This window comes from Aromatoleum buckelii (assembly GCF_012910785.2).
Taxonomy (GTDB): domain Bacteria; phylum Pseudomonadota; class Gammaproteobacteria; order Burkholderiales; family Rhodocyclaceae; genus Aromatoleum; species Aromatoleum buckelii.
The window spans coordinates 56,785-172,127 of the sequence record NZ_WTVH02000009.1; the positions used below are offsets into that span (position 1 = coordinate 56,785).

The window sequence follows — 115,343 nt, forward strand, 5'->3', positions numbered from 1 at the left end:
TTGCAGGTCGCGCAGCATTTTGTCTTGTTCGGGGGGCGAGAAGAACAAGCGGTAGAGGCTGCGGTCCCGCGCCGACTCGTTTCCGCCGATGCGCCGGATTTCGCGTTCCGCGTGTTCGAGTGAAAGCCGCATCAGCACTGCCGGTGCGCCGACGCGCGGGCAGATGCGTTCCGGCCCTGCAACTTCGTAGCCCATCATGCGGCTATAGAAGGCCGTATGCCGAGGATGCACCTCGACGAAGAGATCCGTCATGCGATGCACGAGGCGCGTGATCATGAAGGCCAGGTGAAAAACCGACGCCAGCACTTCCGGCGAACTGTGCGATGGATCCATTGCCAGTCGGGTCACTTCGCATACCCGTGCGCCGTTGCTGCGCGCCTCGTCGATTTCGCCTTGGTAAAGTGTGTCGGCGAGTAAGCCTCGGGGCGTATCGATACCCACGGTCAGAGTGCCAAAAAGAAGGTCTCCCTTGCATGCCGCCAGCGTTGTCTGACCGGCGTGTTTCGGGAGCTTCGCCGGCTGATCCGTTGCAAGTCCTCGCCAAGAATACATTCGTTGGATGAGCTTGCTGATTTTGCCGTGTACCTCGTCCATCTCGTCATGAATAATTCGAACGTGATATCCATCCCGCGTGATTGCGAAGTCCGGATTGATTGCGCCGAATCTGTCGTCGACGATTGAAAGGGACGGTTTCAAGCGAGACTGCTTCGCTTTTTTAATGCCCTCGGCGTGGTAAGCTGATTCTGTCATGTGTGTTCGCGCCTCATCGTTGGAGGAGGAAAGCGCCCGAATTTCAGGGGCAAGAAGAGCGCGATCCGTTTCAGGCCGCGCGCCGAACTCTACCGGCAGGGGATTAGGGACACTGTAAGCGGTTGTGTATTTTTTCCTGCGGCATAAGGGGTTACGATTCGTAGCATGAAGGAAATTTGCTCGGTGCATGATGGGCGCCGATCCAGAAGGGGAGCATAGATGATGGTAGAAAGTGCATCGATGTCGGGGGACAGTCTCCGCAAGTTCCTTGGGGTGACCGTTGCAGCGGGTCTGTTGTCGGGCTGCGCGACGTCCTCGTTTCCACCTGCTCCGGCCGTCGCGTCGGATGCTGCATACAACTACGTGATCGGGCCGGGCGACAGCGTGAATGTCGTCGTGTGGCGAAACCCCGAGTTGTCGATGGCCGTGCCGGTCCGGCCCGACGGCAAGATCACGACGCCGCTCGTCGAAGATCTCCCGGCTCTCGGGAAGGATTCCTCGACCCTGGCGCGCGACATCGAGCAGGCCCTCGCGAAGTTCATTCGCGAGCCGGTCGTGACCGTGGTCGTGACCAGCTTTGTCGGCCCGTACAGCGAGCAGGTTCGTGTGGTCGGCGAAGCGGCCACTCCGCAGGTCCTGCCTTACGTCCAGAAAATGACGCTGCTCGACGTGATGATCGCAGTCGGGGGCGTCACCGAGTTCGCCGACGGCAATGGCGCCTCGATCCTTCGTACCGGCGAAGGAAACAAGCAGTACAGCGTCCGCATCAAGGACCTGCTCAAACGAGGCGACGTGTCCGCGAACGTCGAGATGCGGCCAGGTGACGTGCTGATCATTCCCCAGAGCTGGTTCTGATTTCCTGACTTGGGCTGCGTGCCTGCGCAACACGGCAGGACACATCGATTCGGACGGTGACAAGGGGCGCTGATGGAAGAGCTATTTTCGCAGATAGCCGGATACGTGCGGGGAATGTGGCGGTTCCGCTGGTGGGGACTCGCCTTCGCGTGGATCGCCGGCATCACGGGGGGCTTCGTGATCTATTCGATGCCGGACCGATACGAATCCACGGCCCGCATCTACGTCGACACGCAGTCGGTGCTGCGGCCGCTGATGTCGGGACTCGCAGTCCAGCCCAACATCAATCAGCAGATCGCGATTCTCAGCCGCACGCTGATCACGCGGCCGAACGTCGAAAAACTCATCACGATGGCCGATCTCGACTTGGGGGCCCGCACTCCGGCCGAGCGCGAGGCGCTCATCGCCGAACTCACTGGGGGGCTCCAGATCCGGAGTGCCGGTCGGGACAACCTGTTCACGCTGGCTTACCAGGACGCTCATCCCGACCGCGCGCAGCGCATCGTCCAGGCCCTCGTATCATTGTTTGTGGAATCGGGCCTGGTCGGCAAGCGGCAGGATTCGACGTCGGCGCGGCGATTCATCGACGAGCAAATCGCCGGTTACGAACAGAAGCTCGGCGAAGCGGAGAACCGCCTGAAGGATTTTCGTCTGCGCAACATGGCGTTGCTCGGGGACGGGCGACGCGACTACGTTTCGCAGATGACGGAACTGTCCACGCAACTGCGGCAGGCGGAACTTGAGCTGAAGGAAGCGGAGAATTCCCGCGATTCGCTCAAGCGTCAGCTTGTTGGGGAAGATCCGGTGCTCCTGGCACAACCGCCTAACCCGTTGTCGGTGGCGTTGCCGGAGATCGACGGACGGATAGATGCGCTGAAAAAAAACCTGGATGGCCTGCTGCTGCGGTACACCGATGAGCATCCCGACATCGTCGGCGCACGGCGCGTGATTGCGCAGCTCGAGGAGCAGAAACAGAAGGAAGTCGAAGCCATGCAGAAGGCTGATACCGGCGCTCCGTGGGCGCCGAATGCCAACCCGGTCGTCCAGCAGATGAAGATTTCGCTCGCCGAGGCTGAGGCCCGGGTCGCATCGCTTGGGGCGCGGGTGGGCGAGTTCGGCTCTCGACTTGCACAGCTGCAGTCGTCGGCCGAACTCCTGCCGAAGATCGAAGCCGAGCAGACGCAGTTGAACCGGGATTACGAAGTGCATAAGCGCAATTACGAAGCCTTAGTGGCGCGCCGCGAATCGGCCAATATGTCCGTGGAAATGACCACCCAGGGGGGGGTCACTGAGTTTCGCGTTATCGACCCGCCCAGCTTGCCGAACAAGCCGGCGGCGCCGAACCGCGCGCTACTGATGCCGCTTGCCGGGCTGATCGGGCTGGCCGCCGGCATCGCATTGGCTTTCCTGCTTTCGCAGCTTCGCCCGGCTTTCGACAACGTGCGTTCGCTGCGGGAAGTCACCGGCTTGCCGGTGTTGGGCGCAGTCTCGCTGGTCGCGGATCCGGTGCTCCAGAAGAGACGACGCCGGGGCCTGATGGCGTTCGGTGGAGGCGTTGCGGGGTTCGTCGTGGTGGTCGCCGGGATGACCGCTATGGTTCAGTTGCTGCAGGGCTAGGAGAGATCAATCCATGAGTCTCATCGAAAAGGCCGTCGAGCGGCTCGGCCAGTTGCAGCGCGCCGACGGGCAGGTGCCGGAGGATGACGCCTGCCCCCTGGTTGAAGCCGCGAAAACCGCGGACGTTCCCGACCCCACGTCGACCGTTTCGCATGTGCGCGCCGCGCGGAGCGAACGTGCCGCGGAGATGCACCAGGCTGTCGGCATCGAACTCGATCTGGATCGCCTGACGCAAATCGGACTTGTCACGCCAAACCACCCGCGCTCGGTGATTGCCGAGGAGTATCGGGTGATCAAGCGTCCGCTGATTCGCAACGCGCAGGGCAGGGGTGCTGCGGCGGTGGCCAATGGCAACCTCATCATGGTCACCAGTGCGCTGCCGGGCGAAGGCAAATCGTTTACCGCGATCAACCTCGCGATGAGCATCGCGATGGAACTTGATCACACGGTCCTGCTGGTCGATGCCGATTTTTCCCGGCCGGCGGTCCTTTCGCGTCTCGGTTTGCCGCCCAGGAAGGGTCTCATGGACGTGCTGGTCGGCGATATCGGGGACCTTTCCGAAGTCATGCTGCGAACCAACGTCGAGAAGCTTTCGATTCTCCCCGCTGGCATGGCCCATCAGCGCGCGACCGAGCTGATTGCCTCGGATGCGATGAACCGTCTCCTCGAAGAAATGGCAACGCGTTACGCGGAACGAATCATCGTGTTCGATTCTCCGCCGCTACTGGCCACCACCGAAGCGCGGGTTCTCGCGACCCACATGGGGCAGGTCGTGATGGTCGTCGAGTCCGACCGCACGACTCACGGCACTGTGCAGCAAGCGCTTTCGACAATCGACGCATGCCCGGTCAAGCTCCTCGTGCTCAACAAGGCGGCTGAGGGCGGGCGCGGCAGTCTCTACGGATATGGATACGGCTACGGATATGGTTATGGCGGAGGTTCTCGAACGGAAGAGCACGGTGCGGACGCACGGACAGACGCGGCGGCCTGAAATTCGCATGGGTTGCAGGGGCAGCGCGAGCGTAAAACTTCTTGCGCTTGCCGGCATGGTGATCGTGGTCGGGAACGTGAACGCGCAAGTCTTCATCGTGCAGCCCTCGGTCCATTCGAGGCTGACCTATACCGACAACGTCGGCGCGACCGAGAACGGCGAGAGCGACTGGATCGCCGAAGTCACGCCGGCGATCGCGGTTGCCCGCGACCACGGCCGCATCACCGGGAACCTCGACGCCCGCCTGCGCAGTGTCATGTACGCCAACGACAGCGACCGGAATACGGCCTTCGTCGCGATGCAGGGGCGAGGCCAGGTCGAAGCGGTCGAAGACGTCCTTTTCGTCGACATGTCAGCTTCGGTCAGCCGCAACAACAGATCGGAGCTGAGGGGTCGGGGGTCGGAGGACTTTCTCTCTACCGACAGCGACAACGAGACTCGGATCTTTTCGCTCGGCCCGCGCCTGCACTTCAGGCTCGGTGCCGGCCCGGAGGGGGTGGCGAGCTACCGGATGAACTGGTTCGACAGCGGCGCGGGCATCGTTTCGCGCACGGTCGAGAACACGCGCGGCCAGCTCTCCGACCCGCAGGCTTTCGGCAGGGTGGGCTGGGCGCTGGATTATTCGTGCGCCGACACCCGTTATGACGACGTGAGGGACAGCGAGTTATCGGAGGAAATCGCTCGCGCGACGATGTTCCTGCACGTGTCGCCCCAGTTCCGCCTGCGTGCCATCGCCGGCCACGAATCGAACGAGTATTCCGTGCGTTCCGGCGAGAGCAACTCGATCACCGGCGCAGGTTTCGACTGGAATCCGACGCCGAGAACGAGTCTCTCCGCCACCGGCGAAGACCGGATTTTCGGTCGCAGCTATTACCTGGATTTCAACCATCGCCGGCCGCTGTCGTGGTGGAATGTTTCCTATTCGCGCGACATCACGTCCTCGGCTGAGACGGACGGCAGCGTCTTCGACGATCCGGCCTTTGCGAGCCTCTTCGACGCGCTCGCGACCGAAGTGCCGGACCCGTTCGAGCGCGAGGCTCTCGTGCGTCAGCAACTCGGATATCCGGGAATCGGGCTGTTCGATACGTTCGTGACCAACAACTATTTCCTCGCCCGCACGCTGCGCGGCAGCGTGTCGCTGGTCGGGGCACGCAACGTTCTGACGCTCTCGGTACAGCGCAGCGAACGCACCCGCCTCGGCGAGCCGTTGGTCAGCGACCCGCGCGACGATCTTTCGCTCTTCAACGACGTTGAGACGCGCTCGGGAACCGTTTCCCTGAGTCACAGGCTGTCGCCCGCCGCGACGTTGAACACCAGCCTCGTCCGTTCCTACTCGGAAGGTTCAGGTACGTCCGACGCCGAGACGAGGCGTACGACGTTTTCGCTCGGAGTCAGTTCACGCTTCGGCAGGCGAACCACCGGGAGCCTGATTTACCGCCACCAGCGGGCGGCGGGAACCAGCGATTTCACGGAAAACATCCTGACTGCCAGTGTCGGCATGCAGTTCTGACCGGGGATCGAATGTACGAATCGTATTTCAAGCTCCGCGCAAAACCCTTTCAGCTCAATCCCGATCCGGCATTTTTTTATGGCAGCCGGGGTCATCGACGGGCGATGGCGTATCTCGAATACGGGCTGCACCAGAACGAGGGGTTCATCGTCGTGACGGGAGAAATCGGCGCCGGCAAGACGACGCTGGTGCGCAGCCTGCTCGAGCGTCTCGAGCCCAGCAAGGTCGTCGCGGCGAACCTGGTCAGCACGCAGGTCGATCAGAACGACATCTTGCGTATGGTCGCGGTGGCGTTCGGCGTGCCGAGCCGGGGGCTCGACAAGGCCGGCCTGCTGCTCGCACTCGAAACCTACTTCGTGTCGCTGGCCGCTGCGGGCAAGCGGGCGCTGCTGATCGTCGACGAGGCGCAGAACCTCTACGAGAAAGCGGTCGAAGAGCTTCGCATGCTGTCGAACTTCCAACTCGAGGATCACGCGCTGCTGCAGAGCTTCCTTGTCGGCCAGCCCGAGTTCAGGGAGGTCATGCAGAGCCCGCAGATGCAGCAGCTGCGGCAGCGGGTGATCGCCTCGTATCATCTCGGTCCGATGGACGCCGAGGAGACGCGCGCCTATATCGAGCATCGCCTGCATCACGTCGGATGGGAGAACGACCCGGTTTTCGCCCCCGAAGCGTTCGACGCGATTTACGGCTACACCGGAGGCATCCCACGGCGCATCAACGCCCTGTGCGACAGGCTGATGCTGTCCGCATTCCTCGCGGAGTGTCACGAAGTGTCCGGGGAAGACGTGCGCGAAATCGTCGCCGAACTGAAGGAAGAGTTCGACTCGGCGCCGCGGCGGGGTACGAACGGAAAACCGGTTCCGTTCCAAGGCGGCGCCTTTGCGCCGGGATCAATCGATCCGGCTCGTCTGGTAGTCCCCCAAGGGCTCGCGGGGCAGGTCGCCGGCATGGCGGCCGGTTTCGATGTGCAGCGCATCGAGGCGCGCATCGTCGGACTCGAACATTCGCTGTCGGCCACGCTCGACGTCCTCAACCAGCTCCTGGCGGCAGTGCGGCGCGACGGCACGACGGAGGATTCGCCTCATGACTGAGCCAGGAGCGGCGGCGCCGGTGATCTGCGTCGTCGGGGCGCGGCCGAACTACATGAAAATGGCGCCGATCATCCGCGCCCTCGCAGCCCATCGGCCGCCGCTGCGGACGCTGCTCGTGCACACCGGGCAACACTACGACAGCGCGATGAACGAGCGCCTGTTCGCCGACCTCGATCTGCCGCACCCGCAGGTGAACCTCGAAGTGGGTTCGGCCAGCCACGCGGTGCAGACCGCCGAAGTGATGAGGCGTTTCGAACCGGTCATCGATGAGCACGGCGCCCGCGCGGTGCTGGTGGTCGGCGACGTGAACTCCACGCTGGCGTGCGCGCTGGTCGCGGTCAAGCGCCATGTGCCGGTGGCGCACGTCGAATCCGGCCTGCGCAGCCACGACCGCAGGATGCCGGAAGAGATCAATCGCATCCTGACGGACCAGATTTCCGATCTTCTGTATACGACCGAACGCAGCGCCCACGACAATCTCGCGCACGAAGGGATTGCGCCCGAGCGCGTGGTGTTCGTCGGCAACGTCATGATCGACAGCCTGCTCGCGAACCTGCCGAAGGCCGTGCCGCCCGCCGGGCTGCTCGCGGCCGCGGGGTACGCGCGCGAACGGATCGCCGGCGGCTACGGCGTCGTGACGCTGCACCGCCCGTCGAACGTCGATCATCCGCAAACTCTCGGGCCGATCATCGAGGCGCTGCGCGACATCAGCGCGCGCCTGCCGCTGGTGATCGCGCTGCATCCGCGCACGCGCAACAACCTCGAGCGGTTCGGCATGCTCGACCGGCTCGGCGCGCCGGGTTTCATCATCCTGCCGCCGCAGGGCTATCTCGAGATGCTCGGCCTGATGGCGGGGGCAACGGTCGTCCTGACCGATTCGGGCGGCATCCAGGAGGAGACGACCGCGCTGGGCGTGCCGTGCCTGACGATCCGGGAGAATACCGAACGGCCGATCACCGTCGAACAGGGCACAAACACGCTCGTCGGCGTCGATCCGGCGGCGCTGCGGGCGGCGGTCAATAGGGTTCTCGACAACGGGGGCAAGCGCGGGCGGGTGCCCGAATACTGGGACGGCCGCGCGGCGCATCGTATCGCATCACATCTCGCGGCGTGGCTCGACGCGCATGAAAAACAGGCGCAGCCGGCATGAGCACGGCGATCGTGAACGCGCTGACGATCGATGTCGAAGACTATTTCCAGGTGTCCGCGCTCGCCCCGCATTTCCCGCGCAGCGAGTGGGAGCGGATACCGTGCCGGGTCGAGCGCAACGTCGAAGTGATCCTCGACCTCCTCGAACGACACCGGACGAGGGCAACGTTCTTCACGCTCGGCTGGGTCGCGGAGCGCTATCCGCTGCTCGTGCAGCGCATCGCGGCGGGTGGGCATGAAGTGGCGAGCCACGGCTACGCGCACGAGCGCGCGACTGCCCAGTCGCCCGAAGCCTTCCTCGCCGACATCGTCCGGGCGAGGAAGGTGCTCGAGGACCTCTCGGGCCAGCCAGTAACCGGCTATCGCGCACCGAGCTTCTCGATCGGCAAGACCAACCTGTGGGCGCACGACTGCATCGCACAGGCCGGATACGCATACAGTTCGAGCGTGTATCCGGTGCGGCACGATCACTACGGCATGCCGGACGCGCCGCGCTTCCCGTACCGGCTCGACAACGGCCTGCTCGAAGTTCCAGTCACGACGATGCACTGGCTGGGGCGCAACTGGCCGGCGGGGGGAGGCGGCTACTTCCGTTTGCTGCCCTACGCGGTGTCGCGCTGGCAGATCGACAAGGTCAATCGCGACGATCGCCGGGCGGCCATTTTCTACTTCCACCCGTGGGAGATCGATCCCGGACAGCCGCGGGTCGCGGCGGCCTCAGCGCGGACGCGGTTTCGCCACTACCTGAACCTCGAACGCACCGAGGAGCGCCTACGTCATCTGCTGGGCGACTTTTCCTGGGGGCGGGCGGACCAGGTGTTCTGCTCCGGGGCCGAAAGCCCGTCGTCCCGGGAGCACTGACGATGGATCGGGTTCCGGTGGTCGTCAGGCAACTCACCGGGGCGGATCACGGCCGCTGGGACGCCTTCGTCCGCAGCTGCCCGGACGCGACGTTCTTCCACCTCTCGGCGTGGCAAGGGATCATCCGCGAAATTTTCCGCCACCGGACCTTCTTCCTGTATGCGGAACGCGCCGGCGACATCATCGCCGTGCTGCCGCTCGCCGAAGTCAACAGCCGGCTGTTCGGCCATGCCCTGACGTCCCTGCCTTTCTGTGTCTATGGCGGCCCGGCCGGCGATCCCGAAGGCATTGCGCTCGTCGAGGCGGAAGCCGAAACGCTTGCACGCCGCTTGCGGGTCCAGCACCTCGAGCTGCGCAACCTCACTCCCCGCCACGAGGAGTGGCCGCGGCAGGACCTTTACGTGACGTTCCGCAAGGAGATCCAGGCGGACGACGATACGAACCTGCTCGCGATCCCGCGCAAGCAGCGCGCGATGGTGCGCAAGGGCATCAGGCACGGACTGACGAGCCGGGTCGAGCCGGATGTCGAGCGATTTTTCTCGCTTTATGCCGACAACGTGTTGCGGCACGGCACGCCGGCGTTGCCGAAAGCATTTTTCACGCGCCTGACGAAGGAGTTCGGACCGGACTGCGAAGTGCTCACGGTGAGTGATGCGGACGGAAATGCGCTGTCGAGCGTGCTGAGTTTCTACTTTCGCGACGAAGTGCTGCCGTATTACGCCGGCGACGCGGTGATGGCGCGCGACGTCGCGGCGAACGATTTCAAATACTGGGAATTGATGCGCCGCGCCGCTGCGCGCGGCTGCCGGCTGTTTGATTTCGGCCGCAGCAAGATCGGCACCGGTCCGTTCAGCTTCAAGAAGAACTGGGGCTTCGAGCCGCAGCCGCTGTCGTACGAATACCGCCTCTACAGGCGCGACTCGGTGCCGCAGAACAACCCGATGAATCCGAAATACCGCGCCTTCATCGCGCTGTGGCGCCGGCTGCCGATACGCATGGCGAACGCGATCGGGCCGCACATCGTGCGCAACCTGGGATGAGGGCCGCATGAAACGCGACGCGGATCACGACAGTCTCGCGGTCCCCGCTCTCCCGGCGGCGCAGGGAAGCTTGCCTGCCGGGTTCGTGGCGGTTGCGATCACCCTCACGGTGTCCGTCGTGTGGCTCCTGGGATGGTACTGGCCGACGGCGAGCGAGATCGGGCGGATCTGGTGGCGCACGGAAACGTACGCCCACGGGTTGACGGTCCTGCCGATTTTCGTGTGGCTCGTGTGGCGCACGCGGGAGCGAATCGGTGAATGGCGCCCGCAACCGGTGCCTTGGGTTGCGCTGCCCGTTGCCGCGATCGGGATGTTGTGGATGGTCGGCAGGCTCGTCGGCGTCGCCGGGGCGTCGCATTTCGCCCTCGTCGCGATGCTCGTGGCCGGGCTTGTCGGCGTGCTCGGCTGGCGGCTCGCACGCATTTTGCTGTTCCCGCTCGCGTTCCTCGTTTTTGCAGTGCCGATCGGGGACTTCCTGTTGCCGGTGCTGATGGAGTACACCGCTGATTTCACGGTGTTTGCGCTGCGCGCTACCGGCGTTCCTGTCTACCAGGAAGGCTTGCATTTCATCGTGCCCAATGGGCGCTGGTCTGTCGTCGAAGCCTGCAGCGGCGTTCGTTACCTGATCGCATCGACGATGGTCGGCGCGCTCTACGCATACCTGAACTACACGACGCTGCATCGACGGATGCTGTTCATGCTCGTCGCGATGCTCGTGCCGATCGTCGCGAACTGGCTGCGCGCCTACATGATCGTGATGCTCGGCTACCTGTCGGACAACCGCATCGCGGCGGGCGTCGACCACTTGATCTATGGCTGGATTTTCTTCGGTGTCGTCATCCTACTGATGTTCTCGATCGGTGCACGCTGGCGTGAAGAGATTCCGGCCACCGTCCCGGCTTCGCCGGGGCAAACGGGTTCGCGAACAAAATGGGCTGGCGCGTTGCCGATCGCGCTTGCCGTCGCAGCGTTTCCGCTCGCATACGGAATGATCGACAGCCCGGTCGAGGAGTATTCGGTGAAAGTTGAGTTGCCGGCGCCAGCGCCGGGGTGGCGCGAGGCGTCGGCCGATCTGCTCGGCTACCGTCCGCACTACGCGAACGCGCGCGGCGAGGGGTTCGCGATGTATCGAGGGCCCGACGGGCAACCGGTCGGCGTGTATGCCGGCTGGTATGCAGACCAGCGCGACGGCAGCGAGATGGTCGCGTGGGGCAACGGTCTCGTCAGCACCGGCAGGGGCGAGGCTTACGTCGTTTCGCGTTTCGCTGTCGAGTCTCCCGCCGGGCCCCCCCTCCAGGGGGCCGACCTGAACACCGCCGAAGGGCGGATGCGCGTCTGGCAGTGGTACCGCGTGAATGGGAGGGTTGTGACCGGCGAGGCCGAAGTCAAGTTGCGCCTTGCGCTGGACCGGGTGCTCGGACGGGCAGACGAGTCGAGCGTCATCGTGCTTGTCACCCCCGAACTGGATGCACCGCAAAGCGCCGATGCCCGGCTGCGCGACTTCCTCCAGGCGCATGAAGGGGGGATCGATGCGGCGCTCGATGCGGCAGCGCGGGAACGAATTCGGTGACCGGTCAGATGCTCGTGATGCACGTCGTTTACCGCTTCGATGTCGGCGGGCTGGAAAACGGCGTCGTGAACCTCATCAACCGCATGCCGTCCGACCGTTTCCGGCACGTCGTCGTGGCGCTGACGCAATGTGCGCCGGCATTCTGCCGCCGCATCGTTCAGCCTGACGTCGAGTTCATCTCGCTCGACAAGCCGCCGGGTCACGGCGTCAAGGTCTACCCCCAGCTCTATCGCCTGTTCCGTGACAGGCGCCCCGCGATCGTGCATACCCGCAATCTCGCCGCGCTCGAAGCCGTCGTGCCTGCTCGTGCGGCCGGCGTTCCGGTGCGAATCCACGGCGAGCACGGCTGGGACGTGGCGGATCCGGGCGGGACACGGCGGAAGCTGCAGTTCGTCCGGCGGCTGTATCGTCCGTTCGTCAGTCGCTACGTGGCGCTGTCACGGCACCTCGCGCTCTACCTTGCCGACGCGGTTCGCGTCCCCGCCGCGCGCATCGAGCGGATCTGCAACGGCGTCGATCCCGCACGTTTCCGGCCGCCGGACGGGCGCCGCCCGCTGATCGCAGGGTCGCCGTTCGGTGGGGACGATGAGGTGCTCGTCGGCACCGTCGGTCGCCTCGATGCGGTCAAGGATCAGCTCAATCTCGTCCGGGCGGTCGCGCACCTCATCTCGCAGCGTGCGCCCGGCACGGACCGCCTGCGACTGATCATCGCCGGCGACGGGGCCTCGCGCAGCGGCATCGAAGCCGAAGTTCGCGCCGCCGGCATCGGCCACACCGTGTGGCTCGCCGGCGAGCGCGCAGACGTTCCTGATGTCATGCGCGGCCTCGATGTCTTCGCCCTTCCGTCTCTTGCAGAAGGCATTTCGAACACGATCCTCGAAGCGATGGCGAGCGGCTTGCCGGTGACCGCCACCGATGTCGGTGGCAATCCCGAACTCGTCGAGCATGGCGTTACGGGGACGCTCGTACCCCCTTCCGATTATGTTGCGCTGGCCGATGCGCTGGCACCATATGTTGCCGATGGAATGCTGCGCCGGCGACATGGCGATGCGGGCCGAGGGCGAGTCGATGCGGAGTTCAGTCTCGACGTCATGGTCGATCGTTATGCAGCGCTCTATCGAACCTCCCTCGAGGCGGCGCTGCCGTTGCGCCGTGTAGCCTGACAAAGGAACTGCGTCATGTGCGGTATCGCCGGGCTTTTCGACCTTCGCAGCAAGCGCGACTTCCCCCGCGACCTCGTGCGCCGTATGAATGACGTGCAGGTGCACCGCGGTCCCGACGAAGGTGGTTACCACTTCGAGCCCGGTGTCGCGCTCGCGCACCGCCGCCTGTCGATCATCGACCTTTCCACCGGCCAGCAGCCGCTGTTCAACGAGGACGGCTCGGTCGCGGTCGTCTTCAACGGCGAGATTTACAACTTCCAGGAACTGGTGCCGGAGCTCGAAGCGCTCGGCCATGTCTTTCACACCCGCAGCGACACCGAAGTCATCGTGCATGCGTGGGAGGCGTGGAGCGAAGACTGCGTGCAGCGCTTTCGCGGCATGTTCGCGTTCGCCCTGTGGGACCGCAACCGCGAGACACTTTTTCTGGCGCGCGACCGGCTCGCCGTCAAGCCGCTGTTCTATGCGCTGCTGCCGGACGGCACGTTCGCATTCGGTTCCGAACTGAAAGTGCTGATGCAGCACCCGCTGCTCGACCGCCGCATCGATGCACACGCAGTCGAAGAATATTTTGCACTCGGTTACGTCGCCGAACCGCGGACGATTTTCGCCGGGGCGAAGAAGCTGGGCGCCGCCGAAACGCTGTGCGTGCGGCGCGGCCAGCCCGTGCCGCAGCCGCGGTGTTACTGGGACGTGCATTTCACGCTCGACAATCCGCTGTCGCTCGCCGAGGCCAGTGCCGAACTCACCGCCCGGCTGCGCGAATCCGTGCGCTTGCGCATGATCGCCGAGGTGCCGCTCGGCGCTTTCCTGTCCGGCGGCGTCGATTCGAGCGCAGTCGTCGCGACGATGGCGGGCCTTTCCGACGAACCCGTCCACACCTGCTCGATCGCATTCGACGATCCCGCATTCAACGAGTCCGAATTCGCGCAGAAGGTCGCGGATCGCTACCGCACGAATCATTACGTGGAGACGGTGAAGTCGGACGATTTCGACCTGATCGACACGCTCGCCGGGCTGTATGACGAACCCTATGCCGACAGCTCGGCGATCCCGACGTGGCGCGTCTGCCAGCTCGCGCGCAAACGGGTGACGGTCGCGCTGTCGGGCGATGGTGGCGACGAGAGTTTCGGCGGTTACCGCCGCTACCGCCTGCATCTGATGGAAGAGCGGATGCGCGGCGCGCTCCCGATCGGCGTGCGCCAGCCGATGTTCGGCCTGCTCGGCCGCCTCTATCCGAAGGCGGACTGGGCGCCGCGCATGTTCCGCGCGAAGACGACATTCCAGTCACTCGCGCGGGATTCGCTGCAAGCCTATTTCCACTCGGTGTCGATCCTGCGCGATGCGATGCGCCAGCAACTGTTCTCGAACCGCTTCCGCAGCGAACTCGCCGGCTACAACGCGGTCGAGGTCTTCCGCCGTCATGCGGCGACGGCGCACACCGAAGACGCGCTGGCGCTGATCCAGTATGTCGACCTCAAGACCTACCTCGTCGGCGACATCAACACCAAGGTCGATCGCGCCAGCATGGCGCACTCGCTCGAAGTGCGCGAGCCGCTGATGGATCACAAGCTCGTCGAATGGCTCGCGACTTTGCCGTCCGGCCTCAAGGTGAAGGGGCAGGAAGGCAAGTACCTGTTCAAGAAGGCGATGGAGCCGCTGCTACCGAACGATGTGCTCTATCGCCCCAAGATGGGATTTTCGGTGCCGCTGTCCCGCTGGTTCCGCGGGCCGCTCCGGGAGCGCGTGCGGCAGACCGTGCTCGGCGAGACGCTTGCGGCGACCGGGATATTCAACCCGGATTACCTGCGCCATCTCGTCGATGCGCATCAGTCCGGGGCCCGCGACTACAGCTCGCCGTTGTGGTCGCTGATGATGTTCGAAGCCTTCGTGCGCAACTCCGGAGGGTATCCCGCGCGGGTGCCGGAGCTCGCCGCGGCGGTGTGACCGATGCGCATCCTGCACGTCCTCGACCATTCGCTCCCGCTGCACAGCGGCTACACGTTCCGTACCGCGGCGATCGTGCGCGAGCAGCGCGCGCTGGGCTGGGAGACGTTCCACCTGACGACCCCCAAGCAGGGCAAGTCGGCAGGGCCGGTCGAGGAGGCCGACGGGCTGCATTTCCATCGCACGCCCGCGCCCGGCGAGGCCGGTCTGCTGGCGCAGATGCGGTTTACCGCCGCACGGCTCGATGAACTCGTCCGCGAACTGCAGCCGGACGTGATCCACGCGCATTCGCCGGTATTGAACGCGTTGCCCAGCCTGTGGGTCGCGCGCCGGCGCAAATTGCCGGTTGTCTACGAACTGCGGGCGTCGTGGGAGGATGCGGCGGTCGATCACGGCACCACGACCGAAGGCAGCATGCGCTACCGCCTGTCGCGCGCGCTCGAGAGCTTTGCCTTGCACCACGCCGACCAGATCACGACGATCTGCGAAGGCTTGCGCGGCGACATCGCCTCGCGCGGCATCGCGGCGGACAAGATCACGGTGATCCCGAATGCCGTCGATGCGGGCGCGTTCAAGTTCGGCGCCGAACCCGATGCCGCGCTGCGCACCGAACTGGGCCTGGACGGCAAGACGGTGATCGGCTTCGCGGGTTCGTTCTACGGTTACGAGGGGCTGCACCTGCTGGTGTCGGCGCTCGCCCGGCTCGTCGGGCGCTTCCCCGAAATCCGCCTGTTGCTGGTCGGCGGTGGCGTGCAGGAAGAGGCGCTGCGCCGCCAGGCGGTTGCCGAAGGAATCGCCGATCGCGTCGTCTTCACCGGGCGGGTTGCGCACAACCGGGTGCAGAAATATTACGAGCTGATCGACGTGCTCGCCTATCCGCGCCTGCCGATCCGGCTCACCGAGCTCGTCACGCCGCTCAAGCCGCTCGAAGCGATGGCCCAGGGACGCATGTTCGTGGCTTCGGATGTCGGCGGCCACCGCGAGCTCGTGCGCAACGGCGAAACCGGCTTCCTGTGCAAGGCCGGCAGCGTCGATGCGCTCGCCGACGCGATCGCGTCGATCCTCGGCAACCGCGACGCGTGGCCGGGCATGCGGGCGAACGCGCGGGCGTTCGTCGAGCGCGAGCGGACGTGGGCGAACAGCGTCAGCCGCTACCAAGATGTCTATCGCCTTGCCCTCGCCACACGCGGGCGCGAAGCCTTGCTGGCCGGAGCGAGGTAACGCGATGTGCGGCATTCACGGCATCTATCGTTTCGACGCCGCGCCCGTTTCGCCGGCGCAGCTGTCGGCGATGGGCGACGTGACGCGCCATCGCGGGCCGGACGACGAAGGCTGGCATATCGACCCGGACGGGCGCTGCGGCATCGCGATGCGTCGTCTGTCGATCATCGATCTGGCCGGCGGGCACCAGCCGATCTCGAACGCGGACGACACGCTGTGGGTCGTGTGCAACGGGGAGATCTACAATTTCCGCGAACTGCGCGCCGAATTGCAGGAACGGGGCTACCGCTTCAAGACGGGGTCCGACAGCGAAGTGCTGGTGCACCTCTACGACGCGTTCGGCGACGGTTTCGTGCACCGTCTCGATGGCATGTTCAATTTCGCGCTGTGGGATGCGCGGCGAAAACGCCTGCTGATCGGGCGCGACCCGCTCGGCGTGAAGCCGCTGTATGTGCATCGTTCGGCCAGCATGCTCGCGTTCGCGACCGAGGCGAAAGCGCTGCTCGAACTTCCCGGCGTCGGACGCGAACTCGATCGTGACGTGATTGCCGACTACCTCCACCTCGGTTACGTCGCCGCACCGAACTCGATGTTCCGCGACATCCGCAAGCTGCCGCCGGCGACGCTGCTGTCGGTCGAGAATGGCGAAGTGCGGCAATGGCGCTACTGGCGACTGCCGTCGAGCGTGGACCGTCGTGTCACCGAAGCGGAGTGGATCGGCCGCATCCGCGACGGCATGGAGCGCGCCGTGCATCGCCAGATGGTCAGCGACGTGCCGATCGGAGCTTTCCTGTCGGGAGGCGTCGATTCGAGCGCCGTGGTCGCGTTCATGGCGAAACATTCCGCGCACCCGATCCGCACTTACGCGATCGGCTTCGAAGGCGGCGAAGCCGAGCAGCTCTATAACGAGCTCCCTTACGCCCGCCAGGTCGCGAACCTGATCGGCACCGAACATCACGAGATCGTCGTCACGCCCGATGTCGTCGGCCTGTTGCCCAAGCTGCTGTGGCACATGGACGAGCCGGTGTCGGATTCGGCCTTCATCACGACTTTTCTCGTGTCCGAATTCGCGCGCCGCGACGTCAAGGTGATCCTGTCGGGAGTCGGCGGGGACGAGCTTTTCGGCGGCTATCGCCGCTACCTCGGCGGCCATTACGTGCGCAAGTTGCAACGCCTGCCGCGCTGGTCGCGCCAGCTGATGTCGCGCACTGCGGCGATGCTGCCGAGCGACCGGCACTCGAAAGTCCTCAACACGATGCGGCTCGCGCGCGGCTTTCTCGCGTCCGCCGAGCTGTCGCCCGACGAGCGTTATCGCCATTACCTGCAGGTGCTCGATCGCGTGTCGATCGCCGAGCTAATGAACGGCAAGACTGGCACCGCCGACGCGTTGCGTGACGCGTTTGCCGCCGCCGGCGACGACGACGCGCTCAACCGCATGTTTGCCGTCGACGCCGAAACCCAGCTGCCCGACGACCTGCTGCTGCTCACCGACAAGATGAGCATGGCGGTGTCGCTCGAATGCCGCGTGCCGCTGCTCGACCGGGAGCTCGTCGAACTCGCTGCCGCGATTCCCGAATCGCTGAAAGTCCGGGACGGCCGCCTCAAGCACCTGATGAAGGAGGCGCTCGCCGACGTGCTGCCGGCGAGCATTCTCGATCGCAAGAAACGCGGCTTCGGCACGCCGATGGGGGCGTGGCTGAAACGCGATCTCGCGCCCGTGCTGCGCCGCCTGCTGTCGGCCGACGTGGTCCGCGATCGGGGACTTTTCGAGCCGAAAGTGATCGCCCGCCTGATGGCCGACCACGACGCGAACCGGATCGACGGCACCGACGCGCTGCTCGCGCTGATGAACCTCGAGATCTGGAGCCGCATTTTCCTCGACCGCCGCTCTCCCGATGACGTGACGACCGAACTCAAGGCGTACCTTCCATGAAGATCCTCTACGTCTGCCATCGCTTCCCGTTTCCGCCCAAGCGCGGCGGCAAGATCCGCCCGTTCAACATGATCCGGCATCTGTCGCAGAAGCATCAGGTGACGGTCTGCTCGATCGCGCGCTCGCATGCCGAGGCGGAAGAGGGCGCCGGCATCGCGCCGCACTGCGAGCGGTTCGAGATCGGCAAGGTGTCGAATCCGGTGCAGGTGTTGCGCATGGTCGCGCGCCTGCCGACGACGGTGCCGTCCTCGATGGGTTTCTTCTGGTCGCCGGAACTCGCCGACAAGGTCAATGCGCTGCTCGCCGCCGAGCGCTTCGACCTGATCTTCGTCCACTGCTCGTCGGTCGCCCAGTACGTGACGCACATGCATGGCATCCCGAAGATTCTCGACTTCGGCGACATGGACTCACAGAAGTGGCTCGAATACGTGCGCTACAAGCCTTTCCCGCTGAAGCTCGGCTACTGGCTCGAAGGCAGCAAGATGGAGCGGGAGGAGAGGCGGCTCGCGCCGCTGTTCGACCTGTGCACCGCGACGACGCGCGCGGAGTGGGAGACGCTCGAAAGCTACGGCACCGGCGTCGCGACGGACTGGTTCCCGAACGGGGTGGATGCCGAGTTCTTCAAGCCCGACGGCGACGGATACGACGCGGACACGATCAGCTTCATTGGCCGCATGGACTACTACCCGAACCAGGAATGCATGTTCGATTTCTGCGAACGCACGTGGCCGCTGCTGCTCACGCGCCGTCCCGTAATGAAGCTGCTGATCGTCGGCGCCGATCCGTCGCCGGCGGTGCAGAAGCTCGGGGAGCTGCCGGGCGTCACGGTGACCGGCTCGGTCGCCGACGTGCGCCCGTACATCCTGCGCTCGGCGGCGATGGTCGCGCCGCTGAACATCGCCCGCGGCACGCAGAACAAGATCCTCGAAGCGATGGCGATGGGCGTGCCGGTCGTCTCGAGCGGAGTCGCCGCAGGCGGCGTGGACGCGCTTGCCGAAGAGCATTTCCTCGTCGCGAACGAGCCGGCGGAATACGCCGACGCGATCCTGCGCGTCGTCGAAAACCCCGCTGAGCGCGAGCGCCTTGCGCAGGCCGGGCGGCAGCGCATGCTGTCGCACCACGCCTGGTCGCGCTCGATGGAGCGCCTCGATGTGATCGTCGAGCGCTGCCTTGCACGCCACCGCGCCAACCGGATTCACGCCAACAGGGAAGTCATCCAATGAAAATAAGCATTTTCGGCCTCGGTTACGTCGGAGCGGTGTCGCTCGCGTGCCTCGCGCGCGACGGCCACCATGTCGTCGGCGTCGACATCGACGCGGCGAAGCTCGACCTGATCCGCGCCGGCACGACCCCGGTCGTCGAGGAAGGGATGGTCGATCTGATGGAGAAAGTCGCGGCGAGCGGCCGGATCACGGTCACGACCGACACGCGCCAGGCCCTGCGCGACAGCGACCTCTCGCTCGTCTGCGTCGGCACGCCGTCGGCCGCGAACGGCAGCCAGGATCAGGGCGCGGTGCTGCGCCTGGCGAAGGATCTGGGCCGGGCGATCGGCGAAAAGGACGTGCCGCACGTCGTCGTGTTCCGTTCGACGCTCGTGCCGGGCACGGTCGAAGAGACGCTCCGCCCGATCATCGAGGCCGAATCCGGCAAGCGCGACGGCGAAGGCTTTCACCTGTGCTTTCAGCCGGAGTTCCTGCGCGAAGGCAGCTCGATTCGCGACTACGACAAGCCGCCCTTCACCGTCGTCGGCGCTAATCACGCGTACCCGGTCGAGCGCCTGCGCGAACTCTTCGGCCACCTGCCGTGCAAATTCCTGCAGACCTCGGTACGCGCCGCCGAGATGATGAAGTACTGCTGCAACAACTTTCACGCGCTCAAGATCACGTTCGCGAACGAGACCGCGCGCCTGTGTGAGGCGCTCGGCGTCGACGCGTTCGAAGTCATGAACCTCGTCTGCCAGGACACGCAGCTGAACCTCTCGCCGGCGTACCTCAAGCCCGGCTTCGCGTTCGGCGGCTCCTGCCTGCCGAAGGACCTGCGCGCGACGACTTACTTCGCCAAGATGCATGACGTCGAAGTGCCGATGCTGTCCGGCATCCTGCAGTCGAACCGCCAGCACATCGACCGCGCGATCGCGAAAGTGCTCGAATCCGGCCACCGCAAGATCGGCATGCTCGGCCTGTCGTTCAAGACCGGCACCGACGACCTGCGCGAAAGCCCGCTCGTCGTGCTCGCCGAACAGCTGATCGGCAAAGGCATGCAGCTCTCGATCTACGACCCGGACGTGCAGCTCTCGCGGCTGCTCGGCGCAAACCGCCGCTTCATCGAAACCCAGCTGCCGCACATCGGCGATCTCTTGAAGGCGGATCTCGCGGACGTCATCGCGTCGGTGGACGTGCTCGTCGTCGGCGTGTCGAACCCGCTGATCTTCGACGCCCTCGCGACGCATTCGCGGCCCGGGCAGTACGTGCTCGACCTCGTCAATCTCCCGAATGCGGAGATGATCGGGGCGCGGGTCGAAGGGCTGTGCTGGTGAGACCGGAGTCAGGTAGCGCCGCTTCGGCGGCGCGGGTGAGATGTGGTCGACGAGCGCCCCGGCTGCGTCGGATTCCCACGCCAACTAACGGTTAAGGACTACGGTGCTGCGCATCCTCACGTTCACTTCCCTCTATCCCAATCCGGAGCAGCCACGCCATGGCGTATTCATCGAAACACGCCTGCGCCACCTCCTCACTAGCCGTCGGGTGGAGGCGAAAGTGGTCGCTCCGGTGCCTTGGTTTCCACTGGGTTCACCGCGCTTCGGCCGGTACGGGGCCTTCTCGCGGGTCCCGCACCGTGAACTGCGCCACGGCATCGATGTGCGTCATCCGCGCTTTCTGACCGTGCCGGCGGTCGGGTCCGCCGTTTCTCCTGTCGCGATGGCGGCAGGAGCGTTGCCGGTGCTGCGCGCATTGGCGCGCGAAGGCTTCGACTTCGATGCCATCGACGCGCACTTCTTCTTTCCCGACGGAGTCGCCGCTATGCTGCTCGGAAAATGGCTGGCGAAACCTGTCGTGATCACAGCGCGCGGCAGCGACATCACTTATTGGCCCCAGTCAGCGCTGCCGCTGCGCATGATTCGCTGGGCCGCCCGGGCAGCCGGGTGCTGCGCTGCAGTGAGCCGGGCGCTTGCCGACGAGATGGTGCGCCTGGGCCTGGGCCGTCAGCCGCCCCGCGTTCTGCGCAACGGCGTCGACCTCGCGCTCTTTCATCCGGGGGGGCGCGCCGAGGCGCGCGCCGAACTCGGTTTCGAAGGGCGAGTCGTGCTCTCCGTCGGAAATCTCATCGAGCTGAAGGGTCACCATCTGGCGATCGAGGCATTGGCGACAGTCCCCGGCGCGTCCCTGGTGATCATCGGCAGCGGCCCGGAGGAAGCGAGGCTTCGCGCGCTCGCGGCACGGTTGGGGCTCGCCGCGCGGGTGCGCTTTGTAAGGGTGGTTCCCCAGGCGGACCTTCGCCGTTACTACGTTGCAGCCGATCTCCTCGTCCTCGCGTCGAGCCGCGAGGGATGGCCGAACGTTCTCCTCGAGGCGATGGCGTGCGGCACTCCCGTCCTAGCGACGCGGGTGTGGGGGATGCCGGAGGTCGTGGCAGCCCCGGAGGCGGGCGTCCTCGTCCCGGAACGCACCGTCGCCGCTCTGCAGGCGGGCCTCGAAGCACTGCTGTCGGCTCCCCCTGACCGCGCGGCCACCCGACGCTATGCCGAAGGCTTCGACTGGAGCGCAACGACCGCCGCCCAGATCGAGATGTTCGAGCGACTCAGCTGTCCCCGCCCACCCGAAGGAGCGTCTTTTCGTGCGTGACATTCTGATTACCGCCATCGTCCTGGGCGCGCTGCCTTTCGCGTTGCGGCATCCCTACATCGGGGTGTACCTGTGGACCTGGCTCAGTGTCATGAATCCGCACCGACTCGCCTGGGGCTTTGCATACAACGCGCCTTTCGCTGCGATGGCCGCCGGCGCGACGCTCGTCGGGCTGTTCCTGACCAAGGATCCGGTCCGCCTTCCGCGCTCCGCGCCGGTCTACGTGCTGATCGCGTTCGTCCTCTGGATGTGCGCCACGACCGCGCTGGCGATCTTTCCTGGGGAATCGGTCGAGGGCCTCGAACGGGTGTTCAAGATCATGCTGATGACGCTTGTCGCCATGGCCGTGCTGCACGAGAAGAAGCACATTCAGGTTTTCGTGTGGATAAATACGCTGTCGCTCGCGTTCTACGGCATCAAGGGCGGCCTTTACACGATCCGCACCGCCGGCGGAGGCATGGTGTGGGGGCCGGGAGGGTTCATCGAAGGCAACAACGAAGTGGGCCTCGCGATTTTGACGACGATCCCGTTCCTGTATTACCTGCGGCTCACAGCCGAAAACAGATGGGTGCGCCATGGTCTGGTCGTGTCGATGCTGCTGTGCGTGGTCGCCGTGCTCGGCACGCAGTCGCGCGGGGCGTTCCTGGCGATCGCGGTGATGTCCTTCGTGTTGTGGCTGCGCTCGCCGCGCAAGATCCTGTTCGGTACGGGGATGGTCATCGCCGGCATAGCGGCGCTGTCGGTGATGCCGTGGTCGGTCGAGGAGAAGATTCGCTCGATCACCGAGTATCAGACCGACGGCTCGGCTTGGGGACGGTTGAACGCGTGGGAGACCGCGATCAACGTCGCGAACGACCGGCCGACCGGAGCCGGGTTCGAAATGTACAACCCCTTCGTCTGGCAGCTCTATGCACCCACAGCCGACGACCGGCGCGCTTCGGATCCGTCGATCGTCCGCGCGGCCCACAGCATCTATTTTCAGGTTCTCGGCGAGCACGGTTGGCCCGGGCTCGCATTGTTCCTGTTGCTGTGGCTGTTCACGCTGCGTCAGGCTTCGCGACTACGATCGCGAACGCGAGGTGAACCGCGATTCACGTGGATATTCCACCTGGCTGGGATGAGCCAGGTCTCGCTCGTCGGCTTCGCGGTCGGCGGCGCGTTCCTCAGCCTCGCCTATGTCGACTTTGCGTACAACGTCATGGTCATTCTCGTCGTGACACAACGATGGCTGTTGCTCCAGCCCGAAATGCAGTCCCTCCCCGTGCGTGCGGCAGGCGCTGCCTTCGGCGGCCGGGCGGCGAGCGCGATGCCGCCTCCGGTATTGCCGGAAGGTGCGAAGTGATGCGGGCAACATGGTGCAGTGCTGCGGCACTGGGCCTTTTCGGGCAGTTCGCAATGCAGCGGAGCGCCGGCCGATGATCCTCCTGCGCGGCATTGGCCGCCTCGTGTCGCCGCCCGGGCCGCGGGGCAAGCTGTCGGTGCTGATCTTCCACCGCGTGCGACCGCGCTTCGACTCGCGGATCCCGCGCGCGCTCCACGCGGAAGAGTTCGACCGGCTGCTCGGCTGGGTCAAAGGGAGCTTCAACGTGCTGCCGCCCGACGAGGCCGTAGAGCGGCTGCGTCACGGCGACTTGCCGACGAGAGCGATGGCGATCACGTTCGACGACGGCTACGCCGACAACGCCGAAGTCGCGCTGCCAATCCTGCTGCGCCACGGGCTGAGCGCCGCCTTCTTCATCGCGACCGACTTCCTCGATGGCGGAGCAATGTGGAACGACGCCATTGCGGCCGCTGTGCGCGAGTGCGAGTCGGACGAGCTCGACCTCGCCGAACTCGACCTCGGCGTGCACCGGCTCGACTCGCCAGGGGCGCGGCGTGCGGTCATCGCACGGCTGCTGTCGCGCGTGAAGTACCTGCCGCGCATGCAGCGGGAAGAGACGGTGAGCGCGATCCGGGAGAGATGCCGGGTCCGCGCGACCCCGGAGCTGATGATGCGCAGTGAACAGGTTCGCGCCCTGCGCGCCGCAGGGATGACGGTTGGAGGCCATACCTGCTCGCATCCGATCCTGGCCTCGATTTCGCTTTCCGAAGCGCGACGCGAAATCGAGGACGGCAAAGCGCGCCTCGAAGCGATTCTCGGCGAGCGGGTGAAGCTCTTCGCCTACCCGAACGGCAAGCCGGGCAAGGACTACACCGACGAGCATGTGCGGCTCGTGCGGCAGGCGGGCTTCGAAGGCGCATTTTCAACGGGTTGGGGCGTTTCGGGCGCGGGGGCCGATCTCTTCCAGTTGCCGCGCTTCACGCCCTGGGACCGGAGCCCAAACGGTTTCGTGTTCCGGCTCATCCGCAATCTCGTCCAGCCCGGAGTTGTGCGCGCATGAACGGCGGCACCGCAACCGGTTTTGCGCCTGGCACCGCCGAGCCTGTCTCGCCGCGGGCATCAGTCCTGCAAGTTGCGAAAGCAGCGGGACTTTTTGGCGTGGCGCGACGCCTGACGCGCAAGCAGCTTCGCATTCTCTGCTATCACGGCGTCTGGCTCGGAGGACCGCCGCATTACGGCGACTGCCTGTTCATGAGTATCGAGCGGTTTGTCTCGCGCATCGAACTTCTCCAGCGGCTCGGATATCCGGTCCTGCCGCTCGACGAGGCCGTTTCGCGTCTCGCGGACGGGACGCTCCCCGACTGCGCAGTCGCGATCACGATCGACGACGGCTGGTACAGCACGGCCGCCGCGATGCTCCCGGTACTGAAGCGGTACCGCATGCCGGCGACTGTCTACGTGACGACATACTACGCACTGGCACGCCGGCCCGTGCTCAACGTGCTGCTCGGCTTCATGCTCGCTCGCTGCGAGCAGCTTCCGCCGCCGGAAGCGCTCCCCGAAGCGGCGCGAGCCCTGATGCCTGAAAATCGCTTTCCGGGCGAAGAGGACCGGCAGCGGATCGCCGCGGCGCTCTCCGATCATCTCGACCGGCTTCCCGCCCTCGACGCGCGATGGGGAGCGCTCGAACGCCTCGCGCAGGCATTCCGGTTCGACCTCGGCGCTGTGCTTGCCGACCGCCGCTTCGACCTCATGACGGAAGACGAGATTCGCGCGATGCGGCATGACGGCTTCGACGTGCAACTACACACCCATTCGCATCGCATGCACGATTTCGTGCCCGCCCGACTACGCGAAGAGATTGTGCGCAATCGTAAGGTGTTGGCCGTTACCCTCGGGGAAAATCCGGAAACGTTTACCCATTTTTGTTACCCCAGCGGTGTCTACCATGAAAAAGTGTTCGGGGTGCTGCGTGAGCAGGGAATACGGAGCGCGACGACGACCGAGTTCGGCCTCAATCCGCGCGGGTCCGAGCCGCTTGCGCTGCGCCGTATTCTCGATTGCGAATCTCACTCCGACTTGGAGCTGGAGGCAAGACTATGTGGATTCTGGAGTCTTCTGAGTCGAGCGAAGCACATGCTTACCGCTCTCGGCAGTCCGAGGCGCAGACCGTGAGCGTATTTCGGTTTTTGACGATTGCGTTGGTGCTGTATGCCGGTGCGCTCGCCGCGGAACCGATTCCCCTATCGGGGGACGCGGGGGGCGCTACTTGCCATTATTACATGTTGGCTGGGAAGCTTGCGTGGAAGCGTCAACTCGGCGATTGGGCGGATGTGTCAGGCGAGCCCTATGGCGAAAAGGCTTACGCTGCAGAGGAATTGCGCGGGACGAGAGAGGGTACTCCGGTGTCCTTCGATGTTTCAGCACTCGCGCGCGAGTGGCTTACGGCGGCGCATCCGAACACCGGAGTCTTTCTGCGCGGGACCAGCGGCGGCGGAAGCATTGCCTTCCATAGTCGCGAGAGTGTTGATCTTGAAAGTCGGCCGTTTCTTGATCTTGTATGGGCTGACGGCAGCCGAGAACGGCTCGCTCCTGTTTCCGACACCTTTCTCGACTGTACAACCAATCGTAGCTCCGGTGCCGGCCGGTTGTTGCGGGTGGGGCGAGACCAAACGACGCTCGTCGTATTCGACTTGCCGCAGCAGCGCGGACGGAAACTGGCGGCGGCACACTTAGGGCTGCATGTGGCTAAACAGTATGCCCACGCGTTAACTGTCGGTGTGTTTCGGCCCGTTCCGGTGTGGGCGGCAACAAAGGTGGTTGTGGAGGATGGCCTTGCCGCCAGATTTCCGGGCGATCGCAACATTGCTACGCACCCTGACGTGATCCTCGCATTGACCTTTGAAACGCCCGATTGGCAACGCGAATGGAAGCGCCTTTCGCCCAGTAGAACTCACGAAATGGTCGGCGACGACGAGAATAACGATTTTAAGCCGCTAGATGGCGCTGCACTGAAGGCAACCCTTAAGAAAGGCAAGAACAATGCCTTGAATCTAAGCTACCCTTTCGCTCGCGCGGGAAAAGAGCCGGAAGAGATCTACTTCCGCTATTACTTGAGATTCGGCGAAGACTGGAGCCCTGACGTCGAGGGGGGGAAACTGCCCGGCATCGCCGGTACTTACGGTAAAGGTGGATGGGGCATGCGTCGCTCCGACGGCAAGAATGGTTGGTCGGCGCGCGGAGCGTTCTGGCGTACTGCTACGGTACCCGATGGGGGTACGGTGACTCCCGTCGGCTCGTACGTTTACCATGCAGATGTTGGGGATGCAGGCACCCACTGGGGCTGGAATCGGGGGCCGACCGGACTCATGCGCAACAACAGGTGGTATGCGATCGAACAGTACGTGAAACTCAACACCCCCGGCGAGCGCAATGGTGTCTTTCGCGCGTGGGTCGACGGCCAACTCGCCTACGAGCGCGACGGGCTGCGCTTCCGGGATCTGGATAGCATCAAGATCGAGAGCATCTGGCTCAATGTCTATCACGGCGGCCGCGCGAAGTCGCCGCGCGACATGAGTCTCTATATCGACAACCTCGTCATTGCAAAGCGCTACATCGGGCCGCGAGTGCCCTGATTCAGGCGTGTGCAAACGGGGCAGGCGCGCCGGATGAGTCGCCAGGCACATCGAGGCAACGTCGGGGAAGGGCCCGGCCTCGCGGGGCCGGGCCGCACTCTCGAAAGCGTCCCTTTAACCCGCTACGGAGTGATCGGTTTATAGATCCACACGTTGCCGAGGGTCGAGTTTTCAACGCCGACGAATACGTCGAATCCTTCGACGAACTTCCACTTGCCGAGTATGCCAGTGCCCACGGTCTTGGGGGGCACGCTCCCACTGGGAGCGGGCTGTCGGGTGACCTTCCAGCCCGTGGTCGAGAGCGGCTCCGGCGGGTCCACTACCCATATGTTTCCGGCTCCGCACCAGATCGCGAAATTCCCGTGTGCCCAGTTGTAATCCATCCCGCAATTATTGAGGTTGATTCCTGCCGCGTTGAGGCTGTTAACAAAGGTCGCTACCGAGCCGGACACGGAAACGCGTTTCTCGCGATTCGACGCGCTCGCGGTATTCAAGTCCCAGAAGAAGAATGGGCTGGTGTTCGATCCGGTCCGCAGTACGATGTTGGACACCGGATCATGCGCGCAAGTCGTTTTCCCAGTAGGACTGGACCAGTAAGTCCCGACCTTCTCGACCTCGTCCAGCCAAGGCGCGTCGATATCGGTGAATTGGTAGCGGTATAGATGTAATGCGGTACTGCCACCGGAGCGAGCACCGACGTAAACCACGTCGTAATAGGGTGACTCGTAACTGTACGCGGTACAGCCGTTCACATGGGAACTGGGCAGCGTCTGTCCGGCGAGATACCAGGGAAGGTCACGGTTCTCCCACATGTTCCCGCCAACCACCTCAGGGTAGGGTGCGACGCGCTTGACGTGCGAGCCGGTCGTTCCGCCGACCTTCATCGGGTGCGACAACGCGGGATTGAACAAGTAGGGGCCGGTCCTTCTGCGTAGCGTCGGATCTCTTTCGGAGGGCCGGACGTAGGCGCTCCCTGTGTTGAAGATCGCACCCCCGAAATTGAGATAGCGGTCGAAGACCGGCAGGAACTCCGCGTTGTCATAAGTGTGCGCGGACGCCGGTGCCGCGTCGGCGCCGTCGATCGCCATATAGGCACTCGAGCCGATATATTTGATCTGGCTGGGTAGGGCCGCACGTTCCCACTTCAACGTCCGGGAGCGCCACCGATAGACGTCGTTCCCCGAATAGTTCGCGTGCCCGCCGCCGTACAGGATCAGGTCGCCCCGGTTGGTGTCCCATGCGAAGCTGCTCCATGCGGCGAGGATCTTGTAGGGCGTCGGGTTGCTCCACCCATACAGTGGGCGCAGGCTCGCGGGTGTCCATACATCCGAGAAGTTGTTCGCGTTAACGCGCCTCCATGAACCTTCGGGCATTGCCAGGACGATGTCCTGCAACGGCCCGATGGCATACGGCGTTTGAGCGAAAGCGGCGTCCGGCGCACCGACGTATGCGAGGGCCGTCAGCAGGACCGGCATGCGGGATCGCAACGACCGGGTCAGGGTGCAGGACAGCGGGGCGGGGATGCCGGAAAGCGGTATTTTCATTGGGGCCAGCCTCCAGTAGTGTGCGGGATGCAAGTGCCCTCCCTGTGGCCCCGAATCCGTCGCCGTGAAACCTCGGGTATCCGTCACTGCAGTGCATTCTGCCGTCCTCGATGAAGTCGAGCGGCTGGTGTCGCGAACATTAGCGTGACACGCGTTTTCATTGTAATTAGTCGTTTCGGTTCGGCAAGGTACATTTCTTCTGCATTAAATTCTCTTACACGCATTTCCGACCTCGGAGTAATGACGATCGCCGGATGAATTGGGGTGAGGGTTGCCATGTCGCACACGCGGTCGAGTATCAGCATCACGGGCTGGCAGAGCGTCATCGCTTTGTTCGCCGTGTTTTGCACTCCGCTCAGTGCCGCTGGAGGTGCCCTCGATCCGTCGGAGACGCTCTCCGCGTTGCGGGAGAACCATGCGATCGTGCTCGGGCGCGCCCGCGTGACTGGCCACTTGAACGAAACGGCGCGCAGCCATAAGCTCAACGTCACCGGGCCTCGCAGCCGGGATTTTTCGATCAAGATGGTCTGGGCGCCCGAGCGCAAGACCGCGTTGTTCGCCGGCGCCAACCATGGCGTACCCCATCGCCTGAACGACGTGTGGGAATTCGACCTTGCGCAGATGGAATGGCGGCTCCTGTACGAGCCGGACAACTCTCGCAGCTATCTCGGACTCGGCAGTGACGCGAGTGACGTTGTGTTTCGTGACGGCATCCTGGTCACGAAACGCGGCGGCCCGGCGGTGGTAGGGCACACGTGGTCAGGCCTGACGTACGATCCCGAGCGCAAGCGGATGTTGTTCATGAGCACCTGGGTCACGAAACAGGATGACGTCGTCAAAATGCTCGGTGGCGATCCGGGAGCACGTTTCCGCGGCCCGCCGCTCTGGGCCTTCGATCCGCACGCTCGCAAGTGGGATTTTGTGGAAACGGCGCGCCCGTGGCCGAAGGCGCCTTTCGGGGCAATGCTCGAATACGTTCCCGAACTGCACGGCGCGATCTGGCACATGAACAACTGGGAGATGCGCGCGACGTGGCTGTATCGAAGCGAGCCGGGCGCTTGGACCAACCTGAACGCGAACTCGGGGGGGAAGGACATCGCGTCCCAGGCGCCGGGGCGGGAGCTGGTCGGCTACTACGACCCGGTTCGAAAGATTGTGGTGGCACAGTGGAAACGGAACACCTTTCACTTCGATCCGAAGACGCGCACGTGGTCACGCGTCCTTTCGGCTACGGGGTCCGAGGCTCCAAGAGGGCACGATGCCCGGACCGCGTTCTACCACGACGCGGCGAGCGGTCACGGGCTGCTGGTAGACCTCGCGGAGAAAAAGGTCTGGGCTTACGACCCCGACGCGACGAAATGGACGGCGCTGAAACCCGAGGGCGATCCGATGCCGTCGGGAAAGCGCATGCTGGCGTATGCCGACGCCGCACGCAACGTACTGGTGGTGATTGACGACACCACGATATGGGCGTATCGCTATTGCATGTCGCGTTCGGAGTGAGCGTGGCTGCCTTGCATAGACAGGCAACTCGCGCCGGCCCTGCCGGTCGTTGCCAGGAAACCCCCACTCCACCGGCATCGGCCAGTGGAAGGGGTGGGCGAGGGCCGCCGTCTCTCGGTGACCTGGCGGGTGGCGGGGCTGGGGGGCTGCAGGCAATTGGAGGATCGGAAGCATGACTGAGGCAGTGCGCAGGACGGGAGGATTGACCAATTACATCGCTACGGCCGCCGAAGTCGGTGGGCAACTCGCGGCCAACCGCTATCTTGTCCTGCTGCGGATGCTGTGCGCAAAAGCGCTCTATGGCTTGTCCGCCGCCGAGTACGGTCTGTACGGCCTGCATCGCAGGCCTTTCTCCCGGGTTTCCGCCTACCGCACCAAGAAGCAGACCACCGCCTGGTTCAATCGTATCAATCCCGGCGACCGAAAACCGCTGGTCGAAGACAAACTCGCATTCCATCGAAAGTGCCAGTCGGCGAACTTGCCGGTGCCCCCGCTGCTCGCTGTCCTGTCATCGCGCTCGCCGCACGACGCTGACGGCTTTCCGTTGCTGACCTGTTTCTCCGACGTTCAGCGACATTTCGCAGGCGACGACAGCCTCCGCCTGATCCTCAAGCCCCGCAGCGACGCGATGGGGACGGGTGTGCGCTTCGTGGAGCTTCGCTCGGGCGAGCCTTTCGATATTGAAGGCCGGCCGATCGACGCAGTCCCTTTCGCCGACTCGTTGCACTTCGACATGCGGCGCGACGACTACCTCGTCCAGTCCTTCGTCCGCCCGCATCCAGACGTCGCGCGGCTCGGCTCGGGCAAGGCGCTCGGAACGCTGCGGATCGTCACGTTTCTCAAGGGAAGCGAGTTCTGGGTGCTGTATGCGCTGATGCGCATTCCCTCGCTCGGCAATGTGCACGACAACTTTTCCGCGGGTGCGAGCGGCAATCTGATCGCCAACGTCGATGTCGAAACCGGCCGGCTCGGCCCGGCATGGGGGCGGCGGAATGGCGGGTTCCCGCGGCTCCTGGAGTCGTTCGACTGCAATCCCGACACCGGTTTGCCGGTGCGCGGCGAAGCGCTGCCGCAGTGGGGCGAGATCCGCGATGCGGTGCGCCGCGCCGCGCACGCGTTCCGGGAGCTGCCGTTCCTCGGGTGGGATTTCGCGCTTTCCGACGACGGCATCGTCATCATCGAGGCGAATTCGAACCCCGATATCGTTGGCGCTCAGGTGTCCACCGGGAAGGGCGCGCGCGAATTGCTGAGGCCGTTGTGCAGCGGCTGATCAAGAACACGGCGCGGCGCGCGCGGCGCAAGCTGGCCAATCTCCCGGCCTTGCGCTGGGCGTGGAGCGACCGCTATCTATTGTTGCTTGCAATCGAGGCCGAACGGGCACCCCAGGCAGATCCCGGCGACGAATTCGACTGCAACAACCTCGAACATTTGCGCTATTTCCGCCAAACGGAACGCTGGCTATCGCCGGAAGCATTCATCGCCGAGGCGCGCGAGCGCATCGGCGCAGGCCTGCGGCTCTACACCGCAGTCGGCGACGGCGTGCTCCTTCACTACGGCTGGTTGGTCCCGATGCAGGAGCGGGCCCAGTTCCCGTACGTCGCCCAGAGCTACGACTTTCCGGACGGAACGGCGGTGTTGTTCAACGCCTACACGCATCCTTCGGCGCGGGGCTCGGGCCTCCACGAGCGCTCGATGCGTCGGCGGGTCTCTGATGCCGCGCGCCTGCCCGGCATTCGCCATATCTATACCGCGATCGAGTCCCATAACGCGCCGTCTCGGGCGGTCGCTGCCCGGACGGGTTTTCGTTGTGCGGAAGTCCTGTACGAAATAAGCCGCGTCGGCGCGGTCCGGCGCGGCACGATGACGCCCGAAGAATATTTCAATACGGTGGAACCACGTGGCAGAAGCTTCCTTTGAAATGACGCCCGCGCAACGTGCGCGCCTGCCTGTCCTCGTCCCGGACGTCCACGCGATCGGCATGATCGGCGTGGTCCGCTCGCTGGGAAAGGCCGGCTACCCCGTGCATGCCTGCGCGAGCCGGGCGGACGCCTTGGGGCTGTCGTCCAATTTCGCGTCGAAGTCGACACGTTGCCCAGCCTATGACGACCCCCAATTCCTCATCTGGCTCGACAACTACGCTCGGGACCACGACATCCGGGCGATCGTGCCGAGCGAAGCCTTCCTTCTGGCAATCCGCCCCGTGTTCGACCGCTACGCGCCGTTGCTGCCGGTTCGCCCCGATGAAGACTTCGTCTATGAGGCGTTCAGCAAGCCGGCGGTCCTGCTGCGCCTGCTCGAATCTCCGGATTCCGCCGCGCATCTTCCTCCCACGCTGTTCGTTCAGGATGGCGACCCGCTTCCGACCGAGGCGCTCGGCCTCCCGATTTTCGTCAAGGGCGACGGGACGGACGCCCGTCTCGGCAATGACAACATCGTGGCCCGAGCCGATTCGGCAAACGAAGCGCTCGAGCGCATCGTCAGGCTGCGCGAGCGCTACCGCCGGGTGCTGGTGCAGGGCTTTGTGCCGGGTCAGGGCACCGGCGCGTATTTCCTCGTGCATCAGGGCGAGATCCGGCAGGAGTTCATGAACCGCTGCTTGCACGAAGTCCCGCACACCGGCGGCTTCTGCTCCCTGCGCGACAGCTGGTGGCACGACGCGATGATCGAGGACGCGCGCCGCAAGATCCGCCATCTCGGCTGGGAAGGCATCGCGATGCTCGAATATCGCTGGGACCCGGACAGCGACCGCTTCTGGTTCATCGAGCTCAACGCGCGCTTCTGGGGCGCGCTGCACGTCGCGCTCTACGCCGGCGTCGACTTTCCGACGCAACTGCTCGACACGTTCCACCGGGCGACGGTGCGGCGGGTAAAGGAATTTCCGCTGGGGATGCAGGTGCGCTATACGGTGCCGTTCGAGGTCGGGTACGTCATGTCGCGGTGGCGCGACCGCCGGCTGCCGCTCGCGCAGCGGCTGCGCAGCGTCGCAGGATGGTTCGCGCGTTTTCTCCACCCAGGCATCCGGTCGGACCTGCTGTACCCCGGCGACCGGAAGCTTTATCTGTTGCAGTGGCGGGCGTTTCTCCGAGGCGGAATTGCGTCCTTTCTGCACAGGGCGCGGAGCAGAGGCCTCCGGGATGCCCGAACTTCCGAAAAGCAAAGCGCAACGATTACCTGACGGGTTGCGGGCGCCGTGGGAATTGCGCGGCAAACCATTTTTTCGATCCAAAGTCTTCAAGTGGGGAGAGGCCGGATGAGTGCAGTCAGTCAGCTGTCTAATTATTTGAGGTTCGCCAGGGCGAATAAGCTGGAAACCGGGCGCAGTTTCGTTCAGCTTCTGCGCGACCTTTCAGTCATTGTGTCGAGAGGAATTACCCCATCCGAATACTACCGGCTCTCGATGTACGAAGGCGTTCCGCCCGACTACGTCTCAGTCAAGGAGTATGTCCGGATCGAGCGCATCCTGAATCCTCGACAGACGGGCGTCGTCAATTTCGACAAGTGGCACCAGTACTGTTTTTTCAAGGGACTCGGGTTGCCAACGCCCGAAGTGTTCGGCTTTGTCTCGGGCAAACGCGGCATGCTCGAAGGACGTCCGTTCTCCGGGGAGGCTGCGGCCCTGTTCGCGATGCTCGACAGGCACGAAAAGCCGGTCGTGATCAAGCCGTTCGGCGGTGGACACGGGCACGGCTTCGATCTTCTCATCGATTGGTCCGCACTGCGCGAGACGCTGACGCTGAAGAACAAGGGGGAAGTGCACGTCAGCGATTTCCTCGCCGAAGTCGCGTCCGACCCCGAGGGCCTGATCTTTCAGGAGCACATCAAGCAGCATCCGCAGCTCGGCAGGTTTTCGGCGTCGGCCGTCAACACGCTCCGCGTGCTCACGGTGCTGACCAAAACCGGTGACGTCGAATTCCCGGCAGTAATCCTAAAGATGGCCCAGGGTACTGCGCTCGTCGACAACGTCGGCGCTGGCGGCATCGCTTCGCACATGGACGTACAGAACGGCCGGCTCGGCCCCGGGTTCGTCTGGCCCGGGAAGGAGTCGTACGAGCGCCACCCCGAGTCAGGCGCACCGATCCGCGGCTTTGCCGTCCCGTTCTGGCGCGAGGGACTCGATCTGGCGGCTCGCGCGCACCTCAATCTGACGAACGCCCGTAGTCTTGGGTGGGATGTCGCGATCACAGAGCAGGGGCCTCTGCTGCTCGAAATGAACAGCTATGTCGCGATTCCGGTGTTTCAACGCATGGGGCATTCGGTTCGGCACGGGGTGTTCAAAGCGATGCTGGATCATTAAAAGTCCTTTTTGCCAGGTTTCCGCCGTTTTCAACAAGTAACGAAGTATTGGGGGCACTGATGCACCTTGCGAATCGTGGTCGAACTGTCGCATCCGTCTTGCGTGAATCGGCACGGGAGATCGGGGCAAAAGGGCGTGCCGTCTGGCGCAGCATCTCCTGGCGCACGGAGTACCTCAGGGCGCCTCGAAAAACCTCGACTCGCCCACCCTTGGTAAAATTACAGCGTCCTCAATCTCGCCACAGCCGACATCGATGAAACCGCGCAGCGCCATCAAGACCGACCTGTTTGCCTTTGATGCCCACTGCAAGAAGATCGACACGCTGGGTGACCCGCTGGTCGAGATCGAATCGCATATCGATTTTCCCGCGCTGGCGGCCGAGGTCGATATGATTGCGCCGCGACTCGTGAGTGCGCAGGGCGGGCGCCCGCCATACCCGACCGAGACGATGGTGCGCATCCTGGTGTTGAAGCGTCTGTACAACCTGTCCGATGAGCAGATGGAGTACCAGTTGCTCGACCGCATGAGCTACAAGCGCTTCTGCGGACTGGCGAATGCGACGAACGTTCCGGATCGCACCACGGTGTGGACCTTCGAGAACCGGATTGGTGAAGCGGGGGCGAAGGCCTTGTTCGACGGGGTCTCGACGCAGCTGCTCAAGAAGGGGTTCATCGCGCGCGGCGGTCAGATCATCGACGCGACGCTGGTGCCGGCGCCCAAGCAGCACAACCGCCGCGGCGAGAAGGAACTGATCGAGCAAGGCGCAATGCCCGCCTCGTGGCGCCCGGCGAAGCGGCGCCAGAAGGATACTGAGGCGACCTGGACCAGGAAGCACGGCAAGAGCTACTTCGGCTACAAGCTGTCGATCAACATCGACAAGAAGTACAAGATCATCCGCCGAATCGAGACCGATACTGCCAGCACGCACGACAGCCAGCACTTTGACAACGTCTTCGACACGCGCAACACGAGCCGCGATGTCTATGCCGATCGGGGCTACCCGTCCGAGCAGCGTGAAGCCAGGCTCAAGGAGAACGGCTTTCGCAACCAGATCCAGCGGAAGGGCAAGCGCAACAAGCCGCTGTCCGAGTGCCAGCAGCGACGCAACAAACGCATCGCCAAGACGCGTGCGCGGGTCGAGCACGTGTTCGGGGCCATCGAGCAGATGGGCGGCAAGCTGCTGCGCACCATCGGTCAGGCGCGGGCGAACTTTGCGATGACGATGATGGCTGCCTGCTACAACCTGAAGCGGCTGGTCTATTTCAGGAAGGCCGGAATCGAGGCCTTCTGACGCCCGAAATGGGCCGCATCGCCGATGTCCGAGGCGATTCGAGGCAAAAACTGAGCGACACCGCGGGAAGAAGCGGTGATTTGCCGAAGGAACTGAACCGAATTCGGTCGCGGTCATCGTGTCGCACCGGGGTTCATTGAAAACCTCGGGTTATTCGAGGTGCCCATACGTGATATCCGTTACCCACGCCTTGTTGGGGGCCGTCACGGCAAATTGGCGATCGAGCAGGTTAGGCGCCACCGGCAGACTGTGTTTCGAATCCGTCGTCGCCTTGAACTTGCGCTTTTGCTTGCAGCGCAATCCGAGCTTCTTGCGGATGCGCTTGATGCGGTGGAGGCCTACCTGGACGCCGTGATCCGAAAGATCCGCCTGAAGACGCTGCGGCCCGCAGGTCTCGCGCGTGCGCTGGTGCGCCGCTGCAATCTGTGTTTCGAGGCGAACTTCTTCGCGAGCACGTGCCGAAGGCGGACGCCTTCGCCAAGCGTGGTAGCCGCTCTCGGAGACGTTCAGTACCCGGCACATGGCCGCCACCGGATGGCGTTGTCGCAGCGATTCAATGTGGCCGTATTTCACCGCGACTCCTTCGCGAAATAGGCCGCAAACTTTTTTAGCAGGTCCCGCTCCAGCTTGACCTCGGCCAGCTCCTTTCTCACGCGGGCCAGTTCCATCTCCAGATCCGTCAGCGGCTTCTGAGCCTGGCCAACTTCCTTCAGCTTGCCCGCCCGGGCCGCATTCACCCAGTTCTTCAGGCTGCCAACCGGGATCGACAGCCGCCTGGCGGCCTCTCTCATCGACAGCCCTTCGCTCTCAGCCAGCTTGACCGCCTGCTCTCGAAATGCCTGCGTATAGACCCCTCGGGGCATCCGTTCCATCTGTGTCCTCCGTTCGTGTAATTCTACGAAACGTCGGACTCCATTTTTTCCAGCCCACCTCACTCCGATCGCGGCAGCCAGTACTGCGCGCACGACTATCGCGAGGTGTTGAAGAATCGGGGCATCACGGTGTCGATGAGCCGGCGCGCGAACTGCTACGACAACGCGCCGATGGAGTCGGCCAACGGCACCCTGAAGGTCGAACGGGTCTATGACGAACACTACGCCACACGTCAGCAGGCGATCGACGATCTGACCGAATACATCGGCTACTACAACACCGAGCGGCGTCACAGCGCACTCGACTACGACAGTCCGGTCCAATTCGAACGGAGGTGGGCCATGCAGCAACAGCACACACAACCGGTCGATACCGCCAGTTATCCACCGCCGCGCGCTCTGCGTGCGCATGAGGCGCCGCGCGCGCCAGTGGATAACTGGCTGCCGCAGTGCCCTTGATGGCGTCCATCAAACGGGGACAGCTTCACTGACCTTGGGCGGACGGCCGGAAATGGGCTTGGCGAGCAGCGCATTCTGCGCGCCATGGGCGAAGTCGGCCAGCCAGCGGTAGACGCTGCGCACATTGACGCCGAACGCGGCCGCAACGGAGGCAGCCGATTGACCCTCACGCAGGGCCTTGATCGCCTGCTGGCGCATGACCTGTAAGGAATGATGATCGATGGCGCGACCGTCGGAGGAGCGTTTGCATTTCATGCGCGTATCGTCTCATGCCGCGGACAATACTTTCTAAAAAGTTAGTACCAAAGACGGGAGGAAAAGGCAGGATTTCCGGCCCGACGGATTACCACCCGGTAGCTCATTTCCATGAAGCGCGGTAGATCACCGCCCGAATTTTCCTGATATGTTTCAATCATGTCCAGGGGAGATGGGGCCGGCACGCTGCACCACATCGGGCGAACATGCGTGGTTGATGCTCCATTACGATGATCGCTGGTCAGCGCTCGACGGACGGCCGGTGGGAGGTATCGGCTGTCTTGGTCCTCGGCGTGAGTTTGAGGCAGTCCGGACAATAATCGAATAGCGCGGTGCGGGATGGAGGGGGCAGCGGATGAGGCGTCTTGTGCGGGGTGTCTTGAAACATGTGCGTGGCCTGGTCCCGGCCCTGAAATGGCGCGCAGCAAGGTGGAGCGCCTTTGGCCGAGTCTCTATCATGCGGCCGCGACTCGACGCGGTGACCTTCGTTGCTATTACCGGCAGTGCTGGCAAGACTGGCGCGAAGGATTTGGCCGCAGCCGTGCTGCAAGTGCTCGGTCCGTGCCAGATGAGTAGTGTGTCGACGAACGATCATTTCGGCGTCGCCGAGACCGTGCTCGGCACCACTCGGCGGCACCGATTCAGCGTGGTCGAAATGGGCGCGCCCCGACCGGGCTATCTCGACCGCTCGCTGAGAATGGTCCGTCCGCGGATCGCGGTCCTGACGCTGGTCGCACGTGACCACTTCACGCGGTACAAGAGCGTGGAGGCCATTGCGGCAGAAAAGGGCAAAGTGGTTTCGGCCCTGCCGCCCGACGGCATTGCCGTGCTCAATATCGATGATCCGCTGGTACGCGCGATCGGTGAAAGCTGCGGGCGGCGGGTCATCTGGTTCGGGCAACGCGAGGGCGCTACGGTCCGGCTGCGCGAGGCGCGCTCGCGCTATCCCGAGCCGCTGACACTGACGGTCGACTATGCAGGCCGGATCTACGAGATCGCCACCGCGCTGCACGGCACACATCAGGCTCCTTCTGTTCTGATCGCTCTCTGTGTCGGATTGGCGGCGGGCGTGCCGATGGAGACGGCGATCGCGGCACTGGCGAAGGTGCCGATTACTCCAGCCCGCATGGAGATCATGAGTGCCGATAACGACGCTGTATTCATCCGCGACGATTGGAAGGCGCCCGTGTGGTCTTTCCAGGCTCCGCTCGATTTCTTGCGCGAAGCCCGGGCCGAGCGAAAGGTCGCGATCATCGGAACGCTCTCCGATTATTCACTGTCCGCTTCGAAGCTTTACCCGAAAATTGCACGGCAGGTCCGGGAAGTGGCCGATCTCGCGATATTCGTCGGTCCGCATGCATTGCGCGCACTCAAGGCTCGAAGCAAGCCCGACGATCTTTCAATTCTCGCCTTTCCCGATATACGTGCGGCAGCTGAGCATCTGCACGCCGCGCTTGGCGCCGGCGACCTTGTGCTTGTAAAGGGTTCGCACAAGGCTGATCACCTCACCCGGCTTATCCTGGACCGCACAGAGCGGGTGTTGTGCTGGGACGATCGCTGTCGCCGTGGAACGTTGTGCGAGCGGTGCCCGAAATTGCGCGATCCTGCGTTTGCCTCCGGTCCCCCCGAGCCTGTTAGCCGACGCTTATTCACCCGCGCTGCTTCTTCAGAGGAGGAATCGGTGGTAGCGGTCGTTGGACTCGGCAACGCGGGCGTGCAGTTCGATGGCACGCCGCATAACGTGGGGCGAGGCGTGCTGGATGAACTTGTCCGTAGCGCGGGGAAGCAGTGGATCGAGGAGGGCGAGGGGCACGTCTGCTCAATCGTTGTGGAGGGCCTTGGTGTGAAGCTTTTGAAGCCTTCCGGCGCAATCAACCAGTGTGGCCCAAAGGTCCGCGATTTCCTGGAGCGGACGGGAGTGGACGTGCGCCGCTGCATACTCGTTCACGACGACATGGATCTGATGCTCGGGGACGTGCGCATCAAGCGCGACGGCGGTGATGCGGGGCATAAGGGTGTTCGATCAGTCATCGCCGCGCTCGGAACGGGATCGTTTGCACGGGTGCGGGTCGGCGTGCGAAAGGAGGGCGAGCGGCAGGCCGCGCGGAACCTCGTGCTCACGAAGTATTCTGCCACCGATGAAGCGCCGCTTGCACTGGGCGTCGGTTGCGCCGCCAAACAGGTGCTTGAACTTATCGGGGGGCCGCCGGGGTCGTCGCGGGAACTCTTCAATACGGGCGGCGGTGCTGACGCTGACAAGGGGTGCGGCGAGTTATCGTCAACGGTTTGAGCGCGCGAGAGGGCTGGATGGTTACCGGAAAGTACTTCCGCGCCATCGCGGACGCCGCCGGACGCCGCTTGTGGCTGGCTAGCGTCAAAGTCGAAGCCGCGGCGGCAAGCGGCAGCCGGGACGAGCGGCGGATCGCAGTACTGCATCGGCGGCTCGGGGTGCCCGCGCATTACGTTCGGCGGGGCCTGCCGTTCCACCCCGAAGCGCGCGAGACAGTAGCGGTCGCTTGCGGGCTCGCCGGCGCCCTTCATCACATGACGCCGGAGACGTGCGAGCAGTGGGGCCGGATGAAGGCTGCGGCCGCAGAGGCGGGCATTACGCTAGCGGTGCGCTGGGCGTTTCGCAGTATCGATGACCAAGCCGTGCTGCTCCGCAAGTACCTGCGATGCGGAAAGCAGATTGACGAATTGCTCACGTGGATTGCCGCGCCAGGCTACAGCGAGCATCACAGCGGCCGCGCGCTGGACTTCGAGCCGATCCCTCGAGGGACTCCGTTCGAGCACACTTCGGCATTCGCATGGCTATGCGAGCATGCGGGCATCTATGGTTTTGCAATGTCGTATCCACAAGACAACGACTACGGACTTGTGTTCGAGCCTTGGCACTGGTGTTTCCAGGAACGGACGTAATCAGCGGCCGAATGACTCCGCAAGGTGCGCGTCCGCCGAGGATTCCGATGGGAGGAGGTGATGAGAATTAATCTGCAGAGGTGGAACGTCGCGAAGTGCTACGCACGGATCGCTATTGCGTGGGCGAAGGGCTTTCCGATGCACGTCGACCAGTCGCGTGGTGATCTGTTGTCGTTGCCACGGCGCATGTGTGAACAGTTCATTCTCCAGGCCCATAACGGCATCACCGCCCAGAATTATTACGACCTCAATCTCTTTGATCCGCGCAGGAGGTGGGCGGACAAGCGGCAGTACGTCGGACATTTCGACTTGCCCCGGCTCTTCCGATATCTAAACAGCCAAGCCCACGAAGCACTTGCGCGCGACAAGGTCGTATTCCATCTGTACTGCGAGGCCCTCGGCATTCCGACGAGCTAAAGTCAATTCTGGTGTATGGACCCGTCCGGCATGGCTGATCAGGCGGCGAGCCGCTGCTGTTCGTGCTCTTCGTCTTTCACGGGTTCGCCGTCCTTGAAGACGACGCCGCCCATCAGTTCGGCAATGCGCTCAACGCCGCGAATCCGCCGCCAGGATTTCTCGGCTTCCTGCACGAGCTTGAAGGCGAGACCGAGGAAGCTCGAGCGCGACACGCAGTTCTTCGTGCGGGTAGTGCGGTGACGCACGGTGGCGAAAGTCGACTCGATCGGGTTGGTCGTGCGCAGGTGAATCCAGTGCTCGGCCGGGAAGTCGTAGAAGGCGAGCAGCGCGTCGCGATCCCTGACGAGCTTGTCGGCCGCCTTCGGGTACTTCGCCTGGTAGCTCTCGACGAAGCGCTCGAAGGCGCTCACGGCCGCGGCGCGCGTCGGGGCCATCCAGATCTCGTGGAGCTGCGCCTTCGCCTTGGCCTGCAGGCTCTTGGGCAGCGCGTTGAGCACGTTGGCGCTCTTGTGCACCCAGCAGCGCTGCCGGCGGGTTTCGGGGTAGAGCTCGTCGAGCGCCCCCCAGAAGCCCAGCGCCCCGTCGCCTACTGCCAGGCGCGGACCGACTTCGAGGCCACGAGCCTTGAGGTCGCGCAGCAACTCGAGCCAGGACGCCTTCGATTCGCGGTGCCCGTCGCCGATCGTGACCAGTTCCTTGGTGCCGTCGAGCCGCACGCCGATGACGACCAGCAGACACTGGCGGGCATCGTCCTCGCCGCGCAGGCTGGTGTGCACGCCGTCGGCCCACCAATAGACGTAGCGGCTGCCGGACAAATCCCGCTTCATCCAGCCGGCGTAGTCGCTCGCCCACTCGGCCTTCAGGCGGCTCACCACGTTGGGGGAGAGGCCCTTGGCCTCATCGCCGAGCAGCACGGTGAGCGCCTCGCGCATGTCGCCCGTCGAGATGCCCTTCAGGTACAGCCACGGCAACGCCGCCGACACCCGCGCCGAGCGGCGAACATACGGCGGCACCAAGGCGGAATTGAACTTCACCCCAGCGCCCGAGCGGTCACGCACCTTGGGTACCCGCACCTCGACGTTGCCGACCGCCGTGAGCACCTCGCGTGCCGGCAGGTAGCCATTTCTGACCACCGCTCGGCTCCCGCCCAGCATCCGCACGTTCTCGTACTCGGCCAACAACTGCTGCACCTCCACTTCAATCGCCCGCTCGATGAGATCCCGCGCGCCGCGCCGGATCAGCTCCTCCAGCGACAGCCCCACTTCCGATTGCTCAACCGACTGCTCACTCGTATCCTTCTTCAAGGCGCGCCTCCGTGGTTGCTGAAAATTTGGTCTCGACAACTCAATTCTCAGCAGAGGCACGCCGCCTCATCAAGCCCTTCTATCAGGATCTGGTCATACACCAGTCTTGACTATATCTCCATTCCGACCGTCGCTCCGCTTGCGGTCTATGCGCCCGGATGCCGAACGCTGCCTTGGCAATGCCTGCACTCTTCTGGCGAACTTGAGGCGTTTATGCTGCAGCCGGATACCGCGGAGCTCTTCTTTAAGACCGACGCTGGTAGCAAAGGGCGCGGCGCGCTGTCGCTCGGACGGCGGCTATCGCCTGAAAGCTGGATGCGACTGCCGGATGAAGCGGAGATGACGCTCGATGAAGTTGTGGCGCAGCTCGGCAAGGTGAGGGGCGGATGTTGGCTCGTCCAGCGCCGATTGGTGCCACACACCGCTATTGCGGACGTTGTCCCCCATGTCTGTCCCACCATACGGGTAATGACCCTGCTCGATGGCGACAAGGTCCATGTTACCGGTGCGCTCGTGCGCTTCGGTGACGGCAATTTTCCGGCCGACAACGCGGGGAGCGGGGGTATCGTTTTTCTCATCGACCTCGCGACTGGAAAGCTCTCGAAAGGCGCGCATACGGTCGACGGCCGCACGATCTTTCGCTCCTCGCATCACCGGACCCGAGTTGAGGTTGCCGGACGCAAGATCCCGTTCTGGACCGAGATTGTGGCGCTCGCGAAGAGCGCGGCGAGCAATTTCCCGGCGTCGCCCTATCTCGGTTGGGACATCGTCGTCACCCAAGACGGCCCGCTGATTCTCGAAACGAACTCGATGTCAGGCCTGCTTTCCTTGCAGAAACTGAACGAAAAGGGCGTGCTCGAAACCGAGCTGCGGAAATTCATCGAGCCCGTACAGGGTGTCCTGCTGTCGGGCGTAACACTGCGGGAACCGGACCATCGCCCCCAGCAGGACGATCTGCTGCCGCGGATTCGTCAGGCCGGTTGAGGGTCGCTCTGGGCGTGGCGCGGGTCGATCGAAAGGCCGTTGCCGAGCCGGCCCGCCGTCTTCGCAAGTTCGCGGCCAAGTGGTCCCTGAAGCAGACCGTGGGGGGCTGCGGTCTGTACGGACACGCATCGCGGGCGAGTGTTGATCTCAATAACGACCGGCCCGCCGTCGGTGATCCCGATATCCCAGCCAATGCACGGCAGAAAGTTGAAGCGTTGAGCACTCTCCGCCACCAGCGTCTGAATCTTCCCCCACTCCGGGGTCTCGACCCGCGGCAGCGATGCGCCGGTTAGTGGATGAACGTCGGTAGGCTTCGGAATGCCATCGTCTAGGCAGTATGCCCGCTGCAACAGACCGGTTCTCATGGTGATAGGAGCGATGAGACCGCCTCCCGCGACGTTATCGGTCGCGCTACGGCCGCTGCCGATCCGCACTGCTGCGCCAAGGAACTCGACTCCCCGCTCGGTACACAACGTCATGATGCGAACAGTGGGGCAGACGTGCGGCACGATGTCGGCAAAGAGCTGATGCGGCCTGAGCCTCCGTTGCACCAGAAATCGACCAAGTTTTCCGCCCGGTGTAAGGTGCTGCAGGATGCCTTCGACATCCGTCGCGGTTTGGGATGGCAGTTCAATCCACGCCCTCGTCGATGAACCGTCTGGACCGACCGCGAGAGCGCCTTCCCCGAGACTTCCGTCGGCAGGTTTGAAGAAAAGGTCCTCCCCGTGGTGGTCTTGAAGGAATTGTCGGACGGCGCCAGCCGTGTCGAGACGAAGCCCGAAGTACGGCTTCGTACCAGGTGCGGTCGTCGCGAGCGTTTCGGGCGTGGGAATCCCGTGCGAATCGGCAAAGATGTGGAACAGGGCCTTGTCGCGCGCGAGCACGTCGTAGACCGGCGGATTGATGCGGTCGAAATAGCGCCACTTCTGGTACGAGCCGAGGAAGCTACGCTTCTGCTCGAAGCTCAGTTCGCCTCGATACAGCCCGAGGTGGTAGTAGTCCTCAGCACAGATCGCGCTGCTTTTCAGAAGGCGGGTCTGCTCGATCAGGCGCGCCGACAACGGGCCGAGGCCAAGGCCGCCCTGTCTGCGATGCCATTCGAAGTCGACCGCGATCTGGTTCGAAAAGTCGAGATAGCGCTTCGAAAGCCGCATCAGCTGGAGGGGCAGATCGAAAACGGACATATGGTCGTGTCTCCAATATTCGGACCGCGGCTGCGCAGTGTGTCACCCGGAGCATGCGTTGCCGGGAGGGAGCGCTAGTGCTGCGACAACTCGCCCTACGCGCCCATGAACCGGTCTCGAGCACGCGCCGGATGTGACGTGAAAGCATGTGAGGTTTCGGCGGTGAAACTGATGCCTCCGCCGTTCAGAGCCTCGTCGGCGCAGATACGAGGGGCTCGCGAGCACGCGGTGAGAGGTGACTCAGCGACGCCTCATGCGCCTCGAGCCAGTGTTCGAGCACCATCAAAATCCACACCATTTCCCCGTAATAAGCAGGATGCGCCGGCAGCAACTCGTCGAGGAGTTTCCGGGCGAACTCGGGGCGGACGATCCGGCGTTGCGCGAAACCCTTTACCGCGGCGGCCGCAAGATCATGAAGCCCCGGATGCGAGGTCGCCCACACCCCGAACGGCAACCCGAACCCGTGCTTCTTCTTCGCGATGATCTCGTCGGGCAGGAAACCCTTCAGCGCTTCCTTGAAGAACCAGCGCAGCGTCAGTCCTTTGAGTTTCCATTCGGGTGGCAGGCGCAGCGAGAAATCGACCAGCTCATCCGACAGGAATGGGAAGCCGACGTCGAGGCCGGCCAGTTGTGTCGTGCCGACGACCTTGGGCAGGTCGTTGTCGGCCAGCGTGTATTTCCAGTCGAACGCGAGCATGCGATTGATGAGCGTGTGCGCGCGAACGTCGGACCAGGTCTGCCGTTGGATCTTCGCGGGGTGCTCGATGTCGATCCCGGCGAGGAAGTCGGGCGTGAATATCGAGTCGATGCCGAGGCGGTGGAGAAGGTTGTACATCTCGGTCCGGTCGGGCAGCGGTATGCGTGCCTGCTCGATGTAGCTCGCGCCCTTCCGGGCGAGCGGCAGTCGGTCGATGCCGGGAAGCGCCAGTGCGGGCTCGATGACGTGTTTGCTCAGGGCGCCCGGCACGAGGTCGTACCAGCTGAAAATCCGCTGCTTCGCATAGCGAGAGTTTCCGCCGAAGAGCTCGTCGCCGCCGTCGCCGGCGAGCATCTTGTCGACGCCATCGGCATGCGCGCGCTGCGCGCAGATCCACCCCGGGACGGCTGAGGAGTTTCCGAACGGCTGATCGAAATGGGCGGCGACTTTCGGTATCGCAACGAGCAGGTCGTCCGGCGTGACATAATATTCCCGGTGGTCCAGGCCGAAATGGCGTGCCGCGATGCGCGCATATTCCATCTCGTCATAGCCGTTCGCGTCGAAGCCGATTGAATACGTACGAGGCGGCTTGCCGAGGACCCGGCAAAGCATGCCGGACACCGTCGAACTGTCGGTCCCGCCTGACAGGAACGCACCGACGTTTCGGTCCACGGCTTCACGGGCGACCGCCTGCTCGACGAGTTCGAGAAACTCCCGCTTCAGCGACGGAAAATCGCCGCTTCGCGGTTCGTCGAATACCGGCTGCCAATACGGCCCCGTGTTCACCGCGCTTCGTTCCGCGCTCAGCGAATGGGCCGCAGAAAGGCGACGGACGTCGGTGAAAATCGTCTCGGGTGCGGGGATGTGATGGAAAAACAGGTAATCGAAGATTGCCTGATTGCCGACGGCCCGCGCCGGCCCCGGGACGCGGTCCGCACGATCCGAAAAGGCGAAGATGCCCCCGTCCCGCGCGTAGCAGAAGGGAAGCGAACCGAAGCGATCGACTGCGGCAAGGCAGCGACCGTGCACCGCGTCGATCATGACAACCGCGAACCGCCCGGCGACGCCCCCGGGTGCGCGTGCCCGGGACGATGCGAACGCGCGCAGCCACGCGACGGCCGCGCCTTCGGCGAGCGCGATGCGGGCGAGGGCGGGGTCCCGGAAACGCGGCGTGCCCCACGCTGCGCAGACCATGTCGGAGGACTGCGAGACCGACACGCTCAGCGCGACGGCGAGCGTGCCGCCCGGGCAGTCGATGCGCTTCAATCCTTGGGCGAAGCGCATGTCGAATCGCGGGGGTTCGCCCGTCAGACTGAAAAGCCCTTGAATCATCGGAAGCAAGAGCAACCTCCCTTGGTCGGTTTTCAGGGGGCGGCGGCGCCGCCCGGGGTTCAAGCGCGGTGTCTGCGCAAACCGCGCAACTTTTCCAGCAGATACGATTCGGCGCCGTCGGGTCGGCCGACAAGCCACCACAGCACGAGGATGGTGACGGAATAAGTCGCCGCGCCGACCAGTACCTTCGAGGCAAGCAACAGGGGACCTTGCAACGCTATCGCCTCTGCAGTGTAAAAAACGGCGAATCCCATCAGGATCACGGCGCCGACCGGCCGGGCAATCGAGGTGAGGATGTCGGTGAGCCGCAACGGTTTGAATTGCTGAAGCAACAGCGCAATGAACGCGACGAAACCGGTCAGCGCCACGGCAAGACGCACCTTGGCGATGCCGAGCGCGCCCGCGTCCGGGAAGGCGAGCAGCGCGAGCGCGGCGAACAGGACGACCTGTCCCCATGCGCTGAGCGCGGTCAAGCGAGTTTTGCCGAAGGTCAGAAGGATGTACGAACCGCTTGTCGTGATGGCCCTGAGGAAACCCATCACTGCGAAGATCTGGATGAACGGCACGGTGATGCGCCATTTTTCGCCGAGAAACACGGTCACGAGATCTTCGGCGACGAGTGCGACGCCGATCGCGGCCGGCATCGCGATCAGCGTCTGCACTCCCTGCGCGAGCAGGAATACGCGCTTCAGTTCGGCAAGATCGTTCTTGACGCGGACGAAAGCCGGAAACAGCACTCGATTCAGCGGCGCGAGGAGCTCGGTGGTCGGCATCGACGAGATCTGCCCCGCGAGGGAGTAGGCACCCATCACGCCGGCGTCTTCGCGTCCGCCGACGATGAGCGAATGCAGCTTGCCCTGCAAATATCCGCCGATGCTGCCGACCAGCATCCATTGCGAAATGCCGAAAATTTCGCGGAATTTGGCGAGGCTCGGCCGCGGGCGCATCGGATGCATCGTGTAGCTCTGAATCAGACCAACCGTGCGGCCGGCGATATTGCCGATCACCAGCGCCCAGTACGACTGCATGAGCCACGCGGCGACGATTGTCACGACGAAGCCTGCGAAGCGCTTCGTGAAGAGAAAGCGGAAGTCCTTTCCGAACTGCATGTTCTTCTGAAAGGACACGATGCCGATGTTTTCGAATCCATGCAGAACGAAGGTGAGCGCCAACGCCTGGATCACCGGCGCAACGCGGGGCTCGTTGAAATAGTCGGCCGCCCACGGCGCGGTAACGAAAACGATCGCGGTCGAGATCCCGCTCTGGATCAGCCGGATCGTCCAGGCGGTGTCGTAGTCGGCCTGGGTCGCGTTCTTGTTCTGGATCAGCGCGACGTGCACGCCCAGTTCGAACAGCACGTCGGCGAACGCGATGACGAGTGATGCCATTGCGATGATGCCGAAATCGGCCGGCACGAGCAGCCGCGCGAGAATCAGCATGCTGACGACACCGATCAGGCGGTCGGACCACCGCATCGCGACGGTCAGGAATGCGCTGCGAACGATGCTCGTGGGTTTCCCGCTGCTCATCGCGACATCAGTCATCGGCGGTGCCTCGATCTGGATCGACACGCGCCTTCCCGTCTGCATGCACGCGGCGCGCGGGCGTTGACGCAGCGAACGGGGCAGGAGCGCGGCGCCGATCGCCCTTCACGGTGAGAGGCCGCGGGCGGGATGGCGAAGCGGGCGACCTGGCCTTGCATGGAGGGGCGGGCGTCAGACCAGCACTTCGACAATGGGCGGATGCCCGAGGAAACCCTGCGGGCTGGCGCTCGCGCCGTACGCGCCGGACTGGAACACGACAACGAGGTCGCCCGGCTGCGCGCGCGGCAGCGTCATACGTTCGCCGAGGAGATCGAGCGGCGTGCAGAGTGGCCCGACGACCGACGCGGCCTCGACGTCGGTGACGCCGATGCGATTGCCGATCGCGACCGGATAGTTCTTGCGTATGACCTGGCCGAAATTGCCCGAAGCCGCGAGGTGCTGATGCAGTCCGCCGTCGGTGACCAGATAGGTATGGCCCCGTGAAACCTTGCGGTCGGTGACGCGGCAGACATAGACGCCCGCCTCGCCGACGAGGTAGCGGCCGAGCTCGATGACGATCGCAGCGTGCGGCAGCTGGCGTGAGGCCTGCGCCTGCAGCGACGCGAGGTTGTCGGCGATCGGCGCGAGATCGAGTCGCTGCTCGCCGGGGAAGTATGGAATGCCGAAGCCGCCGCCGAGATTGAGAAACGCGACGTCGGCCGGGGCGTGCTCGGCGAGCCGCAGGGCGAGTTCGAAGCTTTTCCGCTGCGCCTCGACGATCGCGTCGGCTTTCAGGTTCTGTGATCCGGCGAAGAGGTGGAACCCCTCGAACGCGAGGCCCGTGCGGCCGATCTCGACCAGAAGCGCTGGCACCTGCTCGGCATCGACGCCGAACTGCTTCGGCCCGCCACCCATCTTCATGCCCGAGCTCTTGAGCTCGAAGTCGGGATTCACGCGGACCGCGACGCGCGCCGGCAGCCCGAGTTCATCCGAAATCGCGGCGAGCAGCGGGACCTCGCGGAACGACTCGACATTGACGAGGATACCGGCGGCGACCGCCTGCCGCAGCTCGCTTTCCTGTTTGCCCGGCCCGGCGAAACTGATGTCACGCGGCGCAGCACCGGCGTCGAGCGCGACGTGCAGCTCGCCGGCCGACGCGACGTCGATGCCGTCGACGAGCGTCGCCATGTGGCAGACCAGTGCGGGCATCGGGTTCGCCTTCATGGCGTAGTGCAGTTCGATGGCCGGCGGCAGCGCAGTACGCAGCTCGGCGACGCGCCGCGACAGGAGCGAGCGGTCGTAGGCGTAGAACGGCGTGCGCCCGACTCGCGCCGCGAGCTGCGTGAGCGGCAGGCCGCCGATCAGCAATTCGCCGTTTGCGACGTCGAATTGATCCATCGGCGCGTGGCCGGGAGGCAGTTTTGGCTCGATGCTCATGGGGTTGGCGAGTCCATTTCGACAAATTCCGAAGAGAGCGTCTTGCGGTCGATCTTGCCGTTGGGGTTGCGCGGCAGCGGTCCTTCTCGCACCTCGACGTGCGCCGGGACCATGTATGCCGGCATCCGCTTGCGGCATTCGGTGAGGAGAGCCGCGACGTCGAGCACGCAGCCCTGCGCCGGCGTGGCGACGACGCAGATCGACTGCCCGAGAGTCGGGTGCGGAACGCCGAACGCGACGCACTCCCCGACGAGACGGGTCGCGTAGAGGATCTCCTCGACTTCGGTCGGGCTCACGCGGTAGCCCGACGTCTTCATCATCTCGTCACGTCGGCCGATGAAATACAGGAAGCCTTCTTCGTCCATGCGTACGTTGTCGCCGGAGAACACCGCGACCTCCGGCAACACCAGTCCTGCCTCGCGTCCCGGCAGCGGCTTGAAGCGCTCGGCTGTCTTTTCCGGATCGTTCCAGTAGCCGAGGGCGACCAGTGCGCCCCGTTGCACGAGCTCGCCGGGCTCGTTCGGTGCGCACGGCGTGCCGTCCTCGCGGAGCACCAGGACTTCCGAATTCGGAATCGCCTTGCCGATCGAGTCCGGGCGCCGGTCGACTTCCTCGGGTGGAAGGTAGGTCGCGCGGAACGCTTCGGTGAGGCCGTACATCAGGTAGGGACGCGTGCGCGGCAGCATTTCGCGCAGCTTCGTCAAGGTCTCGAGCGGCATGCGCCCGCCCGTATTCGCGATGTAGCGCAGATGTTCGGTGACGTCGTCCGCCCACGTCAGCTGCGATAGCTGGATCCAGAGGGGAGGCACTGCCGTGAGCCCTGTGACACGCTCGCGCGTGACCGCGTTGAGCACGTCGCGCGGCAGCAGGTAATTGATCAGTACGACGCGCGCCCCACTGTGGAAGGCCGTTGTAAGTTGCGAGAAACCGGCATCGAAGGACAGCGGCAGGGCGGCGAGAAGTGTGTCTTCCGGCCGGTTTTCGAGGTAGCTCGCGACGCTCTTCGCGCCGATCACCATGTTCCGGTGGGACAACACGACGCCCTTGGGCCGCCCCGTGCTCCCCGACGTGTAGAGAATCGCCGCAATGTCCGTATCGATGAGGCGGGGCGCGGGGGCTCGCTTGCTGCTGTCCAGCAGCTCGTCCCAATGGTGGACCGAAGTGCCGGATAGCGTGGGCAGCTCGGTCGGACGGCTGGTGAGCACGACGTGGCGCAAGTCGTGGCAGTTCGCGAGCGTCGCGGAAAGCGCCGCGAAACGCTCCGGCGACGTCACGAGTACGCGCACGCTGCAATCCTGGAGGATGTATCCGACCTGCTCGGCCTTGAGGATCGGATTGATCGGGACGAACACGCCGGCCGCGCAGGTCGTGCCGAATGCGGCGGTGACGAACTCGAAACGCTTGTCCAGATAGATTGCCACTCGCTCGCTCCGCGCGAGCCCGAGCCTGTCGAGACCGGCTGCGAAGGACGCGACGTCGTCGGCGAGCGCCCGATAGGACAGGGTGTCGGAAGAGAAGGTGAGCGCGGGCGCGTCGGGGGCGCGCTCGGCAGACGCTGAAACGAGGTGATGCAGGAGATAGGTTGCGTTCATCGTTCCGTGCCGGAAAGGGTTGAATGCCCGACTTTCATGACGGAAGTCTAGCCCAAGCACGATGGGCAAGACGCGACAATTCGTTTCCGCCGGGTTATCCGTCGGCGGGAGGATGGAGGCGCAAGACCGGGCGTGATGCAGGGGACAGGCTGAAGTGAACGAAGGGCGGGGCGCCGATCACCGCGACCTGCAGTTTTCCGAGGCAGAGGAACGTCGCCGTGTAGAGCTTGCGCACGCCGAGCCGCGAGTGCGACGAAAGCGACGCCGGATTGAACGTGGATATGCGCGAAAAGCTCCACCGGACGCCTTGTCCATCGAGATGCGAATTGGCAGCATCCCACAGGCGCGCAAACGTGCGGCCGATGCGATATTCGGGTTCGACGTAGACGTCGAAATCCCAGGCGCTGCAATCCGGTTGCGCGAGCTCGTAGCGGCAGCGCACTTCGTCTTCCTCGTAGGCGTCGCGGGCAAGCCACAAAAAGCCGGAGAACCCGCCCTTCGATTCGGTCGCGAAGCAGGTGCTGCCGGTGCGGAAACGTCGGGTGACGACGGATTTCGCCCGGGGGAACTGCTGCACCAGCGGATCGTCCGATAGTACGGCCCTGACAGGATTCTTCGCCGAAGGCCGGCACTGTGCCTGTGCCGCAGGCGGGACCGGTTGCGCGACGAGCACGTAGCGGATGAGCCGGGCCCGGCCGCCGCTGGCCCGCTGCAATGCCCGCCCGAACGCGTACAGCAGGCCGTTTCCCCAGCCCAGCTTCTCGATGCTGGTGGAAAGCTTGGCGACCGGCATCTTCGTCAGCTGGAGGCGAGTGCGGCGCGCTCGAGCAGCAACGCCAGCTCCCGGGTGCGCTCTCGACGGGAGGCACCCGCGATCGCGGTTTCGTTCGGCAAGGTGCCGCAGTGCCGGTCGCCGACGAAGCGTCGCAGCAGATCGCCGATCGCGTCCGCGTCGTCGAGGGGCGCGATGGCCTCGATCCCCGCGTTGCGAGCAATGCGGGCGGTATCGCCGGCCGGATCGGTGAGCGCAAGAATGGGGCGTCGTGCACGCAGGTACTCGTACAGCTTGGCGGGCACTTGTGCGTTGCAGTTCGCCGCCTGCAATATGAGCAGGCCGTCCGCTCGCACCATCTCCGAAAGCGCGTCGCGGTAGGCGATCGGCGGCAGAATCTCGATCGCCTCCGCAACGTGGTTGTCGGTCGCCAACTGCTGGATCAGGCCCTTGTGCACCGGTGCCCGAAAACGGATGCGCAGCCGGTCGAACGTGCTTTTGTCAGTGTGCTTGAGCTCTTTCAGTGCGGCAAACAGTGCAGTCGGGTCGCGCTCGCTGGGATAGACGATTCCGCTATGGAGGAGCGTCACCCGGTCGGCGTCGAGGGGCGATCCGCTGTGCGTTCCTTCGAAAGTTTCCTCGTCGTAGCCGTTTTCCAGCAGGCTCATGTGCGTGGCCCGCGCCGGGTATCGCAGCTGATAATCGCGAAGTGCGCTGGGCGTCGTGAACGTGCTGAAGGCGGCGCGCGCAATGCCCGTTCTTTCGATTCGTTCGAAGCTGCGCCAGACCGAAGGGTCCTCGGGGTAGCCGTCCTGAGCCATCGGGTCGCGAAAATCGGCGACCCACGGCACGCCGCTCAATCGCTGCAGCGTATGGCCGATGCGATGCGCCGTCGCCAGGGGGTAGGTAGACCACAGCGCGTGAGGGCGGTACTTCCGAATCATCGCGAGTCCGGCTGGCACCGCACTCAGCCACCAGGACATCCAGCGGTCGGGACGTGCGAGGACCTGCGGGTAACACTTGCCGATCGCGAAATGCCGCGCAGCGTCCCAGGCGCGCGTGCGGATCACGGTCGTGCCGGGAGGAATATCGCGTAACTGATCGTTTCCGGTGCCGAGGTAAGCGCGCGGGTCGACGGTGAGTACGATGGGCTCCCAGCCGAACTCGGGAAGGTATCGGACGAATCGCAAAGTGCGCTGGATACCGCTGCTTCCCTTGATCGGAGGAAAGTGGAACGCAACCATCAGCACGCGTTTCATCGTGACAGCACTCCAGATGGACATTCTCTTTTGCCGCGCGAGGGCGACGGCGGTTCTGACGGTCTTCCGTTGTGGCGGACGAACGGGCGCCTATAATAGCAGCCACCTGTTGCAAGGCCTTATAATGTGCTTTGCCCTTCTAGCTATTTGGAGTATGTCGTTGGATATCAAGAAAGAAGTCTTGTCGATCCTCGACGAGGTGCTGAGCCTGAACGGGCGCACTTCCGGTTTCGACCTCGATACGCCGCTGCTGGGCGCGGTGCCTGAGCTGGACTCGATGGCCGTGGTCGGAGTGATCAATCTGCTGGAGGAGCGTTTCGGCATCGTCGCGGAGGATGACGAAATTGACGGAACCACGTTCATGACTGTCGGGGCCTTGGTCGATTTTGTGGCAGGCAAGCTGAGCTGACCGGGCCGATGCCCGTCCGCCGTTCTGCTTTCTTTCTCCCCGTCGAAGGGGGCGAAAAGCGCTTTTGCCTTGTCACTGCGCCCGAAGGCGAACCGCGGGGCGCAATCCTTTACGTTCATCCGTTTGCCGAGGAGATGAACAAATCGAGACGCATGGCAGCGCTTGCTTCGTGGGCGTTTGCTGAGCGCGGCTGGATGGTGCTGCAGGCTGATTTGGGCGGCTGCGGTGACAGCACCGGCGACTTCGGCGATGCGACATGGCCCGGCTGGCTGATTGACGTTGACGTGGCATGGCGATGGCTCCGTGAACGGGCGGACGGGCCTGCGGTCGTCTGGAGCCTGCGAGCCGGAAGTCTCGTGGTTTCGGACTGGTTGAAGACGCAGCACGCTTCGATGCCTTTGCTGTTGTGGCAGCCGGTCATAAACGGGCGCCAGCACCTCACCCAGTTCCTGCGCGTAAAGGGGGTCAGCCGGATGATGGAGGACGGCGACGTGAAGGCGACGATGGCTGCAGTACGGGCGGAGTTGCATGCCGGGCATCCCGTCGAGATTGCGGGCTATACGCTGTCGCCGGACCTCGTCGGCGGGCTCGAAAAAGCTCGCCTCGAATTGCCGTCCGGTTTCGCGGGATCCGTTGCAAGCCTCGAAGTCGTTTCCTCGGAACGCCCTGAGCCCACTCCCGCAGTGGCGCTGCTCGCCGAGCGCTGGCGGGAGCGGGGAGGGCGGTGGTCGGCCGATGCAATCACCGGGCCGGGATTCTGGCAAACCGTGGAAATCGAGGTCTGCCCGACGTTGATCGATGCCTCCGTCGCTGCCCTCAAGAGAGTTGGCAATGAAGTACAGTGAGGACGCCGTCGTTTTCGATTGCGCCAGCGAGACCCTGATCGGCGTGATCGCACTGCCGGAGCGCCCGTCGAGAGTCGGCGTCCTGATCGTCGTCGGCGGACCGCAGTACCGTGCGGGCAGTCACCGTCAATTCGTCCTCCTGTCCCGTTTTCTGGCGGAGCGCGGAGTAGTGTGCATGCGCTTCGATTATCGCGGGATGGGCGATTCGACCGGAGCGGCATGCGACTTCCGGGACGTGGATGGCGACATCGCGGCAGCGGTCGACCAGCTCTTCGCGCTGGCTCCGACACTGGATGGCGTCGTGCTCTGGGGCCTCTGTGACGGCGCCAGCGCGTCGTGTTTTTATGCGCCGAAGGATTCGCGTGTTGTCGGAGCAGTGCTCGTCAACCCGTGGGTCAGGACCGAGGCGGGTGAGGCGCAGACTTACCTCAAGCACTATTATCGGCAGAGGCTGGCGGATCCGCGCTTCTGGAAAAAGCTGGTCGGAGGCCGGGTTTCCCTGCGCGCCTCGGTCGCCTCCTTGTTGTCGATGGCGGGCCGGGCCCGATCTGGATCGGGCGCGCCGCGTGCGAAGTCCGCTTCTGCGGCTGCGCTCGATTTGCCGGACCGGATGTCGGCAAGCCTCGAGAAATCGAAGGTTCCATTCGCCGTAGTCCTCAGCGGGAACGACTACGTCGCGAAGGAGTTCGAACTGGAAACACGCAAGCGCCCCGGGTGGCGGACCCTGTTGAGTGACCGGCGAGCTGCAGTAGTCGCTTTCCCGTCGGCCGACCACACGTTTTCATCTGAAGAGAAGCGCGAGGCCGTCGCTTTGGCGACATGGAACTGGTTGGTACGAAGGAACTTGTCGCGTGTGCCAACTGAAATGGCTGGGTGAGGGAGGTGTCGTGATGAGTCAGGCGTCGAAGGTTTCGGGAGGTATGTTGCTTGCTGCGCTCTTCTTGCTGTCGGCGGCTCCCCCCGTGCAGGGCGAGGTGCTGGGCGAGGCGATCTGCGGTTCGCTGGATAACCCGTATGGGCCATTCGACTATCGAACCGACAAGCACAAACTGGCGGTCGTGGAGAGGCACCATTTCAATCGAGACGTCGAGAGTCTGCGCGCGGGGATCACGACATCCAAGGTGGGCGGCGACATCTCGTACACGCTGCGGGCGTTTCCGAACCATCACCGTGCGTTGCATGCTGTCGCCCGGCTTGCCGTGAAGGAAAAGAAGGCACGCCCGGGGGGGTCGCAATATTCGATCGACTGCTGGTTCGACCGGGCAATGCGTTTCAGTCCTGACGACGGGATGGTCCCTCTGACCTACGGCATCTATCTGTTCCAGATCGGCAAGAAGGAAAAGTCTCTGAAAATGCTGGAAACTGCAGAGAAGCTCGGCGAAAACAGCGGAAACTTCCACTATAACGCCGGATTGATCTATGCCGACCTCAAGAAGTACGATCGCGCGCTGGAGCATGCCCATGCGGCTTATGCGAAAGGCTTCAATCTTCCCGGCTTGAGGGGGAAGCTCGAGAAGGCCGGAAAATGGCAGGATCCGGCGCCAAGGAAGCAGAACTGACCGGACTGCCTGAGGGGCGAGCGACGACGTGCCCGCCCCATGTGAGCGGGATGGGGCGTCCGCTCACTTGCTCTTGATCATCGTCCCGACGCCGTGGTCGGTGAGGATCTCCAGCAGCAGCGCATGCTCGACGCGACCGTCGATGATATGCACCGACTTCACCCCGTTTCGCGCCGCATCGAGTGCCGAGCTGATCTTCGGCAACATGCCTCCCGACAGCGTGCCGTCCGTGACCAAGTCATCGATCTGGCGTGGCGTCAGGCCGGTCAACAGGTTGCCCGCCTTGTCGAGGACGCCGGGAGTGTTCGTCAGCAGCACGAGCTTCTCGGCCTTCAGGATTTCGGCGAGCTTGCCGGCGACGACATCGGCATTGATGTTGTAGGTCTCGCCTTCGTCGCCGACGCCGATCGGAGCGATGACCGGAATGAAGTCGCCCTGGTCGAGAAACGCGATCAGGCTCGGGTCGATCTTCGTGATCTCGCCGACCATGCCGACGTCCACCAGATCGCCGGGCGCGTTTTCCTTCTGCATCAGCAACTTCTTCGCGCGGATGAAGCTCGCGTCCTTGCCGGTCAGACCGACGGCCTTGCCGCCGTGCTGGTTGATGAGACTGACGATCTCCTTGTTGACCTGGCCGCCGAGCACCATTTCTACGACTTCCATCGTTTCCGCATCCGTGACGCGCATGCCCTGGATGAACTCGCCCTTCTTGCCGACGCGGGCGAGCAGGGTTTCGATTTGCGGACCGCCGCCGTGAACGACGACCGGATTCAGGCCGACGAGCTTCAACAGCACGACATCGCGGGCAAAACAGTCCTTCAGGTGCGGGTCTGTCATCGCATTGCCGCCGTACTTGATGACGACAGTCTTATCGAAGAAGCGTTTGATGTAAGGAAGCGCCTCGGCTAGGATCTCGGCCTTGCGGGCAGGGTTGACGTCTTGCGGTTTGGTGACACCGGGCATGTAAAGGTCCTTCGACTGTGCGAGTGATTTCTGGCCGGGCTTGAGCGAAAGGGCGGCCGAGGCGGCAAGTTTACTCCGTGTAGCCTATGGCGCGTACTCCGAAGTCTGGAAGGCTCCGGGAGCCCATCGCTGCGGCGGCTGCAGGGCGCGCGTGCCGATTGGCAACGCGAACTCCGCGGCCGGGGCGAGACTGTAACCTTGCGCGTCTCCGGGGAGGTTGCCGAAGCGGCGCAGGATCGAGTCGGAGGAGAGCGTGAAGTCGAGGATGTCGGGGGCGCCGAGTAGCGCCGCGACTGCGGGGATGTTGCCGCTGAACTCTCCGTGCGCTCCGAGGGTGAATACGCCGAGGCCGACAGTGAGGTTGTTTACTGCCTTGATCTCGGTGTTCGCCGGCAGGGCGCCCTTCCAGATCCGGAGGAACCACGCACCTGTCATCCGGTCGCTGAGCAGCGTGTTGTGCGACAGGTAAAGCCCGCTTTCAGGCCAGATGTTCCCTTCCGCCCCGTAGGCGACGACGACCGGGTTCTGAGTCGTGGCGCTCTGGCCGATGACGTTGCCGACGACGAACGTCATGCCGCCGTTGGGGAAGTCGAGCTCATAGGAAGCCTCGCCGCCGGGGCCGTCGTGGATCAGGTTGTAGCGAATGTCGTTATGACGGGCGCGCGACTTGATGAGGTGGCCTTCGTAACCCTGGTGAAAACGGCTGCCAGTGACTTCGAGGCGGGCAATGCGACCAACGTAAAGCAGATGCGGCAAAGCAACGTTGTGCGGGGCCTGGGCGAAAACGGAATCCTCGATGCGCAACTCGGTGTCCGGATAGTTTGCCGTGAGGATGCCGTTCTCGTTGCCGATGAAGCTGCTTGCGCTGACGTGCAGGCGCCCCTGCTCGAGCCGGATCGCGGCGCCGTTTCCGTCCGGTACGCTCGCACCCCGGAACTCGACGTTGTGAATCCGAACGTCCCCGTTACGGATCACCCAGATCGCCTTGCCTTCTGCGCTGGCTCCATCGGCAATCAGGACCGGCCGCTCCCCGACGCCGCGGATTGTGATCTGCTTTTGTCGCCAGACCGCGACATCGGCCCGGTATTCACCCGGGAGGACTTCGACGATGTCGCCGTCCTTGGCGTGCTTTGCCGCATCGGCGATACGGGTAAAGGGCTCGTGCGGCCCGACCCGGAGGATTTCGGCGTCGACCGTTGCACTGAAACCGAGCAACGCGATCAGGACAGCATGGATGCGCATCGCGGCTGCGGGAAGGCCATGTCGCACTGGCTTCGACAAAAAATTCGCCCGGCGAACCAGGCGAATCGTCGAGACGCCGTTCGGGCTGGGCGTCACGTGATCGTCAGACGCTTAGCCTGTTCCGGCGCCTTCTTCGGCAGGCTCAGTTCGAGGACCCCGTCATTGAACTTCGCGCTCGACTTGCCTTCGTCGATCTCCTGGCCGAGCTGGAAGCTGCGCGACACCTTGCCGAAATAGCGCTCGGTGCGCAGGACGCGCTCGCCTTCCTTGACGTCCTTTTCCTGCTTGCGCTCGGCGCTGATCGACACGACCGGGCCGTCGATGTGGACGTGGATGTCCTCTTTCTTGATGCCCGGCAGCTCGGCGTGCACCTGGTACGCGTTCTCGTCTTCCTTGACGTCGACACGCATCTGCGGCGCTTCGCCCTGGATGCCGGCGGTCATGTCGACGGGGCGAACGAAAAACCCGCGCAGCAGATCGTCGAACGGGTCGCGACGGATGAGATTGCTCATGTTTTCCTCCTGTGCGTCATCATGGCTTTGAACCGCTTACGTAGCCAATATAGGTGCGGGAAGCGACTTTTCAAGCTTTCGACCCCGCGCCGGAAGTAATATCTCGTGTCCTGTCCGGAGCATTCCACATGAGCGACATCACCGGGAACACGATCGCGAACGACGTGGCCACCAATAACTGTCCGCGTTGCGGCGCCGCTTTTACGTGTGGCATGGAGGCCGGCTTGCCGGCGTGCTGGTGCGCCGCGCTGCCGCCAGTGGAGGGGATTCCGGAAGTAGTGGGGATCGGATGCTACTGCCCGAACTGCCTGAAGATGCTGCTGCGCGCCGCGGGGGCGCAGCCCGCAGGCTTTTAGCCCCGAGCGTCCGCTTGCCGCGCAGTGAGGCGCGGCAGCATCAGGATCGCGTCGCGATTGGTCCACGACGACGCTTTCCCGGCGGCTTCCGCGAGCGGCAGCCACAGCTGCATGCGGTGTTCGGCAGGCGCGAGCCTGACCGGTTGCGGCGCGGGGACGCAGAGGCTGAACACGTGTTCGGTGTTGTGCGTGACGCCCGGCGCGTAGCGCGCGCGCCACTCCTTGAGGATTTCGAAACGGTTGGTGAGGTGCCAGTCACGCAGCTGGCCCGAAGACACTGCGAGGCCGGTTTCCTCGTTCACTTCCCGTATCGCCGCCTGCAGCGGCGATTCGTCCGCTTCAAGGCTGCCGGTCACCGATTGCCAGAAGCCGGGGGGAGTCACCCGTTCGAGCAGCAGCACCTGGAGCGTCGCGGTGTGGATGACGACGAGGACCGAGATCGGCCGCTTGTACGGCAGTCCCGCCATCACAGCGTGCGAAGGTGCACGATGCCGTTTGCCGTGAGCCCGACGAAAATCCACACCGGGATGCCGTCCGCCGCCTGTTCGCGCGCGGCTTCGTCGAAAGTTTCCAGTGCGGCGATGAAGTCGGCTTCGGCGGCGACGCGGAAACGATCTGCATGTTCGAGGATGATCACGTAGCCGTCGGCCGGGAGCCACGCCATGTCGGCAAGGCAGTCGGCGAGCGCGTCCCAGTTCTGTCCGAACCAGTCCGGAAAGTGCAGGCCGGCCGCGATCCGGGCGAGGAAATCGGCCTTGTCCGCGCACCCCGAGAGATCGACCCGCAATACCCGGAAATCAAGCTCGCGCGCGGCTTGGGTGATCGCGTTGCCGCCGCGCTGCGGCAAGTGGTAGACGCCGGCGCGGTCGGGCTGCTGCAGGACGGATGCGAGTTCGTTTTCGGCGATCATGGCTGAGGCTGGATTCTCCGGAAACTGCGGTAATGGTCGTCCGTATAGTAGAACACGGCGGGCGGGTCCCCGCCGGTGACGAGACGCCGTGCGCCACGATCCCGGGAGCCCGGGGTCGGCACCGTGTATTCACGATAGTAGCCGCGCGGGCGCTGCGGCAAGAGCCGCTCGCGGTTCTGGAACACGACACCGTCGCGGCGATAAGGAAACGGGCCGCCGCGCTCGATCAGCTGCAGCGTCGCGATCGCCTCGGGCGGCAAGCCGTGCAGTCCGGCGGCGGGCGGCGCGTCGCGTGTGCAGGCGGGCAGCGCCACCAGCGTGGCCGCGAGGAACAGTAGGAATCGGAGTGCAAGTCGGCGCATCGGGTCTCCCGTGGGTGGCCTCGTCCGGCCTGGAAATCGATGGAGGAGTGGCTGGGGAGGGCGTCAGGCTGGTGGGCGAACGCCGTATTTTCTTGTCAGTTGCTGCATGAAACCCGTGATCGCCTCGAGGCGCGGATTGGCCGGATCGAGCCTGCGCGTGCGGGTGATCAGGTTGCGGGCCTGGGCGGCGAGACGCTCGTTCCAGCCACGGTTCTCGATGTGGCGCAGCAACGCGAGCGCCGCATTGAACAGTACATGCGGATTGCCGGGCATTTTTTGCACCGCGCTCAGCATTTCCTGCACGGCGCCGTCGTAATCGCCGCTCCTGACCTTGTCCGCGCCGGCCGCGATGAGGCCTTTCACTTCAACATGCACCCGTTGTTCGAGTTCTTCGGACATGTCCTCGCGCCCCTTCGCGCGCAGCATCGCCCGCGTCGTCTCGACTGTCCGCTCATCGGCGGAATTGCGCAGGATGTCCATCACCAGCATGCTGCCTTCGGTTTCGAGATCGTTGTCCAGGCAGGCCTTGGCGAGTTCCTGCTTCATCCCGACGGACAGGCTGGAGACGTCCGCGCCGTCCCGGATTGCGGTCTGGAGCGCGGCCTGGGCGCGCGCGGGCGAGCCCGTCTGGTTGTGGTACAGGGCTTTGGACAGCGAACTGCACAGCGCCGTCGCCGGCAGTCCGTCCATCGAGCGTTCGAGATCCCGGATCGTCGATTCGGCCTCGCTGACCCGGCCCTGGCCGAGTTGCGCCCGGACCAGCCGCACGTGGTCCTCCGGGTCGCGAAAATCCGAATATTTGCCTTTGCGCACCACTTCGGCGACCGTGCGCTCGGCGCTCTGGTGGTCGCCGACCGCGAGCAGGACGTTGCCCAGGTGGCGCAGGCGCCCGATCCTGTGCGGCGACAGCGCGACCGCGCTGGCAAGAACGTCGCGGGCCTGGTCGATGCGGCCGCTTTCCTCGCGGGTCCGGGCGAGCCAGTCGTAGGCGTCGATATAGCGGCGGTTCTCGGCGACGAGCGACGTCAGGATTTCTTCGGCTTCGCGGTATTCCTTCCTCGCGAAAAGCATTTTTGCGAGGCCGAGACGCGCCCAGGGTATGACCTTCGCAGCGAGGATTTCCCGGTAGAGCTCTTCGGCGGCGTCGGTGTGGCCGAGTCCGCCATGCAGTTCAGCTTCAAGCCGCATGAAGTCGATGCCGTAGCGGGCGTGTTCGCTGCGGCCGCTGATGCACGCCTCGATCGCGTCGTGCGTTTCCCCCGCTTCGATGAGCCGATACACCGGGCGAAAGGCCTCACGCTTTTCGAACGCGCGCATCAGGCGCGAATGGAGGGTGTCCGGGGTGAGCGGTTTAAGAATGTAATCGTTCGGCGCGAGCTCCGCAGCGCTGATGATCCGCTCGTAGTTGCGCTCGCCGGTGATCATGATGAACAGCGTGTCGAGGGGGATGATGTCCCGGGTTCGCAGGTCTTCAAGCAGGTGCTGCCCGTCCTGGCCGTCACCGAGGTTGTATTCGCACAGGATCAGGTCGTAGCGCCGCTCGCGCAGGCGACTGATCGCCATCCCCGCAGACGGCGCGAAATTGACCGCGGCGATGCCGATGTTGTTGAGCATCGTGCGCAACTGGCCGCGCATGCCCTGGTTGGCTTCGATGATGAGGACGGTGATGCGGTCGAGGTCTGCCATGAGGGTGCGACGGGATCGTGGAGGGCGCCGGGGAACGGTTCGTGCCGAAGCTTACGGCATCCTGGGCGTGATTTTTAGGCCCTTTTCGCCGCTGTCGTTCGTCACAGCAAACAAAAAAGGGCAGATGGTGTCCCATCCGCCCCGTGTCGCTTCCGCTGTTCGGCGAGGCTCAGGCCTTCGCCACTTCGACCTGGGTTTCGATCTTCTGCCGCAGGCGGATGTGCAGTTCGCGCAGTTGCTTGTCGTCGACTTCGCCCGGCGCGTCGGTCAAGAGGCACTGGGCGCGCTGCGTCTTCGGGAACGCGATGACGTCGCGAATCGACTCGGCGCCGGTCATCAGCGTCACGACGCGGTCGAGACCGAACGCAAGTCCGCCGTGCGGCGGCGCGCCGTACCTGAGCGCGTCGAGCAGGAAGCCGAACTTGATCTGCGCTTCCTCATCGCCGATATTGAGCGCGCGGAACACCTTGCTCTGCATGTCGGCGCGGTGAATACGCACCGATCCGCCGCCGATCTCCCAGCCGTTGAGCGCGAGGTCGTAGGCTTTCGCGAGGCATTCGCCAGGAGCCGATTCGAGCAGCTCGACGTGCTCGTCCTTGGGCGCGGTGAACGGGTGGTGGCACGCGACCCAGCGCTTGCTCTCCTCGTCGTATTCGAACATCGGGAAATCGACGACCCACACCGGTGTCCAGGCGGCGCCGCTGACGTAGCCTTTCTCGTGGCCGAGCTTCGTGCGCAGCGCGCCGAGCGCGTCGTTGACGACCTTGGTCTTGTCCGCGCCGAAGAAGATCAGGTCGCCGCTCTCGGCACCGGTACGCTCGAGGATCGTGCGCAGCGCCTCTTCGTGCAGGTTCTTGACGATCGGCGACTGCAGGCCTTCGTCGTTTGGTTTCGTGACGTCATTGACCTTGATGTACGCAAGGCCCCGTGCGCCGTAGATGCCGACGAACTTGGTGTATTCGTCGATCTCGCCGCGGGTCAGCGTGGCACCGCCCGGCACGCGCAGCGCCGCGACGCGTCCGCCGCTCGTCGCCGGGCCGCTGAACACTTTGAAGGCGACATCCTGCACCGCGTCGGTGACGTCGGTCAGCTCGAGCGTGACGCGCAGGTCCGGCTTGTCCGAGCCGTAGCGACGCATCGCTTCGGCGTGAGTCATGCGCGGGAACGGATCAGGCAACTCGACTGCAAGCGCTTCCCGGAACACGTAGCGGATCATGTCTTCCATGATCGCGGTAATCTCGGTCTCGTCGAGGAACGAGGTCTCGATATCGACCTGCGTGAACTCCGGCTGGCGGTCGGCGCGCAGGTCCTCGTCGCGGAAGCACTTCGTGATCTGATAGTAGCGGTCGAAGCCGGCGACCATCAGCAGCTGCTTGAAGAGCTGCGGCGACTGCGGCAGCGCGAAGAACTGGCCGGGATGGACGCGCGACGGCACCAGATAGTCGCGTGCGCCTTCCGGCGTGCTTTTCGTCAGCATCGGCGTCTCGACGTCGATGAAGCCCTGCCCGTCGAGGAAGCGGCGGAACGCCATCGCGACCTTGTAGCGCAGCATCAGGTTCTTCTGCATCTGCGGACGGCGCAGGTCGATGACGCGATGCGCGAGGCGCACGTTTTCCGACAGGTTGTCGTCATCGAGCTGGAACGGCGGCGTCACCGAAGCGTTGAGCACGGCGATGGTGTGGCAAAGCACTTCGATTTCACCGGACACGAGGTTTGCGTTTTCGGTACCGGCCGGCCGGCGGCGGACCTTGCCGGTCAGCTCGATGACGAACTCGTTGCGGATCGATTCGGCAGTGTGGAACGTCTCGGCGCGGTCGGGATCGCACACCACCTGCACCAGGCCTTCGCGATCGCGCAGGTCGATGAAGATGACCCCGCCGTGGTCGCGGCGGCGATGCACCCAGCCGCACAGCGTGACGGTCTGGTCAAGGTCGGCGGCGGTGACTTGGCCGCAGTAATGGGTTCGCATGGGTTCGGTTCCGGAAACGAAGCGCGGCTGGCGGGGCCGCGGGGTTACTCACTGAGCAGGGCGGAGCGGGGGCGGGCGTTGCGCACGGCGGGCGCGACCACCCCCATCGAAATGATGTACTTGAGGGCTTCATCGACGCTCATGTCGAGTTCGATGACGTCTTCCTTCGGCATCATCAGGAAGAAACCGGACGTGGGATTCGGCGTCGTCGGCACATAAACGCTGACGTGGTCGCCTTTCAGGTGATTGGCGGCATCTCCCCCCGGCGCACCGGTGAGAAAAGCGATCGTCCACGATCCGTGGCGGGGGTACTGCACCAGCAGGGCTTTGCGAAAAGCTTGGCCGGTGCTCGAAAAGAGGGTGTCGGAGACTTGCTTGACCCCGTAGTACAGCGACTTCACCACCGGAATGCGGGCGAGCAGCGCTTCCCAGTAGCGCACGAGCTTCTGGCCGAGGACGTTCGCGGCGATCAGGCCTGTCGCAAGCACGATCAGCAGCCCGACGACGAGACCTGCGCCCGGAATGTTGAAGCCGATCGCGTTGCGCGGCTGCAGGCCGTCCGGCAGCCACTCGATGATCTGGTCGAGCGTGCCGACGATCCACGCCAGCACCATGAAGGTGATCGACAGCGGGATCCAGATCAGCAGTCCGGTGATGAAGTATTTCTTCACGCGCCGCGGCCGTGCTCAGCCGGCGTGACAGGCACACGCCCCGCCACAGCCGCCGGCAGGAGCGCTCGCGGTTTCGGCCGGGCGGGGCGCCGGGGTGCCGCCGCCCTTGAAGTCGGTGGCATACCAGCCGGTGCCCTTGAGCTGGAAGCCCGCGGCCGAAACCTGCTTGACGTAGGTGCCCTGATTGCAGCTCGGGCAGGAAGTGAGCGGTTCGTCGCTCATCTTCTGGAGATGTTCCTTCTGGAACCCGCAACTGTCGCAACGATATTCGTAAATGGGCATGGCAACCTCCGGAAAGCAAGCGCGTAAGTCTAACGCAACGCATCATGGGCGAGAAGTGAGCGACAGCGGGACTCGGCCCGCTGTCGGGCGATAGATGAGGGCAAGCCGGTTCGTTTCAAGCCTGCAGGGGGCGGGTCACAGGCTGCCGAGGTACAACTGCGTGAGCGGCTTGCCCCAGAACAGCGCCAGCACGCCGGCCGCGGCGAGATAGGGGCCGAACGGAATCGGTACGTCGCGGCCGTGCCGGGCGAAAACGATCAGGCCGAGGCCGGTGACCGCGCCGACGAGCGACGAGAACAGGATCGTCAACGGCAGCATCTGCCATCCGAGCCACGCGCCGATCGCGGCGAGCAGCTTGAAGTCACCATAGCCCATGCCTTCCTTGCCGGTGGCGAGCTTGAACAGCCAGTACACCGCCCACAGCGCGAGGTAACCCGCGATCGCGCCGACGACCGCCTCGGGGAGTTCGCTGTACGTGGTGTCGAGATTGAAGAGCAGGCCGAGCCACAGCAGCGGGAGGGTAAGGTTGTCGGGCAGCAGCTGGGTGTCGAGATCGATGAAGGCGAGCGCGACCATTGCCCACAGGAAAAGCATTGCGCCGGCGGCTGCGAGGCCGAAGCCGAAGTGCCACGCGGCGTAGCCCGAGAGCACCGCGGTGAGCAGTTCGACGACGGGATAGCGGCGGCCGATGGGCGCGCTGCAGTGACGGCATCGCCCGCGCAGGACGAGATAGCTGACGACCGGGACGTTCTCGAACGCGGTGATCAGGTGGCCGCAGTGCGGGCAGCGCGAGCGCGGCACCGCCAGATTGTAGGTTTCCTGTTCGGGGAGCGATTCGCCGCGCAGTTCGGCAGCCTGGGCGTGCCATTCGCGCTCCATCATGCGCGGCAATCGGTGGATGACGACATTCAGGAAGCTGCCGACGAAAAGGCCGACGAGCGACGCGAGCGTGGTGAACAGGATGGGGTCGTGAAAGAGGTCGGGCATCGGGAGGCTTGATTGAATCCGCCCGGCGCTGCTCAAGCGCCGCTCCGGGCAGGACGGAAAATTTCAGACGACCTGGCCGAGCTTGAAGATCGGCAGGTACATCGCGACGACGAGACCACCGATGACCACGCCGAGAAACACCATGATGATCGGCTCGAGCAGCGTGGACAGTCCGGCGACGGCGTCATCGACTTCCTGTTCGAAGAAGTCCGCGACCTTGCCCAGCATCGAGTCGAGCTGCCCGGACTCCTCGCCGATCGACACCATCTGCACGACCATGCTCGGGAACACCGTCGCATTCTGCATCGCGACCGTGAGGCTGGTGCCGGTGCTGACCTCGGTCTGGATCTGGCGCGTCGCCGTGACGTAGACGTGATTGCCGGACGCGCCGCCAACCGAGTCGAGCGCTTCGACGAGCGGCACGCCGGCGGCGAACATCGTCGCGAGCGTGCGCGTCCAGCGCGCGATCGTCGCCTTGCGGATGATGTCGCCGACGACCGGCAGCTGCAGCACCGCGCGGTCGACGGCGATCTGCATCGCGTCCGAGCGTTTGTACATCGCGCCAATGCCGACCACCGTCGCCGCGATGATGCCGAAAAGGATGTACCAGTACGCGACGAACGCGTCCGATATGGCGATGACCATCAGCGTCGGCGCGGGCAGGTCGGCGCCGAAGCTGGTGAACACGTTCTTGAACTCGGGCACGACGAACAGCATGATCACGGTGACGACGACCGCTGCGACGACGACGACCGCGATCGGGTAGAACATCGCCGACTTGATCTTGCCCTTGATCGCTAGAACCTTTTCCTTGTAGGTCGCGATGCGGTCCAGCAGGCCGTCGAGAATCCCCGCCTGCTCGCCGGCGGCGACGAGATTGCAGAACAGCTTGTCGAAATAGAGCGGATGCTTGGCGAATGCCTGGGACAGGCTCGAGCCGGTCTCGACGTCGGTGCGCACCTCGTTGAGCAATCGGGCGAGGCTCGGATTGCCGGAACCCTTGATGCCGATGTCGAAGGCCTGGAGCAGCGGCACGCCGGATTTCATCATCGTCGCGAGCTGGCGGGTGAAGAGCGCGATGTCCTTGTCGGTGATCTTGTGACCGCGCGACATCTTCTGCTTTCTGACCTTGCTCACCAGCACGCCCTGGCGGCGCAGTGTCGCCTGCACGAGCGACGGCCCACCCGCGCGCATCTCCCCGCGCACGAGCTTGCCGTTCTTGTCCTTGCCTTCCCAGCTGTAGAGCGTTTCCCTGGATCGCGCTGGGACTGCGCGTGCGGCTCGCGTTGTCGTCGCCATGAGGCTTGTGTGTTCCCTAATCGTTGGTTGAAGCGAGGACTTCTTCGAGCGACGTGACGCCCTGCCTGACCTTCAGCAGTCCGGACTGGCGCAGATCCTTGACGCCTTCGCGCTTGGCCTGGGCCGCGATGTCCATCGAGTTGCCATTGGTCATGATGATGTGCGCGATCTCGTCGGTGATCGGCATGACCTGGTAGATCCCGAGCCGCCCCTTGTAGCCGCTGCCCTTGCAGCGCTCGCACCCCACCGGGCCGTACGGCTGCCAGCTGCCGTCGAGCTCGTCGGCGGGAAAGCCCGCTTGCAGCAGCGCTTCGATCGGGATGTCGACCGGCTGCTTGCACGTGCACAGGCGCCGCGCCAACCGTTGTGCCGTGATCAGGATCACCGACGAGGCGATGTTGAAGGGCGCCACGCCCATGTTCTTCAGGCGCTCGAGCGTCGTCGGCGCATCGTTGGTGTGCAGCGTCGACAGCACCAGGTGGCCGGTCTGCGCGGCCTTGATCGAAATCTCGGCGGTTTCGAGGTCGCGGATTTCGCCGACCATGATGATGTCCGGATCCTGGCGCAGAAACGCCCGCAGCGAGGCGGCGAAAGTCAGTCCGGCCTTGTCGTTGACGTTGACCTGGTTGATTCCGGGCAAATTGATTTCGGCCGGGTCTTCGGCCGTGGAGATATTCACGCCGGCCTTGTTGAGCAGGTTCAGGCAGGTATAGAGCGACACGGTCTTGCCCGAACCGGTCGGCCCGGTCACGAGAATCATGCCGTAAGGCCGCTCGATCGCGTCGAGCAGGATCTTCCTCTGTTCCGGTTCGTAGCCCAGCGCATCGACGCCGAGCATCGCCGACGAGGCATCGAGAATCCGCATCACGATCTTTTCGCCATGCAGCGTCGGCAGCGACGAGACGCGAAAGTCGATCGACTTGTTCTTCGACAGCACCAGCTTCATCCGCCCGTCCTGGGGAACGCGCTTTTCCGAGATGTCGAGGCGCGAGATGACCTTGATCCGGGCGGCGATCTTCTCCTTCAGGATCAGCGGCGGCTGGGCGATTTCGCGCAGCACCCCATCGGTGCGCACGCGGATGCGGTAATACTTCTCGTACGGCTCGAAGTGGATGTCCGACGCGCCTTCGTTGATCGCGTCGATCAGCACTTTCTGGATGAACTTGACGACCGGTGCGTCATCGACTTCCTGCGTGTCCTCGCTCGACGCTTCACCGGGGCCTTCCTGCTGCTGCAGGAGATCCATGTCGAACTCTTCGCCGGTGAGTTCCCTCAGCGTCTGTTCGGCCGTTTCGGCGAGGGACTCGACCAGGCGCGCGAGCCGGTCCGCTTCGACGACGACGAGGTCCACCTGCAGACCGGTCTGGAAACGGATCTCGTCGAGCGCGCGCATGTTCGACGGATCGGCGACGGCGACTGTCAGCCGGTTCTGCCGCTTGCTGAGCGCGACGACCTGATGCTTGCTCATCAGCTTGCGATCGATCGCGTCGCGCGCGATGCTCGTGCTGTCGACTGCCGAGATGTCGAGCAGCGGGTAGCCGAACGTCTCGGCGGCGAACCAGGCAATCGCGCGGTTCGGCATCAGCTTGCGATGGGCAAGTTCGAGGATGAATCCGTTCGGCACGCTGGCAGCGCCTGCGGTGCACGACATCGCGTCGGCTTCGGACAACCGACCGTGCTGGATCATCGCTCGGGCAAGGCCGCTCAGCGCGGCCTGGGGATTCGCTGCCATCTACCGCTCTTAACTGACGGACGCCCGATGTTGCATGCCGGTCAGCTTCTTGTAAAGATTTGCAACGTAAAGCGACCGGTGGTGAGGCGACAGCGAGTTCAATTTGCGCGACCGAGGACAACCTCGAGGACGAAGCGGCTGCCGACATAGGCCAGCACCAGCATGAAGAAGCCCGCCAGCGTCCAGCGCAGCGCGACGCGGCCGCGCCAACCGCGCACCCAGCGCCCGACGAGCAGCGCGCCGAACAGCAGCCACGAGATGATCGCGAAAACGGTCTTGTGGTCGAGCCGGAAAGGCTGGCCGAACAGCGCTTCGGAGAACACCACTCCCGAACTGACCGTCAGCGTCAGAAGGATGAAGGCGATGCCGATCAGGCGGAACAGCAGCGTTTCCATCGTCAACAGCGGCGGGAGGTTGGAGAGCGTGCGCGTCAGCCGGCCGCTGTGCAGCTGCCGCTCCGCGACTGCCATCAGCGTCGCATGCAGCGCCGCGAGCGTGAACAGGCTGTAGGCGAGCATCGAGATTATGAAGTGCGCCCGAAACATCGCCGACCCGGCGTTGGCAAGAATGTGCTCGCCGGGGAAAAGCAGCGCCAGCAGGCTGCCGGCCAGCCCCGCTCCAATGACCATTGCATGGAGTCCGTGAAGGCGGGCATAAAATGTTTCGACCCAGTAGAAGCAGATCGCGAGCCACACGACCAGCGATACGGCCAATCCGAATCCGAAATGCATCGCCTCGCCGGGGAACAGCGCCCCGCGCAGCGCCAGGCCGTGGGCCGCCAGCGCGCCCAGCAGAATCACGCGCTCCGCCCTTGACATGCCTTCACGGGGGTTTGCCGGCGGCATCTGCTGGCGGCGCCACAGCCAGATGCCGAGGATCGCGTACAGCGAGGCGGCCAGTAGATGAAGTAGAATCGTCTGCATAGATTTTTATAGTTTACCCCATGGGCGAGGGCCCCAGCCAACATGCTCGACAATCTCACTCAGCGTCTGTCCAAGGTCGTCAAGACCCTGCGCGGGCAAGCCCGGCTCACCGAGGACAACATCCAGGAAGCGATGCGCGAAGTCCGTCTCGCGCTGCTCGAAGCGGACGTCGCGCTGCCGGTGGTCAAGGACTTCGTCGCCCGCGTCCGCGAAAAGGCGGTCGGCCAGGAAGTCGTCGGTTCGCTCACCCCGGGCCAGGCGCTGGTCGGCGTCGTTCATGACGAACTCAAGACCTTGATGGGCGGCGCCCATGTCGGGCTGAACCTCGCGACGCAGCCGCCGGCAGTGGTCCTGATGGCCGGCCTACAGGGCGCGGGCAAGACGACAACCACCGGCAAGCTCGGCAAGCTGCTGCACGAGCGGATGAAGAAAAAAGTGCTGGCGGTTTCGGCTGACGTGTATCGCCCGGCGGCGATCGAGCAGTTGAAGGCGGTGTCGGCGCAGGCGGGAATCGACTTCTTCCCGTCGACGCCGGACCAGAAACCGGTCGATATCGCGCTCGCGGCGATCGATCACGCGCGCCGCCATTATTACGACGTGGTGCTGCTCGACACCGCCGGCCGCTTGGCGATCGACGCGGCGATGATGGACGAGATCAAGGCGCTGCACGCTGCCGCCAAGCCGATCGAGACGCTGTTCGTCGTCGATGCGATGCTCGGCCAGGACGCGGTGAATACCGCCCGCGCGTTCAACGAGGCTTTGCCGCTGACCGGCGTCGTGCTGACGAAGCTCGACGGCGACGCGCGTGGCGGCGCCGCACTATCGGTGCGGCACGTCACCGGGAAACCGCTGAAATTCGCCGGCGTCGGCGAGAAACTCAGCGGGCTCGAGGAGTTCCATCCCGAGCGGATGGCGAGCCGCATTCTCGGCATGGGCGACATCCTCGGTCTCGTCGAGGATGCGCGTCGCGGCGTCGACGAGGACAAGGCGCGCGCTTTCGCCCAGAAGCTGAAAACCGGCAAGGGCTTCGATCTCAACGACTTCAAGGAGCAGATCGCGCAGATGCGCAAGATGGGCGGTCTGTCGTCGATGATGGAAAAGCTGCCCGCGCAGTTTGCCCAGGCCGCCGGCAAGCTGCAGGGCGGGGGCGAGGAAAAGGCGATCGGTCGCATCGAAGGCATCATCAACTCGATGACCGCGGCCGAGCGCGCGAAGCCGGAAATCCTCAAGGCGAGCCGCAAGCGGCGCATTGCCGCGGGCGCCGGCGTCACCGTCCAGGAAGTCAACCGCCTGCTGAACCAGTTCGAGCAGACGCAGAAGATGATGAAGCAATTCTCCAAGGGCGGCATGCAGAAGATGATGCGAGGCATGAAAGGCATGCTGCCGGGCATGATGCGGTGAGCCCGCGGGTCGCGCGATGAGCGAAATCCTGATTGCCTTCGGCCGCGCGTTGCGCAGCCTTACCCGCCGCGGCGTGCTGGTGCACCTGCTGTGGCCCAGCCTCGTCGCGCTGCTGCTGTGGATCGGAGCCGCGGTCTTCCTGTGGACGCCGGCCGTCGAAGGGATCATGGCGTGGATCGACAGCTGGGCGTTCGCGCGTGATTGGCTGACCGGTTCCGAAATCGGTGCTGCGACCGTGCTGACCCTGGTGAAGATCGCGCTGGTGCTCGCGTTGCTGCCGCTGGTCTATGTGACCGCCGCGCTGCTGGTGGCGGTGTTTGCGTTGCCGATGATCCTCGAGCGCGTGGCGGCACGGGATTACGCCGATCTCGAGCGGCGAAAGGGCGGCTCGAACCTGGGCAGCGCATGGAATGCACTCGTCGCCGGCTTGCTGTTCCTGCTCGGCTTGCTTGTTTCGTTGCCGTTCTGGCTGATTCCCGGCGTCGGCATCGTGGTTTCGCTGGTGCTGACCGCGTGGCTCAACCAGCGCGCGTTCGGTTACGACGCGCTGATGCTGCACGCCGACCGCGAGGAACTGGCGCGATTGCCGCGGGTGCTGCGCCCGCCGATGCTGCTGCTCGGCGGCGGCTGCGCGCTGCTGGCGTATGTGCCGCTGGTGAACCTGCTGGCCCCGGCGTTCTGCGGCCTGGCTTTCGTGCATTTCATGCTCGAATCCTTGCGTCGCGAACGCATCGCCCGCGGCGTCACGGTGCTCGACGCGCTGCCCGGCGCTCCGTCATAGCGAGTCCGCGATGGTTTTCGGCGCAGTCATTATCGGGGACGAGATCCTGTCCGGGCGACGGGCCGACAAGCATCTGCCCAAGCTCATCGAACTGCTCGGCGTTCGCGGGCTCAAGCTCGGCTGGGCGCGATATGTCGGCGACGACGCCCCGCGCCTCGTCGACACGCTGCGCCAGACTTTCGCAAGCGGCGACATCGTGTTCAGCTTCGGCGGCATCGGCGCGACGCCGGACGACCGCACGCGGCAGTCGGCCGCCGCGGCGCTGGGTGTGGAGCTGGCGCTGCATCCGCAAGCCGAGGCGCTGATACGCGAGCGGTTCGGCAACGAGATCAACGCGCACCGGCTGCAGATGGGCACGTTCCCGGTGGGGGCCGAAATCGTCCCGAATGCCTATAACCGCATCCCCGGGTTTTCGATCCGGAATCATTTTTTCGTGCCCGGCTTTCCCGTCATGGCGTGGCCGATGGTCGAGTGGGTGCTCGATACGCAGTTTCACGCGCTGCACCACGCAGACGACTACGTCGAGGAAGCCATCACCGTATGGGACGCCCATGAGGGCCAGCTCATCGACCTGATGGAAACCGTCACGGCCCGCTATCCGGAAGCGACGCTGTTCAGCCTGCCGACGGTCGCTGTCCCGGGCGAGCGACGTTCGATCGAACTCGGCATGAAAGGTGCTGCCGCATGCGTCGCCGCCGCGATGGCGCAAATCCGCCTGGAAGTGGCGGCGCGCGGCTACGAGTGGCAGGACAAGCGTTGAAAACACCATCGGCGCGCCCTCCAGCCGCGACCGAGGAACGGCGCGTAATCCAGCTCGCGGGGCAGGACGTGCCTTATGTGCTGCGCCGCTCGGTGCGCCGCACCTTCGCACTTCAGATCGATCATCGCGGCGTCAAAGTGGCGGTGCCCCAGCCGGCGCGTGAGGCGGATGTCGAACGGTTCATCGCGGGGCACCAGGACTGGCTGCTCGGCAAGCTGGCGGCCCGTCAGGCACACTCGGCGCCACCGCCGCCGTTCGAGCCGGTCGACGGCGCCTGCCTGCCGGTTCTGGGCGAAAGCTGTCGCCTACGCCTCCGAGGACTCGGGCGCTCGTCGCACTGGCGACGAAGTCCCGATGGCACGGAAGAACTCGTCCTTGGAAAGACGCTCGATTCGCGCGGCGCGATCACGCGCGCGTTGCGCCAACGGGCGTTGCCGTGGTTTGCCGAGCGTGTGGCCGCCTACTGTTTTCGTCTCGGGTGCAGCACGCCGCCCGTCCGGCTGTCCTCGGCCAAAACGCGTTGGGGCAGTTGCAGCTCGGTCAGCGGCATTCGCCTGCACTGGCGGCTGATCCATCTGCCTCCCGAACTCATCGACTACGTCGTCGCCCACGAGGTCGCGCATCTGGTCGAAATGAATCACTCGCCGCGATTCTGGGCCGTGGTCGGGCAGCTTTATCCCGACTGGAAAACGGCTCGCACCCGGCTGCGGGCGGCCGGGCGAACGCTGCCCGTCGTCGAGCCCGGAAGCGGCGACGAAACCCTGAACGAAGATTGAGGACTGCCGATGCGAATCCTTCACACAATGCTACGAGTGGGCGATCTGGACCGTTCGATCGCTTTCTATACCGAAGTTCTCGGCATGCGCCTGCTACGGCGCCAGGACTATCCGGAAGGAAAATTCACGCTCGCGTTCGTCGGTTATGGGGATGAGGCCGACAACGCGGTGATTGAGCTCACGCACAACTGGGACGTGTCGGCCTATGAGCTCGGCAACGGCTTCGGCCACATCGCGCTGGCTGTCCCGGATGCCCGGCGGGCCTGCGACGACATTCGTGCGCGCGGCGGAAAAGTCGTGCGCGAGGCCGGCCCGATGAAGCATGGCAATACGGTGATCGCCTTCGTCGAGGATCCGGACGGCTACAAGATCGAACTGATCCAGCGCGGCTAACCGTGTGCCGCAGCCGCTGCGGCAAACTGTTGCCACCGTTTCCTTGTCGAGCGCTCCGCCGTAGCTCGCCCCTGTTCAGCCGCCCACCCGTAGCAGTGGTCAGCCACGCGAACCGGTCGTCCTGCCAAGGCGGCCGCCGCGCGGGCGGAACTCTTCCACTATCCGGGGGTGTCCACGCTTGCAGCATGCGTGACCGGTAACGGAGTGCAAGTGACAGGAAGCTTCCCATGTCCGACCCGACATCGAGCGAGCGCCGCGAACATAATGTCAGCGAGGAATCCCGCCTCCACCAGATGCTGGTGGAGCTGCTGGAGAAAGCCGACGTGCGCATCGGCGGTGAGCGTCCCTGGGACATTCGCGTATTCGACGCAAAGGTTCCCGAGCGGGTTTTTTCTATGGGCAACGTCGGTCTCGGCGAGGCCTACATGGATGGCCACTGGGAAGCGGACCAGCTCGACGAGTTCTTCAGCCATATCCTGCGTGCCCACCTGGACCGCAAAGTGCAACCGCTGCGCCTGGCATTCCATGCGTTGCGCCCACGCCTGCTCAACCGACAAAGTCTGAAGCGGGCCTGGCGAGTGGGCGAGGCCCATTACGATCTCGGCAACGATTTTTACGCCGCGATGCTCGATCCGCGCATGACCTACAGTTGCGCTTACTGGGAGGGCGCGAGCGACCTCGCGCAGGCCCAGGAAGCCAAGCTCGACCTCATTTGCCGCAAGCTCGGCCTCGAGCCCGGCATGCGGCTGCTCGACATCGGGTGCGGCTGGGGCAGCCTGATGGGGTATGCCGCGGAGCGTTACGGCGTCGATTGCGTGGGGATCACCGTATCGAAGGAGCAGGCCGCGTGGGCGCAGCAGCGCTACGCCGGCTTGCCGCTGGAGTTTCGCCTGCAGGACTACCGATCGGTCGACGAGCGTTTCGACCGCATCGCCAGCGTCGGCATGTTCGAGCATGTCGGACGCAAGAACTACCGTACTTTCATGGAAGTCGCGCGACGCTGTCTCGCTGACGACGGATTGTTCCTGCTCCACACGATCGGCAAGAACCAGCGCGACGTGGTGTCCGACGCGTGGGTCGACAAATACATTTTCCCCAACGGCGAGCTTCCGTCGGTCGGCCAGATCGGCGACGCCGTCGACGATCTCTTCGTCGTCGAGGACCTGCACAACTTTGGCGCCGACTATGACAGAACGCTCATGACCTGGTATGGCAACTTCGAAGCCGCGTGGCCACGCTTCACGGACCGGCTCGGCGAGCGCTTCCGCCGCATGTGGCGCTACTACCTGCTGTCCTGCGCCGGCGCCTTCCGTGCCCGCGACATACAGCTGTGGCAGTGGGTATTTTCGCCGGATGGCATCCCTGGAGGATACCGGCGCCCCGGCAGCAATACGGGGCCAGGAGGCGGCGCGTGAACGCTGGAAAATGCGCCGCGCGGATCGGCAACGGCCGAAAGCACAGCGCCAACCCCGAAGGATTGGCGCAAGTGCTTGATTCGCATGGTGGGCCCAGCAGGACTCGAACCTGCAACCAAAGGATTATGAGTTCCGGAAAAACCGCTTTTACTGGGCATAGACGGTAAGCGACAGAAAAGACAAAAACCGCGCCAGCAAAGGGAATCAGGCCGATATTGCCGACTTGTGCAATAGACGGGAATAGACGAAAATCACATTCATTCGTCCCCCAGTCGTCCCCAGAGGATGCCGCCATGCCCCGCCAACGTCTGACCAATCCGCGCATCGAAGCCTTCAAGCCGAAGGCCGAAAGCATCCTGTGGGATGAAGACATGCCCCGCCTTGGCGTGCGTGCCCGTCCGTCTGGCGCAAAGTGGTCAAAGTCCTTCCTGTTCAAAGGGACGCTCGACTACCAGAACATCCGCGTAACCATCGGCAGCACGGACGCATGGACCATTGAGGCCGCCCGCGACGAGGCCCGCAAGTTCCAAAGGTGGATTGACGAGGGACGCGACCCCCGCGACGTGCTGCGGGAGCTGGAAGAGGCCCGCGCCGCCAAAGAGGCCGCCACCAATGCCGCGCAAGAGGCCGCCAAGCGGGAAGCCGAGCGGAACGAAGCGCCCGCGATGGATGGATGGCGCGCCTACCTTGACGCCCGCCGGCCGAAGTGGGGCGAGCTAACCATCCGCGACCATGAGCGCGTGAGCAAGGAGGGGGGCGAACCGATAACGCGCGGCCGGAAAACGACCGAGGACGGCATGACGCAGCCGGGAGCGCTGCGCCCGTTGCTGCTGCTTCCGCTGGCGCAAATCGATGCTGGCCGCGTGCGCGCATGGCTGACCGACGAGGCCGCCAAGCGCCCGACGCATGCCGCGCTGGCCTTCCGCCTGTTGCGTGGCTTCCTGAACTGGTGCGCCGACCGCCCCGAGTACGGCGACCAAGTGCAGCCGAACGCCTGCGCATCCAAGGCAGTGCGGGAGGAATTGCCGAAGAGAGCCGCCAAGGACGATTGCCTACAGCGCGAACAGTTGCCGCTATGGTTCGAGCATGTCCGAGCCCTGCACAACCCGATGCACGCCGCCTATCTGCAAGCGTTGCTGCTGACCGGAGCGCGACGGGAAGAACTGACCGGCCTGCGGTGGGAGGACGTCGACTTTCAGTGGAAGAGCCTGAGCATCCGCGACAAGGTGGAGGGCGTGCGCACCATCCCGCTAACGCCCTATGTCGCCGGCCTGCTGCGCGACCTGAAAGCCCGCAATGACACGCCGCCGCCGGAGTACCGCATCCTGCACGGCAAGCGCATCAAGAACGACCTCGACGCATGGGAGCCTTCGCCCTGGGTGTTCGCCAGCCCTACAGCCGCGTCTGGAAGGCTTCAGGAGCCGCGCATCGGGCACAACAAGGCTTTGACCGCCGCCGGCCTGCCGGACCTGACGTTGCACGGACTGCGCCGTTCCTTCGGCACCTTGGCGGAATGGGTGGAAGTCCCGGCCGGCATCGTCGCGCAAATCATGGGGCATAAGCCATCCGCGATTGCAGAGAAGCATTACCGCCGGCGGCCGCTCGACCTGCTGCGCCAGTGGCACACGAAGATTGAAGGCTGGATTCTGGCCGAGGCCGGCATCGTGCAACCGACAGAAGAGCAGGCCGGCTTGCGCGTAGTGGCCTAACCGAGCAATGCCGCGCCTACCTCGACGGAGGGAAAACCGGGACACCATCGCCCGGCCGGTGCGGCACCTTTTCCGATGGTGCGCGAGATGGAGCGCGAACGATGACCGATTACGCCAATTTCCGAAGTGCCCTAAACGCAATCGTTAAAACCCTTGCCCCCCACCATGCGTCTGACGGACGGCGAGCAATGGCGGGAAAGCTTGCCGAGGCAGCAACCGGCAAGACTATCGAGAACCTAGCCTTCCGGTATCGTGACATAGGGCGCCTGTTTTTCCCCCACGACGAAGCCGCCGCTATCGAGCTTGGCGAGCGAATCAGCGCAGCACGGCGAGCCGGGGAAATAGCCTCAATCATCCCATTTGGGGACAATGGCTTGCTACCAACCGACTTGCTGACTTGGGCAAACTGCCCGCCAGTCCGCGCAAGCAATCCCCTTTCGCACTGGCTCCCAATCACTGAACACGATGCACCGGGCAACGATGCCCCGCTGGCGGTGAAAGAAACTGCCCCCGCGCCGCCTGCGGCAGAGGACGCGCAAGAGCCGAGCGGAGCGCCCGACCCGTGGATAGTGCGCGCCCGTGAACATGCCGACAATATCTGGCTGCGCGAGTTGGGGAACAACAAGCGACCGGCGAAGGAAAGCATTGCGCCAGAGATTGCCGGCCGGCTTTGGCGCGATGACAAGATGGTGACTCGCAGACGAGCGCGCATCACGGCTGATTACATCGTGAGCCATGCTTTGAACCCGAAGCGGAACGGAGGATGGGAGCCGCCCGTTCCCGAGTAACCGGAAAACCCGGAAAACGAAGCCCGGAAAAACTTTTCCGGTTGCAAGTGATTGAAAAGAGGCGAATTATTCGGAGTTCGTCTTTTGTTTTTTCCGGCTGAGATTTTCTCTCGTCACATCACATAGACGAGGGCATACAGCCATGCAGCAGACGATTCAAACCGCGACACTCGCCAAAGCGACTGACCGCAAACCCGCATCCATCCGCACCGCCGTCTGGCGCAACGGACACTTCTGCGGCATCAAGCCCTTCAAGCTGCCGAACGGTCGCCTTCTGTGGCCGGCTGACGCAGTAGCCCGCCTGACCGCTGGCGAGGTGGCGTAATGAAAAAGCGCCCGACCCCCATTGAAGGAAAGCCGAGCGCCCCTGACAAGCGCCATTTTAACCCGACTGCCTCGCTTTTCCCCGAGATTGAGCCCCCCGTAACAGCCGCGCGCTGGCCCGCCGACGGCACCCGCGCCGCCGCCGCCCTGCAAGCCCTGATTGCAGGCCCGCAGAACCAGTGCGACTACGGCCCCGGCTGGCGACTGGCCGCCTACGTGCAGAGCCTCGAATACGACGGATGGGGCATCCGCTCGCGCCTCTTCAAGCATCCGCGCTGCGCCCGCCCGATTGCCGAATACACCCTCGACCGGCAGCACCCCGGAACCGCCGCCGCTCTGAAGGCCCGCCGCCATGCCGGTTTCCTCTCGCCCGATTTGGCCGTCGTCCTGCTGTTGCTGGCAGTCGGTGGCGCGATGCTGGCCGGCTGGCTGTAAGGGGCTCGCATGAATCTGGTATTCGCCCCGACCCTGCCCGACGCCTTCGAGCGTGCCGGCCTGCCGTTCCCCGAGCGCGAGCCCGAGCCCGGCCGCCTGTGCCGATTCCCGACCAATGGCCGCAAGGACGATGCCGCCGGCTGGCTGCGCGTATTCCCCGACGCAGAGGGCGCGGTATTCGGAAGCTGGCGCGACGGCACCGCTTGGACTTGGCAGCGCGCGAAGGACGGTCCCGCCCCCGATGCGGCCGAACTGGCCCGCATCCGCGCCAATGCCGAGCGCATCCGCAAGGAAGCCGAAGCCGAGCGCGAGGAAGGCTATCGACAAGCCGCCAGCAAGGCCGCTGCAACGGTTCAGGCGGCCGAGCAGGCGCAAGGGCACCCCTACTTATCCACGAAGGGAATTGGCCCGCATATCGCCCGTGAGCGGAACGGCTCGCTCGTCATTCCGGTGTTCGACAACGACGGCAACGTTCAGAGCGTGCAGAGCGTGAGCCCGACCGGGGAGAAGCGGTTCATGCCCGGCGGAAAGATGCAGGGCGGCCGCTGCTGGCTTGGCGAACCGACCGACGCCGGCCCGCTGGTGCTGTGCGAGGGCTACGCGACTGGTGCGAGCATCCGCGAGGCGACCGGCTGGCCCGTATGCGTGACCTTCACCGCCGGAAACCTTCGCCCGGTGGCCTGCGACGTGCGCGAGCGATTCCCACGCGCCAAGCTGGTGATTGCCGGCGATGACGACCGCAAGACCGAGAGCAACCCCGGCCGCGCGAAAGCCCTTGAGGCCGCGAAGCTGGTCAATGCCATCACGGTATTCCCGAGCTTCGACGGTCCCGAGGGAACCGACTTCAACGACATGGCGCAGCAGGCCGGCCGCGAGGCTGTAGCCCGGCTGATTCGTGACACCGTGGAGCCGCGCCGCTTCAAGCTGGCAGAGCGCACCGCTGCGCGCCTGTTCAAAGGCGAGCCGCCCCCGGTCAATTGGCTGGTGACGGGCATTTTCCCGCTTGGCGTGACATGCCTACTGGCGAGCCCGCCGAACGTCGGAAAATCGTTCCTCGCGCTTGAGCTGGCCGCGAAAGTCGCCGGCCGCCGGGACGGGGAATGCCCGCCGGTAGCCTTCGGCGCACTCGTGGCCGCGCATGGCCGCGCCGTGTATGTCTCTGCCGAGGATGACGAGCCCGAGATTCACCGCCGCCTGCATGCCCTGTGCGGTAGCGCCATGCCCGACCGGCTGCATGTCCTGAGCCTGCCGGACGTGGGGCACTTCGGCATCATCGAGCCCGACCCGGTGACGAAGGAGTTCCGCGCGACCCGCGAATGGTCCGAGCTTGCCGACGAAATCCGCGCGCTGCCGGACGTGCGGCTCGTGATTCTCGACACGCTGCAAGCCCTGACGAGTGGCGACACGAACACGAGCCAGGCCACGCAACCCCTGATGAACGAAGCAACCGCGCTCGCCCGCGCGACTGGTGCATGCGTCATGCTGATTCATCACGTCGCCAAGGGCTCGACGAAGGAAATCCGCAGTGCCTTGGATGCGATGGAAGCCATCCGGGGAAGCGGAGCCATTGCCGGCAGCGCGCGAGCCGCCTACGTGCTGTGGCCGCCGGCCGATGGAGGCCGCAACGTGTGCGAGGTGCTAGGCAACGAGTTCAAGGAAGGCCGCGTTGCCTTCGGGCTCGTGGCGAAAGCCTACGGGGATGCACGGCGCGACCGCTCCGTGTTCGTCCGCAACGAGCGCGGCATCCTGACCGACCGCACGCAGGCATACAACGCCCTGTCCGGGGGCGACACCGACGCCATGCGCAATGACCTGTTGCGCGCCATCCGCGAGGCATGGCAGCGCGGGGAAGCCTTCGCCGCGAGCCAAGGCAGCAACGGCCTGCATAGCCGCCGCTTCGAGCTGCCCGAGAGCTTCCACGAGAAGCCCCGCCAATGGTTCGAGGAACAGGCCGGCAAGCTGTTGTCCGAAGGCAACATCAAGCGCCTGAGCTACCGGGGAGGGGCGCGACTCGTGCCGGCTGATGCGGAAACCGCCATGCCGACCCCGCCGGAAGGGGCAACGCCAGAGGCCGAAAACGTCGCGCCAGAGGTGACGGAATGACGTCCGGCGAACTGTGCCGAACTGTGCAGGAATCCGAACTGTTCGGAACAGTACCAAGCCCTGCACAGTTTGGAAGCGAAGCACACTCCCAGCATTGGCGCGGGTTTCAGGCCCGTTTTTATGACAATGGAACTGTGCCGGAATCGAACTGTGCGGAAGCCCTGCACAGTTTGCAAGTAATTGATTTAAAAGGGAAAAATGAACTGTGCAACTGTGCCCCCCTAAAGGGGGAAGAGAAAGCCGCACAGTTCGGCTTTTCTCTCCCCTTCGAGGTGCCGGGGGAAGTCGGAAAACGCTTCACCCCTGGCGATGAACTTCTTCAGCAAACCGCCCCGGCCGGCCTGCCGGGAATCCGGGGGCAGGGGAGGGGCGGGGTAGAAGTCTGGACCCCCTCAAGGCGGGAAACCGCTCGGTTCCGCACGCGCGGAAAAAATCCCCCTCCTGAGCGGAATTCAAATCAGCAAACGGGGGGCGGCTCAGAAGTCCGACGCTTCGACCCCGGTAACCGCCCGGTTCCCGCTCCCGCGCAAACGCTAACCAAAAAAGGACAGGGGGCGGGTCGAAAGTCTGGCGCTTCGAGCCCGGTAACCGCCCGGTAAGTGCCGAGCAAACGCTAACCCGGAAAAACCAGTCGTGCGCGACATCCGCTCGCGCGCGCAGGAGAACAACATTATGCAGAACCTTCCACGAAGCATCAAAACCGCTCTGAATCGCCGCAGTCACGCCGAAGGGCTCGCATATGCCGAAGTCGTCAAAAGCCGCTTGCTGGCCGATTTGGAGCGTTTGAAGGCCCAAGGCGCGAAGCCAGCGGAACTTGTCGCCTATCTGACGCGAAGCACGCCCGCCAAGTAGCCGAAGCGAGCCGTTCAGGGGCTTGCCGGGCATCGGTAAGGCTCCCCCTTGCCGGCCTCTGCATCGCCCGGAAAACCGCTCCATTTCGCGGTCGTGCGCAATGATGGAACCGGCCGGTAACGGGCTCTGAACGCGTGGAGTTTGAAGCTGCCCCCACCCCCGACCCGGCCACGCGCCGGGTTTTCCGTTTGTCTGCTGCGCCCTGTCTCGCTCTAGCGATTTTTTCTATTCGTCCCCCAGTCGTCCCCCGTCCCCCGGAAAGCAAAACGCCAACCCCGAAGAATTGGCGCAAGTGCTTGATTCGCATGGTGGGCCCAGCAGGACTCGAACCTGCAACCAAAGGATTATGAGTCCTCTGCTCTAACCATTGAGCTATGGGCCCGGGAAAAGGGGTTGCCGGTCGCGGGGACGGGCGAGGGAGGAGAGGAAGATCAGGCGTCGCTGTCGAGGAAGCTGCGCAGCCGTTCGGAACGGCTCGGGTGGCGGAGCTTGCGCAGCGCCTTGGCTTCGATCTGGCGGATGCGTTCGCGGGTGACGTCGAACTGCTTGCCGACTTCCTCGAGGGTGTGGTCGGTGTTCATTTCGATGCCGAAACGCATGCGCAGCACTTTCGCTTCGCGCGCGGTCAGCGAGTCGAGGACTTCACCGGTGGCGTCGCGCAGACTGGAGTACATCGCGGCGTCCGCCGGCGCGAGAGTCGCCTGATCCTCGATGAAGTCGCCCAGATGCGAATCGTCGTCGTCGCCGATCGGCGTTTCCATCGAGATCGGTTCCTTGGAGATCTTCATGATCTTGCGGATCTTCTCCTCGGGCATCTCCATTTTCTCGGCGAGCGTCGCCGGATCGGGTTCCTGGCCGGTTTCCTGCAGGATCTGGCGGCTGATCCGGTTCATCTTGTTGATCGTCTCGATCATGTGCACCGGGATGCGGATGGTGCGCGCCTGATCGGCGATCGAGCGCGTGATGGCTTGGCGGATCCACCAGGTCGCGTAGGTCGAGAATTTGTAGCCGCGGCGGTATTCGAACTTGTCCACCGCCTTCATCAGGCCGATGTTGCCTTCCTGGATCAGATCGAGGAATTGCAGGCCGCGGTTGGTGTATTTCTTGGCGATCGAAATGACGAGGCGCAGGTTCGCCTCCGTCATTTCGCGCTTCGCGCGGCGCATCTTCGCTTCGCCGGTGGACATCTGGCGGTTGATGTCCTTGAGTTCCTTCAGCGGGATGCCGATGTGCGTCTGCAGGTCGATCAGTTTCTGCTGTTCCTCGAGCACCGCAGGGTGTACCCGCATCAGGCCTTCGGCGTAGTTCTTGCCGGCGCCGATTTCGTCCTTCAGCCAGTCGAGATCGATTTCGCGGCCGGGAAACACCTTGATGAAGTGCTGGCGTGGCATGCCGGCGCGGTCGACACACAGTTGCAGGATGTGGCGCTCATGGCCGCGGACCTGTTCGACCATGTGGCGCACCGAGTCGCACAGGCGTTCGATCGCTTTCGCGGTGAAGCGGATGTTCAGCAGTTCGCCGGAAATCTGTTGCTGCAGATCGAGGTACGTGCGGTCCTGCGAGCCCCCTGCGGCCAAGACCGCCATCTTCCGCTCGTGCAATTCGCGAATGGTGGCGAAACGCACCAGCGCGTCGTTCTTCAATTGCAGCAACGTCGCGGCGTTCGCCGCAGCTTCCTTGTCTTCGTCGCTTTCCTCGTCGTCGTCCCCGACGTCTTCGCTCTCGACTTCGTCCTCCGCGGCGCTTTCGTCTTCAGCTGCCTCGACTGCCGGCGCCTCGACGGCTTGGGCCGCGTTCGGATCGATCAGCCCGTCGATCAGCTCGTCGATGCGCATTTCGTCGCGAGCGACTTTGTCGGTGATCTCGAGCATTTCGGCGATCGTCGTCGGGCACGCGGAAATGGCCTGGACCATGTGACGCAGACCGTCCTCGATCCGCTTCGCGATCTCGATTTCGCCTTCGCGGGTGAGCAGTTCGACCGTGCCCATTTCGCGCATGTACATGCGCACGGGGTCGGTCGTGCGGCCGAACTCGGAGTCGACCGACGACAATGCCTGTTCGGCCTCTTCTTCGGCAACGTCTTCGTCGACGCTGCTCGGCACCGCGTCGGACATCAGCAGGTCTTCGGCAGCCGGAGCCTCGTCGAAGACGCGAATGCCCATGTTGTTGAACGTCGCGATGATGCCTTCGATCTGCTCGGCGTCGGCGACATCGTCCGGAAGGTGGTCGCTGATCTCGGCGTAGGTGAGATAGCCGCGCTCCTTGCCGAGCGTGATCAGGGTCTTGAGGCGGGTGCGGCGAACCTCGGCGTCGAGAGGCGCCACTTGCGGGCCTTCAGCTACCAACACCCCTTTGTCTTTGGCTCTGGAAGCTCGTCCCTTCGGGCTGTCCTTGCGCGAATCCTTGGTTTTTTCGCGGGCCATGGTACTCCTTGGTTCGGGCTGGAAATGAATTGGGTAACCTGCAATGTTACTAAAAATCTTGGACTTTGCCGAGATTGACGAGGTTCATTTTTTCGATTAGCAGCGCTGCAAGCCGGTGCCGCTCGATCGGCGACAGGCCGGATTCACGCTCCCGCGCGGTCAGGCCGTCAATTTCACGGGCGAGCGCGTCGGCGTGCAGTTTGCGCAGTGTGTCTTCGAAAAGTATCTCGACGATCGCATCGTCGAACTCCGCTTCGACAAGTTCGCCTGCTGCCTTCGCCAGCGTTTTCCCGTGTGGGGTTTCGCGGAAGCGTTCGACCAGTGGGCCGAGCCCGACGTTCGCGGCGAGATCTCCGGTGTTTGTCGCGTCGATGATTGCGACCAGCGCTTCGCCCTCGGCGTTCATTGTCGGAACGAGGTCGACCGGCAGTCGCGCCGCCAAGGCGGGGTGCTGGAGCACGAGCCGCAAGAGCGTGCCCACGGTCGAAGGCGGTTTGCGCCGGGGACGCATTCCCGGGGCCAATCGGCGCGGGGGGGTGGTGGTAGGGTGATGGTGGGGACCCGCGTCGGCGTGCTCGACGGGCCATTCGCGGCCCTCTGCGGAGAGCCCATACGCCCGCTCGATTTCGCTCTGGCTGAACTGGCTCGCCTCGGCGATCGACTTCACGATCTGCAGCCGCAGCATCGGCGCGGTGATCCGGGTGACCAAAGGTTTCGCTTCATGAACGAGTCGTGCACGCCCTTCTGCGGTATCGAGCGCGCAGTCCGTCTGCAGTTCGCGCAGCAGGAAGTTTGTCAGCGTTGTTGCAGCGTCAGCGGCCTGGCGGAACGCCTCGGCGCCATGAGCGCGCACGAACGAATCCGGGTCGTGTTGCTCGGGCAGGAACAGGAAGGCGAGGGTGACGTCGTCGCGCAGGGCTTCGAGCGACGATTCGAGCGCCCGTCGAGCGGCCTTGCGCCCCGCCGCGTCGCCGTCGAAGCAGAACACGACGCGTCGGGACTGTCGCAGCAGCACATTGATGTGGTGCGTCGTTGTCGCAGTGCCGAGTGTCGCGACCGAATTGCCGATACCGTGCTGGGCGAGCGCCACGACGTCCATGTAGCCTTCGACGACGATCGCATGGCCCGCATCGCGGATCGATTTCTGCGCCTGGAGCAGCCCGTACAGTTCGCGGCCTTTCTCGAACAGCGGGGTTTCCGGCGAGTTAAGGTACTTCGGTTCGCCGCTGTCCAGAACGCGTCCGCCGAACGCAATGACACGCCCGCGCCGGTCCTGGATCGGAAACATGATGCGGTTGCGGAAGCGGTCGTAGCGTCGTCCGGCTTCATTCTCGATCACGAGTCCGGCTTCGAGCAGTGCCTTCGCATCGTAATCCGGGAAGCTGTTGCGCAAGCCCTGCCAGTCGTCGGGTGCATAGCCGATGCCGAAGCGCGCAGCGATTTCACCGCTGACGCCGCGTCTTTTGAGGTAGTCGATCGCCGCGGACGCCTGCCTGAGCTGGTCGCGGTAGTGTCGCGCCGCGACGGTCATCGCCTCGATCAGCGCTGCCTGCGCGGGGTTCGTGTCGTTACGGGGATTCGGGCCGCGTTCCTGCGGGACCTGCAGGCCTGCCTGGGCGGCGAGTTCCTTGACTGCCTCGACGAACGGCAGCCCGCTGTATTCCATCAGGAATCCGACGGCACTGCCGTGGGCGCCACAGCCGAAGCAGTGGTAGAACTGCTTGGTCGGACTGACCGAGAACGAGGGCGACTTCTCGCCGTGGAACGGGCAGCAGGCGAAGTAGTTGGCGCCGCCTTTTTTCAGCGGCAGGTGACGCTCGATGACGTCGACGATGTCGATCCGGGCGAGCAGATCCTGAATGAACGACTGCGGAATCATGACCGGGGGCCTGCCCGCCCGCTGGGGTGGCAGGCAATCAGTTCGTCAGCCTCGCGCGCACCCGGCGCGACGCTTCAGTCATGTCGCCACGGCCCGCCAGGCGTGGCTTCAGCAGCGCCATCACGCGTCCCATGTCAGCAGGACCCGTGGCGCCGGATTCGCCGACAGCAGCGGCAATCGCCTCGTCGAGTTCGGCATCGGACAGCGGCTCGGGAAGATAGGCTGACAGCACCTCGATCTCGAAGCGCTCGCCGGCAGCCAGTTCGGGTCGATTTGCGGCTTCGTACTGGCTGGCTGCGTCGCGCCGTTGCTTGACCAGTTTTTCGACGGTGGCGGTGATCGCCGCATCGTCGAGTTCGACGCGCTCGTCGATCTCGCGCTGCTTTACTGCAGCGAGCAGCAGGCGGACCGCGGACAGGCGCGCGCTATCCTTCGCGCGCAGTGCCGCCTTCATGTCGTCCTGGATGCGTTCCTTGAGAGACATGATGTACTCCAGCTCGAAAATACAAAAGCCACGCCGGGCACGAATCCTATGACTCGCGCCCGGCGTGGTGCCGGCCGGCTGAACCGGTAACGGATCAGTACAGCTTCGGCGGCAGGGTCTGGCTGCGCAGGCGCTTGTGGTTGCGCTTGACCGCGGCGGCCGACTTGCGCTTGCGTTCCGCGGTAGGCTTTTCGTAGAACTCGCGGGCGCGAAGCTCAGTCAGCAAACCGGTTTTTTCGATGGTGCGCTTGAAGCGGCGAATGGCGACTTCAAACGGCTCGTTTTCCTTGACGCGAATACCCGGCATTGCGAACGTCCTTGTGTGTCTTGTAGGCGGAAAAACGCGAATTATAACGACTGGCAGGCGCCAAGCCAAGCATAAACTTCGGCGGTGCTCCACGGATGGGCCGTTAGAATAGGCGCCTTCGAACGTGCCGTCGAAATGGTGGGGTGATGAAAGTACTGGGAATCGAGACTTCGTGCGACGAAACGGGCGTGGCGATCTTCGACACTACGGCCGGTTTGCTCGGGCATTGCGTCCACACGCAGATCGCGCTGCATGCCGCATACGGCGGCGTGGTCCCGGAACTGGCGTCGCGCGATCACATCCGCCGCCTGCCGCTGCTGGTGAAGCAGGCGCTGGATGCGGCTGGCTGCGAGCTGTCGCAACTCGATGCAATCGCCTACACGGCGGGACCGGGACTTGCCGGTGCGCTGCTCGTCGGCGCGAGCTTCGCCGAGTCGCTGGGACTGGCGCTCGCTGTACCGGTCTTGCCCATTCACCATCTCGAGGGGCACCTGCTATCCCCCTTGCTCGCGGCCGACGCGCCGGCGTTTCCGTTTGTCGCGTTGCTCGTGTCCGGCGGCCATACGCAGTTGATGAGGGTGACGGGAGTGGGGGAATATGCGCTGCTCGGAGAGTCGGTGGACGATGCGGCCGGAGAGGCATTCGACAAGACGGCGAAGCTCCTCGGGCTCGGCTATCCCGGCGGGCCGCAACTGGCCGCTTTGGCAGAGCGTGGACAAACGGGACGTTTCCGCCTGCCGCGTCCTATGCTGCGGTCGGGCGATCTCGATTTCAGCTTCAGCGGGCTCAAGACGGCCGTCCTCAACGTCGTGTCGGCCCCGACGTGGCGGGCCGAGGATGTGGCCGACCTGGCGACGGATTTCCAGGCGGCAGTGGTCGAGGTGCTGTGTGCGAAGGCGCTGCGTGCGCTCGAGCAGACCGGGTTGGTCCGCCTCGTTGTGGCGGGCGGGGTGGGAGCCAACCGCCACCTGCGCGAGCGACTCGATGCCTCGACGCGGCGCAAGGGCTGGCGGGTGTATTATCCGGAACCCGAACTGTGCACGGATAACGGCGCGATGATCGCGTTCGCCGGCGCGCTGCGCGCCGCTGCCGGACAGCGCGGCGGCGAAACTCCGGCAGTGCGAGTGTTTCCGCGCTGGCCGCTGGCCGAACTGCATTCACCCGTCCAGCCGTAAGCAAAAGGCGCCTTCGGCGGGCGCCGGGCAGCATGTGCGCGGCGGACGCGCCGGGAGGTCAGCTCTTGCTTGCGCCGATCTTGCTTTCGGACCCGTTCATCAGTTTTCGTATGTTCGGGGCGTGGCGCCACACCAGAATGCCGGCGATCAGCGCGAGCACGGCGACCGTCGGGGTGGCGCCGAGCAGGACGGCGCCGGAAATGGGCGTGATCACTGCAGCGGCCAGCGCCGCCGCCGAAGAGTAGCGGGTGAGGACCGCCACCGCGAGCCATACGAAAAGCGCGCTGAGCGCGACCCAGGCATTGATTCCGGCAAGCACGCCCAGCGCGGTTGCAACGCCCTTGCCGCCGCGGAAGCGCAGGAACACGCTGAAGACATGGCCCAGAAACGCCGCCAGCCCCGCCAGCGCTGCTTCGACCGGGGAAAAGCCCAGCTTCGCCGCGCCCCATACCGCGAGCCACCCCTTGGCGCAGTCGCCGACGAGGGTCAGCAGCGCGGCAGCCTTGTTGCCGCTGCGTAGTACGTTGGTCGCCCCAGGGTTGCCCGACCCGTAGCGGCGAGGGTCCGCAAGTCCGAACAGACGGCTCGAAACGATGGCGAACGGTGTCGAGCCGAGCGCATACGCGGCGAGCAATAACAGGAGGAAATTCATTTTTTCACCTAGAATTGCCGGAATTCTAATCGGGAAACAGCATGGATTTCATCTTCATCGAGGAGTTGCGGGTGCAGGCCTGGGTCGGCATCTATCCCCGTGAAAAGGCGGCGCCCCAGCCGGTCGAGCTGAATCTGACTTTCGGCGTGCCGGATTCCGCGGCCGAAAATGACGACATTGCGGGGACGATCAACTACGCGGACGTGATCGAACGAATCCGGAAGGAATTGGCCGAGCGCCATTTCAATCTGATCGAGACGCTCGGAGAGTTCGTCGTGAAGCTGCTATTCGACGAATTCGGCGCACCGTGGGTCAAGATCCGCATCGCGAAGATCGGCGTGAAGAAAGGCGTGCGTCGCGTCGGTGTGTATATCCAGCGTGGACGCGAAGGGATTCCGCTCCCGGCGAGCGCAATCTGAAAGGTGGTCGTGACGCGCTCGTTAAAGAGTAAAGAGGCGCCACGACGGGTTATTTTTCGCCAGCGATCTCGAGCTCCACGAGGGGCTTGTCCTGGGCAAGCCAGTCCACCACCCATTGCGGCTTTCTGCCGCGTCCGCTCCAGGTGGTCGCAGGATTTTCCGGGTGACGGTACTTCGCCGGAATCGGACTGTTTTTCTTCGCCGCGGGTTTGGCTTTCCGCGTGGCCGGGCTGCGCTTGTCGTCGCTCGCCGGGGCGCTGCCGATAAGGTCACTGAGCGACAGACCTTCGTCCGCCGCCATTTTCTGCATTTTCTTGATCAGTTCGCGGCGCGTGTTATCGCCGCGCCGACGGATTTCCGTTTCCACCTTCGATTGCAAGCGGCGCAATTCGGTCAGTGACAAAGTGGCCAGTTCCATGATCTCTCCAGATTTCGGGGTGGTTAGTTATGACGGCAATGGATCGGGAAGGAAACGCGAAAGTGCATACCCGCAGTCATTACCAATTATTTTGCCAGTAAATCCGGAGAATTAAAACGTTGCGGACGAATGCGCCCTAGATTCCGACGCTGACGAGCCGGGGTTGCAATACTCGCAGAATTTCCTGCGGAAATATCCCAAGCAGAAATCCGCGCCGACCGCCGTTGATATAGACGAGCGGAAGATCGACGATAGAGCTTTCCATGAATACCGGCAGGCGTTTTCGCAGGCCGAATGGAGAAGTGCCACCGACGAGATAACCCGAATGACGATTAGCGACTTCCGGCGTGCAGGGCTCGATGCGTTTCCGGCCGGCTTGCCGGGCGAGTTCTTTCGTCGATACTTTTCGGTCACCGTGCATCAATACGATCAACGGTGTGCCGCTGTCGTCTTCCATTACCAGCGTCTTGACGATCGCATGTTCGTCGACGTCCAGTTCCCGGGCGGACACTTTTGTTCCGCCATGAGGTTCGTAGGCGTAGAGATGGGTCGTATAGGCCACGCGATGCTGCTTGAGGAAACGGGTGGCCGGCGTTTCCGGCGCGTGGTGTTCGGTTCTGCTCACCGGTTTGCCTCGAACGCGAGAAGCCAATGCTTTGCGTCGATCAGGTAGCCTCCGGAGGCACCGGCAAATCCGCCAATGCCTGTCGCCGACACGACGCGATGGCAGGGAATCACGAGGGGAAACGGGTTTGCCCGGCAGGCCTGGCCGACCGCTCGGGCGGCGCTGGCGAGCGCCTTCGAAAGATGTGCGTACTGCCGCGTCTCGCCGCGCGGGATCGCCGCGATCGCGTCCCACACCCGCCGCTGAAACAACGTGCCACGCATCGCGAGGGGCAGGTCGAAAGGACGGTCCGGATCTTCCAGCCACGCGTGGATCTGGGTCACTGCGCGCTCGGCGAGCGCGCAGTCAGGAGGCATTGCGGGCGTGCCCGGGGGAAGGAAGACGAGCTCGTGAATGACGTTTCCCGCAACTCGGATGCCGAACGCGCCGAACGGCACGGCGAGAATTGCGGCGAATGGGGCACCGGATGAAGCAGTCGGGGGGAGGTTCATGGTCCGCGATGCAGTGTCGAGGGAGATTCAGGACCCGCGAGGCGACCGCAGGCTTCCAGTTGTCGGGATCCTCGCCCCTGGCGACGGGACGAGGTGCCCCCCGAACGGTCGCGGGCGGCAGCCCTTCGGGACGCGTGCGCTGAAGGCGAGGCGCGGCCGCTGGCCTTTTTAGCCGCGGACTTCTCCGTTGCCGAAGACGATCCATTTCTGGCTCGTCAGCCCATCGAGTCCCACCGGACCGCGGGCGTGGATCTTGTCCGTCGAGATTCCGATTTCCGCCCCGAGGCCGTATTCGAAGCCGTCGGCGAAGCGCGTTGAAGCATTGACCATCACCGAGGACGAGTCCACTTCGCGCAGGAAGCGCATCGCGCTAGTGTAGTTTTCGGTGACGATCGCTTCGGTATGCCCTGAACTGTAGGTGTTGATGTGCGCGATCGCGTCGTCGAGGTCGGCAACCACTTTCACCGCAATGACGGGCGCGAGATATTCCTCCGACCAGTCCTGCTCGCTCGCGGCGCGCAACTTGTCCGCAGCGATCCCGGTCGCGCGCAGAATCGCCAGCGATTGCTCGCAACCGCGCATCTCGACGCCTTTCGTCGCGAGCATCCGGCCGATTTCCGGCAGCAGGCGCGGCGCGACCTCGCGGGCGACGAGCAATGATTCCGCCGTGTTGCAGGTGCCGTAACGCTGCGTCTTGGCGTTTTCGACGATCGGCACGACTTTCGCCACATCGGCATCGCGGTCGATATAGACGTGACAGTTGCCGTCGAGGTGCTTGATGACCGGCACCCGCGCTTCCTTCGAAATGCGTTCGATCAGGCCTTTGCCGCCGCGCGGAACAATGACGTCGACGAACTCGGGCATCGTGATGAGGTGGCCGACCGCGGCACGGTCGGTAATCTCGACGACCTGTACCGAAGTTTCCGGCAACCCGGCAGCGGCGAGTCCTGTCCTGACGCACTGCGCGATCGCCTGGTTGCAGTGCAGCGCTTCCCTGCCGCCGCGCAGGATCGCGGCGTTGCCGGACTTGAGGCACAGCGCCGCGGCGTCGGCGGTCACGTTGGGGCGCGCTTCGTAGATGATGCCGATGACCCCGAGCGGCACGCGCATCTTGCCGACCTGGATGCCCGATGGGCGACGCTTGACATCGGTGATCTCGCCGATGGGGTCGGGCAGGCCTGCGACCTGTTCGAGCCCTTCGGCCATCGCCTCGACGCCCTTGGCAGTCAGGGTGAGGCGATCGATCAGCGCCGGTTCGAGTCCGCCGGCGCGCGCCTCGTCGAGGTCGCGTGCGTTCGCGGCGAGCAGTTCCTCCGCCTGTTGCCGAATGGCTGCCGCCATCGCGACGAGCGCGGCGTTCTTGTCGGCGGTCGAAGCGGCCGCGAGCACGCGCGAGGCGGCGCGTGCCTGGCGACCCAGAGTCTGCATGTAGTCGTGGATGTCCATCGGATTCTCGATGTTGCCGTGCAAAAGAAGATTAAAGCATCGATCGGCCGGCGCCCGCCAGTGCGCACGTCCGCACTCAGACGATCTGACCGGTCAGCGCCGTGCGAGCCGCAGTGCCAACTGCAGGAACTCGTCCCACACATCGCCGGGAGCGAGTCCCTTGATGATGCGGTCGATCTTTGCCGCGTGCAGCAACGCGGCGCGAAGCCTGCCGGTCCGAACCCGCGTCAATGCGTTGCTGAGCGCGTGCTTGCGCCGTTCGTCGAAGATTCGTTCGGCCTTGAACAGCGTTGCAAGAGGCTGGCCGGCAGTTTTTCCGGCACACAGCGTGGCCAGCGTCCTGATTTCGTTCGCAAGTGCCCACAACACCAGCGGCGGCGCGGCGCCTTCGCCCTGCAGGCCTTCGAGGAGACGCGTGCACCGGACCGGATCGCCTTCGACGAGCGCGTCGCGCAGCTTGGCAATGTCGTAGCGGGCGACGTTCAGCACCGCATTCTGGACATCCTCGAGGCTGAGGTTTCCTTCCGCGTGGAGCAGGCCGAGCTTGAGGATTTCCTGGTGCGCGGCGAGCAGATTGCCTTCGACGTGGTCGGCGACGAAAGCGAGCGCTTCCGGGCTTGCCGTCTGCTTTTGTCGCGCCAGGCGGGCCGCGATCCATTCTCCCAGGCGTTCGCGCTCCGGAGCGTTGAGTTCGACCGTCACGCCGGCTTGCGCCAAGGCGTTGAACCAAGCTGTCTTGCGTGTCGCCCAGTCGATATCGGGCAGCGTGACCAGTGTCACGATGCCGCCGGCGAGGCTGCGCGCATAACGCTGAAGGGCGTCCCCGCCGTCGCGTCCGGGTTTCCCGCCGGGAATGCGCAGGTCGATCAGCTTCGAGCCACCGAACAGCGACTGGTTTCCGGCTGCGGCGCTCAGGCTTTCCCACCGGAAACCCTGTCCGACGACCAACGTTTCACGCTCGTCGAAGCCCTGGCGACGCGCCGCCGCGCGCACCAGATCGGCGGCTTCGAGCACCAGCAGCGGTTCGTTGCCGTGCAGCAGGTAGAGTGGGGCGAGCGGCTTTGCCAGATGTGCGAAAAGCTGCTCGGGGCGCAGGTTCACGGCTTTGCGGCCGCCAAGCGGCGCATCAGCTGGTCGATGAGGTCGAGCTGCATGTCGCGGAACAGCAGCGCTTCTTCCTGTTCCTTGGCGAGGACCTGCGCGTCGTCGAAGTTGTATTCGCGTCGCGCCGAAATCGTCGTCGGCGCGACCCATTCGTTGCCATCGCGGCCGAGGAGCCGGAAACTCATGAGGCGCCGGAGCTGGTACTCGCGCACTTTGCCGCCTCCCGTGAGCGTGAGGATCTCGCGCTCGGTCTGATCGCGCAGGATTTCGAGCCTCACGTCAGCGGTTGCCGGGTCGTCCGTGATCGTGGTGTTGCCGTTCGCAACGATGCGGCGATGCAGCGCCGCGCCGAGGTCGGACTGCCTGCTGACGCCGAGGTAAATGCTCGAAAACGCGAGCGGCTGCGGGCCGCGCAACTTGAATCCGCAACCGCCGAGCAGCGCAGCGGCCGCGAGCCCCCCGAACCCCAAGATCAGGCGGCGGCGGGTGGGAGAGGATTTCATCGACATCGCTCAGACGACGATGTTGACGAGGCGGCCAGGCACGACGACGACTTTGCGCGGCGGCTTGCCTTCCATGAATTTCTGCGCCGCCTCCGAACCGAGCGCGAGCGCTTCGATGGCGGAATTGCTTGCCCCGGCGGCCACCCGCAGAGTGCCGCGCAGCTTGCCATTGACCTGCAGCACGAGGTCGATCTCGTCCTGCCTGAGCGCGGTTTCGGAAGGTTCGGGCCAACTCGCGTGCAGCAGGTCCCCGGCAAAGCCGCAGTCCTGCCACAGCGCATGCGCGACGTGCGGCGTGATCGGCGCGAGCAGGCGCAGCAGGATGTCGAGCCCTTCCTCCGCGACCTGTGCATGCGCAGCGCCGACCTCACGGGGCGCCTTTTCGAGGGCGTTGAGGATCTTCATCGCGGCCGAGACGACAGTGTTGAACTGGTGCTTGCCGAAGTCGTAGTTCGCCTGCCTGAGGCAGACGTGGATCTCGCGGCGCACTGCGGCGAGTGCTTCCGGCAGCCGGACAGCGTCGAGCTGGCGATCCGCCGGCAGTTGGGGGCGGAGCTCGCTGACGAAAACGTGCCCGAAGCTCCACACCCGGCGCAGGAAGCGGTACGCGCCTTCGACGCCCGAGTCCGACCATTCGAGCTGCTGATCCGGCGGCGCAGCGAAGATGATGAACAGGCGCGCGGTGTCGGCGCCGTACTGATCGACGAGCGCTTGCGGGTCGACGCCGTTGTTCTTCGACTTCGCCATTTTCTCGATGCCGCCGATGACGACCGGCGCGCCATCGGCGGTGAGTTTTGCGGCGACGATGCGGCCTTTCTCGTCACGCTCGACTTCGACGTCGGCCGGATTGATCCACTGCTTCTTGCCGCCGTCGGCGTCGCGGTAATAGGTTTCGGCGACGACCATGCCCTGAGTCAGCAAGTTCGTGAAAGGTTCGGACACATCCACGAGACCTTCGTCGCGCATCGCGCGCGTGAAAAAGCGCGAATACAGCAGGTGCAGGATCGCGTGCTCGATGCCGCCGATGTACTGGTCGACCGGCGCCCAGTAATTGACCCGCTCGTCGACCATCGCCTGCCCGTTGTCCGCCGAGGCGTAGCGCAGGAAGTACCAGGACGATTCGACGAACGTGTCCATCGTGTCGGTTTCGCGTTTTGCCTGCTTACCGCACTTCGGGCAATCGCATTCGTAGAACCGGGGCATTTTCGCGAGCGGCGAACCGCGGCCGGTCACGGCGACGTCTTCGGGCAGCACGACCGGCAGTTGCTCGTCCGGCACCGGCACGTCCCCGCAATCGGCGCAGTGAATCATCGGGATCGGGCAGCCCCAGTAGCGCTGACGCGAGATGCCCCAGTCACGCAGGCGGTACTGCGTGCGCTTGGCGCCGAGGCCTTTCGCGGCGAGGTCGGTGGCGATCGCATCGACAGCATCCTGGAAATGCAGGCTGTCGTATTTGCCGGAATTGACCAGCCGGCCCTGCTCGGCATACGCGTCCTGCCACGGTGCGACGGTGTCGGTATACGCGTCGCGCGTCGACCTCACGACCATCCGGATCGGCAACCGATACTTCGTCGCAAACGCGAAATCGCGCTCGTCGTGAGCCGGCACCGCCATCACCGCGCCTTCGCCATAGCCCATCAGCACGTAGTTCGCGATCCACACCGGCAGATGCTCGCCGGTGAGCGGATGCACGACGCGCAGGCCGGTCGCCATGCCCTTTTTTTCCATCGTCGCCAGATCGGCTTCGGCGACGCCGCCGTGCCGGCATTCGTCGATGAAGGCCGCGAGTTCCGGGTCGTTCGCCGCGGCCTGGAGCGCCAGCGGGTGTTCGGCGGCGACGGCGACGTAGGTCGCGCCCAGCAGCGTGTCGGCGCGGGTCGTGAACACCTTCAGCACGCCGGAAGAGCCGATCGTCGACACCTCATACGGGAAATGCACTTCGACGCCTTCCGAGCGGCCGATCCAGTTCTTCTGCATCAGCTTGACCTGCTCCGGCCAGCCGGGCAGGGCGTCGAGCGCTTCGAGAAGCTCATCGGCGTAGGCGGTGATCTTCATGTAGTACATCGGGATTTCGCGCTTCTCGATGACGGCGCCGCTGCGCCAGCCGCGGCCGTCGATGACCTGCTCGTTCGCGAGCACCGTCTCGTCGACCGGGTCCCAGTTCACCGTGCCGAGCTTCTTGTAGATCAGCCCCTTCTGGTACAGCCGGGTGAACAGCCACTGTTCCCAGCGGTAGTAATCCGGCTTGCAGGTGGCGAGCTCGCGCGACCAGTCGATCGCGAAGCCGAGACGCTTCAGCTGCGTCTTCATGTAGTCGATGTTGGCGCACGTCCACTTTGCCGGCGGCACGTTGTTCTGGATCGCGGCGTTTTCGGCCGGCATGCCGAACGCGTCCCAGCCCATCGGCTGCAGGACGTTGAAGCCGCGCATGCGGTGGTAGCGCGCGAGCACGTCGCCGATCGTGTAGTTGCGCACGTGCCCCATGTGTAGCTTCCCCGACGGATACGGGAACATGCTCAGACAGTAATACTTGGGCTTGCCGGCGTCCTCGGCGACTTTGAATGCCTGGGTGCTTTCCCAGTGCTGCTGGGCGGCGACTTCGACTGCGGCGGGAGTGTATTTGTCCTGCATCGGGGGCTGGCGTGGGTGCGTGGAAAACACGCAAGTATATCGCGAAGCCAGCGCTGCCCGGGATGCGCGCCGGAGTGCGGGAAATCCGGCAGGAAATGCTTTGAAAACGCGAATGCCTCGAGCCTTTCGGGGCGGGGGGGCGGCCGGGACGCGTCGCGGGGTTGTGCTGCCGCCCGGACCGGATCGGAGCGCTTACGCAGCCTTGCGGGCGGTGGCCGAATAACGTTGCCAGCTGGCCGAGACCGCCGATACGACGTCTTCCATCGCGGTCAGCGGCAGGCGCCAGAGACGATTCTGGCTGCGCACGAATGGCGTGACGCACGGCGCGCAGAAGCGCTCCTTTTCTTCTTCGAGCAGGCGGAGGAAGGCATTCATCGCCTCGCCCCAGTACTCGGCATTGCCGACCCATCCGGTCGCCACGGTGGCTTCGCGCACCGCTTCATGCCAGAGGGTGGTGGCCCGTTCGATCGGGATGCCGGCTTTGCGCGCATACCAGGGCAAGAGCTTGGGTGTCTTCATGATTGGTTCTCCTGTGAGCTTGTCGGCCTTGTCGGCTTTTGCGCCGGGACAGACCTTGTAAGTCCACCGTTCGAGGCGCTGTTAATGCGGTGCAACATACAAAAATTTCGCGAATTCTGCGCCGCTCAAGGAGGTTATTCCTTGATAAAACGCAAACGGATGCTGCGTTGCACAATCTCAAGCTAAAGGATCCCTGGGGGCAAATCAACATCTTTGTTGTGCCGATGCAACAGTGCCGTTTTTTTAGGTTGTCGCGATCCCGATTCCAAGGGAGCCCGAAGTTTCCCTCGCGTCCCGGTTAAAATTCGCTGTGCCCCAAGAGAAAACCGAATGTCCGATCTGCTCGCCAACCTCAATCCCGAACAACTCCAGGCGGTTACCCTGCCGCCGCAACACGCGCTGGTCCTGGCCGGCGCCGGTTCCGGCAAGACCCGCGTGCTGACGACGCGCATCGCGTGGCTCGTGCAGACCGGGCAGGTCGATCCGCAAGGGGTCCTGGCCGTTACCTTCACGAACAAGGCGGCAAAGGAACTGCTCGCACGCCTGTCCGCGATGCTGCCGCTGAGTTTCAACCGGTCGGCGCGCGGCATGTGGATCGGCACGTTTCACGGACTGTGCAACCGCCTGTTGCGTGCCCACCACCGCGACGCCGGCCTGCCCCAGCTGTTCCAGATCCTCGACTCGGGTGACCAGCTCGCCGCGATCAAGCGGCTGCTGAAGGCGCTGAACGTCGACGACGAGAAATTCCCGCCGCGCGAGCTGCAGCATTTCATCAACGGCCAGAAGGAAGCCGGGCTGCGGCCGCACGCCGTCGAAGCGTGGGACGATTACACCCGCCGCCGGGTCGAGCTGTACATCGAGTACGAGTCGCAGTGCCAGCGCGAGTCTGTCGTGGACTTTGCCGAGCTGCTGCTGCGCACTTACGAGCTGCTGGAGCGCAATGAACCGATCCGCAAGCATTACCAGCAGCGTTTCCGCCACATCCTCGTGGACGAATTCCAGGACACGAACCGGCTCCAGTACCGCTGGCTGAAGCTGCTCGCCGACGCCGGTCGCGACAGCGCGGCGAACCTGTTCTGCGTCGGCGACGACGACCAGTCGATCTACCGTTTCCGGGGCGCCGACGTCGGCAACATGCGCGATTTCGAGCGCGAGTTTCACGTCGCCAACGTCATTCGCCTCGAGCAGAATTACCGTTCGCACGGCAACATCTTGGATGCCGCGAACGCGATCATCGGCCATAACGCCGGCCGTCTGGGCAAGAATCTATGGACCGAACGCGGCGCCGGCGAACCGATCCGCGTGTTCGAGGCCTGCGGTGACCTGGACGAGGCGCGCTGGATCGTCGATGAAATCCAGTCGCTGGTGCGCGACGGCATGAGTCGTTCGGCCATTGCACTGCTGTATCGCTCGAATGCGCAGTCGCGCGTCCTGGAGCACCAGCTTTTTTCTAGCGGCATCTCCTACCGCGTCTACGGCGGCCTGCGTTTCTTCGAGCGGCAGGAAATCAAGCATGCGCTCGCGTACCTGCGCCTGATCGCCAATCCGGACGACGACACCGCGTTCAGCCGCGTCGTCAATTTCCCGACGCGCGGCATCGGCGCCCGTTCGATCGAGGCGCTGCAGGACGCGGCGCGCACGTGGAACAGCAGCCTGTACGCGGCCGTGCCGCATCTGGCGGGGAAGCCGGGCACGGTGCTGGCCCAGTTCGTGCGACTCGTCGAAGACCTGCGGCGCGACACCGCGAAGCTGCCGCTGCCGGAGCTCGTCGACCATGTGCTCGATGCGTCCGGCCTGCGCAATCATTTCCGCAACGAGAAGGAAGGCCAGGAGCGGCTCGAAAACCTCGACGAACTGATCAATGCGGCGGCGAACTTCGTTGCCGAAGCAGGCGTGCAGGCCGATGCGCAGGACATGGCCCATGCGCTGCTCGCCGACTTTCTCGCGCACGCGTCGCTCGAGGCCGGCGAGCACCAGGCCGATGCCGGCAGCGACGCGGTGCAGTTGATGACGGTGCATTCATCGAAAGGGCTGGAATTCGACGCGGTTTTTCTGTCGGGCCTCGAGGAAGGGCTGTTTCCGCACGAGAACAGTATCCTCGAGACGGAAGGGCTGGAAGAGGAGCGCCGGCTGATGTACGTCGCGGTGACGCGCGCCCGTCAGCGGCTTTACCTGTCGTTCGCGCAGAGCCGCATGCTGCACGGGCAGACGCGCTACAACCTGCGTTCGCGCTTTCTCGAGGAAATTCCGGAGGAACTCACGAAGTGGCTGTCACCGCCGAATCCGCGCACGAGCGCGGTGCGCAGCGGGTTCGGCGGCTACTATCAGCCGTCGCGCGGCGGCGCGGCGAAGGCGGCGGAACCACCGGTTTCGCGCAGCCGTGATCTGGGCGGCTTGCGTGTCGGTCAGCTGGTCACCCATGCCAAGTTCGGCCAGGGGGTGATCGTCGCCGCCGAAGGCAGCGGCTCGGACGCCCGGCTCCAGATCAACTTCGGCGCCGCTGGCGTCAAGTGGCTGATGCTCGCGGTCGCGAAGCTCGATCCCGCCTGACTTCGGCCCCCCAGGATATTGGGGTCGGCGCCCGTCCTCAGGCGCCGTATTTCCTCGCCAGCGAGTCGTGCAGCGCGACGTACTCCTGCGTGAGCTTATGCTTCGCGTCGAGATGGATCATCGGCCGCGCCTGCTCATGGGATTCCTTGATCTTCACCGAGGCGGACAAATAGGGCGTCAGCACCGGCAGGCCTTCGTCGATCAGTTCCTGCACGACTTTCTGCGGCAGTGCGGCCCGGGCCTGGAACTGATTGACGACGATCCCTTCGACCTGCAGCTCGCGATTGTGGTCGCTGCGGATTTCCTGCACGTTTTCCAGCAGTGAGTACAGCGCGCGACGGGAAAACTCGTCGCAGTCGAACGGGATCACGCAGCCATCCGCGGCGATCAGCGCCGAGCGGGTGTAGAAATTGAGCGCCGGCGGCGTATCGATGTAGATGCAGTCGTAGCGACCGGCCAGTTCCTCGAGAGCGTCGCGCAGCTTGTAGATCTTGTAGCGGGACTCGAGCTTGCCCTGCAGGTCTTCGAGCCCGGGGTGCGAAGGCATCACGTCCAGCCCTTCGAAAGGGCTCGGGACGACGAACTCGGTCGTCTTCTTTGGGTTCAGCTTGAAGTTGAGCGTTTGGTCGAAGAAATCTGCCAACGTCGTGTCGAGCTCCCCGCTGGAGCGGCCAAGCAGATACTGGGTCGAGTTGCCCTGCGGGTCGAGGTCGACGACCAGTGTACGCCGGCCCCGGTGGGCGTTGATCGCCGCGAGGTTGCAGGTAATGGTCGACTTGCCGACTCCGCCTTTCTGATTGAACACCACGCGTCGCATCTTGGCTTTCCTGGTTGGGCTGCCACGCGATTGTGCCAAAAAATGTCCACGGGCACGTGCCGATGTGCGCCGACGCCGCACAGGGACTCCAAGCCAGAAGATGCCGCGCGCCGCTATGCCGGCTTACCCTGACATCCCTCTGCCCAAGGCTGGACGGCTGCGCTAAACTTTCGCCTCGTCAAAGGTGGCGTCAGCAGCGGTCGCATGAAGCGGCCGTCATGCGGGCCGCCGAACCCGATCCGCTGCGATGCCCGGTTCAACGCCGGCCATTCGATCAGAACAAGCCACATCGCTGCGGACCTTCCTCATTGGTTGGCGAGGCGCTGGTGCGAGCGCAGAGCTTTTTCCGCACATTCATAAACAAAGACAACCCACTTAGCACGAGAGGGAGCGCAATGGATCAGGATTTCATCACCGCGGCACTGGATTATCATCGTTCGCCGACCCACGGGAAAATTTCGGTTGTTCCCACCAAGAGCCTGACGAACCAGCGCGACCTCGCGCTCGCCTACTCGCCGGGCGTGGCTGCGGCGTGCGATGCGATCGTCGCGGACCCGGGACAGGCGCGCGAACTGACGTCGCGCGGCAATCTCGTCGCCGTCGTCACGAACGGCACAGCGGTGCTCGGCCTGGGCAATATCGGCCCGCTCGCATCGAAACCGGTCATGGAAGGCAAGGGCTGCCTGTTCAAGAAATTCGCGAACATCGACGTGTTCGACATCGAGCTCGCCGAGCGGGACCCGGACAAGCTCATCGAGATCATCGCGTCCCTCGAGCCGACGCTCGGCGGCGTCAACCTCGAGGACATCAAGGCGCCCGAGTGTTTCTACATCGAGCAGAAGCTGCGCGAGCGGATGAACATTCCGGTCTTCCATGACGACCAGCACGGCACCGCGATCATTTCGTCGGCAGGGCTGATCAACGGTCTCAAGATCGTCGGCAAGGACATCGGCGAAGTGAAGCTGGTGTGCTCCGGTGCGGGCGCCGCGGCGATCGCGTGCCTCGACCTGATGGTCGGGCTCGGAGTGAAGCGCGAGAACGTGTTCGTCTGCGACTCCAAAGGCGTGATCCGCGTCGGCCGAGACGAGAACATGGAGCCGAACAAGGCCCGCTATGCGCAGCGCACCGATGCGACGACGCTTGGCGAAGTCATCGAAGGCGCCGACGTATTCCTCGGCCTGTCGACCGCGGGCGTGCTGAAGCCCGAGATGGTCAAACGCATGGCGGACAAGCCGCTGATCTTCGCGCTCGCGAACCCGAACCCGGAAATCCTGCCAGAAGTGGCGAAGGAAGCGCGTCCGGACTGCATCATCGCGACCGGTCGGTCCGACTATCCGAACCAGGTCAACAACGTCCTGTGCTTTCCGTTCATCTTCCGCGGCGCGCTCGACGCCGGCGCAACGAAGATCACCGAGGAGATGAAGCTCGCGTGCGTGAAGGCGATCGCGGAACTCGCGCGCGCCGAACAGAGCGACATCGTCGCCGCCGCCTACGGCAACGCCGACCTGCATTTCGGCCCGGACTACATCATTCCCAGCCCGTTCGACCCGCGCCTGATCGTCAAGATCGCGCCCGCCGTCGCCAAGGCGGCGATGGAGTCGGGGGTTGCGACGAGGCCGATCGAGGATCTGGCGGCGTACGCAGCGAGCCTGTCGGATTTCGTCTATCAGTCGGGCATCGTCATGAAGCCGGTGTTCTCGGCGGCGAAGCGGATTCCGGCCGAGTTCAAGCGCGTGCTGTACGCCGAAGGCGAGGACGAGCGCGTGCTGCATGCCGCGCGCGTCGTCATCGACGAGGAACTCGCGCGGCCGATCCTGATTGGCAGGCCGAGCGTGATCGAGATGCGCATCCAGAAGATCGGCCTGAACCTCGTGCCCGGCCGCGACTTCGACATCATCAATCCGGAGTCCGACCCGCGTTACCGCGAGCTGTGGCAGGAATACCACCACATGATGTGTCGCGACGGCGTGACGCCCGAACTCGCAAAGGCGAAGATGCGCCGCGACACGACGCTGATCGGCTGCATGGTGCTGCGCCGTGGCGACGCCGACGCGCTGGTGTGCGGCACTTTCGGCACCTACGATTACCACTTCAAGACCGTCGAGGATGTCATCGGGTTGAAGAAGGGCTCGAAGCTGTTCGCGGCGATGAGCCTGCTGTTGCTGCCCAAGCGCATGCTCGCGATCACCGATCCGTACGTGAACGAGAATCCGAGCGCCGAGGAAGTCGCTGAAATCGCCCGGATGGCTGCCGACGAGCTGCGCCGTTTCGGCATCGAGCCGCGCGTCGCGCTGTTGTCGCACTCGAACTTCGGCAGCTCGCGTTCGACCTCGGCGCGCAAGATGCGCGAAGCGTCCGAGATCCTCCGCCGCCTCGCTCCGGATCTGGAATGCGATGGCGAGATGCATGGCGATGCGGCGCTGTCGCCCGACATCCGCAAGAAGTCGAATCCGGAGTCGATGCTCGCCGGGGAAGCGAACCTCGTCGTGATGCCGAACCTCGACGCGGCGAACATCTCGTTCAACCTGATGAAGATCGCGAATGGCGACGGGGTGTCGGTCGGTCCGATGCTACTTGGCACGGCGCTGCCGGTGCATATCCTGACGCCGTCGGCGACCGTGCGTCGGCTCGTGAACATCACCGCCGTTTCAGTGGTCGACGCTTTCGAGCAGCGGCAGTTTGCCGCGGCGCAGGAGTAAGGCCCTGTCCGGGCGCCGGTTCCGTCGAGGAGCCGGCGCCCGCAACGAATGTCGTTCCGTTCATGCAACGCCTGCTGATCGTCCTCGGCTTGATCCTGGTTGCCGCGGGCCTGTTTTGGCCGTGGCTCTCACGCCTGCCGTTCGGCCGGCTTCCCGGCGACTTCCACATCGAGCGGGAAGGCTTCGGCTTCTATTTTCCCCTGACGACGGGGCTGATCGTCTCGATCGTGATCAGCCTTATCCTCTGGATCTTCCGCCGCTGAAGACCGGCGCCGGTCAGCCCTACAGGAGACCCCGGATGCGAATTCCCGTGCTCGCGGTCGCGGCCGCGATGCTTCTTGGCGCACCTGCGGTCCAGGCCGAATGGCTGCTGGCCGCCTTCGCCACGCGCGTGGTCGCCGGGCAATCGCTGAACATTTCGATCGTCCGCGACGCTTCCGACGAGTTGCCGCTGCCGGATCGTCTCGAAGCCGTCATCGAAGCCGGCGAACAGCGTGTCGCCGTAGAGCTGCTGGCTGCAGGGGCTGGAGAGGGCGCCGCGTTCCGCCGCGATTACGTGCTGAACTGGCCGGAGCAGCTCACGGGACCTGCGGTCGTGGAGCTCGCCGACCGGAGTTCGTCGCGCCTGCTGCTGATCGCGCAGGAAGCTGCCGCGCCGCCGGGTGCCGACGTGGCGAAGGCTGCGCAGGAACCGGTCCTGCCTGCGGCGACCCTTCCGCCAACCCCGGCGCTGTCGGTCAACGAGCCGATGTATTTCCTCGTTGGCGGCGGGGCGGGCCGCTCGGCGCGCGTCCAGCTCAGTTTCAAGTACCGCATCTTCGAGCCCGAAGGCCCCGTCGTCGAACTGCTGCCGCCATTGCGCGGCCTGCATTTCGGTTACACACAGACTTCGGTGTGGGACCTGCGCTCGGAGTCGAAGCCGTTCCGCGACACGAGCTACCGGCCGTCGCTGTTCTACGAGTGGCGACTTGCGTCGGACCCGGAGCACCAGCACGCCATCACCGTACGCACGGGCTACGAGCATGAATCGAACGCGCGCGACCGGCAGAATTCGCGCAGCATCGACACGCTGTTCGCATCGCTCGACTGGCGTCATCGCCTCGGCGAGCGGCAATCCTATGTCGGCATCACGCCGAAGATCTGGGGTTACCTCGATCGCGACGAAAACCCGGACATCCACCGCTATCGCGGTTACGGCGAACTCGGAGTGCGTTTCGGCCGGGACGACGGTTTTCTCGCCCAGCTGCGCCTGCGCCACTCGACCGACGGGGGCAGTTCACAACTCGATCTGTCATATCCGCTGTCGCGCGCGATCCTGTCGGATACCGCGTCCTACCTGCATTTCCAGGTATTCAACGGTTATGGCGAAACATTGCTCGATTACAACCGGTCGCGCGGAACGCAGTTTAGAATCGGCTTCTCGATCCAGCGCTGAACCCCGCGCGCCCGGCTTTGCCATCCTGCGCTTGCCTGCGCCGCGCGGGCCGCATCGAACCCACCAGGAGACCAGCATGCCCCATGCGATTCGCTTCCATCGAACCGGCGGCCCCGAGGTCCTGCAATGGGAGACCGTCGATGTTCCGTCGCCTGCGCAGGGCGAGGCGCGCGTGCGACAGCATGCCGTAGGGCTCAACTACATCGACACTTATCATCGCACCGGCCTGTATCCGGCACCGTTGCCATCCGGCATCGGTCTCGAAGCTGCCGGGGTCGTCGAGGCGGTCGGCGAGGGGGTGGACGATCTCGCGCCGGGCGATCGGGTGGCCTACGCCGGAGGGCCTCTCGGGGCGTATGCGGAACTGCGCAACGTGCCCGCCGACCGCCTCGTGAAGCTTCCCGACCCGGTCTCGTTCGAGCAGGGCGCGGCAATGATGCTGCAGGGGCTGACTGCGCAGTATCTGCTGCGTCGCACCTACCGTGTTCAGCCGGGTGACACGATCCTCATCCACGCCGCCGCGGGCGGAGTCGGCCTGATCGTGTGCCAGTCGGCGAAGGCGCTCGGCGCGACAGTCATCGGCACCGTCGGTTCGGATGAGAAAGCTGCACTCGCCCGCGCGCACGGGTGCGACCATCCGATCGTCTACACGCGCGAGAATTTCGCCGAGCGGGTCAGGGAGATCACCGGCGGCGAAGGATTGCCGGTGGTCTACGACTCGATCGGCAAGGATACTTTCATGGAGTCGCTGGGCTGCCTGCGGCCGCTCGGCATGATGGTGCTGTTCGGGGCCGCTTCGGGGCCGGTACCGCCGTTCGATCTCGGCCTGCTCGCGAAAATGGGGTCGCTGTTCATCACGCGCCCGACTCTGTTCACTTATTCGGCCAGGCGGGCGGACCTGCTCGCGATGGCCGCCGATCTCTTCGAAGTTGTCGTCTCGGGCAAGGTGCGGATCGAGGTCAACCAGCGTTTTGCGCTGAAGGACGCCGCGCAGGCGCACCGCGAACTCGAGGCCCGCCGCACCACCGGTTCTTCGATCCTGCTGCCATGAGCGTGCGCCGCGAAGGTGCATCGACTCTAGGCCGGCTGACGCTGTTCCTGATCCTGGTTTTTCCGGCTGCGCCACTCGTGCCGCAGGCGCTGGCGCAACCGGCGGGCCAGAGCGCGATGAGCCCGGCAGCGACGGCGTTTCTCGCCGCGAGCAGCCGGCGCATCGAGGACCACTTCATCAGCGAGGTCGTGCGCATCACCGGCGCCAGCCCGGCCCAGGTGCGCCGGGCGATGCCCGACGAGCGGCGCATCACGTCAACGGCTTCGCGACTCATCTCCGCCCTCGAAGTGGAACTCGGCGCTCCGTTGCCGCCCGGGCAGCAGCAGGCGATTCTCGAGGCCGACAACGCACGCAAGGAATCGCTGGCACGGGCTCGCGAGGCCGCGCGGCAGCGTTGAGCGATCGAGTGAGGTGGCAGGGCATCGGGTAAAATTCCGCCCATGACTGCCCCCCACGAACCCTGTTTCATCCATCTGCGGCTGCACTCCGAATATTCGATCTCCGACGGCATCGTCCAGATCGATCAGGTGATCGCCCGCGCCGCCGCCGATGCCATGCCGGCTCTCGGCATTTCCGACCTGGCCAACCTCTTCGGCATGGTCAAGTTCTACAAAGGCGCTCGCGGCAAAGGCATGAAGCCGGTCGTTGGCGTCGATGTCTGGATCACCAACGACGCGGAGCGCGACAAGCCTTTCCGCGCCCTGCTGATCTGCCGGAATCGCAAGGGTTACGGGCAGTTGTGCGAACTGCTGACGCGCGCCTATCTCGACAACAAGTACCGTAGCCGCGCCGAGATGCGCCGGCAATGGTTCGCCGACGGCGCTGCATCGGATCTGCTCTGCCTGTCGGGCGCGATGGGCGGGGACATCGGCCAGGCACTGGTGAACGGCAATCCCGATGTCGCCGAGCGGCTCGCAGCCGAGTGGGCGCAGCTGTTTCCCGACGCGTTCTACATCGAGCTGCAGCGCGCCGGCCATCCCGGCACCGAAGCCTATATCCGCCAGGCCGTGCAGCTTGCGGGCAAGCTCGGGTTGCCGGTCGTCGCGACGCACCCGGTGCAGTTCCTCAAGCGCGAGGACTTCAAGGCGCACGAGGCGCGTGTGTGCATCGCGCAGGGCTTTGTCCTCGCCGACAAGCGCCGGCCGCGCGACTTCACCGAGGAGCAGTATTTCAAGAGCCAGGACGAGATGTGCGCGCTGTTCGCCGACCTCCCGGAGGCGCTCGAAAATTCGGTCGAGATCGCCCGGCGGTGTTCGCTGACGGTGCAGCTCGGCAAGAACTTCCTGCCGCAGTTTCCGACGCCCGAAGGCATGACGCTCGACGACTTCCTCGTCGCCGAAGCGAAATCCGGCCTCGAAGTGCGCCTCGCGGAGCTCTACCCGGCGGAAGCCGAGCGGGAGCGCCAGCGCCCGACTTACGAGGCGCGGCTCAAGTTCGAGACCGATACGATCATCCAGATGGGGTTTCCCGGCTACTTCCTGATCGTCGCGGACTTCATCAACTGGGCAAAGGAAAACGGCGTGCCGGTCGGCCCGGGCCGCGGTTCCGGCGCCGGTTCGCTGGTCGCGTACAGCCTGCGCATCACCGACCTCGACCCGCTCGCGTACGCGCTGCTGTTCGAGCGCTTCCTGAACCCGGAACGGGTGTCGATGCCCGACTTCGACATCGACTTCTGCCAGGACAACCGCTACCGCGTCATCGAGTACGTGCGCAGCCGCTACGGCAAGGAAGCGGTCAGCCAGATCGCGACCTTCGGCACGATGGCGTCGAAAGCGGTCGTGCGCGACGTCGGTCGCGTGCTCGATCTGCCGTACGGGCTGTGCGATCGCCTGTCCAAGCTGATTCCGATCGAAGGCGCCAAGCCCGTCTCGCTCGCCAAAGCCTACGACATGGAGTCGCAGATCGGCGAGATGATGAAGGACGGCAACGACGGCGAGTCGGTACAGGAGCTGTGGAGTCTCGCCGAACCGCTCGAAGGCCTCTCCCGCAACGTCGGCATGCACGCCGGCGGCGTGCTGATCGCACCCGGCAGGCTTACGGACTTCTGCCCCCTCTACATCGCCGACGGGGACGACGCGACGCCGGTGTCGCAGTTCGACAAGGACGACGTCGAGGCGGTCGGCCTGGTGAAGTTCGACTTCCTCGGCCTGCGCAACCTCACGATCATCGAGCTCGCCGTCGAGTACGTCGAGCGCCTCACCGGCGAGAAGCCCGACCTCGCGGCGCTGCCTTTCACCGATCCAGCCGCGTACCAGATCCTCAAGGACGCGAACACCACCGCGATCTTCCAGGTGGAATCGGAGGGCATGAAGAAGCTGCTGAAAAAGCTCGCCCCGGACCGCTTCGAGGACATCATCGCAGTGCTCGCGCTGTACCGCCCGGGGCCGCTGGGCTCGGGGATGGTCGACGACTTCATCCTCCGCAAGAAAGGCCAGCAGGAGATCGACTACTTCCACCCGGACCTCAAGCCCTGCCTCGAGCCGACGTACGGCGTGATCGTGTATCAGGAACAGGTGATGCAGATCTCGCAGATCATCGGCGGCTACACGCTTGGCGGCGCCGACATGCTGCGGCGCGCGATGGGCAAGAAGAAAGCCGAGGAAATGGCGCTGCACCGCGAGACGATCGCCGCCGGCGCGAAGCAGAAAGGCTACGACCCGGCGCTTGCCGAGCAGCTCTTCGACCTGATGACGAAGTTCGCGGAGTACGGCTTCAACAAGTCGCACACCGCGGCCTACGCGGTCGTCACGTACCACACTGCGTGGCTGAAGGCGCACCACTGCGCGGCGTTCATGGCCGCGACGATGTCGGCCGATCTCGACAACACCGACACGATCAGGATCTTCTTCGAGGACGCCGTCGCGAACGGCGTGACGATCCTCCCGCCGGACGTCAACGCTTCCGACTTTCGCTTCGTGCCGACCGACCGCAACACGATCCGTTACGGCCTCGGCGCGGTGAAAGGAGCCGGGGAGCCTGCGGTTCGCGCGATCCTCGCGGCGCGGGAGGCCGGCGGACCGTTCCGCGACCTGTTCGATTTCTGCGCCCGGGTCGATCGGCGCGCGGTCAATCGGCGGGTCATCGAAGCGCTGATCCGCGCCGGCGCGTTCGACCTCATCGAACCGAGCGGCAGCGCCGACCGCGCGCGCCTGCTCGCGACCGTGAGTCTCGCGATGGAAGCGGCCGAGCAGGCAGCGGCGAACGCGTTGCAAGGGGGGCTTTTCGACTTGATCCCGGAAGCGGCCGGGGCAGCGCCGGAGTACGTCCGCGCGCGCCCGTGGACCGAACGCGAGCGGCTCAAGGAAGAGAAGCTCGCGATCGGCTTCTTCCTCTCCGGCCATCCGTTCAACAGTTTCCGCAAAGAGGTGCGCCGCTTCGTCCGCCGGCCGCTCGCCGAACTCGAGCCTTCGCGGGATCTGCTGATGCTTGCCGGCGTCGTCATGGACGTGCGCACGAAGATGACCGGCCGCGGCAAGATGGCTTTCGTCGTGCTCGATGACGGCAGCTATGTACGCGAAGTGTCGGTGTTCTCGGAACTGTTCGATTCGCAGCGCAGCAAGATCGTCACCGACGAAGTGCTGGTGGTCGAAGGCAAGGTGAGCAACGACGACTTTACCGGCGGGCTGCGCATCGTCGCCGACAAGCTCATGACGCTCGGCGAAGCGCGCTCCCGGTTTGCCCGTGCGCTGCAGCTGACGGTCAACGGGGAAGTGAAGGCGGCGGGGGGCGCGAGCGCCGCGGCCGACCGTCTGCAAAGCCTGCTGGCGCCGTTCCGCGAAGGAGGCTGCCCGGTCCGGCTGCGTTACCGCAACGAGGTCGCCGAAGCGGACCTGCCTTTCGGCGAGGGCTGGCGCGTGCGCCTCGACGACGCACTGCTCGACGGCCTGCGCCAGTGGCTGGCAACGGACGCGGTCGAAGTGCTCTATCCGAACTGAGCTTCGTCACCCCGGAAGCAAAAACGGCCGCGGCCCTTTCGGGGACGCGGCCGTTTCCATCCGGCCAGCCGGTTCAGAGCGATTCGGCGTGGTGTGCGAGGTAGTCCGCGACGCCGCTGGGGTCGGCCTTCATGCCGGCCTTGCCCTTGTTCCAGCCCGCGGGGCAGACTTCGCCGTGCTCTTCGGTGAATTGCAGCGCGTCGACCATGCGCAGCATCTCGTCGATGTTGCGGCCCAGCGGCAAGTCATTGACGACCTGGTGGCGCACGACGCCGGCCTTGTCGATCAGGAAAGAGCCGCGGAACGCGACGCCGCCTTCGGATTCGACGTCGTACGCGCGGCAGATCTCGTGCCTGATGTCGGCCACCATCGGATACTGCACCTGCCCGATACCGCCGCTGTTGACCGGCGTGTTCTTCCACGCGAGGTGCGTGAACTGGCTGTCGATCGACACGCCCAGCACTTCGACGCCGCGCTTCTTGAATTCCTCCAGACGGTGATCGAACGCGATCAGCTCGGACGGGCAGACGAAAGTGAAGTCGAGCGGGTAGAAGAACAGGACGGCGTACTTGTTCTTCGTGAATTGCGAGAAGGTGATGTCCTGGATCTGATTGTCGCCGAGCACTGCGGTCGCGGTGAAATCGGGGGCCTGCTTGCCTACGAGGACTGCCATGATTGATCTCTCCTCTTTGGTTTGAACGGGGTGTATGCATCTTGGGCCACCCTGCCCGGTGCGTCAAATTGCAATTGCAATGGTATGTTGATAGCTGTTTTCTATCGATATCCTGCGTTCTGCACCGGCCGCGATGAGTGAGCTGGCTGTTTTGGTTGTCGAGTTTCACGTCTGGCAAATATTCCTGTCGCACCTTCGGCCGCAGCGAGTCCGTCGTGCGAATCGGTCGCGTCGCTATGCCGTGGGACGGACCGAAAACCTCCCGGGCTCCGGCCGCTCGGCCGCGGTGACGACGAGATCCTGGACGCGGGCGGCAGGTGGGCCCTGCCGTGCCCAGGCGATGAAATGTTCGACCGCTGTCTCGGGACCGGCGACCAGCGCTTCGACTGAGCCGTCCAGCCGGTTGCGCACCCATCCCGCAAGCCCCAAGCGAACGCCTTCAGCCTGCGCGCTCGCCCGGTAATACACTCCCTGCACGCGGCCGCGGATCATCAGATGGCGTGAAACGATTGCGTCAGGCATACGACAGTTCCGGTTCTTGCCCGTGCAGGCGCTGGGCGCGGATCAGGGCTTCGGTCATGTTCACCGCGATGTTGTCGTCGCCGAGGCTGGCCTGGAATCCGGAGCGGAACACGAGCGACGCGGGCTGGTCGTTCAGGTCGCACAGGATCAGCTGCGCGCCGCGCTTTTGCAGCGTGCGGTGCAGGGTCTGGAGCGCGTCGAGGCCGGTGGTGTCGATGTTGATGACCTTTTCGAGATCGAGGATCACGGCGTCCGGATGGCCTTCCTGCATCAGCAGCAGGTTCTCGAGCTTGTTCGCCGCGCCGAAGAACAGGCTGCCGAATACCCGATAAGCAATGATCCGCGGGGTGCCATCGCTGCGCGACAGGGCTTCGACGCCGTAATGGTCTTCGAGCGGGACGCGTTCGATGCGGGTGAGGTCCGACATCCGGTAAATGAAAAACAGACTCGCGAGCAACATTCCGAGTTCCACGGCGAGCGTGAGGTCGAACACCACCGTGACGAAGAACGTGCCGAGCAGGATCGTGCGGTACTGGTTCGAATAGCGTGCCAGCTCCTTCCATGCGAATGCGTGCCATTCGCCCATGTTGATCGACACCACGACGACGATCGCCGACAGCGTGGCGAGCGGGATGTGGCTCGCGAGCGGCGCCAGCGCGAGCACGACAGCGAGCAGCACCAGCGCGTGGACCATCCCGGCGACCGGGGTATGTCCGCCCGAGCGCACATTAGTCGCAGTGCGGGCAATCGCGCCGGTGGCCGCGAAGCCGCCGAACAGCGGCGCGACGACGTTCGCGACGCCCTGCGCGATGAGTTCCTGGTTAGGGTCGTGACGGTCCTCGATCAGGTTGTCGGCGACGCGTGCCGAGAGCAGCGATTCGATCGCCCCGAGCAGCGCGATCGTCAGGGCTGGCGCGATCAGCTTGCCGAGCGTGCCGAGCGACAGCGCCGGGAGGCCGATGTCGGGCAACTCCTGGGGAATGCCGCCGAACCGGCTGCCGATGGTGTCGATCGGCAAGTGGATCAGCGCATTGACCGCCGTGGCGATCAGCAGCACTGCGAGCGGTCCGGGCAGGCGGCGCATCCATGCTATCTGCCTCGCCGCACGGTTCCATGCGATCAGGACCGCGAGCGACGCGATCGAGGTGGCTACAGTCGGGAGATCGACCGTATGCATCGCCGCCAGCAAGGTTTCCATCTTGCCGAAGAACTCGCCCGGCATGTTCTCGATGTCGAGTCCGAGGAAGTCCTTGATCTGCGAAATGAAGATCACCACGGCGATGCCGTTCGTGAATCCGATGACCACTGACACCGGGATGAAGCGGATCATGCTGCCGAGCCTGAAGGCCCCCATGCCGAGCAGCATCACGCCCGACATCATCGTCGCGATCAGCAGGTTCTGCACGCCGAAATCGGCGACGATCGCGTAGACGATCGGGATGAAGGCGCCAGTCGGGCCGCCGATCTGCACTTTCGAGCCGCCGAGGGCGGAGATCAGGAAGCCGGCGACGATTGCCGTCCACACGCCGGCGGCCGGACTCATGCCGCTGGCGATTGCGAACGCCATCGCCAGCGGCAGCGCAAGCACGCCGACGGTGATCCCCGCGGAAAAATCGTTGATGAATGTAGCCCGGCCGTAGCCGGGCAGGGTGTCAAGCAGTTTCGGGCGAAACCTGATCATGAAGCCTCCTGAATTCCTCGCTGTGTTGCCTACCCCGGGTGCTGCAGCGCTGCAGCGGCCCGGGGCCGGTTCGATGCTGCACGAACCAGCGTTTGGAGGGAGTCAGGGGCATGTCGGTTCTATGCTCTGATCATTTCACCCGCATACCGGAGGCGGCGCCCGAGTCCGGTGTCAGGATGTAGATCCCGGCGCCCTTGTCGTCCGCGTCGGAGGCGGCGAGCACCATGCCCTCGCTGACGCCGAACTTCATCTTGCGCGGCGCGAGGTTGACGACCATCACCGTGAGCCGTCCGACGAGCGTCGCCGGGTCGTACGCCGATTTGATGCCGGCAAACACCTGGCGCAGCTTCGTCTGGCCATTTTCGGTCTCGCCGATGTCGAGTTGCAGGCGGATCAGCTTGTCGGCGCCTTCGACGTGTTCGGCACCGACGATGCGGGCGATGCGCAGATCCACTTTCGTGAAATCGTCGATCGAGATGTGCGGCATCGCCGTTTCGGCGGACTGGGCTTCGTGCTGCTGCTTTTCCGCGTGGCGCTGCTGCGACGACGCGACTTTTGCGGCGGGGGCGGCTGGCGCGAGCGATTCGCGGTTCGCGTCGAGCAGCGCGTCGATCTGCTTGCGCTCGACGCGTGTCATCAGGTGCGCATAGGGGTTGATCGCGTGCGCCGTGGGCAGCGGCTGCCAGGTTTGCGGCCAGACGAGCGGGTCGATCGCGAGGAACGCTTCGACTTTTTCGGCGAGAGCGGGCAGGACCGGCTTGAGATACAGCGTAAGGTCGCGGAAATGCGTCAGTGCCGTGCTGCACACGACGTGAAGACGCGCCTCCTGACCTTCCTGCTTCGCCAGTTCCCACGGCTTGTGGTCGTTGACGTACTGGTTCGCGAGATCGGCGAGCCGCATGATCTCGCGCAGCGCGCGGCCGTAGTCGCGTTCTTCGTAAGCGTGCGCGATCGTCCCCGCTGCAAAGGCAGCTTCGAAATCGGCGGTCGCCTGCGGATCGTGCGCCCCCAGCCTGCCATCGAAGCGCTTGGCGATGAAGCCCGCGCAGCGGCTGGCGATGTTGACGTACTTGCCGACGAGGTCCGAATTCACTTTTGCGACCATGTCGTCGAGGCTCAGATCGACGTCTTCCATCGTGCCGTTCGACTTGGTCGCGAAGTAATAACGCAGCCATTCCGGATTGAGGCCCTGCGAGACGTAGGAGCGCGCCGTGATGAACGTGCCGCGGCTCTTGCTCATCTTCGCGCCGTCGACAGTCAGGAAGCCATTGACGCACAACTGCGTGGGCGTGCGGTAGCCGGCGAACCGGAGCATCGCCGGCCAGAAGAGGGCGTGGAAGTAGAGGATGTCCTTGCCGATGAAGTGCACCATCTCGGTGCCGGCCGTTTCCGCGCGGACGGCGTCGGTGAACTCGTCGACGGCGATGTCGCCACGTCGCTCCGCAAGGTTGCGGAAGCTCGCGAGGTAGCCGATCGGGGCGTCGAGCCAGACATAGAAATATTTTCCGGGTGCGCCGGGAATCTCGAAACCGAAATACGGGGCGTCGCGCGAAATGTCCCAGTCCGACAGCGTATTGCCGCCGTCACCGACGCTTTCGTCGCCGAGCCACTCCTTCATCTTGTTTGCCGCTTCCGCCTGCAGGCGGCGAGTGCCGGCAGCGTTCGTGCCGCGCGTCCATTCGCGCAAGAACGCCACGGCGCGCGGGTCGGACAGGCGGAAAAAATAATGCTCCGACGTCTTCAGCACGGGCTTCGCGCCCGACACCGCAGAGTGCGGGTTCTTGAGTTCGGTCGGTGCGTACGCGGCGCCGCATACTTCGCAGTTGTCGCCGTACTGGTCGGCCGCGCCGCACTTCGGGCATTCGCCCTTGATGAAGCGGTCCGGCAGGAACATCTCCTTGACCGGGTCGTAGAACTGCTCGATCGCGCGGGTATCGATCAACTCGGCGGCTTGGAGCTTCGTATAGACGTCTTCCGCGTAGGCCCGGTTTTCGGCGCTGTGAGTGCTGTGGTAGTTGTCGAAGGCGACGCCGAAGTCGGTGAAGTCGCGCAGATGTTCGCCATGCACGCGCCCGATCAGCGCTTCGGGCGTGATGCCTTCCTTCTCTGCGCGCAGCATGACCGGCGTGCCGTGCGTGTCGTCTGCGCAGACGTAATGCACCGTATTGCCGCGCATGCGCTGGTAGCGCACCCAGATGTCGCCCTGGATGTACCCGACCAGATGGCCGAGGTGAATGTCGCCGTTGGCGTAGGGCAGGGCGTTGGTGACCAGTATCTTGCGCGGCATGATGGGCGGAAATGGAAAAAGAAAGAGTGTAGCAAAGGCGCCGCCGTTGTCCTGCGACGCCGCGGGAAACCGTCGTCTGCCGATCTATTCGAACGGACGCAGGACGATCTCGACGCGACGGTTCTTCGCGCGTCCCGCCTCGGTCGCGTTGTCGGCGATCGGCTCGGCCTCGCCCTTGCCGTCGGCATGAAGACGGGCAAGCGGGATGCCGCGGCGACGCAGGTGCTCCGCGACGGTCTCGGCCCGCTGGATCGAAAGCTGCAGATTGTGCAATTCACTGTCCAGGCTGTCGGTGTGACCGAACACCCGGATTTCGACCTCGGGGGACGAAGCCAGGGCCGATGCGACGCGGTCCAGGCTCGGCGTCAGTACCGGCTGGGGCTCGCTGCCCCCACGGGAAAAGGCTTCGGCGCCCGGGAGCAGCAGTTGCAGGGTGCCATCGCCGAGTACCCGGGTTGCGATCTCGCTGGAGCCGCTCAAGCGTTTGACGATGCGGTTGCGCTCGGCGGGCCAGTCGAAGCCCGTATTCTTCGCGACGGGCACGGCGCGCTGCACAGGGAGCGCGGCGCCGGGAGGAGGTGTCACAGTCGTCGTGGCGCACGCCGACAGCAGCGCGCTCACGCTGATTAGGACGAATAGCGAAAATCGGTTCATGCCGTGGGTAATCCGGGGTGGTGAAGGGAATCAGTGCGGGGAGTCAGTTCGGGAAAATCAGTCCGCCAGGGGGCGCATTTTACCGCGTGGGGGACGCTGGCAGAATGACCCTGATGAACAAGAGGGTGAGCGGGCACGCAGGCTTAGGTATGATTTACCTTCTTGAGGCCCGAATCGCGGGCTGCCGATCGCCGAGGATATGCCATCATGAGTCTCACCCAGGAATCTGTCACCGAAGCGCTCAAGGGCGTTGTCGATCCGAACACGGGCAAGGATTTCGTTTCCACGCGCTGCGTCAGGAACGTCAGCATCAGCGGCAGCGACGTCCGCGTCGAACTCGAACTCGGCTACCCGGCGAAGACACAGCATGAATCGATCCGCGAAATGCTCGCCGCCGCGATCGCCACGATTCCCGGCGCAGGGCGGGTGACGATCGACGTGCACAGCAAGGTCGTCGCACACGCGGTGCAGCAGGGCGTGAAGCTGCTGCCGGGTGTGAAGAACATCATCGCCGTCGCTTCCGGGAAAGGGGGGGTTGGCAAGAGCACGACTGCCGTGAACCTCGCCCTTGCCCTGGTGGCAGAAGGCGCGACCGTCGGTCTGCTCGATGCGGATATCTATGGTCCGTCGCAGCCGCATATGCTCGGCATCGGCGAGCAGCGTCCGGAGTCGCTCGATGGCAAGACGATGGAGCCACTGCAGGCGCATGGCCTGCAGGTGATGTCCATCGGCTTCCTCGTCGATGTCGAGACGCCCATGGTGTGGCGTGGCCCGATGGCGACGCAGGCGCTCAACCAGTTGCTGAAGGAAACCAACTGGAAAGATCTGGACTACCTCGTCATCGACATGCCCCCAGGCACCGGCGACATCCAACTCACGCTGTCGCAGAGCGTGCCGCTGACCGGCGCCGTGATCGTCACGACACCCCAGGACATCGCTTTGCTCGATGCGCGCAAGGGACTCAAGATGTTCGAGAAAGTGGGGGTGCCGATCATTGGCGTCGTTGAAAACATGAGCATCCACATCTGTTCGAGTTGCGGCCACGAAGAAGCGATCTTCGGCACTCGCGGAGGCGAGCGCCTGTGCGCCGACTACAACGTGCCTTTCCTCGGCGCGCTGCCGCTCGATCTGCAGATCCGTCAGGAAACCGATGGCGGGGCGCCGACCGTCGTGTCCGATCCCGACGGCCGCATCGCGGAACTCTACAAGGCCATCGCGCGCAAGGTTGCGGCACGCGTGGCGGTCAAGGCGAAGGACATGACGCACAAGTTCCCGAGCATCGTCATCAAGAGCACCTGAAAGCGGACCAGTCGCGGAATCGATTTTTCCCGCTTCCGGTCCGACAGCGCTTAGCCTAAACTAGCCGATTTTTCGCGTCCGGCGAGTGC

Annotated in this window: 101 protein-coding genes, 1 tRNA gene and 2 pseudogenes (1 of these 104 running past the window's edge); 58 read left to right on the forward strand and 46 right to left on the reverse strand. The window is 64.4% G+C overall.

Annotated features, from left to right (window positions below; genetic code table 11):
• On the reverse strand, positions 1-750 hold the 5' portion of the coding sequence (locus GO608_RS06380; protein ID WP_169198822.1) for an N-acyl amino acid synthase FeeM domain-containing protein. The gene continues 21 nt to the left of window position 1, outside the view; 750 of the gene's 771 nt are visible here — the first part of the coding sequence; its start codon is at positions 748-750; the stop codon falls past the left edge of the window.
• Between the two features lie 222 nt (positions 751-972).
• Here GO608_RS06380 and GO608_RS06385 point away from each other — a divergent pair, with 222 nt between their 5' ends.
• The 20 genes from GO608_RS06385 (at position 973) to GO608_RS06480 (ending at position 26,493) form a co-directional block, all read left to right on the forward strand.
• Positions 973-1,605 carry an XrtA/PEP-CTERM system exopolysaccharide export protein gene (locus tag GO608_RS06385; protein WP_425532298.1) on the forward strand — a complete coding sequence of 211 codons (633 nt, stop codon included), beginning with the start codon at positions 973-975 and terminating at the stop codon, positions 1,603-1,605.
• A 72-nt stretch (positions 1,606-1,677) separates the two neighbouring features.
• Positions 1,678-3,222 (forward strand): XrtA system polysaccharide chain length determinant, encoded by a 1,545-nt coding sequence (locus GO608_RS06390; RefSeq protein ID WP_169198823.1) that lies wholly within the window; start codon positions 1,678-1,680, stop codon positions 3,220-3,222.
• Between the two features lie 13 nt (positions 3,223-3,235).
• Entirely contained in the window at positions 3,236-4,213 is a 978-nt protein-coding gene (locus GO608_RS06395) for an XrtA-associated tyrosine autokinase (protein ID WP_169198824.1), read from the forward strand.
• Between the two features lie 7 nt (positions 4,214-4,220).
• Positions 4,221-5,723 (forward strand): TIGR03016 family PEP-CTERM system-associated outer membrane protein, encoded by a 1,503-nt coding sequence (locus GO608_RS06400; RefSeq protein ID WP_169198825.1) that lies wholly within the window; start codon positions 4,221-4,223, stop codon positions 5,721-5,723.
• Between the two features lie 11 nt (positions 5,724-5,734).
• Positions 5,735-6,814 carry an XrtA/PEP-CTERM system-associated ATPase gene (locus GO608_RS06405; RefSeq protein ID WP_169198826.1) on the forward strand — a complete coding sequence of 360 codons (1,080 nt, stop codon included), beginning with the start codon at positions 5,735-5,737 and terminating at the stop codon, positions 6,812-6,814.
• On the forward strand, positions 6,807-7,964 hold the full coding sequence (gene wecB, locus GO608_RS06410) for a non-hydrolyzing UDP-N-acetylglucosamine 2-epimerase (protein ID WP_169198827.1): 1,158 nt from the start codon (positions 6,807-6,809) through the stop codon (positions 7,962-7,964). The genes GO608_RS06405 and wecB overlap by 8 nt, the downstream gene beginning before the upstream one ends.
• A complete protein-coding gene (locus GO608_RS06415) occupies positions 7,961-8,824 on the forward strand; it encodes an XrtA system polysaccharide deacetylase (protein ID WP_169198828.1) in 864 nt (287 codons plus the stop codon). Before wecB ends, GO608_RS06415 begins: the two co-directional genes overlap by 4 nt.
• Positions 8,825-8,826: 2 nt before the next feature.
• Entirely contained in the window at positions 8,827-9,864 is a 1,038-nt protein-coding gene (locus GO608_RS06420) for a FemAB family XrtA/PEP-CTERM system-associated protein (protein WP_169198829.1), read from the forward strand.
• Positions 9,865-9,871: 7 nt separating this feature from the next.
• On the forward strand, positions 9,872-11,434 hold the full coding sequence (xrtA, locus tag GO608_RS06425; RefSeq protein ID WP_169198830.1) for an exosortase A: 1,563 nt from the start codon (positions 9,872-9,874) through the stop codon (positions 11,432-11,434).
• A gap of 8 nt (positions 11,435-11,442) precedes the next feature.
• Positions 11,443-12,597, forward strand: coding sequence for a TIGR03088 family PEP-CTERM/XrtA system glycosyltransferase (locus GO608_RS06430; protein ID WP_169198851.1), 1,155 nt, complete (start codon positions 11,443-11,445; stop codon positions 12,595-12,597).
• A gap of 15 nt (positions 12,598-12,612) precedes the next feature.
• Entirely contained in the window at positions 12,613-14,541 is a 1,929-nt protein-coding gene (locus tag GO608_RS06435; protein WP_169198831.1) for an XrtA/PEP-CTERM system amidotransferase, read from the forward strand.
• A 3-nt stretch (positions 14,542-14,544) separates the two neighbouring features.
• The gene (locus GO608_RS06440; RefSeq protein WP_169198832.1) at positions 14,545-15,762 is read left to right on the forward strand and encodes a TIGR04063 family PEP-CTERM/XrtA system glycosyltransferase; all 1,218 of its coding nucleotides are present in this window, start codon (positions 14,545-14,547) and stop codon (positions 15,760-15,762) included.
• Between the two features lie 4 nt (positions 15,763-15,766).
• Positions 15,767-17,695 (forward strand): asparagine synthase (glutamine-hydrolyzing), encoded by a 1,929-nt coding sequence (asnB, locus tag GO608_RS06445; protein ID WP_169198833.1) that lies wholly within the window; start codon positions 15,767-15,769, stop codon positions 17,693-17,695.
• The gene (locus GO608_RS06450; RefSeq protein WP_169198834.1) at positions 17,692-18,918 is read left to right on the forward strand and encodes a TIGR03087 family PEP-CTERM/XrtA system glycosyltransferase; all 1,227 of its coding nucleotides are present in this window, start codon (positions 17,692-17,694) and stop codon (positions 18,916-18,918) included. Before asnB ends, GO608_RS06450 begins: the two co-directional genes overlap by 4 nt.
• A complete protein-coding gene (locus tag GO608_RS06455; RefSeq protein ID WP_169198835.1) occupies positions 18,915-20,231 on the forward strand; it encodes a nucleotide sugar dehydrogenase in 1,317 nt (438 codons plus the stop codon). Before GO608_RS06450 ends, GO608_RS06455 begins: the two co-directional genes overlap by 4 nt.
• Positions 20,232-20,334: 103 nt before the next feature.
• The gene (locus tag GO608_RS06460) at positions 20,335-21,537 is read left to right on the forward strand and encodes a glycosyltransferase (protein WP_247002907.1); all 1,203 of its coding nucleotides are present in this window, start codon (positions 20,335-20,337) and stop codon (positions 21,535-21,537) included.
• On the forward strand, positions 21,530-22,879 hold the full coding sequence (locus tag GO608_RS06465; protein ID WP_169198836.1) for a putative O-glycosylation ligase, exosortase A system-associated: 1,350 nt from the start codon (positions 21,530-21,532) through the stop codon (positions 22,877-22,879). Before GO608_RS06460 ends, GO608_RS06465 begins: the two co-directional genes overlap by 8 nt.
• Before the next feature lie 73 nt (positions 22,880-22,952).
• Entirely contained in the window at positions 22,953-23,918 is a 966-nt protein-coding gene (locus GO608_RS06470) for a polysaccharide deacetylase family protein (RefSeq protein ID WP_169198837.1), read from the forward strand.
• Positions 23,915-25,033 (forward strand): polysaccharide deacetylase family protein, encoded by a 1,119-nt coding sequence (locus GO608_RS06475; RefSeq protein WP_169198838.1) that lies wholly within the window; start codon positions 23,915-23,917, stop codon positions 25,031-25,033. Before GO608_RS06470 ends, GO608_RS06475 begins: the two co-directional genes overlap by 4 nt.
• Complete coding sequence (locus GO608_RS06480; protein WP_169198839.1) at positions 24,958-26,493, forward strand: polysaccharide lyase; 1,536 nt, start codon at positions 24,958-24,960, stop codon at positions 26,491-26,493. The genes GO608_RS06475 and GO608_RS06480 overlap by 76 nt, the downstream gene beginning before the upstream one ends.
• Before the next feature lie 122 nt (positions 26,494-26,615).
• On the opposite strand, the gene GO608_RS06485 is transcribed toward GO608_RS06480, so the two are convergent.
• Positions 26,616-28,037 carry a hypothetical protein gene (locus tag GO608_RS06485; protein ID WP_169198840.1) on the reverse strand — a complete coding sequence of 474 codons (1,422 nt, stop codon included), beginning with the start codon at positions 28,035-28,037 and terminating at the stop codon, positions 26,616-26,618.
• A 276-nt stretch (positions 28,038-28,313) separates the two neighbouring features.
• On the opposite strand from GO608_RS06485, the gene GO608_RS06490 reads away from it, so the two are divergent.
• From GO608_RS06490 to GO608_RS06515, 6 genes are all read left to right on the forward strand, one after another.
• Entirely contained in the window at positions 28,314-29,540 is a 1,227-nt protein-coding gene (locus GO608_RS06490; RefSeq protein ID WP_169198841.1) for a hypothetical protein, read from the forward strand.
• Between the two features lie 202 nt (positions 29,541-29,742).
• A complete protein-coding gene (locus GO608_RS06495; RefSeq protein WP_169198842.1) occupies positions 29,743-30,810 on the forward strand; it encodes a sugar-transfer associated ATP-grasp domain-containing protein in 1,068 nt (355 codons plus the stop codon).
• Complete coding sequence (locus GO608_RS06500) at positions 30,798-31,457, forward strand: GNAT family N-acetyltransferase (protein WP_169198843.1); 660 nt, start codon at positions 30,798-30,800, stop codon at positions 31,455-31,457. The genes GO608_RS06495 and GO608_RS06500 overlap by 13 nt, the downstream gene beginning before the upstream one ends.
• A 1-nt stretch (position 31,458) precedes the next feature.
• Positions 31,459-32,715: an ATP-grasp domain-containing protein gene (locus tag GO608_RS06505; RefSeq protein WP_169198844.1), complete on the forward strand. Its 1,257-nt coding sequence runs from the start codon at positions 31,459-31,461 to the stop codon at positions 32,713-32,715.
• A 222-nt stretch (positions 32,716-32,937) separates the two neighbouring features.
• Entirely contained in the window at positions 32,938-33,834 is an 897-nt protein-coding gene (locus GO608_RS06510; RefSeq protein ID WP_247002909.1) for a sugar-transfer associated ATP-grasp domain-containing protein, read from the forward strand.
• 253 nt (positions 33,835-34,087) lie between these two features.
• A complete protein-coding gene (locus GO608_RS06515; protein ID WP_247002679.1) occupies positions 34,088-35,125 on the forward strand; it encodes an IS5 family transposase in 1,038 nt (345 codons plus the stop codon).
• A 165-nt stretch (positions 35,126-35,290) separates the two neighbouring features.
• Here the strand turns inward: GO608_RS06515 and GO608_RS06520 are convergent.
• Positions 35,291-35,997, reverse strand: a pseudogene (locus GO608_RS06520) (IS3 family transposase); the annotation flags it as partial.
• A 105-nt stretch (positions 35,998-36,102) separates the two neighbouring features.
• Between GO608_RS06520 and GO608_RS06525 the strand changes: the two are divergent.
• Entirely contained in the window at positions 36,103-36,456 is a 354-nt protein-coding gene (locus tag GO608_RS06525; protein ID WP_169200601.1) for an integrase core domain-containing protein, read from the forward strand.
• 27 nt (positions 36,457-36,483) lie between these two features.
• On the opposite strand, the pseudogene GO608_RS06530 reads toward GO608_RS06525, so the two are convergent.
• Positions 36,484-36,711, reverse strand: a pseudogene (locus tag GO608_RS06530) (helix-turn-helix domain-containing protein); the annotation flags it as partial.
• 457 nt (positions 36,712-37,168) lie between these two features.
• Here GO608_RS06530 and pth point away from each other — a divergent pair.
• Genes pth through GO608_RS06545 form a run of 3 tightly spaced genes read left to right on the forward strand, consistent with a single transcriptional unit; the run spans position 37,169 to position 40,047 of the window.
• Positions 37,169-39,001 (forward strand): aminoacyl-tRNA hydrolase, encoded by a 1,833-nt coding sequence (pth, locus tag GO608_RS06535; RefSeq protein ID WP_169200602.1) that lies wholly within the window; start codon positions 37,169-37,171, stop codon positions 38,999-39,001.
• Between the two features lie 17 nt (positions 39,002-39,018).
• Positions 39,019-39,630 carry a D-alanyl-D-alanine carboxypeptidase family protein gene (locus GO608_RS06540; protein WP_169200603.1) on the forward strand — a complete coding sequence of 204 codons (612 nt, stop codon included), beginning with the start codon at positions 39,019-39,021 and terminating at the stop codon, positions 39,628-39,630.
• 60 nt (positions 39,631-39,690) lie between these two features.
• On the forward strand, positions 39,691-40,047 hold the full coding sequence (locus tag GO608_RS06545) for a hypothetical protein (RefSeq protein ID WP_169200604.1): 357 nt from the start codon (positions 39,691-39,693) through the stop codon (positions 40,045-40,047).
• A 38-nt stretch (positions 40,048-40,085) separates the two neighbouring features.
• Here GO608_RS06545 and GO608_RS06550 read toward each other — a convergent pair whose 3' ends face one another.
• Entirely contained in the window at positions 40,086-41,351 is a 1,266-nt protein-coding gene (locus tag GO608_RS06550; RefSeq protein ID WP_169200659.1) for an IS256-like element ISAzo34 family transposase, read from the reverse strand.
• Between the two features lie 15 nt (positions 41,352-41,366).
• Between GO608_RS06550 and GO608_RS06555 the strand changes: the two genes are divergently transcribed.
• Positions 41,367-42,335, forward strand: coding sequence for a sugar-transfer associated ATP-grasp domain-containing protein (locus GO608_RS06555; protein WP_281505709.1), 969 nt, complete (start codon positions 41,367-41,369; stop codon positions 42,333-42,335).
• On the opposite strand, the gene GO608_RS06560 is transcribed toward GO608_RS06555, so the two are convergent.
• The 7 genes from GO608_RS06560 to GO608_RS06590 form a co-directional block, all read right to left on the reverse strand.
• Positions 42,323-43,519, reverse strand: coding sequence for a sugar-transfer associated ATP-grasp domain-containing protein (locus tag GO608_RS06560; protein WP_169199057.1), 1,197 nt, complete (start codon positions 43,517-43,519; stop codon positions 42,323-42,325). The genes GO608_RS06555 and GO608_RS06560 overlap by 13 nt on opposite strands.
• Positions 43,520-43,703: 184 nt before the next feature.
• Complete coding sequence (locus GO608_RS06565) at positions 43,704-45,548, reverse strand: asparagine synthetase B family protein (RefSeq protein WP_211159441.1); 1,845 nt, start codon at positions 45,546-45,548, stop codon at positions 43,704-43,706.
• A 59-nt stretch (positions 45,549-45,607) separates the two neighbouring features.
• Positions 45,608-47,119 carry a lipopolysaccharide biosynthesis protein gene (locus GO608_RS06570; RefSeq protein WP_247002911.1) on the reverse strand — a complete coding sequence of 504 codons (1,512 nt, stop codon included), beginning with the start codon at positions 47,117-47,119 and terminating at the stop codon, positions 45,608-45,610.
• Between the two features lie 144 nt (positions 47,120-47,263).
• Entirely contained in the window at positions 47,264-48,508 is a 1,245-nt protein-coding gene (locus GO608_RS06575; protein ID WP_425532291.1) for a pyridoxal-dependent decarboxylase, exosortase A system-associated, read from the reverse strand.
• Positions 48,505-50,100 carry an acyl-CoA ligase (AMP-forming), exosortase A system-associated gene (locus tag GO608_RS06580; RefSeq protein ID WP_169199055.1) on the reverse strand — a complete coding sequence of 532 codons (1,596 nt, stop codon included), beginning with the start codon at positions 50,098-50,100 and terminating at the stop codon, positions 48,505-48,507. The genes GO608_RS06575 and GO608_RS06580 overlap by 4 nt, the downstream gene beginning before the upstream one ends.
• A gap of 94 nt (positions 50,101-50,194) precedes the next feature.
• Positions 50,195-50,893 carry a GNAT family N-acetyltransferase gene (locus GO608_RS06585; RefSeq protein WP_169199054.1) on the reverse strand — a complete coding sequence of 233 codons (699 nt, stop codon included), beginning with the start codon at positions 50,891-50,893 and terminating at the stop codon, positions 50,195-50,197.
• 5 nt (positions 50,894-50,898) lie between these two features.
• The gene (locus GO608_RS06590; RefSeq protein ID WP_169199053.1) at positions 50,899-52,131 is read right to left on the reverse strand and encodes a glycosyltransferase; all 1,233 of its coding nucleotides are present in this window, start codon (positions 52,129-52,131) and stop codon (positions 50,899-50,901) included.
• Positions 52,132-52,285: 154 nt separating this feature from the next.
• Here GO608_RS06590 and GO608_RS06595 point away from each other — a divergent pair, with 154 nt between their 5' ends.
• The 4 genes from GO608_RS06595 to GO608_RS06610 are packed head-to-tail and all read left to right on the forward strand — an operon-like array spanning position 52,286 to position 54,944.
• Positions 52,286-52,540 (forward strand): acyl carrier protein, encoded by a 255-nt coding sequence (locus tag GO608_RS06595; protein ID WP_169199060.1) that lies wholly within the window; start codon positions 52,286-52,288, stop codon positions 52,538-52,540.
• An 8-nt stretch (positions 52,541-52,548) separates the two neighbouring features.
• Positions 52,549-53,385, forward strand: coding sequence for a hydrolase 2, exosortase A system-associated (locus tag GO608_RS06600; protein ID WP_169199052.1), 837 nt, complete (start codon positions 52,549-52,551; stop codon positions 53,383-53,385).
• A complete protein-coding gene (locus GO608_RS06605) occupies positions 53,339-54,262 on the forward strand; it encodes a hydrolase 1, exosortase A system-associated (RefSeq protein WP_247002913.1) in 924 nt (307 codons plus the stop codon). Before GO608_RS06600 ends, GO608_RS06605 begins: the two co-directional genes overlap by 47 nt.
• Positions 54,237-54,944, forward strand: a complete 708-nt coding sequence (locus GO608_RS06610; RefSeq protein ID WP_169199051.1) for a tetratricopeptide repeat protein — start codon at positions 54,237-54,239, stop codon at positions 54,942-54,944. The genes GO608_RS06605 and GO608_RS06610 overlap by 26 nt, the downstream gene beginning before the upstream one ends.
• Before the next feature lie 63 nt (positions 54,945-55,007).
• On the opposite strand, the gene argB is transcribed toward GO608_RS06610, so the two are convergent.
• The 3 genes from argB to GO608_RS06625 form a co-directional block, all read right to left on the reverse strand.
• Entirely contained in the window at positions 55,008-55,907 is a 900-nt protein-coding gene (gene argB / locus GO608_RS06615; protein ID WP_169199050.1) for an acetylglutamate kinase, read from the reverse strand.
• Positions 55,908-55,991: 84 nt separating this feature from the next.
• On the reverse strand, positions 55,992-57,149 hold the full coding sequence (locus tag GO608_RS06620; RefSeq protein ID WP_169199049.1) for a right-handed parallel beta-helix repeat-containing protein: 1,158 nt from the start codon (positions 57,147-57,149) through the stop codon (positions 55,992-55,994).
• 92 nt (positions 57,150-57,241) lie between these two features.
• Positions 57,242-57,661, reverse strand: a complete 420-nt coding sequence (locus GO608_RS06625) for an Hsp20/alpha crystallin family protein (RefSeq protein WP_169199048.1) — start codon at positions 57,659-57,661, stop codon at positions 57,242-57,244.
• Between the two features lie 128 nt (positions 57,662-57,789).
• On the opposite strand from GO608_RS06625, the gene GO608_RS06630 reads away from it, so the two are divergent.
• Positions 57,790-58,017 (forward strand): cysteine-rich CWC family protein, encoded by a 228-nt coding sequence (locus tag GO608_RS06630; RefSeq protein ID WP_169199047.1) that lies wholly within the window; start codon positions 57,790-57,792, stop codon positions 58,015-58,017.
• Here GO608_RS06630 and nudB read toward each other — a convergent pair.
• The 11 genes from nudB to GO608_RS06685 all read right to left on the reverse strand — a co-directional run bounded on the left by nudB (position 58,014) and on the right by GO608_RS06685 (position 68,838).
• Positions 58,014-58,484, reverse strand: coding sequence for a dihydroneopterin triphosphate diphosphatase (nudB, locus tag GO608_RS06635; protein ID WP_169199046.1), 471 nt, complete (start codon positions 58,482-58,484; stop codon positions 58,014-58,016). The two genes, GO608_RS06630 and nudB, sit on opposite strands and share 4 nt — an antisense overlap.
• Positions 58,484-58,927 (reverse strand): barstar family protein, encoded by a 444-nt coding sequence (locus tag GO608_RS06640; protein WP_169199045.1) that lies wholly within the window; start codon positions 58,925-58,927, stop codon positions 58,484-58,486. Before GO608_RS06640 ends, nudB begins: the two co-directional genes overlap by 1 nt.
• Positions 58,924-59,289: a guanyl-specific ribonuclease gene (locus GO608_RS06645; protein WP_169199044.1), complete on the reverse strand. Its 366-nt coding sequence runs from the start codon at positions 59,287-59,289 to the stop codon at positions 58,924-58,926. The genes GO608_RS06640 and GO608_RS06645 overlap by 4 nt, the downstream gene beginning before the upstream one ends.
• Positions 59,290-59,352: 63 nt before the next feature.
• On the reverse strand, positions 59,353-60,975 hold the full coding sequence (locus GO608_RS06650; protein WP_169199043.1) for a tetratricopeptide repeat-containing response regulator: 1,623 nt from the start codon (positions 60,973-60,975) through the stop codon (positions 59,353-59,355).
• A 169-nt stretch (positions 60,976-61,144) separates the two neighbouring features.
• Entirely contained in the window at positions 61,145-62,944 is a 1,800-nt protein-coding gene (gene aspS, locus GO608_RS06655) for an aspartate--tRNA ligase (protein WP_169199042.1), read from the reverse strand.
• Positions 62,945-62,988: 44 nt separating this feature from the next.
• Positions 62,989-63,615, reverse strand: coding sequence for a DUF502 domain-containing protein (locus tag GO608_RS06660; protein ID WP_169199041.1), 627 nt, complete (start codon positions 63,613-63,615; stop codon positions 62,989-62,991).
• 15 nt (positions 63,616-63,630) lie between these two features.
• Positions 63,631-63,897, reverse strand: coding sequence for an FmdB family zinc ribbon protein (locus tag GO608_RS06665; protein WP_169199040.1), 267 nt, complete (start codon positions 63,895-63,897; stop codon positions 63,631-63,633).
• A gap of 135 nt (positions 63,898-64,032) precedes the next feature.
• Positions 64,033-64,884, reverse strand: a complete 852-nt coding sequence (locus GO608_RS06670) for a prepilin peptidase (RefSeq protein ID WP_169199039.1) — start codon at positions 64,882-64,884, stop codon at positions 64,033-64,035.
• A gap of 63 nt (positions 64,885-64,947) precedes the next feature.
• Complete coding sequence (locus GO608_RS06675; protein WP_169199038.1) at positions 64,948-66,183, reverse strand: type II secretion system F family protein; 1,236 nt, start codon at positions 66,181-66,183, stop codon at positions 64,948-64,950.
• Positions 66,184-66,199: 16 nt separating this feature from the next.
• The gene (pilB, locus tag GO608_RS06680; protein WP_169199037.1) at positions 66,200-67,915 is read right to left on the reverse strand and encodes a type IV-A pilus assembly ATPase PilB; all 1,716 of its coding nucleotides are present in this window, start codon (positions 67,913-67,915) and stop codon (positions 66,200-66,202) included.
• Between the two features lie 98 nt (positions 67,916-68,013).
• Positions 68,014-68,838 (reverse strand): cytochrome C assembly family protein, encoded by an 825-nt coding sequence (locus GO608_RS06685; RefSeq protein WP_169199036.1) that lies wholly within the window; start codon positions 68,836-68,838, stop codon positions 68,014-68,016.
• A 42-nt stretch (positions 68,839-68,880) separates the two neighbouring features.
• On the opposite strand from GO608_RS06685, the gene ffh reads away from it, so the two are divergent.
• The 12 genes from ffh to GO608_RS06745 all read left to right on the forward strand — a co-directional run bounded on the left by ffh (position 68,881) and on the right by GO608_RS06745 (position 80,575).
• Positions 68,881-70,239, forward strand: a complete 1,359-nt coding sequence (gene ffh / locus GO608_RS06690; protein WP_169199035.1) for a signal recognition particle protein — start codon at positions 68,881-68,883, stop codon at positions 70,237-70,239.
• A 16-nt stretch (positions 70,240-70,255) separates the two neighbouring features.
• Positions 70,256-71,020, forward strand: a complete 765-nt coding sequence (locus GO608_RS06695) for an EI24 domain-containing protein (protein WP_169199034.1) — start codon at positions 70,256-70,258, stop codon at positions 71,018-71,020.
• Between the two features lie 10 nt (positions 71,021-71,030).
• On the forward strand, positions 71,031-71,780 hold the full coding sequence (locus tag GO608_RS06700; RefSeq protein WP_169199033.1) for a competence/damage-inducible protein A: 750 nt from the start codon (positions 71,031-71,033) through the stop codon (positions 71,778-71,780).
• Positions 71,777-72,556 carry a M48 family metallopeptidase gene (locus tag GO608_RS06705; RefSeq protein WP_169199032.1) on the forward strand — a complete coding sequence of 260 codons (780 nt, stop codon included), beginning with the start codon at positions 71,777-71,779 and terminating at the stop codon, positions 72,554-72,556. Before GO608_RS06700 ends, GO608_RS06705 begins: the two co-directional genes overlap by 4 nt.
• 9 nt (positions 72,557-72,565) lie before the next feature.
• Positions 72,566-72,949: a lactoylglutathione lyase gene (gloA, locus tag GO608_RS06710; protein WP_169199031.1), complete on the forward strand. Its 384-nt coding sequence runs from the start codon at positions 72,566-72,568 to the stop codon at positions 72,947-72,949.
• Between the two features lie 227 nt (positions 72,950-73,176).
• Complete coding sequence (cfa, locus tag GO608_RS06715; protein WP_169199030.1) at positions 73,177-74,364, forward strand: cyclopropane fatty acyl phospholipid synthase; 1,188 nt, start codon at positions 73,177-73,179, stop codon at positions 74,362-74,364.
• 293 nt (positions 74,365-74,657) lie between these two features.
• Complete coding sequence (locus GO608_RS06720; RefSeq protein ID WP_169199029.1) at positions 74,658-76,073, forward strand: tyrosine-type recombinase/integrase; 1,416 nt, start codon at positions 74,658-74,660, stop codon at positions 76,071-76,073.
• Positions 76,074-76,174: 101 nt separating this feature from the next.
• Positions 76,175-76,861, forward strand: coding sequence for a hypothetical protein (locus tag GO608_RS06725; protein ID WP_169199028.1), 687 nt, complete (start codon positions 76,175-76,177; stop codon positions 76,859-76,861).
• Between the two features lie 142 nt (positions 76,862-77,003).
• Positions 77,004-77,186 carry a DNA-binding protein gene (locus GO608_RS06730; RefSeq protein ID WP_169199027.1) on the forward strand — a complete coding sequence of 61 codons (183 nt, stop codon included), beginning with the start codon at positions 77,004-77,006 and terminating at the stop codon, positions 77,184-77,186.
• Entirely contained in the window at positions 77,186-77,620 is a 435-nt protein-coding gene (locus GO608_RS06735; RefSeq protein ID WP_049780127.1) for a hypothetical protein, read from the forward strand. The genes GO608_RS06730 and GO608_RS06735 overlap by 1 nt, the downstream gene beginning before the upstream one ends.
• Before the next feature lie 9 nt (positions 77,621-77,629).
• The gene (locus tag GO608_RS06740) at positions 77,630-79,723 is read left to right on the forward strand and encodes an AAA family ATPase (RefSeq protein ID WP_169199026.1); all 2,094 of its coding nucleotides are present in this window, start codon (positions 77,630-77,632) and stop codon (positions 79,721-79,723) included.
• 633 nt (positions 79,724-80,356) lie between these two features.
• The gene (locus GO608_RS06745; protein ID WP_169199025.1) at positions 80,357-80,575 is read left to right on the forward strand and encodes a hypothetical protein; all 219 of its coding nucleotides are present in this window, start codon (positions 80,357-80,359) and stop codon (positions 80,573-80,575) included.
• A 306-nt stretch (positions 80,576-80,881) separates the two neighbouring features.
• Here GO608_RS06745 and GO608_RS06750 read toward each other — a convergent pair.
• The 5 genes from GO608_RS06750 to rpsU form a co-directional block, all read right to left on the reverse strand.
• A tRNA-Ile gene (locus GO608_RS06750) sits at positions 80,882-80,957 on the reverse strand.
• Positions 80,958-81,006: 49 nt separating this feature from the next.
• A complete protein-coding gene (gene rpoD / locus GO608_RS06755; RefSeq protein ID WP_169199024.1) occupies positions 81,007-82,998 on the reverse strand; it encodes an RNA polymerase sigma factor RpoD in 1,992 nt (663 codons plus the stop codon).
• Positions 82,999-83,047: 49 nt separating this feature from the next.
• Positions 83,048-84,877 (reverse strand): DNA primase, encoded by a 1,830-nt coding sequence (gene dnaG / locus GO608_RS06760; protein WP_169199023.1) that lies wholly within the window; start codon positions 84,875-84,877, stop codon positions 83,048-83,050.
• A gap of 37 nt (positions 84,878-84,914) precedes the next feature.
• Entirely contained in the window at positions 84,915-85,361 is a 447-nt protein-coding gene (locus tag GO608_RS06765) for a GatB/YqeY domain-containing protein (RefSeq protein ID WP_169199022.1), read from the reverse strand.
• A 94-nt stretch (positions 85,362-85,455) separates the two neighbouring features.
• Positions 85,456-85,668: a 30S ribosomal protein S21 gene (gene rpsU / locus GO608_RS06770; RefSeq protein ID WP_011238288.1), complete on the reverse strand. Its 213-nt coding sequence runs from the start codon at positions 85,666-85,668 to the stop codon at positions 85,456-85,458.
• A gap of 146 nt (positions 85,669-85,814) precedes the next feature.
• Here rpsU and tsaD point away from each other — a divergent pair, with 146 nt between their 5' ends.
• The gene (gene tsaD, locus GO608_RS06775) at positions 85,815-86,843 is read left to right on the forward strand and encodes a tRNA (adenosine(37)-N6)-threonylcarbamoyltransferase complex transferase subunit TsaD (RefSeq protein ID WP_169199021.1); all 1,029 of its coding nucleotides are present in this window, start codon (positions 85,815-85,817) and stop codon (positions 86,841-86,843) included.
• A 58-nt stretch (positions 86,844-86,901) separates the two neighbouring features.
• Here tsaD and plsY read toward each other — a convergent pair whose 3' ends face one another.
• Positions 86,902-87,495 (reverse strand): glycerol-3-phosphate 1-O-acyltransferase PlsY, encoded by a 594-nt coding sequence (gene plsY, locus GO608_RS06780; protein WP_011238290.1) that lies wholly within the window; start codon positions 87,493-87,495, stop codon positions 86,902-86,904.
• 41 nt (positions 87,496-87,536) lie between these two features.
• Here plsY and GO608_RS06785 point away from each other — a divergent pair, with 41 nt between their 5' ends.
• The gene (locus GO608_RS06785) at positions 87,537-87,914 is read left to right on the forward strand and encodes a dihydroneopterin aldolase (protein ID WP_169199020.1); all 378 of its coding nucleotides are present in this window, start codon (positions 87,537-87,539) and stop codon (positions 87,912-87,914) included.
• A 49-nt stretch (positions 87,915-87,963) separates the two neighbouring features.
• Here the strand turns inward: GO608_RS06785 and GO608_RS06790 are convergent, their stop codons facing one another.
• The 8 genes from GO608_RS06790 to GO608_RS06825 all read right to left on the reverse strand — a co-directional run bounded on the left by GO608_RS06790 (position 87,964) and on the right by GO608_RS06825 (position 95,651).
• Positions 87,964-88,332 carry an H-NS histone family protein gene (locus GO608_RS06790; RefSeq protein ID WP_169199019.1) on the reverse strand — a complete coding sequence of 123 codons (369 nt, stop codon included), beginning with the start codon at positions 88,330-88,332 and terminating at the stop codon, positions 87,964-87,966.
• Between the two features lie 136 nt (positions 88,333-88,468).
• Positions 88,469-88,957 (reverse strand): Cys-tRNA(Pro) deacylase, encoded by a 489-nt coding sequence (gene ybaK / locus GO608_RS06795; RefSeq protein WP_169199018.1) that lies wholly within the window; start codon positions 88,955-88,957, stop codon positions 88,469-88,471.
• On the reverse strand, positions 88,954-89,448 hold the full coding sequence (locus tag GO608_RS06800; RefSeq protein ID WP_169199017.1) for a methylated-DNA--[protein]-cysteine S-methyltransferase: 495 nt from the start codon (positions 89,446-89,448) through the stop codon (positions 88,954-88,956). Before GO608_RS06800 ends, ybaK begins: the two co-directional genes overlap by 4 nt.
• A gap of 168 nt (positions 89,449-89,616) precedes the next feature.
• Positions 89,617-90,894, reverse strand: a complete 1,278-nt coding sequence (locus GO608_RS06805) for a glutamate-5-semialdehyde dehydrogenase (RefSeq protein ID WP_169199016.1) — start codon at positions 90,892-90,894, stop codon at positions 89,617-89,619.
• Positions 90,895-90,987: 93 nt separating this feature from the next.
• Complete coding sequence (gene holA / locus GO608_RS06810; protein ID WP_169199015.1) at positions 90,988-91,995, reverse strand: DNA polymerase III subunit delta; 1,008 nt, start codon at positions 91,993-91,995, stop codon at positions 90,988-90,990.
• Positions 91,992-92,501 carry an LPS-assembly lipoprotein LptE gene (locus GO608_RS06815; RefSeq protein WP_169199014.1) on the reverse strand — a complete coding sequence of 170 codons (510 nt, stop codon included), beginning with the start codon at positions 92,499-92,501 and terminating at the stop codon, positions 91,992-91,994. The genes holA and GO608_RS06815 overlap by 4 nt, the downstream gene beginning before the upstream one ends.
• Positions 92,502-92,510: 9 nt before the next feature.
• On the reverse strand, positions 92,511-95,132 hold the full coding sequence (gene leuS / locus GO608_RS06820; RefSeq protein WP_169199013.1) for a leucine--tRNA ligase: 2,622 nt from the start codon (positions 95,130-95,132) through the stop codon (positions 92,511-92,513).
• 192 nt (positions 95,133-95,324) lie between these two features.
• The gene (locus GO608_RS06825; RefSeq protein WP_169199012.1) at positions 95,325-95,651 is read right to left on the reverse strand and encodes a hypothetical protein; all 327 of its coding nucleotides are present in this window, start codon (positions 95,649-95,651) and stop codon (positions 95,325-95,327) included.
• 330 nt (positions 95,652-95,981) lie between these two features.
• Here GO608_RS06825 and GO608_RS06830 point away from each other — a divergent pair, with 330 nt between their 5' ends.
• Complete coding sequence (locus tag GO608_RS06830) at positions 95,982-98,201, forward strand: UvrD-helicase domain-containing protein (RefSeq protein ID WP_169199011.1); 2,220 nt, start codon at positions 95,982-95,984, stop codon at positions 98,199-98,201.
• A gap of 37 nt (positions 98,202-98,238) precedes the next feature.
• On the opposite strand, the gene GO608_RS06835 is transcribed toward GO608_RS06830, so the two are convergent.
• Positions 98,239-99,018 (reverse strand): ParA family protein, encoded by a 780-nt coding sequence (locus GO608_RS06835; protein ID WP_169199010.1) that lies wholly within the window; start codon positions 99,016-99,018, stop codon positions 98,239-98,241.
• Between the two features lie 395 nt (positions 99,019-99,413).
• On the opposite strand from GO608_RS06835, the gene GO608_RS06840 reads away from it, so the two are divergent.
• The 6 genes from GO608_RS06840 (at position 99,414) to dnaE (ending at position 108,138) form a co-directional block, all read left to right on the forward strand.
• Positions 99,414-101,717, forward strand: coding sequence for an NADP-dependent malic enzyme (locus GO608_RS06840; protein ID WP_169199009.1), 2,304 nt, complete (start codon positions 99,414-99,416; stop codon positions 101,715-101,717).
• 62 nt (positions 101,718-101,779) lie between these two features.
• On the forward strand, positions 101,780-101,980 hold the full coding sequence (locus GO608_RS06845; protein ID WP_041646300.1) for a DUF2905 domain-containing protein: 201 nt from the start codon (positions 101,780-101,782) through the stop codon (positions 101,978-101,980).
• Between the two features lie 35 nt (positions 101,981-102,015).
• A complete protein-coding gene (locus GO608_RS06850; RefSeq protein ID WP_169199008.1) occupies positions 102,016-103,152 on the forward strand; it encodes a phospholipase A in 1,137 nt (378 codons plus the stop codon).
• A gap of 76 nt (positions 103,153-103,228) precedes the next feature.
• Positions 103,229-104,203: a quinone oxidoreductase family protein gene (locus GO608_RS06855; protein WP_169199007.1), complete on the forward strand. Its 975-nt coding sequence runs from the start codon at positions 103,229-103,231 to the stop codon at positions 104,201-104,203.
• Positions 104,200-104,601, forward strand: a complete 402-nt coding sequence (locus tag GO608_RS06860; protein WP_169199006.1) for a hypothetical protein — start codon at positions 104,200-104,202, stop codon at positions 104,599-104,601. The genes GO608_RS06855 and GO608_RS06860 overlap by 4 nt, the downstream gene beginning before the upstream one ends.
• A gap of 42 nt (positions 104,602-104,643) precedes the next feature.
• Complete coding sequence (dnaE, locus tag GO608_RS06865) at positions 104,644-108,138, forward strand: DNA polymerase III subunit alpha (protein WP_169199005.1); 3,495 nt, start codon at positions 104,644-104,646, stop codon at positions 108,136-108,138.
• Positions 108,139-108,211: 73 nt separating this feature from the next.
• On the opposite strand, the gene GO608_RS06870 is transcribed toward dnaE, so the two are convergent.
• From GO608_RS06870 to GO608_RS06890, 5 genes are all read right to left on the reverse strand, one after another.
• A complete protein-coding gene (locus tag GO608_RS06870; RefSeq protein WP_169199004.1) occupies positions 108,212-108,811 on the reverse strand; it encodes a peroxiredoxin in 600 nt (199 codons plus the stop codon).
• Positions 108,812-109,045: 234 nt separating this feature from the next.
• Entirely contained in the window at positions 109,046-109,333 is a 288-nt protein-coding gene (locus GO608_RS06875) for an acylphosphatase (protein ID WP_169199003.1), read from the reverse strand.
• Positions 109,326-111,014: a SulP family inorganic anion transporter gene (locus GO608_RS06880; RefSeq protein ID WP_169199002.1), complete on the reverse strand. Its 1,689-nt coding sequence runs from the start codon at positions 111,012-111,014 to the stop codon at positions 109,326-109,328. Before GO608_RS06880 ends, GO608_RS06875 begins: the two co-directional genes overlap by 8 nt.
• 130 nt (positions 111,015-111,144) lie before the next feature.
• Entirely contained in the window at positions 111,145-113,301 is a 2,157-nt protein-coding gene (gene metG, locus GO608_RS06885) for a methionine--tRNA ligase (RefSeq protein WP_169199001.1), read from the reverse strand.
• An 84-nt stretch (positions 113,302-113,385) separates the two neighbouring features.
• Complete coding sequence (locus tag GO608_RS06890; protein ID WP_247002915.1) at positions 113,386-113,922, reverse strand: OmpA family protein; 537 nt, start codon at positions 113,920-113,922, stop codon at positions 113,386-113,388.
• Positions 113,923-114,162: 240 nt separating this feature from the next.
• Between GO608_RS06890 and apbC the strand changes: the two genes are divergently transcribed.
• Positions 114,163-115,254: an iron-sulfur cluster carrier protein ApbC gene (gene apbC / locus GO608_RS06895; protein ID WP_169198999.1), complete on the forward strand. Its 1,092-nt coding sequence runs from the start codon at positions 114,163-114,165 to the stop codon at positions 115,252-115,254.
• The last annotated feature ends 89 nt before the right edge of the window (positions 115,255-115,343 follow it).

Bases quoted from the DNA above. Each gene is read 5' to 3' on its own strand.
- GO608_RS06845 (WP_041646300.1), top strand. From the start codon at position 101,780: ATGCAACGCCTGCTGATCGTCCTCGGCTTGATCCTGGTTGCCGCGGGC.
- GO608_RS06420 (WP_169198829.1), top strand. From the start codon at position 8,827: ATGGATCGGGTTCCGGTGGTCGTCAGGCAACTCACCGGGGCGGATCAC.
- GO608_RS06875 (WP_169199003.1), bottom strand. From the start codon at position 109,333: ATGCCTGACGCAATCGTTTCACGCCATCTGATGATCCGCGGCCGCGTG.
- GO608_RS06800 (WP_169199017.1), bottom strand. From the start codon at position 89,448: ATGAACCTCCCCCCGACTGCTTCATCCGGTGCCCCATTCGCCGCAATT.
- GO608_RS06695 (WP_169199034.1), top strand. From the start codon at position 70,256: ATGAGCGAAATCCTGATTGCCTTCGGCCGCGCGTTGCGCAGCCTTACC.
- GO608_RS06560 (WP_169199057.1), bottom strand. From the start codon at position 43,519: ATGTCCGTTTTCGATCTGCCCCTCCAGCTGATGCGGCTTTCGAAGCGC.
- GO608_RS06400 (WP_169198825.1), top strand. From the start codon at position 4,221: ATGGGTTGCAGGGGCAGCGCGAGCGTAAAACTTCTTGCGCTTGCCGGC.
- GO608_RS06565 (WP_211159441.1), bottom strand. From the start codon at position 45,548: ATGATTCAAGGGCTTTTCAGTCTGACGGGCGAACCCCCGCGATTCGAC.
- tsaD (WP_169199021.1), top strand. From the start codon at position 85,815: ATGAAAGTACTGGGAATCGAGACTTCGTGCGACGAAACGGGCGTGGCG.
- gloA (WP_169199031.1), top strand. From the start codon at position 72,566: ATGCGAATCCTTCACACAATGCTACGAGTGGGCGATCTGGACCGTTCG.
- GO608_RS06765 (WP_169199022.1), bottom strand. From the start codon at position 85,361: ATGTCTCTCAAGGAACGCATCCAGGACGACATGAAGGCGGCACTGCGC.
- GO608_RS06855 (WP_169199007.1), top strand. From the start codon at position 103,229: ATGCCCCATGCGATTCGCTTCCATCGAACCGGCGGCCCCGAGGTCCTG.
- nudB (WP_169199046.1), bottom strand. From the start codon at position 58,484: ATGGCGGGACTGCCGTACAAGCGGCCGATCTCGGTCCTCGTCGTCATC.
- GO608_RS06590 (WP_169199053.1), bottom strand. From the start codon at position 52,131: ATGAAACGCGTGCTGATGGTTGCGTTCCACTTTCCTCCGATCAAGGGA.
- plsY (WP_011238290.1), bottom strand. From the start codon at position 87,495: ATGAATTTCCTCCTGTTATTGCTCGCCGCGTATGCGCTCGGCTCGACA.
- GO608_RS06450 (WP_169198834.1), top strand. From the start codon at position 17,692: ATGAAGATCCTCTACGTCTGCCATCGCTTCCCGTTTCCGCCCAAGCGC.
- dnaE (WP_169199005.1), top strand. From the start codon at position 104,644: ATGACTGCCCCCCACGAACCCTGTTTCATCCATCTGCGGCTGCACTCC.
- GO608_RS06475 (WP_169198838.1), top strand. From the start codon at position 23,915: ATGAACGGCGGCACCGCAACCGGTTTTGCGCCTGGCACCGCCGAGCCT.
- GO608_RS06840 (WP_169199009.1), top strand. From the start codon at position 99,414: ATGGATCAGGATTTCATCACCGCGGCACTGGATTATCATCGTTCGCCG.
- GO608_RS06515 (WP_247002679.1), top strand. From the start codon at position 34,088: ATGAAACCGCGCAGCGCCATCAAGACCGACCTGTTTGCCTTTGATGCC.
- GO608_RS06730 (WP_169199027.1), top strand. From the start codon at position 77,004: ATGCAGCAGACGATTCAAACCGCGACACTCGCCAAAGCGACTGACCGC.
- GO608_RS06850 (WP_169199008.1), top strand. From the start codon at position 102,016: ATGCGAATTCCCGTGCTCGCGGTCGCGGCCGCGATGCTTCTTGGCGCA.
- GO608_RS06605 (WP_247002913.1), top strand. From the start codon at position 53,339: ATGCCTCCGTCGCTGCCCTCAAGAGAGTTGGCAATGAAGTACAGTGAG.
- GO608_RS06785 (WP_169199020.1), top strand. From the start codon at position 87,537: ATGGATTTCATCTTCATCGAGGAGTTGCGGGTGCAGGCCTGGGTCGGC.
- GO608_RS06805 (WP_169199016.1), bottom strand. From the start codon at position 90,894: ATGGACATCCACGACTACATGCAGACTCTGGGTCGCCAGGCACGCGCC.
- rpsU (WP_011238288.1), bottom strand. From the start codon at position 85,668: ATGCCGGGTATTCGCGTCAAGGAAAACGAGCCGTTTGAAGTCGCCATT.
- GO608_RS06595 (WP_169199060.1), top strand. From the start codon at position 52,286: ATGTCGTTGGATATCAAGAAAGAAGTCTTGTCGATCCTCGACGAGGTG.
- GO608_RS06675 (WP_169199038.1), bottom strand. From the start codon at position 66,183: ATGGCGACGACAACGCGAGCCGCACGCGCAGTCCCAGCGCGATCCAGG.
- GO608_RS06630 (WP_169199047.1), top strand. From the start codon at position 57,790: ATGAGCGACATCACCGGGAACACGATCGCGAACGACGTGGCCACCAAT.
- GO608_RS06390 (WP_169198823.1), top strand. From the start codon at position 1,678: ATGGAAGAGCTATTTTCGCAGATAGCCGGATACGTGCGGGGAATGTGG.
- pth (WP_169200602.1), top strand. From the start codon at position 37,169: ATGCGGCCGCGACTCGACGCGGTGACCTTCGTTGCTATTACCGGCAGT.
- pilB (WP_169199037.1), bottom strand. From the start codon at position 67,915: ATGGCAGCGAATCCCCAGGCCGCGCTGAGCGGCCTTGCCCGAGCGATG.
- aspS (WP_169199042.1), bottom strand. From the start codon at position 62,944: ATGCGAACCCATTACTGCGGCCAAGTCACCGCCGCCGACCTTGACCAG.
- leuS (WP_169199013.1), bottom strand. From the start codon at position 95,132: ATGCAGGACAAATACACTCCCGCCGCAGTCGAAGTCGCCGCCCAGCAG.
- GO608_RS06575 (WP_425532291.1), bottom strand. From the start codon at position 48,508: ATGAGCATCGAGCCAAAACTGCCTCCCGGCCACGCGCCGATGGATCAA.
- GO608_RS06650 (WP_169199043.1), bottom strand. From the start codon at position 60,975: ATGGCAGACCTCGACCGCATCACCGTCCTCATCATCGAAGCCAACCAG.
- GO608_RS06455 (WP_169198835.1), top strand. From the start codon at position 18,915: ATGAAAATAAGCATTTTCGGCCTCGGTTACGTCGGAGCGGTGTCGCTC.
- GO608_RS06440 (WP_169198832.1), top strand. From the start codon at position 14,545: ATGCGCATCCTGCACGTCCTCGACCATTCGCTCCCGCTGCACAGCGGC.
- GO608_RS06790 (WP_169199019.1), bottom strand. From the start codon at position 88,332: ATGGAACTGGCCACTTTGTCACTGACCGAATTGCGCCGCTTGCAATCG.
- GO608_RS06435 (WP_169198831.1), top strand. From the start codon at position 12,613: ATGTGCGGTATCGCCGGGCTTTTCGACCTTCGCAGCAAGCGCGACTTC.
- metG (WP_169199001.1), bottom strand. From the start codon at position 113,301: ATGCCGCGCAAGATACTGGTCACCAACGCCCTGCCCTACGCCAACGGC.
- GO608_RS06470 (WP_169198837.1), top strand. From the start codon at position 22,953: ATGATCCTCCTGCGCGGCATTGGCCGCCTCGTGTCGCCGCCCGGGCCG.
- GO608_RS06405 (WP_169198826.1), top strand. From the start codon at position 5,735: ATGTACGAATCGTATTTCAAGCTCCGCGCAAAACCCTTTCAGCTCAAT.
- ffh (WP_169199035.1), top strand. From the start codon at position 68,881: ATGCTCGACAATCTCACTCAGCGTCTGTCCAAGGTCGTCAAGACCCTG.
- GO608_RS06580 (WP_169199055.1), bottom strand. From the start codon at position 50,100: ATGAACGCAACCTATCTCCTGCATCACCTCGTTTCAGCGTCTGCCGAG.
- GO608_RS06645 (WP_169199044.1), bottom strand. From the start codon at position 59,289: ATGCGCCGACTTGCACTCCGATTCCTACTGTTCCTCGCGGCCACGCTG.
- GO608_RS06665 (WP_169199040.1), bottom strand. From the start codon at position 63,897: ATGCCCATTTACGAATATCGTTGCGACAGTTGCGGGTTCCAGAAGGAA.
- GO608_RS06585 (WP_169199054.1), bottom strand. From the start codon at position 50,893: ATGCCGGTCGCCAAGCTTTCCACCAGCATCGAGAAGCTGGGCTGGGGA.
- rpoD (WP_169199024.1), bottom strand. From the start codon at position 82,998: ATGGCCCGCGAAAAAACCAAGGATTCGCGCAAGGACAGCCCGAAGGGA.
- GO608_RS06835 (WP_169199010.1), bottom strand. From the start codon at position 99,018: ATGCGACGCGTGGTGTTCAATCAGAAAGGCGGAGTCGGCAAGTCGACC.
- GO608_RS06815 (WP_169199014.1), bottom strand. From the start codon at position 92,501: ATGAAATCCTCTCCCACCCGCCGCCGCCTGATCTTGGGGTTCGGGGGG.
- GO608_RS06640 (WP_169199045.1), bottom strand. From the start codon at position 58,927: ATGATCGCCGAAAACGAACTCGCATCCGTCCTGCAGCAGCCCGACCGC.
- GO608_RS06625 (WP_169199048.1), bottom strand. From the start codon at position 57,661: ATGAGCAATCTCATCCGTCGCGACCCGTTCGACGATCTGCTGCGCGGG.
- GO608_RS06545 (WP_169200604.1), top strand. From the start codon at position 39,691: ATGAGAATTAATCTGCAGAGGTGGAACGTCGCGAAGTGCTACGCACGG.
- apbC (WP_169198999.1), top strand. From the start codon at position 114,163: ATGAGTCTCACCCAGGAATCTGTCACCGAAGCGCTCAAGGGCGTTGTC.
- xrtA (WP_169198830.1), top strand. From the start codon at position 9,872: ATGAAACGCGACGCGGATCACGACAGTCTCGCGGTCCCCGCTCTCCCG.
- GO608_RS06860 (WP_169199006.1), top strand. From the start codon at position 104,200: ATGAGCGTGCGCCGCGAAGGTGCATCGACTCTAGGCCGGCTGACGCTG.
- GO608_RS06395 (WP_169198824.1), top strand. From the start codon at position 3,236: ATGAGTCTCATCGAAAAGGCCGTCGAGCGGCTCGGCCAGTTGCAGCGC.
- GO608_RS06830 (WP_169199011.1), top strand. From the start codon at position 95,982: ATGTCCGATCTGCTCGCCAACCTCAATCCCGAACAACTCCAGGCGGTT.
- GO608_RS06600 (WP_169199052.1), top strand. From the start codon at position 52,549: ATGCCCGTCCGCCGTTCTGCTTTCTTTCTCCCCGTCGAAGGGGGCGAA.
- GO608_RS06490 (WP_169198841.1), top strand. From the start codon at position 28,314: ATGTCGCACACGCGGTCGAGTATCAGCATCACGGGCTGGCAGAGCGTC.
- GO608_RS06825 (WP_169199012.1), bottom strand. From the start codon at position 95,651: ATGAAGACACCCAAGCTCTTGCCCTGGTATGCGCGCAAAGCCGGCATC.
- GO608_RS06385 (WP_425532298.1), top strand. From the start codon at position 973: ATGGTAGAAAGTGCATCGATGTCGGGGGACAGTCTCCGCAAGTTCCTT.
- dnaG (WP_169199023.1), bottom strand. From the start codon at position 84,877: ATGATTCCGCAGTCGTTCATTCAGGATCTGCTCGCCCGGATCGACATC.
- GO608_RS06700 (WP_169199033.1), top strand. From the start codon at position 71,031: ATGGTTTTCGGCGCAGTCATTATCGGGGACGAGATCCTGTCCGGGCGA.
- GO608_RS06415 (WP_169198828.1), top strand. From the start codon at position 7,961: ATGAGCACGGCGATCGTGAACGCGCTGACGATCGATGTCGAAGACTAT.
- GO608_RS06505 (WP_169198844.1), top strand. From the start codon at position 31,459: ATGACGCCCGCGCAACGTGCGCGCCTGCCTGTCCTCGTCCCGGACGTC.
- GO608_RS06485 (WP_169198840.1), bottom strand. From the start codon at position 28,037: ATGAAAATACCGCTTTCCGGCATCCCCGCCCCGCTGTCCTGCACCCTG.
- argB (WP_169199050.1), bottom strand. From the start codon at position 55,907: ATGCCCGGTGTCACCAAACCGCAAGACGTCAACCCTGCCCGCAAGGCC.
- GO608_RS06740 (WP_169199026.1), top strand. From the start codon at position 77,630: ATGAATCTGGTATTCGCCCCGACCCTGCCCGACGCCTTCGAGCGTGCC.
- GO608_RS06480 (WP_169198839.1), top strand. From the start codon at position 24,958: ATGTGGATTCTGGAGTCTTCTGAGTCGAGCGAAGCACATGCTTACCGC.
- GO608_RS06540 (WP_169200603.1), top strand. From the start codon at position 39,019: ATGGTTACCGGAAAGTACTTCCGCGCCATCGCGGACGCCGCCGGACGC.
- wecB (WP_169198827.1), top strand. From the start codon at position 6,807: ATGACTGAGCCAGGAGCGGCGGCGCCGGTGATCTGCGTCGTCGGGGCG.
- GO608_RS06725 (WP_169199028.1), top strand. From the start codon at position 76,175: ATGACCGATTACGCCAATTTCCGAAGTGCCCTAAACGCAATCGTTAAA.
- GO608_RS06735 (WP_049780127.1), top strand. From the start codon at position 77,186: ATGAAAAAGCGCCCGACCCCCATTGAAGGAAAGCCGAGCGCCCCTGAC.
- GO608_RS06620 (WP_169199049.1), bottom strand. From the start codon at position 57,149: ATGCGCATCCATGCTGTCCTGATCGCGTTGCTCGGTTTCAGTGCAACG.
- cfa (WP_169199030.1), top strand. From the start codon at position 73,177: ATGTCCGACCCGACATCGAGCGAGCGCCGCGAACATAATGTCAGCGAG.
- GO608_RS06880 (WP_169199002.1), bottom strand. From the start codon at position 111,014: ATGATCAGGTTTCGCCCGAAACTGCTTGACACCCTGCCCGGCTACGGC.
- GO608_RS06670 (WP_169199039.1), bottom strand. From the start codon at position 64,884: ATGCCCGACCTCTTTCACGACCCCATCCTGTTCACCACGCTCGCGTCG.
- GO608_RS06510 (WP_247002909.1), top strand. From the start codon at position 32,938: ATGTACGAAGGCGTTCCGCCCGACTACGTCTCAGTCAAGGAGTATGTC.
- GO608_RS06685 (WP_169199036.1), bottom strand. From the start codon at position 68,838: ATGCAGACGATTCTACTTCATCTACTGGCCGCCTCGCTGTACGCGATC.
- GO608_RS06430 (WP_169198851.1), top strand. From the start codon at position 11,443: ATGCTCGTGATGCACGTCGTTTACCGCTTCGATGTCGGCGGGCTGGAA.
- GO608_RS06720 (WP_169199029.1), top strand. From the start codon at position 74,658: ATGCCCCGCCAACGTCTGACCAATCCGCGCATCGAAGCCTTCAAGCCG.
- GO608_RS06870 (WP_169199004.1), bottom strand. From the start codon at position 108,811: ATGGCAGTCCTCGTAGGCAAGCAGGCCCCCGATTTCACCGCGACCGCA.
- asnB (WP_169198833.1), top strand. From the start codon at position 15,767: ATGTGCGGCATTCACGGCATCTATCGTTTCGACGCCGCGCCCGTTTCG.